This is a genomic window from Bacillus sp. FSL R12-0074 (assembly GCF_038005725.1).
Taxonomy (GTDB): Bacteria; Bacillota; Bacilli; order Bacillales; family Bacillaceae_G; genus Bacillus_A; species Bacillus_A mycoides.
In genome coordinates, this window is sequence record NZ_JBBOTR010000001.1 from 983514 (window position 1) to 1098856 (window position 115343).

The following is a 115343-nucleotide window of genomic DNA, read 5'->3' on the forward strand; positions in this document are numbered from 1 at the left end:
ATGAAGAGCTTGGAACTATCAGTATGGTAGTAAACAGTAGTAATCAGGTGTTAGAATTGATAATTACTCAAAATACGGCATCTGAACTTTTTATAACGAATTGTTATAAAAGAAAAAATTGAAAATTTTAGGGGTCTAGAATACGTGCTTTCGTATTCTAATCCCTAAAAGTAATTACCCTTATATGAACGAAAATGATACAGACAAGGCTATAAGAGATTGAATAAAAAGGAGGTACTATTGAAGAGAGGTAAGCTTAACTATTCGTTTAAATGGATTGAGATAGTGGAAATAAGTATAAAAAGATATTTAATATTGAGTTTGACTAAATAAAAGATAATTTAAGTTTAGATAAGTGTATATTATTGTAGGGAAATAAATAGTTATGTTTTACTAATACTTCTATAGTCTCAGGAAATCCAATCTCTTAGAAAGAGCCTCTAATATTATTTAGAGGCTCTTTTATTTTGTGAAATTATAATTTATATGTGATAGATAGCCCCTCCCATACCCCTACAAAGCCCCTACCAAGTAATAAATCACTAAGAAAAAACACAACAAAACAAAAACACCAACAAACACCGTAGTAGTAGTCAAAAAAAATTTGAAATAACACGCCAAAAACCCACTCCTCCTTCCTATATATAGTACAAAGAAGAATTTTTCATTTTTGAATGAGAATGGGAGGAATTGGGATGGCGGTGTATCGTAATGTGCAGGTGAATTTTTGGCAGGATGATTTTGTTTTGGATTTGACGCCGGAAGAGCGGTATTTTTATGTTTATTTGTTAACTTGTTCGAAGACGACGCAGTGCGGGATTTTTCCGTTTCCGAAGCGGTTAGCTGAGATGGAGACTGGTTATAACAGGGAGACTGTAGATAAGCTTGTACAGCGCTTCATCGATTATGGAAAGATTCTGTATGATGCGGAGACGAGGGAGTTATTTATTTTAAATTGGCTTCGTTATAATCCTGTGACGAATACGAATGTGGAGAAGTGTGTGCTTCGTGAGCTGAAGGGTGTGAAAAATAAGGAGTTTGTACATATGTTTCTTCAGAAGTGCGTAGAGGAGGAGCTGAATGTTCCGATGCTTTTAGCACATTTCGGTATGCCGAGTGATTTGGCTGTTGATGTGGATGTGGATCCAGATCCGGTTTGTGAAGAGGCGGAAGAAGAGGTTATAGAGGAAGAGACGGGAAGTCGCGTGTTTTCTTTTTATGAACAAAATTTCGGTAGTTTGTCTCCGTTTACGGTAGAGGAACTGAGTGCGTGGATGGTTGATTTATCAGAGGAGCTTGTGCTGAAGGCTCTTCAAATTGCGTGTGAGAATAATAAGCGGACGGTTGCTTATGTGAAGGGGATTTTGAGGGGATGGCACGGGAAAGGATTTACGAAAGTGTCTGAGGTTGAGGCAGATACGGCTCAGTTTAGGAAGAAAGAGTCGTCTGTTAGTAGCGGGGAGACGGAGGAGTTTTTGACGAGGTGCGAGGAGTGGGAGAAGAATGCGCTGTCAGAGGAAGAGTTGCAGCGATTCTTAACTGAACGTGGGTGGCGTCCATGAGTATTCAAAATGTGGAGGCAGAAAAGACGGTGTTAGGTTCTCTTTTAATTGATGGAGAGCTTATTAAGGAGTGCCGTTTGACGGAGCATTATTTTTCTATGCCGGTGCATAAGTCTATATTTCGGTTAATGCGAAAAATTGAAGATGAAGGGCAACCAATTGATCTTGTGACGCTCGTTTCTCGGATGAATCCGAATTTTTTGGAGAATATCGGGGGAATGGAGTATTTTATAGCATTAATAGAGGGTGTGCCTACAACTGCCAACTTCTCCTATTATGAGGGGCTTGTTCGAGGTGCATGGAAAATGTATCAGGCTGGCGTTCTCGGGCGCAAGATGGGAGAGCGTCTTATTGCGGAGAAGAATGAGAAAATTATTGGTGAGACGATTACGGAGCTTTGTGAGTTAGAGGAAAAGGACTGTGTATGTGAGTTTGATTTGAAGGATGCGTTAGTTGGTTTGTATGAGGAGCTTCATCAAGATACGAAAGAGAATACTGGTATTGAGACTGGTTATACATCGTTAAATAAGATGACGTGCGGATTGCAGGAAGGTGATTTTGTCGTTCTTGGAGCGCGTCCTTCTATGGGGAAAACGGCGTTTGCGTTAAATATTGCACTGCATGCGGCGAAGTCTGGAGCGGCAGTTGGATTGTTTTCGTTAGAGATGAGTAGTAAGCAACTGTTAAAAAGGATGGCGTCTTGCGCGGGCGAAGTGTCAGGAGGTAGGCTGAAAAATCCGAAGCATCGTTTTACGATAGAGGACTGGGAAAAGGTGAGTAAGGCGTTCGCGGAGATTGGTGAGTTGCCTCTTGAGATTTATGATAAAGCCGGTGTTACGATGCAGGATATTTGGATGCAGACTCGTAAGTTAAAGAGGAAGCACGGGGATAAAAAGCTGTTAGTTATTGTAGATTATTTGCAGCTTATTACGGGCGATCCGAAGCATAAGGGTAATCGATTTCAAGAGATTAGTGAAATTTCACGTAAGCTTAAGTTATTAGCGCGTGATTTAAATGTTTGTATAGTAGCATTGTCGCAATTGTCTCGTTCCGTAGAGTCACGGCAAGATAAGCGTCCGCTTTTATCTGATTTAAGAGAGACGGGACAAATTGAGCAAGATGCGGATGTCATTATGCTTATATATCGTGAAGATTATTATGATAAGGAAACGATGCAGAAAGAGATGACGGAGATCCATGTGGCGAAGCATCGGAATGGGCCTGTGGGTAGTTTTAAGCTGAGATTTTTGAAGGAGTTTGGGCGGTTTGTGGAGATTGGATGATAAAATAGAAGAAGGCATATAAAAAGGTAAAGGAGTGGTTACGGTTGACAAAAGTAGGTCGTTTATATGAGCAAGAGAAGCAAGAAGAAATAGATAAAGCACTTTCGGCAGCTGGAATGCTCTTTAAGGGAATGAGTATAGAGGAAGTGGCTAAGAAATTAGATGTAACAATTGAGAAGGTGAAAGAGTGGGAGAAGCGTTTATCTCATTAATCGCTGGGTTAATGGCAGCGTCTGTATAAATTTATATAAAAATAGCCGACTATTTACTATATAATAGTCGGCTATTTTTGTACGGAGAAGTTGTTAGGTTTAATACGGAAATTTTTTGATTTTATCTTGAATATATTTCTTATTTTTCCATAAAGAAGGATTTTCTCTCTGTAGTAATCCATTGCTCCAAATCATCTTGGCTACGTTGTACAAGTCGATTCACTAAAACATCATGCCATACATAATCCTCTAATAGGTATATATGAACAGGATCATCTGTATAAAAAGCAATATTACGCTCCTCAAGTGATGGTCCATAAATCATCTCTTTAGAATCTATCGATAAAATAAACCAATGTTCTGTAGACAGGGTTTCTGTATAAGGTGTTATACGATGGGCTTCTAGATTTTTAATGGGATTTTCAACATGCAGGGTAATACCTTGTACTGTAACTTTATCAGCTACCTCAGATAGTTCCTCTTTTAACGCTTCATACATCTCATCCCACATTGAAATGACAATACGTTTTTGGGCTTTTTTTATTAATGCCTGACAGTAGCTAAGTATTGTTTTATTGTCTTTTAAAGTAATCACTCGATTATCCGTTTTTTCCTCGGAAGTTTCTAGTTTTTTTAATGAATCACTGATTACTTCATAAGTAGACTGCCATTCTGATTGCGCCTTTTGTAAAAAGATTTCAACAGGTAGAGGTGAATAGCGAGTGGTGTCATTTATTTCTTCCTTCATGACAATTCCTTTTTCTACAAGGTTACCCAAAATCTCATAAATTCGCGCTCTTGGGATACCCGAATCCTTACTCACTTGGTAGGCTGTGACAGGCCCCTGTTTAACAAGAGATACATAAGATTTAGCTTCATATTCATTAAAACCAATTTTTTTAAGCTGTTGCACTATGTAGTCCACTTTTTTCGTCCTCCGATGTTTGCTTTTATATTTCAACGTTACAATAACTGTTTACATTTAGCAAATTATTAGTTACTATTCGGATAGTGACTAAAGGGGAGGTTAATAGTATGGATTTTTATTTAGACCCATCAGTATTAATTATTTTGATTGCTTTTGGATTTTTAGCTGCATTTATTGATTCAGTTGTAGGTGGTGGAGGACTCATTGCCTTACCCGCTTTATTATTTACAGGACTGAATCCAGCAAGTGCAGTAGCTACGAATAAACTAGCGTCGACAATGGGGTGTGCAACTAGTAATATTGTGTTTTATCGTTCTGGTAATCTTGATTTGAAATCGGCGTTTAAATTATTTCCACTCACTTTCATAGGTTCCATAATAGGGGCATGGACCGTTCATTTAATGAACCCAGAAGTACTGAAGCCATTGATGCTGATCATGCTTGGTGCGGTTGCTATTTATACGATATTCAAAAAGGATTGGGGGAGTATTTCCACTCATAAAAAATTGTCCGGTCGACACTTCATTATTTTTACTTTTTTTATTTTTATTATTGGTTTTTATGATGGGTTTTTAGGCCCTGGTACAGGTTCATTTTTAATGTTTTCTCTTTTATTTATTGGGTATGATTTTTTAAAAGCAGCAGGTAATGCGAAGCTTCTTAATTTAGGAAGTAATGTTGGTGCATTGTTGATGTTTATGTATGTAGGACAAGTAAACTATGCGTATGGTTTCATAATGGGAATTGCTCAAATTGCTGGAGGGATTGTTGGCTCCAAATTTGCTATAAAAAAAGGAAGCGGGTATGTTCGTGCTCTTTTCATTACAGTAACTTGTTTATTGTTAGCGAAAAATCTGTATGACTATATTCAGTAAGTAATTTTGAACATCTTCACTTCAAAGAACGTAGAAAAGGTCAAATATGAAGGCTACATAAAATATAAGAAGATACTAGGGGCAAATTTCTTTTAACATTTTTTAGATGCTACCTTATTCGAAGATAGCATCTAAAAAAGTCTCATTTAAAAGAAAATCTAAGTGAAGAGAATGATATAAACTCATATTTTTCTGGGGTATGTTTATTGATCATAGTGAAATGTTTACTCTATATTCTTCTTATAATTAGGCCTCAACAAACTCTTAAAATCCACCTCAGCAATCAACACACTTACTAATATAAGCGTCGCCCCTAAATACCCTTTTCCTGTGAGCGTTTCACCTGTGAAAACAAAAGCAAAGCCTGCCGAAAAGACAGGTTCTAATGAAAAGATAAGTCCTGTATGTGTAGGCGTCGTGTATTGCTGGGCGATAACTTGCACGATGAAAGCGACTGCGGTGCAAAATATGCTTAAGGCTAATATGATTAGCCATGAGTTGATCGTGCTAGGCAATTTTGGGGTTTCCATCACTAATGAAAAAATAAGACTAAATAGGCCGACGAAACCGAGTTGTATGACCCCGAGCGCAATCGAGTTCACATGTTTTGTTACGTTTCCAGTAATGATGACGTGAATGGCATAAAATAAAGCAGACAGTATGCAAAATATATCGCCGTTACCGATTTTGAATTCACTAGTTAATGTTAATAAGACAATTCCTATTATCGTTAACAAAATTCCTAATATAACTTTCTTTTCAGGAATGTGTTTTAAAAATATAGCTGATAATATCGGAATGAAAATGACTGTGAGACATAGTAAGAAACCAGCATTAGACACACTTGTATACTTTGTACCGAATGTCGCGAAAATGTAAACGATAAATAAAACGGAAGCTAGTATAAAAGCATATTTTACAGTTTTAAAATCGACTTTGAATAAGTGTTTGTAAAATATTAAACCTGATAAAAGAAAGGCAATAATAAATCGTAATGCGATTAAATTATATTCTTCTATGCCATCAAGTCCAAGCTTTGTAAGTAGGATGGATGCACCCCAAAAAAATGTAACTAGTAGTAGCATTAAATCAGCTTTTAATTGTATTTTCATTTCTAGTCCCTCGTTATGTATAATTTATGATTCCATACCCCTATCCCCATTTTCCATTTTAATATTAATTCTGAATATTTGGAACGAAAATTTATCGACGCTTTTTTCTCTTCATAATAAAGAGGCTATTTTATAATCCGGTTCAATCGGTTTATCCCGCTATTTGCCGGCAGTAAGATCCCTACCTCAAAATTCAGCGAAAGCAAAGAAGTTAGGTGGGGGATCAACTGCCCGTAAAAGCCCGATTGGTTCAACTAATAATCAGTGGGGGAGGAACAAAACCTCCCACTGATTAAAGTTTCACTTTATAAAATAGCCTTTTTCCATTTAAAAATTTCGTTTCGTAAAGTACCTCTACCAACCTTGGAGCTAGTTCAAGATTGGATCTTATGACGTAAACTACTAATCTCTCAGAGAAGCTTGGCTAATAATTAGCATGAACTGAAAGGTTTAACGAGTCCACCAATCAATGGCACATTGGAATGGTAAAATCTAAAATGTGGCATCTTGATAGGGGAAAAGTATGCTCCATTACCAGCAAAAAAAACTTTGAATTGTACTACACCGATGATAAGGAATCAAAGGTTACGTTCTAAGTTTGTGGTTAGGATCTCCAAACCCTTTCTTGTTAGATTAATTCCTGCCCTACCTCTTTTTATTTGCAAATACCCTTTAATTTTCAGGAAGTTCAACCGGTGTCTAACCTGTGCCTCAGATAATTTCATTTCGACTTCTTGGCTCTTTTCAGAAATAATCCTTCTTCCGATTGCCCTTCCGTTTTCTTCATAATTCATGATGAGGTTAAGGATGAAAAGTGATTCTTTATCAAGAGCGGTTGAACTTGAATAAAAGGGTGGTATGTTCTTGACCGGGTCGCTATCTGTTTTTCTATGTGGAGGTTTTTGAAAATAATGTTGATTAGGCAAATCATTTTTTGTTATTTGGTTTCCGGTACGGACAGCAAGCATATAATCTATGGTATTTTTAAGTTCTCTTACATTTCCATACCATGGATATCCGTGAAGTTCTTCAATTAATTCTTGTTCAATTTTGACTTTAGGGTCCGATAGCGCAACAAAATGTTTAGCCAATAATTCAATGTCATTTCGACGAGCCCTTAATTCGGGAAGGTGTATAAAGAGTACCTTAAGCCTATGGTATAAGTCCTCTCTAAACACATTTTCTTGAATCATTTTCAGTAAATCCTTATTGGTTGCTGCAATAATCCGGACGTCTATCGGGATAATTTGGCTTCCGCCAACACGCATAATCTCTTTTTCCTGCAATACTCGAAGTAGTCGTGCTTGAAGTTTAAGGCTAATATCTCCAATCTCATCTAAAAAAATAGTGCCACCATTTGCTTGTTCAAATAATCCCATTTTCCCGCCCTTTTTTGCTCCTGTAAACGCTCCGTCTTCATAACCGAATAATTCACTCTCGACTAAATCATCCGATAAAGCACTGAAGTTAACGGCAAGAAAAGGGCCGCTATTTCGCTGGGAAGCATTATGAATAGCACTTGCAAACAACTCTTTTCCGGTACCACTTTCACCCTCAATTAATACAGTTAGATCAGTCTTAGCTAACCTTTTGGCAATTTGTTTCGTGTCTTGGATAGTAGAACTAATCCCAACGATATTATGAAAGTTGTATTTTGCTACATATCCTTTTTTGACAAATTCTTTTCTCAATTTACGTTCAAACCCGATGGTCTTAAGGGCATTTCTAAAAGTAACAATAATCGATTGATCATTTATATGGAGGCGTTCCACTATTACATCCAAGCCGTTTACAACAAATATACCGCTTTCTTGTTGCTTATTTGAAAGGATGAAGTTCACTAAATCAATATTATCAATAATGGCATCAATAGGATGACCAATAGCATTTTTGCTTTTTATTTTCAGCATGTTTTCCAAGAATTCATTAAAGACAACAATTCTTCCTGTATAATCGATAGCTAGTATTCCATCACCAACACCATCAATTACTTGATGAAGCTGTCGATGAGCTTTAGCTAGATTCTTTGTTAAATCTACTATTTTTCGATAGTATCTCTCAGAAACGTGGTTACCTGATTCCTCCATTAAATGAAATCGATCTAGAATGGACATGATTGTAGTAATATCTATTAACCTATGACCAATATTAATCACTTTTTCTACAAAGTTAGGGATAATTTCAAGTTCACCAGGTGTGATTGCAAGCTTGATCATTTGTATATTCGTTTTTCCAGGATAGTATGGGAAATATTCAATGTGGTTCAGCCCCAATTGACGCATAGTTTCAATTGATTCGTATACTGTTTCATGATTATCATTCACATATAGAGCTTGTGTTCCTTCTGGTAAAAATAAAAGCTGGTCCACGTTTTCATAATTTAATGTTCGTTTTGCTATTATTACTTCGCAGTTTTCCCCAATAAAGTCTTTAACCGTATCTATAGTAAATTTATTAGGTAACACAATTAATGTAGAATGAAATACTTTTGGAATAGTTTCTTCTACAGAAAAACTTTCGATATCTATGAGGTCACCTACCATCTCCGTTAGTTGTTGATGTAGGGCTTTTCGTGTTTCTTTTAAAACGGTGATCAATACAATGTGGTTGTTTTCAAATTTGTTCATAGAACACCTCTTTAGTTGAATGTAATTGGTCTAAAGTTGGTTATTAATTGGTTGTTATGTAACCAATTAATAACCAATTATAATACATTTCAACATAGCAAACACCGATAAAGTGACAAAATATTTAAAGATGTGTAAATAATTATTTTAATTTTAATGTTGGCACGATATTTGCTTATATCAATGGTGTGTAAAGAAATAATGAAATGAGTAGAGTAGTAATTTATATATTTAATTCTTTACCACTTGCTAGAAAAGGGAGGTTAAGAGTATACAATTTCAACAGAGAAAGACAACGAAACCATTTAAATTATGAGGTGAGAGAAAATGAAACCACTAATTGGTGTTACTGGGTATTATATTGATCATAGTGAAATAGGGAAGGAGGGCTTACGAGGGCTACCAGGTCAAGATATGGCTATCTTTTCTTATGACTACATCCGTTCACTTCAACGAGCAGGTGCAACGGTTGTTCTACTTCCAATTGAGGAAGCTGATCAAATTGAGTCCACACTTAATCAATTAGATGGGTTGTTATTGGCTGGTGGTGCGGACATCAATCCAATTTATTACGGTGATATTCCAAAATCGTATATAGGCACTGTAGAGGAAGAACGAGATAATTTTGAATTAAATCTGGCAAGACAGGCTTTAGAAAAAGATATTCCTATTCTAGGAATTTGCCGAGGATTACAGGTGTTAAATGTTGCAGCTGGTGGGTCTCTTTATCAAGACTTAGAGCACGAGATGGGGCCAGAATATTTCCATGTTCGGGAACAGTTTCGTAAATGGCAAGGCTCTCATTCCGTAGATCTTCTTGAAGAGGGAAAAATTTATGAGGCTATTGGCCAAAAATCCTTAATGGTTAATTCTTTTCATCATCAAGCAGTGAAAACGCTGGGGAAAGATTTTGAGGCGATCGCATGGTCCTTTGATGGTGTGATAGAGGCCATTGAATCCAAAGCTCATCGTTATGTAGCAGCGGTCCAATGGCATCCAGAAATGATGTCGGAAAGGGATGCTCTACAGCAGCTTTTATTTAACCAATTTGTAAATGAAATTAGTAAAAAGGTGGTTAAATCCTAGAGTGTTATAAGTAAAAGAATTGATGGATAGCTTGGTACGCCATGGTAGTGGGGCAACCAGACTGCCGGCTGCCCGTAAACGCCTGATTGGTGTGGGCTAATAATCAGTAGGGGATGAACAAAACCCCTACTGATTAAAGTTTTACTTTATTGAAAAGGGGATTGGTATATGAATCAAGTGTCAGAAAAAGCAGTTTCATTCGAGCCAGAAGAAAAAAAGGAAAAAAAAGAATGGAAAATAAACGTATTTGCAATGTTACTTGTCTTGTTAGTTATTGCAGCTGTTATTACACATATATTGCCAGCTGGAGAATATGCACATATTGAAAAAAATGGGTATACAACAGTAGATCCAAATTCATTCAAATGGATTGCATCAGCGCCACTTGGATTCTTTGATACGGTAAAATCTATTCCTACAGGGATGGTAGAAGCTGCTAATATTATCTTTTTTATTCTTATTATCGGAGGTTTTTTTGGTGTATTAAAGGCATCAGGTACGGTTGAGGCTCTTGTTTCAACGATGGCAAAAAAACTTGCTAACCGTGAAAAGTTAATGGTCCCTATTATAATGCTGTTCTTTGCACTTGGCGGGTCATTAATGGGGATGGCTGAGGAAGCTTTAGTGTATGTACCTCTATTTATTCCGCTAGCTCTTGCGGTTGGATTTGATACGATAACAGGAACCGCGATGGTACTAGTGGGAGCGTCCGTCGGATTTACAACTGCAATTATGAATCCGTTTACAGTCGGGCTTGCGCAAGGGATAGCGGGTCTTCCTATGTATTCGGGGATGGGGTTCCGCCTAGTTTTATTCGTAGTCATATATGTAATTGCTGTTACATTCGTCTATCGTCATGCTATGAAAGTAAAGAGGGATCCTTCAAGTGGAATTTACGGAAAATTCGATACAAATAAGCCGGATAGTGTCTTAACAGCGAAAGTAGAGTTAACGAAAAGGCATAAATGGATATTAACGGCCTTTTTAATCAATTATATTATTCTTGTATTCGGTGTTATTAAGTACGAGTGGTATATAACAGAAATTGCAGCCTTATTTATTATTTTAACTATAATAATTGCAATCCTTGGCAAGATATCTCTTGATGATACTGTAGAATCTTTTACACAAGGATCGGCATCTTTAATCGGTGGAGCTTTAATCATTGGTGTATCACGCGCCATTTTGGTTGTATTGAATCAAGGGCATATTATAGACCCACTACTTTATCAAGTATCGGAAGAAATGAAACATGTGTCTCCTTTTTTAAGTGTTGTTGGAATGTACAACTTCCAAGTAGCTATTCATTTTATTTTAGCATCAGGTAGTGGTCATGCGATGTTGACAATGCCTATCATGGCGCCACTTGCAGATTTATTGGACATTACACGCCAAACAGCAGTATTATCCTTTTCATTCGCCGATGGTATTGGAAATATTATTTTTCCGACAGGTGGTACGCTAATGGCTGGGTTGGCAATTGCAGGAATTTCATGGACAAAGTGGGCAAGGTGGATTCTCCCTTTGATTCTAATTGAATACTCAATCGGTTTAATAGCGGTTATAATTGCTCATCTTATCGGTTATGGTCCATCCTAATAAAGACTATACATAAATATAAAATTGAAGAGACTCGGAAGCATAATTACTTCAGAACAGTTGGGAAGAGCTATGGTGCGAGTTGGGAAAGATGGATATTCTCGTTCAATTATAGAAAGCTCGGATTTGAAGAAGATTGGGAAGTAATAGTATGTAAAAAACGCCTATTTCATATAGGCGTTTTTTTGATGGTGAAGTTATTCCTTTTCAAACTGAAAAATATCCCGGTTAATAAGTTGGTGAAGATATTGGTCCATTTCAGCAGCAGAAACGCTTCTTTCATTTTTAAACCACCACGCACTTAATGAGGTGATTGCCCCTGAATAAAATTCAATGGTTAAATCATTTGGCATCGTATGATTTTTACACAGTTGATTTAACGCTTCTATTTCTTGTTTTCTTGTTTCGTGACTTAAATACTGTGTCCGGCTAATAAATTGTTCATCAGACATTTGTGTCTCTAATATTTTACCGATTTCTTCATGGTGTAGAAATTGTTCCATCACTTGAAATGGTTTACTTAATCGATCTGAAACCGGTATTTCAGCAATCATCTTGCTGTAGCGTTTAAATCCAAATGCTAATAAAGCATCTTTATCTTCAAAGTGTTTATAAAAAGTTGTTCGGTGTACCATTGCACGATCACAAATTTGGTTAATCGTGATGGTACTATATTTCTGTTTTGATTGCGTCATTAATTCAAATAAGGAATCCCATAGTAATTTATGTGTACGTCTAATACGTAAATCAAGTTGTTTTTCATTATCATTCATCTACAATTCTCCTTTTTTGTAGATTAAATATACAATGGCTGAAAATTGATTCTCCCTTTTTAATCTACATATGTATATTATATTACATGTGTTCCGTTGTATTTAAAGCTTTTTAAGTAAGAAACAGGAGGAGAATTTGCAAATGAATATAACAACTAAGAGCCCTGCAAGTGGCAAAGTTGATACTTCTAATATGAAACATACCCCGATTTTAATTGCATTACTTTTAGGGGCAATGGTTGCATTATTAAACGAAACATTACTTGGTAATGCGTTAACTGTATTAATGAAAGAATTCGACGTAACAGCTTCAACGATTCAATGGCTTTCTACAGCATACATGTTAGTGGTTGGTGTTTTAGTCCCGATTACAGCGTTACTTCAGCAATGGCTCACAACGAGACAAATGTTTTTGATCGCTATGGTAACGTTTTTAGTCGGTACATTAATTGCGGGATTTGCACCGACATTTTCTATTTTATTAGTTGGCCGTATCGTCCAAGCTGTAGCGACGGGGTTAATTTCACCGTTATTAATGAATACGATTTTACTTATTTGTCCGCCAGAAAAACGTGGTGCCACAATGGGATTAATCGCACTTGTGATGATGTCCGCTCCAGCAATTGGCCCTACATTATCTGGAGTAATTGTGGATTCATTAAATTGGCGATGGTTATTCTATATTGTTATTCCTATCGTGATCATTTCCATTATGATTGGGATGAAGTACATTCAAAATGTTTCAGAGTTAACAAGGCCAAAAGTAGATTATCCATCTATCCTTTTATCGACATTAGGATTTGGCGGGTTTGTGTATAGCTTTAGTGCATCAGGTGATTTAGGATGGTCCGATGCGAAAGTGTATGGCACTTTAATTGTTGGGCTTATCTCATTATGTATTTTTGTCGTGCGACAATTAAAAATTGAGAATCCAATTTTAGAATTAAGAGCATTTAAAGTTCCGATGTTTACAATATCAGTTGGATTGATCGTCATTGTGATGATGTCGTTATTTTCAACGATGACTTTATTACCGATGTTCCTGCAAACAGTTTTAATCGTTACAGCTTTTAAATCAGGAATTATCATGCTTCCGGGAAGTATTATTAGCGCCATAATGGGACCAATCGCAGGTAAACTATTTGATAAATTTAGTCCGAAAGTTATTATCGTTCCCGGTATTGTGTTAGTAGGTATTGCAATGTTCTTATTTAAAGGCATTACTCCTGATACATCAATGGTACAAATTATTGTCATGCATAGCGTATTAATGGTCGGGCTCATGTTTGTAATGACAGCACAAACATATGGATTAAATCAATTAACACCAGATTTATATCCGCACGGAACAGCACTGTTTAATACGTTACAGCAAGTAGCTGGCGCAATTGGTACAGCTATCTTTATTTCGAAAATGTCTTCAGGAACAACTAAGTATATGGAAAGCTCAGCAAATCCAATGGATCCAGTAGAGAAGTTAAACGGTTTAACATCGGGATTCCAGGGTGCATTTACACTAGGTTTAATCTTTATCGTTATTGCTTTTATCGTATCGTTGTTCTTAAAAGAAGAGAAAAAGGAAGTAAAGGCAGCGAGGGTTTTACAGAACGAAAATTAAGGTTCATATTAAAAAGACATCTTTACAAGATAAAGATGTCTTTTTACATTTCTTTCGTAATATCATACTGCAACAATTGCCGTTGATTATAAAACTTCTCAAAAACGATGCCCATTACGTAGAAGAACAACAGACCGAAGCAAATGTGAATGAGCGTAAAGGTAGCTCCGAATGAAGAAAATTCATACACCATAATTGGTAATTTCGCAGTTGTCCAAACACCTAAGAAAAATACGATGTACCTAATGCTGGCACCTTTTTTTAATAGTAGTGCTGCAATCGGAAAGGCAACATAGAGGGGACCAGCTGCAATTCCGCCTAATAATAGAGAGAATAATATTCCATATATGCCGGACTTTTCTCCCATGTATTTCATTAGTGTTTCTTTCTTCACCCACTGATCAAGTAACCCTACAAATATTAGGACAGGGGGGAGTAGAAACAACATATCTAAAATGCTATTCCCCGTTAATTGTAATGCGCTCCATCCTAAAGATTGGTTTATAAAAGTTAGAATGATAAGTCCAATCAGCAAAATGAAAAAGAAGCGATATCTTTTTAGTTCCTTCATACCATCACCACCCAAATGATATATGAGAATAGGAGTGACATGAGTAATGCAGATGCATTACGAGCGTAAGCAAAGCTTCGTCCGAATATCTTTTGTTCCATCGGCAAGGTTGTAATTCCTACTGACATTAGTGTAGACATGAGTGCCGCAACTTGAGGAAGACCTGCGCCGTGCTGTACTAACGTATTACCAAGAGGAAACACGACAAAGCTTGGAATGAGTGCAACGGAGCCGAGTATTGCTGAATAAATAATACCTAACAATCCAGACCGTTCTCCAATGATGGAAGAGATGAAGGACGGCGTTAAGATAGAAAGTGATAGTCCGACGAAAAGCATAATGGAGAGCATGGCAGGGAGGAGGTTTCGAAATATTTTCCATGATTTTAATAGGGCAAATTTCGTTTTATTCCGATCCTTCATAAAAGAAATCCCCGTAAGAATAATGGCTAAAGTGTAAAGGATAGCACCATTAATCATGATTAGATTCCTGTAAGTCTTTATATTTGTTTAAGAAAAAGGTTAAGTTTTTCATTTTTTCCTCAATATCTATTTGAAAATCTGCTAATTGTTCTTTTCCGGCTGTAGTAATTTTGTACATCTTTCTCGGCTTATCTGGAACGGATGTACTTACATAAGATTCAATAGCACCTTCGTTTTCTAATTTCTTCAGCGTGCGGTAAAGGATGGCACTATCGATTGGATTGACCGGAAGTTCTTCTTCACATTTCTGAAGTAGTTGCCCGCCATAGTTATCACCTTCTGCTAAAAATAACAAAAGAAATGCACCTGTATGTCTTCCTGTATGCTTCATGAATATACCTCCTAGAATGAATTGGAATATATACTGTTAATGACAGTATACTGTTGTTAACAGTATATGGTGCATGAAGTGCTATGTCAATTTAAAAATGTTACTGAGGGGAAATGGCAATTCATGTTTTAATCTTGTTAAATAACAAAATAAAAGCCTACTGTTTTCTTGTGACAGTGGCTTTCATAGTTGGTAAACTACTATATTACGCTTAGGGAATCTCGCCTTTTGATAGTAACACATATATGTTAGTTGCATATTGAGAAATAAAAAAAAGACACTCTCAAGAGTGCCTCTTATTAGCAGCCGAATCCGCCGCCCCAACAGCTAGCTCCAACGATGATTAATAAGATAAAGAGCACAACAAGTAAGGCGAATCCACCGCCAAAACCACAGCCTCCACCACAACTACCACCATAGCCTCCACAACTACCACCATAGCCCATATTAACTCCTCCTTCCATAAAGTCCATATATTAATGGATTTATATCACTTTATGTTTTTACGGATAAACTTGAGCAGGTCCTTTTGAAAAAATAAAAGTACTCGGTATTTTAAAAGAGTTGACGAACTTATTTTTGTCACGAGTATTCCGCTTATTACATATGGTATTTTATTCTGTGCATTGGGGGAAAGGAGATCGTTATGGCTAATTCTGAGATGATATTACGTTTACTTACGGATTTAAAGATTGAGCAGCAAGCTTTAAAAGAACAGCTGGAGAAAATGCAAACAGCTTTGAGTATTCTTGAAGAAAAACCAACTATTTTTGAAGAGAAATCAACTACTCTTCAAGAGAAACCAGTTGTTACAAAGCAACGTGGACATTCTGGGTTTCCAACATCTTTTCGTGATTGGAGAGCATCTTCTCAAAAGAACTAAGGAAGCCTGTTATAGTGAGTTATACAAAATCACAAATGAAAAAGTACAGTCTACTGTAGTTAATACAGAGGCTGTACTTTTTGTTATGTTAGTATAAGTTGTGATAGGTGGTTTATCTATTTTGTAGAAAAGCCACTTTTACATTTTCTTTTGACTATTCCACTTTTAACTCGATCCCTTTATCCAACATATCTCCATTAATTTTTAACGTTAATCCTTGCGTATTTTTCGGAACATCGAATACAATGTTCCCTTCCGAATTTTCATTAGGATTAAGAACACCAAATTTAAATGTAGCAGTATTTGCAGCTTTAAGTACTAATTGAGATTCATTAGAAATGTGATATTCTCTTCCGGTTCCGTCAATTAATTTAAAATTATTGCTATTTAGTGTAATGGGTTCCTCTTGACGATTATAAACTGCGACGTCTAATACTTTAAATACACCTTGTGCTTTAACTTCTCCATTACCTATAACATCTAATGAATCGGCAGAGCGTATTGATATGTATACATCAGAAGAATCTCCATGGGTGGGAAGTTCTTTTTGAGGATCCTTGTTGCTAAGTTCATCATTTTTTGTTTCTTTAGAAGTCTCCTGTTCGTTTTTCGTGTTACTGCTAGATGTATCATGTGAACTGCAAGCTGATAATCCAAATAAGAATGTGCTACATAATAATGATGTTAATAACTTTTTGTTCATAGTTTGTTCCTCCAAAATAGAAGTACCTTCATGGGTGCCATAATGATTTAATAAATCTGTATTTTTCTTTATATGTATTAAATGTTGCATTTTATTATATTGGTTTTGGGATAAAAAGGAAACTTGATGCGAATAAACAAGACACTTTGCAGTGTCTTGTTTATTTAAGTTATGCGCATTACTTAATAAGACGCTAGTTTCTCATCCTGAACATGAGTAACTATGTAGGGTGGTTTAATTATAACATTTTAACCAGTAATGGGTCTATATGGAATTTTTAATATTTGTTTTTAATTATTCAGAATGATACATGTGGTGAAAGATATATATTATCTATAATAATTGTAAAATATAATTGTGTATATAACTAGCCTTGTAATGAGTTTCTACTATATTTAAAATTGAAATATAAATGAAAAGAAAAGCACAAAGAAGGGGCTGTGGAATATGGGCGCTTGGGGAACTGGATTATTTGATGATGATACAACTTGTGATGTGAAGGATCAGTTTATTGAGTATTTAGATGAAGGAAACAGTGCAGAAGAAGCAACTAAGCTCGTTTTAGAAGAGTATTTAGATGAGTTCGATATTGATGAAGATTTAGAGGAGATGTCTTTAGTGTTCATCGGTCTGGCGGCAATACAACTGGAGAAAGGTTGTATTCAAGAGGAGGTTCGCAGCAATGCGATTACATTAATCGAACGCGGAGCTGATCTTGAACTTTGGGAAGAAGCCGGTGAGGAAGATTATGAAGAGAGAAAGAAAGTTTTAAATACATTAAAGCAGCAGTTGATAAACTGTTAGTATTTTGAAACAGTAGAAGTAGATAGTATCGGATATATACGTTGATAAGGACAATGAAGGAATAGGCTCGTTAAAAAGATCGAAGAAGAATAGTTTCAATTGGTATAAAGAAGTAGTTGAAAAGAATGGTGAGAGCCTGAAATATTAAGTATAAAAAAAGACATCAATTAAGATGCCTTTTTTTGTACAATTGTAAGTCAAGGATGGAGCGAGACTTCCCTTTACACGAACATAAAGGTATAATATAGTTTAGTTAAGTTAACTAAACTATATTACGAAACGAAATAACAGCATGACTGGAGGAAGATTACTATGACTAGATCGTATAAAGAAGTAATTAATGAAATGAATCGAGCCTACAATGACTTCTACATTTTACTATTTCAGGAGTTAAAGGATGAGTTCGGTCTTACAGGGCAGCAAGAGAGCATGCTATTTTATATCAATTTAAATGAAAACACGACAGCAAATAACATTGCGAGTACTTTTAATATATCGAAAAGTGCTGTGAGCCAAGTTTTATCGAAATTGGAAAAACAGAAGATGATTTCGAAACAAATAAACCCTAATAATAAACGGGAGTATTTCCTTACACTTGGTCCAAATGGTAGTAAGTATATAGATCGGTTATCTGAATTAGATGATGTACTAATTGAGAAATATTTTTCTAAAATTGATATCGAAGCCTTAGAGCAAATGACTGAGACGTTAACGAAAATAAATAAAGTTATATTGGAAGAAAAACAGAAGGACATTAATCCGAATGAGTAAGAAAATCTATATGAAGTGGATGGGTGAGAGGAGGAGAAGCGTGTTATGAGTTACATACCAAATATGATTACGATAGCAAATTTTGTATGTGGGCTTTTGGCCATTTTCGCTATCCTCGTTCACGATATGTATTTGGGAGCAGTTTTTATTATTACAGGAATGCTATTTGATTTTTTTGATGGCATGGTCGCTCGGAAACTTGATTCTGTTTCGGAAATAGGTGGAGAGTTAGACTCATTTGCGGATTTAGTTACCTTTGGTGTGGCACCGTCTATTCTTGCATATAGTGTCTCTTTAAAAGATTTACAGTTTATCGGGATGTTATGTGCGCTTGCTTACAGTATTTGCGGAATGCTGCGGCTTGCTAGATTTAACACACAACAAAGCAAACTCCCAACGTTTATCGGAATGCCCATTCCATTTGCGGCAATGTGTCTCCTTATTTTATGCTTTTTGAATAATCCAGTTTCTGTGGCGTTTAGCACATGTATACTCGCTTATTTAATGGTGAGTAAAATGAAATTTCCTCATTTTAAAAAAGATATATCGGAAAGCTTGAAGTCTGAAAGATGGAATTGATGATACGTAAGTACAATGAGAAAGATAAAGGGGTACAGCATGATTCGTATGGCACTAAGATCATTTAACATACAAATGTATTGTTTACTAGGTGTGATGTTATTGGGATGGTATATAACACCTTTCTCAACCCATTTTGTAGGGATAAGCATTGGCCTTTTGGTGAGCATGTACTGTACTTGGATTTTAGGAAGGCGTATTGAAAAGTTCGGAGATAGCATTGTAAAAAAAGAAAAAGCACCGATGCTTGGAATGATGAATCGATTTGCAGCCGCGATACTAGGTGCGATTATTATGTATGAAATTGAACACCATGATTTCATGTGGACATTTGCTGCTGGAATTATGGGTGGGTATTTCTTGATTATTATCAATTTAGGATATTACAGCATGAGAGATGCGAAGAAATAAAGTGAAACTTTAATCAACACACACTAATCGGCCTTTTAAAAATATGGTTACCTATGGAATGATACTAATCTGTTTAAAGAAGATTTGCCGGATGTATCACCTGCTGAAAATAATGAGAAGGAAAGGGTATTAGAAAATAATGAGTGAAATTAAGGGATTGTTTCAAAAGATGCTTGACGAGTATTATTTTAAAGAAGAAGGCGATTTTTATGTCGTTGATACTTTTCCAGCGGTAGTAAAGAGTGAGAAGTATTTTGATTTCGAAGATAATGTATTGATACCCAATAAATATAATATTTTGAACAAAAGTGTGTTAGCTTTAAGCAAGTTATATTTATATGATGAGAATATATATGTTTTAGATGATGTAGAATCTTTAACATATAGCAAGTACACCAAAAACATAATTGAATTTAATGATGATGTGTTAAAGTTTTTACCAAGTAGAGAAGTTGATAAACTTATATTAATATTTTCTGATTTAAGAATAGGTGTATTAATTGGTGATGGGTGTTTTAATTATATAAGTTTTGAATCTAAGGAATTAAAGTTAGTTGAGCAACTTTGTGTAGCGGAAGGCTTATTTGTATTTCACACTAAAGACCGAAAGTGATGAAGTGTTGCGTAAATAACTAATTTGGATGACTTGAATGTATAAACCTAAAAACTTTCCTTTATGAAGAGCTTTTTATTACAAAGAAAAGACACCCATATAAGAGTGTCTTTTCCGATAGTTTTTTAGCAGAAGCAAGAAGCTCCAACAATGATCAATAAAATAAACAATACAACTAGTAAAGCAAAGCCGCCGCCACAACTACTACAACTACCACCAAATCCCATAATAGTTCCTCCTTTAATAAGAGGGGAAAACAAGGGGTCACTCATGTATTTTAACGGATTCAATTTACTTTATGTTTTTTACGCAATAATTGAGCAGGTCCTTTTGAAAATAAAGAAAAGACACCCTAAGGTGCCTTTCTCCGACTTGAACCATCTTAATTTTAATAATATTGGTCATTGAGAAAAAAGAAAAAGCCCTATATAGGGGTATCACCACATCACCATCAAGCTAAGATTATATAAGTTTAATTTCACGTGAAGTTTTTTCTTTTTTCTATAGATCCAGTGTAAGTTCTTTAAAGATTTGCATACCAAATAAACCCTATCGGGTTTCAATTTTTTAGATTATGCTACATGATTGTGAGACATAGTAAAGTCGTATACGATGCCTAAGATATCAAAGACTGTTTTCTTCTTGTACCGGTGAGATTTTCTCCCGTTTTTCTCTAAAAGATAAAACAAACGCAGTAAAACTTTTAATAATTCATGGATGCCCTTCTGTAAACCTTCATAAAACAATAGATAATAATTCTTTATCATATAGATGGACTTGTATTCACTAAGCTCTTTCTTTTTCTTATCTAAGAGTAACTCAAGATTTTGGTTCGTTGGTATGAAGGCGATTTCTCTCAATCGGTTGAGGAGCATAATTTATTATGGGAATGGGACAATAACAGCACTGGTAAAGCATACGAATTAGCGACACCGGAACAAGAAGAAGCATACATTTTAGAACAAGCGAAGTCTGAAAAACAATAAAGGGGTATCGTCACCTCGGTATCAAACTAATAAAAAGAAATGCCCCCTAAAATGAAAAAATACGCTATTCTTTCTGTAGAATCATAGGAAAGGATGGCGTTTTTTTATGTCTGTTTCTGTCGCGATTTCTGATAACTTACATGTAGAGGTATCACTCAATATAACAAAAATGTAATGTTAATGAAATGTAATTCCATCGATACTATAAATGAAATTATATAAAATGAATTACATAAATGAATGGGAGTTAAAGAATTTTTATAATGAAAAAGGAGAAGTATTAATGCGAAATATATTAAGTGTAGAAAAAATTGAAAAATATTATGGTAATAAAGATAATGTAACAAAGGCTATAGATAATATTAGTTTTAAGGTAGATGAGGGAGAATTTGTTGGGATAATGGGGCCTTCAGGAAGTGGCAAAACTACATTACTTAACTGTATATCAACTATTGATAATGTTACTACGGGAAAAATAATAATAAATAATAGTGACATTACTCGGTTAAAATCAAAGTCATTAGATAAGTTTAGACAAAATGAATTAGGGTTTATATTTCAGGACTTTAATTTATTAGATACCCTTACTGCTTATGAAAATATTGCCCTAGCGTTAACAATAAAAGGTGAGAAAAGTTCAAAAATTGATGGAAAAATACAAGCAGTTGCAAAATATTTAGACATTGAACAAGTATTAAGCAAATACCCTTATCAAATGTCAGGCGGACAAAAACAAAGGGTTGCTTCGGCAAGAGCTATCGTAACAGATCCATCTTTAGTACTTGCAGATGAACCAACAGGATCGTTAGATTCTAAATCAGCTAGATTATTACTCGAAAGATTTGAAAGTCTAAATAAGGATTTAAAAGCTACAATACTTATGGTTACTCATGATGCATTTACAGCAAGCTATGCTCGTAGAATTCTTTTTATTAAAGATGGAAAAATATTTATTGAGTTGGTAAGAGGGAATGATTCCAGAAAAGAATTCTTTATTAAAATTATCGAAGTTATAACCATTCTTGGAGGTGACGATAATAGTGTATTCTAAGATTGCTATTGGGAATGTAAAGAAAAGTCTTAAAGATTATGCAATATATTTCTTAACACTAACACTGGCTGTTTGTATATTTTATAGCTTTAACTCAATAGAATCACAAAAGGCACTTATGGAAATTAACGCTTCAGATAGAAAGTATGTGCCTACAATAATGAACGTTATCTCAAATGTGTCAGTATTTGTATCCGTAATATTAGGTGGTTTAATATTGTATGCAAATAATTTCTTAATCAAAAAACGTAAAAAAGAATTAGGAATATACATGACTTTAGGTATGGGAAGAAGAAACATATCCAGAATATTAGTAACAGAGACATTTCTAGTTGGTGTTATATCTTTAGTGAGTGGGCTTATAATAGGTATTGGAGTATCACAGGGATTATCTACATTTGCATTAAAGTTATTTGACTTGCCCATCAATAAATATAAATTTGCAATTTCAACAGGTGCTATAGGTAAAAGCGTATTATACTTTGGAATCATGTTTTTGCTTGTTATGTTATTTAATGTATATGTTGTTTCTAAATACAAAATAATTGATTTGTTAACAGCAGGTAGAAAAAACGAAGATGTAAAATTTAGAAATCCTCTTATCTATGTAATCACATTTATTATGTGTGTAGCATCACTTGGATATGCATATGTGACTGTACTAAAAATCGGATTGAATTTTAAAAATCCTATGCTCATGGTATCAATCATTCTTGGCATATTAGGTACATTTCTGTTTTTCTTTAGTTTATCTGGATTTATATTATATGTTGTAAAGAAGAATAAAAAAGTCTATTTTAAAGGGTTAAATATATTTATCATCAAACAAATAAATAGTAAGGTTAATACAAATTTTATATCCATGTCTTTAATCTGTTTAATGTTATGCCTTACAATGGTGGCTTTATCTACAGGAATCAGCTTTAACAGAATGATGGACGCAACAATGAAAGAAGTAACACCATTTGATGCCAGTATTAAGTTGGAGAATAAGGATGAAAGTTACACTATAGAAGACGTATTAAATAAATTTCATTTTAAAATAAATAATAACGAAAAATATGTATCTTATAATGTATATCGAACAGGGATGAAAGTGGTGGACTTTGTACCAGAACGTAAAGATTATAAGAATAGCGGTATGGATTTCATTAAAGTATCTGATTATAATAAAATTTTAAATCTTAAAGGTGAAAAGGAAATCACTTTAAATAACAATGAGGTTTTACTTTTATCAAATGAAAGCCGGTTGGTTAATTCGATAAATGAAAGATTAAAAAATAGCAATAAGGTGAATATTAAAGAAAAAGAATATCTGGTAAAAAACGCTAAAGTTATACAAGAGAATCTTTACACTGCTGATGTGCGAACTAATTACTTCACAATCGTTATAAATGATGAGTTTTTATCAGGCTACAAAATTATTGCATCCATACTTAATGTAAATTATTTAGATGGAAATAGAGAAGAATATAATAAAAAATATGATAACGTTGCACGGGGCTTTAATGACGAAAATGGCCCGAAATTAAATATTAATCGTATATCAGGCAAATCAAAGGATGAAGTTTGTGCAGAAAGTAAGGGATTGAAAACTATCGTACTGTTTATTGGGATATATATAGGTATTGTATTTTTAATAACGAGTATGGCTATATTAGCTCTTCAACAATTATCAGAAGCCAGTGATAGCATAGATCGATATAAATCTTTGAAGAGAATTGGTTCAAACGGAACAATGATCGACAAAACGATTTTTATTCAAACTTTCGTATACTTTAGTCTTCCAGTTATTCTTGCTCTAATCCATTCTGTAGTTGGAATTTATGTAGTCAATAATTTTATTAACGCATTTCAACAAATAGACATTACTTTACCAGCATTGATGACTGGCTTAGTATTTCTTGTAGTTTATGTAGGATATTTCTACACGACATATGTTGGGTATAAAAATATTGTAAAAAGTAATACTTGATTTTATAATGCTCATTAAGGCTATTACACCTTGTTTCTCAAGATGTAATAGCCTTATATTCTATATAGGAAGGGAAAAGTCATGAAAAAAATCATTCTTATTGAAGATGATGAAATCATCAGAGAAGAATTACAAAATTTTTTTATAAAGTATGGATATGAAGTAAAGGCTCCCACAGATTTTAATCATATTATCGAATATATAGAAAGTGAGAATGCAGACCTTATATTACTAGACATAAATCTTCCTGTGTTCGATGGCTATTATATATGCAGAGAAATACGTAAAACTTCAGATGTTCCAATCATCATGGTTACAAGCAGAGATAGTGATGTAGATGAACTAATAAGTATGAATTTAGGAGCAGATGATTTTATAACAAAGCCTTATAATACAGAAATACTATTAGCAAGAGTAACAAACATTTTAAGAAGAACATCTGGAGATTTAAAGACGAATAATATCTTAATTTATAGAGATTTTAATTTAAATCTTTCAAATGCAACAGTTACTTATCAAGACAAGTCTGTAGAGTTAACTAAAAATGAAGTTAAGATACTCTCATGCTTAATAAATAATCGCGGTAATATTGTAAAAAGAGATTCACTCATGGAAACCTTATGGAAATCTGATTATTTTGTGGATGATAGCACTTTAACTGTTAATATAAATAGATTAAGAAAAAAGCTTGAAGAGATAGGTATAGAAAATCCAATTGCAACAAGAAGAAGGTTAGGGTATATAATGCCATGAATATAGGTGAATTTTTTAAAGATAAAATGGTAGTAATACTATCTAATGTACTGGTATTTATTATACTAGCAGGTATATTGCTGACTGCGAATGTTCAGTTCATTATAATATTCTTTGTCTTTTGTATTTGGTTTTTTCCATTGATTTCATATATGGCTATAGAATTTATAAAATGTAAAAATTATTATAATGAGATTAATGGTATATTAGAAAACTTGGAGAAAAAATACCTACTTCCAGAGGTAGTAAAGGAAGCAAACTTTATACATGGGGAAAAGCTTAACGCTATACTGAAAGAAATAAGTAGAGATATGCATGAAAATGTAAAATATTATAGAGATATGCAAATAGATTACAGAGAATATATAGAGACATGGGTGCATGAAATTAAGACACCGATAGCTTCTACAAAGCTAATAATTGAAAATAATCAAAATGAAGTAACTAATAAAATTGACTCTCAAATGGATCGAATCGAGGGATTTGTAGAACAGGTTCTGTATTATTCTCGAAGCAATAACGTTAATAAAGACTATATTATAAAGCCAATCAACCTTGATAATGTAGTAAGGAATGTAATTAAAAGAAACTATAGGGATTTTATTCATAAGAGAATAAAATTAGACATACAAGATATTGATGAAATCGTATATAGTGATGGAAAATGGGTTGAATTTATTATTAATCAAATAATAGGAAATTCTATAAAGTACTCAAATAACAAAGAACAAATGATACGTATATACTCAATTAAGAAAGCTAACTCAGTAATACTAACTATAGAGGATAATGGAGTAGGGATAATAACTAAAGATATAAATAGAGTTTTTGAAAAAGGATTTACTGGAGAGAATGGAAGGAGATTTAGCAAAAGTACAGGAATGGGTTTGTATCTATGCGAAAAACTGTGCTCCAAATTAGGAATGAAAATTGGCATTGAATCTGAAGTGAATAAAGGAACTAGAGTTACATTAATATTTCCTTTATCAGGTATGGTAACTTTTGAGCCTTGTTTATAAAAGAGATGCTGCCACCTTTCCACGAATTTCGTATGAAACTTATAAACAAATTTAAAACGGTATGAAAAGAGTAGAAATTCTCTTCATACCGTTTGTATTATTTAGCCATTTTACATATTGGTATATTTAATTGTGAATCGGATGGATGTTAATCTGGATTAGTCATTACTATTTTTGATGTCCACTAATACTTAACGTACAATAAACCCAAGTTTTTCAACTTAGAAAATCCTTAGCGTACAAAATTCGCGTTTTGTTGGCGGGATCCCATCGCCATCAAGCTAATAGTTGGGGCACACAGAGAGCCGTAAGTGCGATCATGTTGTTTACCTGGACCAGTATGAATATGTAGGAACTGTCCACTTAACAAATCATACTCAAGTTGAATTTTTATCCCAGCTGTATGGCTGCATCCTCCTGCACCTGGATAAACCGATGAAAATACATCCGGGAGTTGAAATGCAGTTGAATCTAAAATACGAATACGCTTGAAAACAGAAGTGTATGGAGAAGAAATCGGCATAGATGCGGCCAATTTTTTGCTTAGTAGTTCGGCTAGTAGGTGTTGTAAAAGTTGGACGGCCGCCTTATTAAACCGTTGATTCAGTCCCTCAGGACTGATGAGTACTTCTGTTGATGCTTCTAAACAGCTAGATAACTGAGTTAAAGAAGTCATAGCTACATTTTGGCTCAACCATACACATAAAGCTACTAAATCTTTTGCTTGGTACTTACTGGTTCGTTGTACAAAGCCAACATCTCTAGCAAGATCCCGTAAGGTATTTGGAGATAAAAAACTTTGAATCTCTTGAGCAAATAGTTGTAATTCGTCATACACAGAAACAGACATAAAAAACGCCATCCTTTCCTATGATTCTACAGAAAGAATAGCGTATTTTTTCATTCTAGGGGGCATTTCTTTTTATTATTTTGATAGCGATGTGGTGGTACCCCATTTATTATTTCCAAATCCATTTAGAATGTTCAATAAATGGGGGCAGATTATGTTGATATTCCGTATAAATAATATCATTACATTAATTTTCTTTCGGAAGTACAATTCCTTTGTACAATTGAACTGTAATCAAATAGTAAATCGAGTAAATCACTACGAAAATAATAATTGGTAGCCAAATACGAAAGTACGGATCAGCCAAAAGAACGCTGAACATGTTCATACCAACTAATACGTGAACAATACCCACAATTGCTGGGACTAAAAATATAAAGAATAACTCCTTATAAATCGATTTTATTAATAACTCCCGGCGAACACCGATTTTACGAAGCATTTGATAACGTGTACTATCTTTGGATGCACCGGATAGAATTTTAAACATTAAGCAGCTTGCCATCATTGCTAAAAATGCAACTCCAACGAAAAAACCCATAAACATTAGTCCGCTGGCAAAATCATGACTCACAATATACGCTTGATACTTACTATCCAATTCTTCCGCCTTCACATTTTTATATTTTGATATCTGTAATTCATCAAGTTTTTTCCATTCTTTTATGTATGATCCAAAATCATCTGTTTTCCCCATAAACACAGTACTTTCTTTACCCTTCAACCCATCGTATATGTTTTGATCTACAATTTTCATTTCATAATCAGGATATAAATAATTTGGCTGGATCGTTCTGAAAGCCTGGATCCATTGTTTTGTGTCGGTCTCTCCTTTAACCCATTTTATTGAAAATGCACCAATGGGTAATCCCTCTGAAACTTTTTCTATTTTCATACCTTGCAAGAAAGGGCGATTTTTTTCTAAATCTTCTTTAAGATAATAAACATACCTATCATCAACTTTGTAATGATATTCAAGTTTTTCTTGAAATAAGATACCACCCAAAATTTTCTTTTCTTCCGCTGTTGGATTATGAATGACTGAATCGTAAATTCGCATTTGATCTGTCATTTTTAGGATGTTGTTTTTAAATGCCATACCACAAGCAATTCCACCAGCACCAAGAGCCACTAAGATTGCTACTGTTGCAAGCACATTTGTTAGACCATTAATGCGGAAATTTAATTGTGCAAAAGTAAAAGCATTGAGGCCTTTTTCACTACGTTTTTTATTACTCTTTAACTTGTTTATCATAACTGGGAGAAGTGATCCAAATATAAGGTAAGTACCAACGGTTGCTGTGATTAATCCAAGGGCCATTAATCCCAAAACAATTAGCGAATTTGCATGAGAAATATAAATCAGTGATGCATAACCAATACCCAATAAAATAATACCAAGGAATGCAACTACAACTGTCATTTTTCCTTTTACGGCGACACGTTCTGTTTGTGCATCTGCATGTACAAGTTGTAATACAGAAATACGCGATAATTTAATACTATTCATAATTGCTGATAATACAAATAGTGCAAAGAAGAAGGCACAAGTAATAGTCATAGATGGCAGATAAAATGCTTTATAACCTTCACCAGCAAACTCGAGTTGTTTCATTAATAACTGACCGATACCTTCTGCAAGTCCTACACCAATTGTAATTCCAATCAAAAGAGATGTGGCACCTAATATGATTGTTTCGATAAACATAAGTAAGGTAACTTTATGCTTTTTTGCTCCTAACATCATATACATACCAAATTCTTTTTGACGAAGAGCTGATAAGAAAGAGTTTGCATATAGAATATAGAAAAATGTGATAACCGCTAACAAAAAGGAACCAATTTTAAATACAGACACAATATCCCTAATAGAAGAGTTAGATTCAAGGAACGTTTTATTGGATGCTAGCGTTTGAAACATATAAAAAGTTGAAATAGAGACAATAAGGCCAACAAGTAAGACAATGTAATCTTGGAACTTACTTTTTAGGCCTGACATGGAAAGCTTAAATAGCATGATTGAACTTCCTTCCTTACGCTTTTTGTGTGCCAATGTTTGCAAGCACGTCTAAAATTTCTTTATAGAACTCTTCACGTGTACCACCGCGATAAATTTCTTTATATAGCTCACCATCTTGAATGAATAAAATACGCTGACAGTAACTTGCACTGTACGGATCATGCGTAACCATCATGATAGATACACCTTGTTCTTTATTTAAGTTTGTCATCGCATCCAGTAAACTTGTTGCATTTTTAGAATCAAGCGCTCCTGTTGGCTCATCCCCTAAAATAATTGCTGGCTCATGCACTAACGCACGAGCTGCTGCTGAACGCTGCTTTTGTCCACCAGATACTTCAGATGGATACTTTTGAAGGATTGCTGAGATCCCTAACATATCAGCTACCTTTTCTACTTTCTGTCCAATATTTCGTGATGGGACACCTTGAAGTGAAAGTGGAAGTGCAATATTTTCGTAAATAGATAAATTCTCTAATAAGTTAAAGTCTTGGAAAATGAATCCTAATTTTTGCGAACGGAAATCAGAAAGCTCACCTTGCTTCATTTTCGTAATATCCGTTCCTGCAATTTCAACAACGCCGCCTGTCGCTTTATCTAACGTTGAAATTACATTTAATAATGTTGTTTTACCAGAACCAGATGGCCCCATAATACCGACAAACTCCCCCTCTTGAATTGAGAATGATACACCTTTTAACGCATGCGATTGATTCTCACCTTTTTTACCGTACAATTTTTGAATGTTTTTTACATCTACAACTGGTTTTATCATATATATCCTCCTATGTTTGTTTTTTCATTTCTTTAAAATAAGCTGCTATTCATATTTGCTACTAACAAAATAGTCATGTTGCATCTACCTTTTCCATAAGGCTGTCACGATGTATCCAATTGAAAGCTGTAAAGAAAATTTTATTTTAATTTCTCCACTCACCTCATCGCTTTGAATACATACATGATAAACTATAAAAATTAGGAAACACCCTTAAGAATCCTTAAGAATTCTTAAGTTTTATAAAAAAAAGCTTATGGAACCTGTAATTCCATAAGCCAATCTATTTGATTGGATGTTCAACAATAAAGGATATCCAACCTTCTTTATATTCTGCATATATATTACCTTGATGAAGTTCAACAATTCTTTTTGAGATAGCAAGTCCCAGTCCATTTCCTTGATCACCTTTTCTTGCCTTATCACCCCTGAAAAATCTTTCAAACAATTTATTTGGTTCGCTAACAGGCGGCTTCTCGACTTTATTTGATACTTTCAAAATTGCTTTGTTACCTATTAGTTCAAGACATACGGATAATTCGGATGGTTTCATGCTGTACTTTATCGCATTCATAAACAGATTTTCATATACACGTACCATTTTTTCTACATCCATGAAAATAGGTATTGTTTCTTCCGTTATTGATTTTTGAACGATTAAACTTTCCTTTTCAAATATGGGAATGTATTCTCCAACTATTTGCTCCAACAAACCTGATAAATCAACTTCATTAAAGTTTAACTTAGCATCTATGCCTGATAAACGAGTATATTCAAACAGCTCATCAATTAAATATTTCAGTCTCTGTGACTTTGAATAAGTGGTTTCAAGGTATTCCTGTAATTGTGTTTTACTGTTGTATTGCCCTCTTTTTAATAAATCTATATAGCCAATAATAGATGTTAACGGTGTGCGTAAGTCATGAGATACATTGGTTATAAGTTCATTTTTTGTACGTTCTAATCGTCTTTCTTGTTCAAATGTATTTTCCAATTCCTTGGACATATAGTTGATATTTTGAGCAAGTTGGGTCAATTCGTCCTTCCCCTTAATCCCAATTGTCAAACCTAGTTTTCCATTTGCAATATCATTTACATTATCCGAAATGAGCTTCAAATATACTATTTTCTTTCGAACCAATATCAAAAAAATTATTATAAAGTTAAAGATTGCGAACGCGAATAAGAACAACAATGCCAAATTGAATTCAAACATACCAAATTCTTCGTATTTTACAAAAAATGGATCTATGACGTATACCAAAATGAGGATTGTTAAACCAAATGAAATAAAAAAACTAACTGCAACAGCACCAAGAAGTTTTATAATGATCTTATTTCTAAAACTAACATTCTTCATATTTTATATCCAATTCCCCAAACAGTTTTAATATAAATAGGATGTTTAGAATCCTCTTCAATTTTGTCTCTTATTTTTGTAATATGCACCATGACGGTATTATCCGATTTATAAAAAGCATCTTTCCAAACTGCTTCATATATTTTTGCTACACTCAGGACAATCCCTTTGTTACGGGCAAGTAGTTCGAGTATATCAAACTCTTTTGGAGTTAGCCTTGTTTCCTTTCCCCTTACCCATACTTGACGTGTATCTGTATTCACGGCTAAATCACCAATTTCTAGGATACTTTTATTATGATCTATTGACGTATTGTATTTTTTAAACCTTCTTAATTGGGATTTTACCCTAGCGATTAATTCCAATGGGTTAAACGGTTTTGATAAATAATCGTCGGCACCAGAGGCTAGACCCTGAATTTTGTCTATATCCTCTGATTTTGCAGATAGCATAATGATAGGCATATTGCGGTCTTCTCTAATCTTCATGCAAGCTTCAATACCATCCATATCTGGCATCATAATATCTAAAATAATAAGATCAAACTCCTTTTCTTCTAACAGTTGTAAAGCTTCCATAGCATCTTCTGTCTTTTGAGTTTTCAGTCCTTCATTTTCCAAGTAAACAGAGATAAGATTTCTAATCTCTTTATCATCATCAACAATAAGAATTCTTGAATCCATATTATTCCTCCATATTTTTTCTCGTATTGAACAACTAAAGACATAAGCAGGGGAGACATTTCTATCTTACTTTCTTCAAATTAATTCCTTCAATTATTTCGTCTCCAATAAACCTTGAATTTGAAAGGGCTGCAACAAATGATTTCTAGTTCATTATATACATGAAATAAGAAAGTTAACTATTTTCATACTTAACTCCTCACAGGTTTGAATTCATAATCATACACTAGCATCCAAATCTTAAGAAAAAGGGGAAAAAGTTCTTAAGAATTCTTAAGCTTTCTATAGCATTTTGTCATAAGAATATATGGTGAAAGGGAAATTAAGTTGTCTTAGTTTAAAAAAGGCAGAAAGGATAATGAATTGAATGGATAAATGGGAATGTTTAAAGCAACAAATAAAAGAAAAGTATAAAAAGCATTATGTAGATAGGTCCTTTGTTCTTGCGATAGATGGTTTAAGTGGTGCTAGGAAAACGACACTAGTACATCAACTAAAAAATATCTTAGATAATATAGTAATTATCCATATAGATGATCCTATTGTTGAGAAAGCTAAGAGGTATAATACAGGGCACGATGAATGGTTTGAATATTATCAGTTACAATGGGATACTAATTATCTAAAAGAACACTTATACGACAAATTGTATCAAAATGAAAAGTATCTATCTTTGCCATTTTACAACAAGGAAAAAGATACATTTACACAGAGAACGATAAAGATAACACCTAAAAGTATTGTAATCATTGAAGGCATTTTTCTTTTGAGGGAAGAATGGAAAACATTTTATGATTACGTAGTATTCTTAGATTGTCCTAGGGATATAAGATACGAGCGTGTACTTCATCGTGATACATACATAGGGGATTTGGAAGAGCGATTAAAGAAATACCAAAATAGATATTGAGTAGCAGAAGATTATTATTTAAAAAAGCAACAGCCTTTAGAATTTGCTCATTACGTTCAACAACTAGAGGGGGCTAATTAATAATTATTCGCTATTCTAAAGAATAAGCGTATTCAAATTTCATTATTTAATGCTTACAAAAAGAGCACTAAAAATCAGTGCTCTTTTTTATATTTAATTGGGGGTCTTATCGCATGTCTATCAAGCTAAGATTTTAAAGTACCCCCATAACGAAATTTTTCTCTCTCTACAGTTATTTATGTGAATTCAGCTCGTTTTTTGCGTTTTGGGGGGTGACCTATTTTTTTAGCTTGATAGCGATGGGGTATCACCACACGACTAGCCAGCACTCACACCCAAAAACAGGATGGAATGATAAAATGCAAGTTTAAGGAGGGGGAAGAATGAAAAATGTACATAGATGGTTAAATTATTTTGGTTTTATATGTGTGTGCATGTCTAGCTTCGGTTTTGTTTCTCGTTGGATTTTTCGTGATGTGATTGCACTCGATCAATTACTTGTTTTGAGTATATTTAATAACAGTATTTTTTGTAAAACGTTGTAGTAAAGAGTTACGAGGTGATAAAGGTTAATCGCCCTAAATGTAGTTTTAGAATTTCGCAATCGGAGTATATTGTTGAAAAAGGCTTATTGAATAATGACAGTTTATTTTAAGAAAGTAAATCGATAATATAGTAAATAATACTTTCCTTGACCCTGTACTATGGCACAGGGTTTATACTTTATATGAGGTGAGACAGATGCAATATCTTATTATCGAAACTTTAATAGATTCAGAAAAGAAAGTAGAAGAATATTTATAAAAATAATAAATTGTAAAGGTGGGAGAATAATGGAAGATTGTTGTAGTAACCTTAAAGGAATAAAAATTGAAAATAATGGTCATTGTCCATCATGTAAAAATAAAGCTAAGAATGTAAATTTGATTACACTAAAATCATTGCTTAAACCATCGGCATTAGAAACATTAAATGCTAAAGAAAATCACTATTTTTGTTCAAACGAAGATTGTGATGTAGTCTATTTTGATACGAATAATAAAAAATACTTTGTATCTGACATAAAGGTAGCTGTAAATCAAAAAGATGACTCAGCAACTACACCAATTTGCTATTGTTTTGATTGGACAAAAGAAAAAATCAAACAATATGTGAAAAATGGACTTACTCCTAATCCAGTAGAGCATATTCGCGAAAACATAAGAGAAAATCGATGTGGTTGTGAAGTAAACAATCCACAAGGTAGTTGTTGTTTAGGCAATGTTACAACTTATATTAGAAAAATGTCATAAGGAACTTAAATGTTGCTTTTTTTCCCAAAAATACTTTGGGGTATTTCAAAATCTCAAGTCGATGGGCATGTGGCGTTGCCTCATGCTCACCAAGCTAGTTAGGGTATGTTAAGTAAACCTTATGGATTTGTATATCTCATCCATCCACTTTCAGATTGTTTCGCTTTATACTTCCCATAAGACAGAAGCTTCATTGCCGAGCGATTGGCCGCATGAAAAACCAAGTTCAGCTTCCATTCTTCCTCCATTTCACTGGGATAGGTGGTAGATTCATAAACATAATAACCCGCCATGATACAGGGGATTACTTGCTCCGGTTCAAATCCATAAGCAGTTGCATCATCCACAACTAAATCAATGATGCATCGGTTTCCATCTTTAACTTTTTTCTGGAGTAATTTTTTTACCGATCCTGGTACTAATTCTAATATTTTATCCTTCATGTCAGTCACCTCATCTTTTATCATGTCCAGATAGCCTGGGGATATGTGTCAAACAGGATGAAGTTCCAACCGTAATTACACTGGTTTAACAAGATCTTAAGGACTATATCACCCTAAAAGAGAAAATGGCTTTAAATAAAAGAAATCCCGATTGTCTGCGGGGCTCCTAAGGGTAATCGTCAAGTAATGACGTACTCGACTAATTAACGATATCATGAATTTTTTGGTGAAAATAATGGTAAATGTGTCCAAATGAATAAGGGCATTATTTGGAACAAAAACGCTATTTTAATTTCAAACAAAAGAACAGTCAGCAAAAGCTAACTGCTCGGTTCTCCAAGGGGGAACAAGGAGAAAGTAACTTAATCGGTTGTCTACAGTATTGACGGAATATTGAATTTTATTCAGGGGACTATGTTATATGATTGATAAAAAATCCCTTTATTAGCAGTAAAACTCCGAGGAGAGACAAGACTTCAATTGAGAACCAAAACATGCTTTTTTGAGGTTTTTTAAACTCCATTATTATGGAAGAAAATAAAAAGGTTGCAATCATCATGATAATTAAGAGACGGATTATATCAGACATTAATAGCACTCCTAATATTTAATCAGTTTCATTATATAGTTATTTCCAATGAGATGGAATTTAAGAATTGTTTTATTGAAATTCGAACAAAAAAGGTCCTGTTGTCTCCAACAGAACCTTTTCTAAAATGGCAAAGAGTAACTCTTACCTTACTCTTCTGCTATATAATACACAAAACACGTATAGATGTGTAGAACAAGAAATTCCAATATAATTATTTGAATAAAGTGTTTAAAAGTATCTTGTCGGGGTTTAATATAAGGAGTTAAATTACAAACGTTGATTTATCAATGGATATTAATGATGAACTAGAAAATGATAGTTAATAAAGGAATATCACAATAATGAAATATGAAATATTGCATATTCAATTGAAATAGAAATTTACAAGTAGAAAGCGAGGAATAACAATGGGGCTAGGAAACCATAGAACAGAAAATAGTTTGAGTGTAAATGACAGGTGTTCCGGGTTCTACTATTTATGCGAAGAATGTCATTGGGAATTCCATAGACACTTCGAAACAGTTAAATCACACGAGTATGTTACGGAGACACCTAAATATACAGAATTGATAGGATTATGGGAAGTATTGAATGATCCATTATCTATGAAAGAGTTCAAGGAACTTGTTTATAAAGGATTGTATTTAAAAAGAAATGTACAAAAATCATTTAATGAAGAAGAAATAGAAGCAAACAACAAACAATTAAAGTAGCGAATTCGATGCTTTTTTATTTTACATAGAAAAAAGGAAACCGCAAAGGATCCTTTTTATATTAAGCTGCTTTATAATTTTTATTTTTAATCCTATTTCTAGTATCCATAAATGCGGCGAATGTCGCTATAGCACCACCTAAATCATAAACTTGGAATTTGTGGACAAAAGCAAGTCCTACAATGAAATTGTAGCTGTATATAAAGCATGTAATACCGAACAGCCATAACATGAACTTTAAATCTTTTAAGCTCAATCTATAATTCTTAATTTTTTTCCACATATGTATCAACTCCTATTGTTCTGAGGTTCTATAGTTTTTCTTGCAGATCTCTCGCATGTTTACGATAAAGAATAGAAAGAAGATAACAGCTGCGATGCCATTAACCCAGTAATACGTATGTCCCATCGTGAATCCATCATAGAAGGAATAGGCATTCCAAATTATAAGGATTATTGAGCAGATAGTAGAGATCATTAATGAGCCAAAACTTCTCATGCTTTTCACCTCGATTCAAAGTTTTAGAACTTTTCATACAATTATACATTTAAATAAAAAGATTTACAAAAGGAATTACCATAAGGAGGGGGGGATGACTATACGCTCTAACGGGACAAACTGTTGGGAATTGTGAAGGAAACGGCGGTTCTAATGTGGATATCAATATGTTAAGTCAGGTGGATTCGATACTAACTCCTTAGATGAAGCTATTCAAGCTATGGCAGAACGAGGAATAAAAGGTAGCGTTAATGTTGATTCACTTTCTGGACTGTGTTATATCCAAACCGATGTCCTACCTAATACAGAGTTAGATAAGATTACTTGGTGGGTGGATACTTGATCAGGTGGTAAATGGTGGTATGAATATATCAAAGTTAGATAATAGTTGAAGCCGTCCTTAATCGGGCGTTTTCAACTATTATCTAAATGCTTCTTTAGTTTTCTCTATTGTGTTCTGTTCCTCTTTTGTATTTGTAAATTCGATAACGATAACAGACAGTCCAAAACCTAAACAAACAGCCTTTATCTTGCTAATTCTCACAAGAACTTACACTTTTTCTCTATCTGTATTTAACCTAGAATACAAGATTCTTTCATTTTTATTCCTGGATATATTTGAAAAACTGTATGTTTTTTATCTCAAATCAATTACATCTATAAATTTAAGGAAAACTCTGTTATAAGATGCATCAGTGCAAGTTATTAAATTCTTTATCGGATTTATGTCAGTTACAGTCACATATCTAGTAAGTAAATGACCATCTCTATAATAAGTAATCAATACCTTCTCTTCAGAAAGAAATGAACATAGTAACTTGTTTTCAATAATTTCTTGTTTGTCTTGAGTTAATGTAGGGCGCTCCACTTTTGTTTGTTTTTTAACAATCTTACCAATACCGATGAATTTCTTCGGTATTGAAGCGAATGGAGTCCGCTTAATCATTCCTATTTCTTTTGGCATATGTGTATAGTTCATGCTGTATATCTCCCTGATTGCTATTAATAACTGTATCATTATATCAATTTTTGGAGATGTTAGGATTATTTATATAATTATAAAATAAACATTTAGAGGTTTTTGACTCCTTATAAAATCAACCCAATTTAACTAAGCATGATTTATATATATATAATTGAGTAATGCACATGAATCAATTATTACCATAGATGTAAGCAATATTTATAATGCAAAAGAATTGCATTTACTTCTTAAAGAGAAGCTTGAGTTTCCTAATTTGTACGGGGAAAACTGGGATGCTTTTTGGGATTGTATTACAGGATTTGTGTGTCCTTTGCCAAACAAAATGATCTTCGACGGATGGTCAAAGTTTGAAAAAAGGTTACCGAGAGATACGAAAATAATGAAAGAGTGTCTTCTTGATTATAATGAAGAGGATAGAAAGGATCCTGCATGAGCGTCTTTTTTATTAAAATTTATATTTTAAAGAGTTACCTAGAAGAGAACAAGCTATTAATTAACAAAAAAGAAAAGACACCCTAAGGTGCCTTTCTCCGACTTGAACCATCTTAATTTTAATAATATTGGACTCCCGTCCAAATATTATTTTACCATGTTAAGTTGTTTTTGGAAATATTTCATATCGATAATTACAATACACGTTTTAGTTTTTAAATTATTCATCTTTCTAAAGGTTGAAATTAATAAGAACCCCATAAATGATAAACCATTCCACTAACAAAAAACACTAATCCTAAAAACAAAACAATTAAAGCAAGTACTCCATTTTGATTATGTTCCATAAAATTAGCTCCTTTTAGATTTATTTTTATCCCGCTATTTGTGGGCAGTAAAACTCCCACCTCAAAATTCAGCTGGAGCAAAGAAGTTAGGTGGGAGCCCTGCTGCCCGTAAACGCCCGATTGGTGAAGGCTACTACTCAGTGGGGGATGAACAAAACCCCCCACTGAGTAAAGTTTCACTTTATATACAAAAAAGCCTTTAGTCGTAATTATGGCTAAAGGCTTTGATCATTATACTTTTTAGTTTATAAAATTTGAAACTGAAAATGTACTAGCTTGATAATGAAGCTTGGCTATTAGAATTGAAAAATTTTAGTTTTATTATAATTAACAGAAATGAGAGTAGTGTGAAAATGAATCCGCTCCAAATAAGCTGGTGAATACCTAAGTTTGAAATGAACCAGCCTCCAATAGTTGTTCCTAAAGTAATTCCGAGATTTGAGAATGAAACGAATAGGCTATTACCGAATTCAGGTGCTTCTTTTGCTTCGCTTATTAACCATGCTTGACCAACAATTAATCCACCAGCATGTACGATTCCCCAAATGAATACGATAAAAATCATTGGAACAAGGTAGGAACCTAAATAATAAACCAATATGTAAACAATAGAATATAGGATAGGGAATAATATTACTGTATTTACTATACTTTTTTGCAGGAGACTACCAAATAAATGATTGCCTAAAATCATAACGATACCAAATATGAACAGCATGATACTGATGAGAGATCCATTCATGGAAGTTACTTTGGCAAGGTACTCAGCGAAGTAGCTGTATACGGAAAACATGGCTGCAAAAAGGAATGTGACGGTTAAAATATTCAACCATAATCCTGGTTTGCCGAGTATACGAATTTGTTTGCCGAAAGACATTTTTTCTTTAACAGGCATAGAAGGAAGTAGGATTAGTATTCCAATGAATGCAAGAGTGTTAACAAGCGCTCCGAATAAGAAAGCAATTTCGAGTGAAAATTGGTCTGCAAGGTAAGAGGTTAGTGGTACACCTAAAGCAAAACCAACAGTAATTCCCATGAAAACTTTTGTAACCGCCTGACCGCTCTTTTCTGGAGGGACAAGTTTAGCAGCTGTTACAAGAGCGATTGAAAAGAAGAGTGGGTGAAGTGCTGCCGGTAAAATACGAAAAATAAGCATGATTTCAAATTGTGTTGTATAAGCGTAGATTATATTTGAAATAACAAATGCAAAAATTGCTGTTAATAAAATTATTTTGCGATTAATACTAGAGACGAGCAGAATTAAAAACGGACCAGAAATAGCAACAACTAGTGCAAATATACTTACTAAAAATCCAGCTTGTGTAGTTGAAATTCCGAATTTTTGAGTGATTTGTGGTAATACGCCGACAATACCCATCTCGGTAGTAATAATTCCGAACACACCTATTGCGAGTGTCAGAATAAGTAAAGGATTTACTTTTTTCATTTATAAAACTCTCCATTCGTATCAGTATTTTGAAAGTAAATTCATTAACAAAGAAGCATTATTACAAGTATGATTGGATGCCAATATTATCTGGACTATGTAATTTTAAATACAATAACAGATATCTAAATAACTAGATATGATATATTAAAAAATTTTCTCCTTTCTATGTTTCTTGCTTTTATAGGTAGTGCAATCTTATAAAAAAGTAATTGGATACCTGTAAAAAAGCAGAATGTGTGAAAGCTAATAATCAATTGATATGTAGATTGATTATTAGCTTTCATTTTATAATTCGTTTTGAACGTATTCAGAAAACTCTCGTATTGTTTTTTCATTTCGGCGATAGTAGGTCCATTTTCCAATTCGGTCAGAGTCTAGTAATCCTGCCTTTTTCATAGTTAATAAATAACTAGAAATCACCGATTGGGCTAAGCCAGTTTTAAGCTGGATATCTCCTACGCACACTCCAACTTGAAAGCTAAGGCCTTGCTCTAGATAAGGTTTTTCATCGAAATGGTTTTCTGGATTTTTCAACCATGATAAAATTTGACATCTTGTTTCATTTGACAATGCTTTATAAATTAATAAAGGTTCCATAAGGATATTATATCTACTTTTATAGATTTGTAAATGGGTTTTGGTGATTTTAAGGGGAGAAGGTATACGTGAGCCCCTTAAATAGGAATGAGGTGCTCTTGATCTGTACCTTTTGTAAAGGACATTCTAAAAAAAGTTAGGCAACCTAAAAAAGATGATTTCGGTATGCAAACAGGAGTCATCTTCTTTAAATTCTATTGATAGCAAGAGTGATTATAGTACGTCATATATTTCTTAATTTCATGTGTTAACTGAACAAACGATTCACATGATTTTATATATGCTTCATCGGTTAAAGTACTACGAGGATTACGTGTGCAAATGATAATATTGTTAGGTTTAAGCATGTTGTTGCCTAGCTATCAATGGCGGATTCCTAAGAAGAGTAATAATAAAACCCAACTGAAGATTTAAGAAAAATTTTATGTTTACCCCATTTTTTATTTTAAAAGTTTTTCCTATCCTATAAATGAGTTACATCAAGAAGGATACTAAAAACGATAAAGTCATAGATGAAAATGTAAAGTTAGGGGATTCTGCATGGATACAGAAGTTTTGATGAGTTATTTGTATACTTATTTCTTTACTATTATTTTTTGTATTGTGTTTCAAATTGGGTTTTATTTTAAAGCGAAAAGAAATATATCTATTGGGCATTTTCTATGGGTATATGTTTTTCTATTCTACCTTTCGCTAGTATATGGGGTGACGCAAATCGCAACTGTATGGGATATAAGTAGATATGAAACGTGGATTCGTGTCAGTCAAATTAACTTGACTCTATTTGATACGGCAGGTAGTACGACGTATCTTTTGAATATTGTACTGTTTATGCCGTTAGGTTTTTTATTACCGACTATTTGGCCACAGTTTAGAAAAATGAAAAACACAGTATGTGCAGGATTCTTTTTTTCATTGGCAATTGAGTTAAATCAATTATTAAATAATAGAATTACAGATATTGATGATCTATTTACGAATACCCTCGGGGCAATTGTTGGGTATGTAATATATAGAGTTTTATTTGAAATGTTTAAAATGATATGTAAAAGAGAGGGGAAAAAGCTTGATACGAACTCTTCTTTAGTCATAAAATACGAAGCTATTTTTTGTTTAGTTTGTTCATTTGTAGGTGCGATGTTAATTTATTATCCTGGAGACCTGTAAGCTTCCAATGAGATACGATCTCGTTTATAAAATGAGTCTAGTATTTCTTCCAATCAGCACAAGATTCTCTCTATACGTTATTAAGTTATTCAGCGGACTGTAAGATTATCAGCAATAATACTGGTGAGATTGGATTAAAGGCTGACAGTTTCTATCCAAGCTTTTCATTTATGTATGATGCGCAAGAATTATTTATTATTGGTGGAGAAGAGAAATGGTCACATATCCATTATATAAAAAGATTTTTTCATCTTGAGCAGATTACAGATGAGCTAACTATTGATGTAAGAAAATGAATTTAATGATGATGTGTGTGTTAATTATATAAGTTTTGGATCTAAGGAATTAAAGTTAGTTGAGCAACTTTGTGTAGGGGAAGGATTATTTGTATGTCACACTAAAGACCGAAAGTGATAAGGTGCTGTATAAATAACTAATTTGGATGACTTGAATGTATAAACTTAAAAACTTTCCTTTATGGAGAGTTTTTTATTACAAAGAAAAGACACCCATATAAGAGTGTCTTTTCCGATAGTTTGTTTAGCAGAAGCAAGAAGCTCCAACTATGATTAATAAAATAAACAATACTACTAATAAAGCAAAGCCGCCAGAAAATCCACAGCCGCCACAACTACCACCAAATCCCATAATAGTTCCTCCTTTAATAAGAGGGGAAAACAAGGGGTCACTCATGTATTTTAACGGATTCAATTTACTTTATGTTTTTTACGCAATAATTGAGCAGGTCCTTTTGAAAATAAAAAAAAGACACATTAAGGTGCCTTTCTCCGACTGGATAACCGCATTTCGAAACTGGTGGATAACTTGCAAATAGTATGTATGCTTCGATTTATTTACAGATACCTAAGATTTATACATTCTTCCATATAAGTCAGTACTTTTGATTACTAAACGTTCAATCATCATAAGGTTTAGTTTATTGTTACCAACCACTCGCTCCAACATCCGTCTTCAACCACTTCACCCAATCCAAATCCTCTACCTTAAGTAAACTCAGCGAAACACCTTTCATATCTAAAGAAGTGAGAAGGGTACCAACCTTTACGAACTTCACATGTAAGCCTTCCAGCTCACATAAACGGCGAATATCGTTTGCGAAAATGTATTGTTCCATTAATGGTGTCGCACCTAGTCCGTTAATGAGGATGGCAAAGTTGTCGCTTTTTCTCCAGCGATAAATGCTTTTTAATTTGTTCATTAGTTCAATCGCTAATATTTCAGAAGAGGATAGTGCTTCTTTACGGTATCCTTTTTCGCCGTGGATACCGACTCCATAAAATACTTCATCATAGTTTAATGTGAATGAAGCTTTTCCTTTTACTGGATCGTTTGCAGGTGAAAGGGCGACTCCTAATGTGTGTAAGTTTTCGGTGATAGAACGGCCGAGTGCTGTTAGTTCGTCTAAAGAGTGATCTTCAAGAGCGGCCGCACCAAGTATTTTTTGAATGAAAACAGTACCAGTGACGCCGCGTCTTCTTTTATTAAACGAAGCATCATCTTCAATTGAAACGTCGTCATTTACGATGATGTGGTCAATTTGTCTTCCTTCTTCTTTTGCGATTTGTTCTGCCGCTAAAAAGTTTTCAACGTCATCTTTAAAGTTTTTGATGATGAATAAAATACTTTTATCTTTTGGCATGAGGCGAGTTGCCATTGTAATTTGTTCCACTGTAGGCGGAGTGAAAATATTGCCGTTTACGGCCGCTGTAAGCATTCCGTTTCCTACATAGCCAATATCAGCTGGTTCGTGTCCGCTACCACCGCCGCTTATAATGACAACGTTTTGCTTCAGTTTTTCGATATCTTTTACATAAATGATGTTATTTGTTTCATCGTAATTCACTTTGTCGTTATGTTCAAAATAAAAGCCATGCAGCATATCTTGAACAATATTTTCTACATCATTCATAATCTTTTTCATTGCTTTTGCCACCCTTTAATTACTTTGCTGATTGCTCCAGTAATAGTAGTAATTGATTGTTTATCATATTTTTCATGAGAGAAGACATAATGGAAGGATCTACTTCGCACTTGCTTTCAATCCAATCTTTTATCGTTCCAACGAAGCCGTGACTATAAAAGGAGGCAATCGTATTTTTTGTCTCATCAGAAAGGCTGAATCCACAGCTCATCGATAGTTCATCAATAATCTTCATATATAAGTTTTTCGTATGCTCAAATAAATAGTGATTAAACGAGTTTTGCTCAATGACTTTAAATGCATTTCGGTAAAATTTTTGATTTTCGTAAAAGTAATCAAATAATAAATCGAAAATGTTTTCCCATGTTTCATAATCAAGAAAGTCTATAATATTTTCTTTCGTTTCTTCTTTATAAATCCAGCTTAATAGTTCGAATTTATCTTTAAAATGATAATAAAAAGTTTGCCTACGCATTTGACAGTGTAACATAATATCGCTCACTGATATTTTATGAAACGACTCTGTTTCCATTAAATACTTCAATGAATTCGCGATTATCTTTTTAGAAATTATAGAAGAAGTCATCTGAATCATCCCTAGAATGTAGTAATATGAAAATCTTATCTATACAGTGAAACTTTAATCAGTGGGGAGGTTCATCCCCCACTGATTATTAGTTGAACCAATCGGGCATTTACGGGCAGTTGATCTCCCACCTAACTTCTTTGCTTTCATTGCATTTTGAGGTGGGGGTCTTACTGCCCGTTAATGCGGGATAAATGAGAGCGGTGTCTTTAGACAGATTGTCCATTTTGTCCGTTTACTATAAAACGCTTTCATTTTAACATGAGTAGTAAGAAGAAGATTTCAAATATATCACAATATATTAAAGGAATTGAGGGAGAAGCACAATGAAAAAAATTATAAACAAACCAGAAACATTAGTAATGGAAATGTGCAACGGAATGGTTATGGCTCATCCAGAGCTGGAGCTTTTGAAAAAATATAAAGTCATTAAGAAGAAAGAAATGAATGAAAATAAAGTAACGTTAATTAGCGGCGGCGGTAGTGGTCACGAGCCAGCACATGCAGGTCTAGTCGGAAAAGGAATGTTAGATGCAGCAGTGTGCGGAGATGTGTTTGCTTCGCCTTCACAAATTCAGGTATACCAAGCAATTAAAGAGACAGCTAGTAAAAAAGGTACGTTATTAATTATTAAAAATTATAGCGGCGATATTATGAATTTCAAAAACGGTGCGCATTTAGCGACGGAAGATGGAATTGAAGTTGACTATGTAAAAGTGGACGATGATATTGCGGTAGAAGATAGTCTGTATACAGTAGGACGCCGCGGTGTTGCGGGAGTTATTTTAGTGCATAAAATTGCCGGCGCAGCAGCGGAAGCAGGAATGGATTTAGGAGCGGTGAAAGCTGTAGCGGAAAAAGCAGCGGCTAACGTGCGTACAATCGGTTTAGCATTAACTTCTTGTACAGTTCCAGCGAGCGGATCACCTACTTTTACACTTGCGGAAGATGAAATGGAATACGGCGTAGGTATTCACGGTGAACCAGGTATTAAACGTGAAAAAACGATGTCAGCAGATGAATTAGCTAACCGTATGACAAATGATTTAATAAAAGATTTAGGAGTAAAAGATGGCGAGGAAATTGCGCTTCTTGTAAATGGTTTTGGCGGCACACCACTGCAAGAACTATATCTATTTAATAATGCAGTTACGAGAGAATTAGCTGATAGAAACATTAAAATTAATAGAGTATTCGTCGGTAACTATATGACGAGTATTGATATGGCAGGTATGTCTTTAACAGTAATGAAGTTAGATGACGAGTTAAAAACGTTGTTATCGAAAGAGTGTAATACACCAGCGTTTAAAGTAGATGGACCAGTTGAAAGTGTAGAGTACGTGAATGTGCTTGAAGATGTAGAAGAGAAGGAAGTTTCCTTCGAAATAGAAACAGCGGAAGAGCACGCTGTTATTAAAGATAATGTCATTACATTAAATAACATGATTTATCTCGTTGATAAAATGAGTGACATTATTATTAAAAATGAAGTACCGTTCTGTGAGTTAGATACACATGCAGGTGACGGAGACTTCGGAATGAGTGTTGCAAAAGGATTTAAGCAATTAAAGCGTGAGTGGCATTCTATTTTAGGACAAGAGAATGTAACGATCGGATCATTCCTTGACGGTTGTTCAATGATTATTATGGAACATTGCGGCGGCGCTTCTGGTCCAATTTGGGGCGGAGCATTCCGCGCAGCTAGTAAAGCAGCAGGCGAAAAACGTGAGCTAACAGTGAAAGAATTCGCTGAAACGTTGCAAGCAGCTCTTCAAGGCATACAATCTATCGGTGAAAGATCATTCGGTAGAGGAGCAGTAGTTGGTGACAAAACACTTGTTGACGCACTTGCTCCATGTGTAGACTCTTGGTTAAATAGCGCTTCAAACGAATCAGACATGAAAACTGCCTTTGAAAAAGGAGCAGAAGCAGCGGTTAAAGGTGCAGAGTATACGAAAGAAATCGTAGCTCGTATGGGTCGCGCTGGTACAGTTGGTGAAAGAAGCTTAGGCTATCCAGATGCAGGTGCGCATGCGCTTGGGGTTATCTTTACGGAGATTGCGGGTAGTTTGAAATAGGAATTAGAAAGTCCCTCTGCCTTAAGGCGGAGGGACTTTTATATATTCTTCATTTGTATCTATATCAAATTTTTCATTGCTTTTTGCTTATTTGAGACTTAGTTTTTTTGTGATTGCAGCTTATCGATTTTCCAGTTTGTTTCTAGAGGGTCTAAAGAGCTTTCAATATAGAACATATATTCATCTGTGGTACCTGGTACTTCAAAAGCTATTTTCAATTCTACTGTTTCATTTGGTTTAACTTGTATATCAGAAAGGTTTTGGTCAAGCACCTTGCCTTCATAGGCCTTTCCGTCTTTTTCATCTTTTAGGTTATATTTTAATTCTGATAGTCCAATCGTTTGACCTCGTACATTTTTTACAGAGACATTAACAACGACGGAATCGTTGTTAGCATTTAAATATGCGCTTTGAACGGTGGCCAAGTAATAGCCTCCTTTAACACTCTCACCAACTAATAAAATACCTTGTTCCAAGCGGCTCATATCTTCTTTTTCTTCAAAATTTATTAATTCTTCATTTTCATTTTTTGCGGTTGGTTCTTCTATTGGACCATTTTCAACGGCACTATCTTTTTTATCTTGTGTACAAGCAGCCGTAACACTGACTAATACTAGAATTAAAGTAAGTAATATGAATGATTTTCTCATAAAATTGATCTGTCTCCTTAAGTTTCTCAATTTTGTGCAACTATACATATAAGATTAACATAATGTCTCATTATTGGCTCAAAATAGGGAATCTTTTAGACACCTTATTCTTTTTCCTTTTAATATATATTCGATTGGTTCTCACGATATTTTTTAATCTTTTAAATCATTAGCTTAGTAATACCAAGGGTTATTATAGATATATTAATCATATAATTTGTCCATATCAAAATGAACGTTTCTTGCATCTAATATATTGTAAATATATTTTATTTTGAAAGGATGTGATTATATGGCCCATAAATCTACTGGAGTGTTTCGAGTTCCAGTTTCTGAAAATGGGATTATTCCAACTGCTCTCAACATTATGTTAAACAATGATTCACGCTGCCATACTAGTAATGTAACGGTAACTGTTAAGAGAAGTCGAAACACTTTTTTCCCAACTCAAAATGAATTAGTTGAAATCTCTCGTACTTTTGTTTCTTTAGAACCAAACAGAACAACTAAGATTGTGTTGTTTACGCCAGAATTCGAAATAGAAGATTTTCTTGATGTCATCGTTAGTGGAAATAAAGATGATGTTAAGGAGGTTCTTGTATATTCTTTCTTAGCAGATTCAGCAGGTCACAATCTGCCATCTACTGTTTTCAGAAATGCAGAATACACTTTTGCTTGCTGACACCGTGATGATGTATTCTTTACTGTCATATATCTGAAGGGAAATGTTAAATAGGAGTCGATTTAACTTTTATTTGGGTTCTCCAAAGAAGTCAGCTTTAGCTAAATAAACAAGGAACCAACTAATAGGTTCCTTGTTTATTTGTATTTAACATGAAATTTAGTGTCTATTATTCCGAAAACAACTTTACAGAGGAACGGATTTTTCCTAGTGAAGCAGCACCTATAGATGAAAGTACCCAATATTCCAATTCTAAAGGTAGGCAAAATGCTTGAATGCTACCATCATTGTTTTTTTATTAATATGATTGGTGTATTTACTCTAGTTGTAGCGAAATCGTCCGTTGTTATCATTCCTACTGTATCATTAATAAACATCTGCATAATATGTAATTAGTATTATTTTATTCTTTAAATAGTTCCGGCTTCTCCACTCTAAATGATTGCACCTCACCGCACTCTAAACAAAATGTGGTTAATAGTTTGGAACGCTTCCCTCCTGAAAAGAATCTACTAGATTCATCCTCACAAACATATGCATGATAAGCAGATCCAACCCTTCCTTCTTTAAATGTAGTAGAACCACAATTCTCGCATCGTTTATTTTTCATGTTACTAACACCTCATTTGATTGATATTTATTTTTCTGTGTTTTTAAGATAGAAGTAAAGCAACTTGGTTATAAATGATGTTTTCGACATGATACAACATACCCCTTTATATATCCGCAAGTAAAACAACACCCTATAAATCTCTATAACAATATGATGTTTCATATATCATTTAATGTTTATCGGAAAAATAAGTATTAAAGTATTGAGTTTTATTATTCTGATGATTATAATAAATAAAAAACAAACAATTCTTATGTTGAGAAGTGGAGGGACGGGCCCTATGAAACTTCGGCAACCTCGTTTTAGACGAAAGGTGCCAAATCCTGCAGGTGAAAAACACCTGAAAGATAAGAGCGGTTCATTTAGTCAAGAAGGCTAATCTTATTTCGTTAAGAGTAGCTTTTTTTATGGCTAAAAGTTAAAGGGGGAATATGTAGTGGAGTATGGTTTTTGGTTACCGATTTTTGGGGGATGGCTTCGAAATGTAGATGATGAATCTATGCCACCTACGTTTGAGTATGCAAAACAAACAGCGCAAGCGGCAGAACAATTAGGTTTTTCAACAACACTTATTGCGGAATTAAACTTAAATGATATAAAAGGTGTTTCAGCACCAAGTTTAGAAGCGTGGACAACTGCGGCAGCACTTGCTGCGGTAACAGATCGATTAGAGATTATGACAGCTGTAAGACCTGGTTTTCACAATCCAGCAGTTACAGCGAAAATGGCAGCGAATATTGATCAATTAAGTAATGGCCGTTTTACATTGAATGTAGTTTCAGCATGGTGGGAAGAAGAAGCGAGACAGTACGGCGGCGTATTTACCGCACATGATGAACGATATGATCGCACAGAGGAATTTGTAACAGTTTTGAAAGAGCTTTGGAAAGAAGAAGAGTTTTCTTATAAAGGGAACTTTTATGAGCTTCATCATACACATTTAAGTCCAAAACCTGTGCAGAAACAAGGCATTAAGATCTATGCAGGTGGTGAGAGTGAGCGAGGAAAAGAAGTAATTGTAAATCACGCGGATGCATATGTAATGCATGGCGGAACAGTGGAAGAAGTATTTGTGAAAATAGAAGATATGAAGAATCGTAGAAAGAAAGTCACAGAGGAGCCATTGCAGTCATTCGGGCTTGCGGCTTACGTCATTTGTCGTGATACAGAAGAAGAGGCATTAGAGGAATGGAGACGCATAACGGATGTGAAAGACGATGCTTTAGGTTACGCAGGTTATCAAGATTTTATTAGTAAATCGCATTTGGAACAGCAAGTGAAGTTCAATGATTATTCTGTATCTAATCGCGGGTTACGTCCTAATTTAATCGGAACACCAGAACAAATTGCAGAAAGGATACTTGCTTTTGAAAAAGTGGGTGTTACGTTATTACTTTTACAATTTTCTCCACAGCTTGAAGAGATGAAACGATTTTCTGAAAAAGTGATGCCATTAGTTGAAGCAAAAAGAAAGGAATTGATTACAAATGAGTAAAATTTACATATTACATGAGAATAAGGAATGGACGGATCATTTAGTGAAAAGGTTGGAAGAACTGGGGTTACCTTATGAGGAATGGTCTTTGGATGAAGGAACTGTTTCGTTAGAACAAGAACCTCCCCAAGGTGTTTTTTATAGCCGCATGAGTGCCTCTTCACATACGAGAGGGCATCGATATGCACCTGAATTGACTGAAGGGGTTCTTGCTTGGCTAGAGGGATACGGACGAACAGTATTTAATGGGTCTCGTGCATTACGCCTTGAAGTAAGTAAATTGAATCAATACGCAGCATTAAGAAATTTTGGGATACAAGTGCCGAAAACAATTGGTGCTGTTGGCCGTGATAATATAGTAAAAGCAGCAAGGGAGTTAGGGGAAGTACCGTTCATTACAAAGCATAACCGTGCAGGTAAAGGCCTTGGTGTTCAACTTTTTCATTCTATTGATGCTTTAGAACAATATTTGGATGGTCCGACGTTTGAAGAGCCTATTGATGGAATTACTTTAATCCAGCAGTATATTGAAGCGCCAGAACTATATATTACACGTTGTGAGTTTGTAGGCGGTCAGTTTGTATATGCAGTTAAAGTAGATACATCAGAAGGATTTGAGCTTTGTCCGGCAGATGCGTGCTCTATTCACGATGCTTTTTGCCCAGTAGGAGAAGAGAGTAAGAAAGAGTCGTCAACAAAATTTGAAATTATATCGGACTTCCAAGAGCCAATTATTGAACAGTACAAAGAGTTTTTGAAAGAAAATAAAATTACCGTTGCTGGTATTGAATTTATTCGTAGTGCGGATGGAACAATTTATACGTATGATATTAATACAAATACAAACTATAATTCTGACGCAGAGTCTGTAGCTAATCAATTTGGTATGCTTGAGCTTGCTAAATTCCTTGGAATAGAATTAGAAAAACAAGTAGAGTCAGTTAAATAATGTTGATTAAAAAATAAGGTTCTGGTGCAAATATAAGAAAAAAGAAGAGATAGCACATTTTATCGGTGAAAGATCGTTCGGTAGAGGAGCTGTAGTTGGTGGGAAAAGTTTAGGATACCCTGATGCAGGTTGGGGTTATCTTTACGGAGATTTCGGGTAGTTTGAGATAAGAGTTATGTTAGTTTGATAGAATCACCTTCATAGTGAGTTGTTTACTGTGGAGGGGATTTTTCTATATAGTTAATGGATATTTATTTAAGGGTTTCAACAGAAACTAAAGCAACGTGAGTTCCTAATAAATATGGAATTCAGGTTGTTTAATTGTGTTTATTACATCCCTTTTTAGTACTAAATTTAAACAAAAAGAAACAGACTAATTAGTCTGTTTCTAACAATCATAGATTTATATTTTCGAACGTGTTGCGCAAATGATTACCCCTATAAAACAACTTAAACTTATAATTAAAGCTACTATAGATCCGTAATTTAAATTAAGTACATATGTGCTTAAAGGAGATATAAGATAAATCATATAAAAAATAACAATAGCTTGATATGCCAGTTTATATTTATTTTTAAACATAATATCACCTCGCATTAAACTGTAGGACGTTTGTTTACCACATTTCCAAATTTAGAATATACTAATCGTCCACCTGCATCCCATACAGTCCATAAACTAACCCATTGGTTTTTAGAAGGGTGTTTGTATATAGCGATTGTTCCATAAAATCGTTTGTGACCAGCTAAAACATTAATTAATCTTGTTGCTAAATCATACCCAAAGCCAAAATAACTTACGGGTGTATATTTGAAACTAGCTGCTCATATGCCAATTGCAGGAGTAAGTCAAGCCGCTCTATATCATAGGGTAAAAGAACATGAATAAAGTTCTTTTTTAATTTGTAATTAAATCCCAGAACGGCCCTTATACGTTAAGGAACCGATTATTTTTTATTGTTGTGTAATAAGAAGGAAAAACACTCTAATCAATTTGTAATTTAAATCCTTGAAAACATGTTCGCACCAGTCAATGTTAAATGTAAGAGGAACTGAAAGTGCAACTATTATTAGTAAAACTAAAAATTTTAGTGAAAACGAAAATCTAAAACAAATTAATTCTAGACATCCTTTTTAAGATAGTGTAATATGAAGTCTACTTCATGTGAAGCAAACTTCATATACAGTTGTGTTAGGAGGGGTTTATTTGAAAAATAAATTTAAAGAGCTTTATTTATGTTCGTTTGCAATTATTGCAATGGGTTTTTTTGAAATATTTTTTAATCATACTAAAGCGGATTTCAGTGAGGGATTTTATTTAGGGAATTTAAAGATTCTTACAGGAATAATCTTTTTAATTTTTACTTTAGTTTCTCAAACTAAATATAAGGCTAATCATAAACAGTTAGAAAGAGAGCAATCAATGGAATATGATGAGAGGGATGATCTGATAGAAGGAAAAGCTTCACAATTTACCATAAGTATTCTAATGGTTATGATTCTTCTCATGATGTTTCTATCGAAATGGATTATAATCTCAATAAATACAGGGTTATTTATTATTATAATAGGTTGTTTAATTACTAAAATGTTGGCCAAAAAATATTATAACTATACTCTTTAATTAGGAGATTGTTATGAAAAATAAAATAAAAGAATTGCGTTCAATATATGGAATAACACAACAAGAATTAGCTGATAAAGTATTTGTATCTTCAAGAACGATTATTTCATTAGAAAAACAAAAATATAATCCATCTGTTTTACTGGCATATAAAATATCTGTGGTTTTTAACCGATCAATTGAAGAAGTTTTTATATTTGAAGAAGATGATTAATTTTAATATTTAAATGTAAAATTTTAAAAAGAAACAATACAGCGAAATACAAATAATGAATAGAGGTAAATATATTATGATGTTAAAGTTATTTTTAATACTTTTTGGGATAGTGTTAGTATTATGGGGAATATATAGAATGAAAACGGATGCTGCATTTGTAGGGAAAAACCAAACAAGAAAAAATCTTTTCAATTTATTGATTTTTGGACAGGCTTCTGGAATAGGGCAATTGTTAAGCGGAATTTTGTGTATAATTTTAGGGATTGTAGCTTTTATAATTAAATAATTTATAAGTAAAAGGAGCTAAGATAAATAATTTAGCTCCTTTTGTTGGTATAAAGCTTTTGGCAAGACGGCTAATTTATTTTAGAAATATACATAACATATAATAAGTATAAACGACACCCATTGTTACTCGTTCTTTTCATAACCATTTCGTTTTAATGTGCGATAGATCGTCGTCCTGTCCTCTTGTTTCCGAGTATCAAGTATCAATGTTGTCATTAATAGCAATGACGCTGATAAGCTTTTCATGAGTACCGATCATATCAGGGGTACGCCACATGCCCATCAAGTTAATATTTTGAAGTATTCCAAAACGAAGATTTTACCTCTTTATAGTTGTCCGTGGGAATTTAGTCCGTTTTTTCATTTTGGGGGACAATGCATGTCTTAAGTTGATGGCAATGGTCGATCAGGACTCCTTTTTTAGTTACAAGTAATGTAGAATTATACATGTGTATATTTCGTTATTATAATCTTAATATTCTTTAATTATGATTAATGATGGATTGTAGGGGGGAGAACCTTACAGTCCATTTTTTATGGTTTCCTACAAGCTTCCTTATATAGTCAGATGCAATTTGCATTAAGTATATTGTTAAATCTTGATTCAAATAATTATAAAGTCCCAACAGTCTTCTTTTTTGCTATCCTACGTATCCCACCCTGCACAAAAAAATATTTCTCAACATTTAATTGTTGAAAAACATTGAATATTCTCTATAAAGAGAATATTATGTTGCTATCGGCAAAAAAAACGATAATTCGCAGACACTGGGGAGGAAATGCATTGAAAAAGAATAAGAAGTTAAAACCATTATCAGTTTTAGCAACAGCGGCAGTACTAAGTAGTAGTTTTGCTTTTGGAAGTCATGCGGCGTATGCTGATTCGCCATCATCTCTACCAATAGATGAGCATTTAATACCGGAGGAGCGTTTGGCAGAAGCGCTAAAACAACGGGGCGTAATTGATCAATCTGCATCACAAGCTGAGACGTCAAAGGCTGTCGAGAAATATGTTGAGAAAAAGAAAGGGGAAAACCCTGGTAAAGAAATCTTGACAGGAGATAGTCTTACGCAAGAAGCTTCTGATTTTATGAAAAAAGTAAAAGATGCAAAAATGAAGGAAAATGAACAGGCGCAGCAGCCAACAGTAGGGCCAGTAGCTGGACAAGGTGCAGGATTGAATTCTAGTAAATTAAATGGAAAAGTACCTACTGCACCAGCGAAGCAAGAAGAGTACAACGGTGCTGTTCGAAAAGATAAAGTACTTGTTTTACTTGTAGAATTTAGCGATTTTAAGCATAACAATATTGATCAAGAGCCAGGATACATGTATTCTAAGGACTTCAATCGTGAACATTATCAAAAAATGTTATTTGGTAATGAACCATTTACGTTATTTGATGGATCGAAGATTAATACATTTAAACAATATTATGAAGAACAATCTGGCGGCAGCTACACAGTTGATGGAACTGTAACGGAATGGCTTACTGTTCCAGGGAAAGCTTCGGATTATGGTGCGGATGCGGGTACTGGCCATGATAACAAAGGTCCTTTAGGGCCGCGTGATCTTGTGAAAGAAGCATTAAAAGCAGCGGTAGCAAAAGGAATTAACTTAGCTGATTATGACCAATTTGATCAATACGATCAAAATGGTGATGGAAATAAAAACGAGCCAGATGGCATTATTGATCATTTAATGGTTGTACATGCTGGCGTTGGTCAAGAAGCTGGCGGCGGTAAATTGAAAGATGATGCGATTTGGTCTCATCGTTCAAAACTTGGATCAAAACCATATGCGATTGATGGCACAAAATCTTCTGTTTCGAATTGGGGCGGAAAGATGGCTGCATACGATTATACAATCGAGCCTGAAGATGGAGCAGTTGGTGTGTTTGCGCATGAGTATGGTCATGATTTAGGCTTACCAGATGAATACGATACGAAGTACTCAGGACAAGGTGAACCTGTTGAGTCATGGTCTATTATGAGTGGCGGCAGCTGGGCTGGAAAAATTGCAGGAACAGAGCCAACAAGTTTCTCACCACAAAATAAAGAGTTTTTCCAAAAGAATATGAATGGCAACTGGGCGAATATCGTTGAGGTAGATTATGATAAACTTCGCACGGGAGTCGGTGTTGCAACATATTTAGATCAAAGTGTTACAAAATCAAAACGACCAGGAATCGTTCGTGTTAACTTGCCAGACAAAGATATTAAAAATATCGAGTCAGCATTTGGTAAGAAGTTTTATTACAGCACAAAAGGAAATGATATTCATACAACACTTGAGACACCAGTATTTGACTTAACAAATGCCAAGGATGCTAAGTTCGATTATAAGGCATTCTACGAACTTGAAGCGAAGTATGATTTCCTTGACGTATATGCGATTGCAGAAGATGGAACGAAGACACGTATTGATAGAATGGGCGAAAAAGATGTAAAAGGCGGCGTGGATACAACTGATGGTAAGTGGGTTGATAAATCATACGATTTAAGCCAATTTAAAGGGAAAAAAGTAAAACTGCAATTTGAGTATTTAACAGATATTGCAGTAGCTTATAAAGGATTTGCGTTAGATAATGCTGCATTAACTGTAGATGGAAAAGTTGTTTTCTCAGATGATGCAGAAGGCGGGCCAGCAATGACGTTAAAAGGATTTACTGTATCTAACGGATTGGAACAGAAAAAAAATAACTACTATGTAGAGTGGAGAAATTACGCTGGTTCTGACACGGCGTTACAACATGCGCGTGGTCCAGTCTTTAATACAGGAATGGTTGTATGGTATGCGGATCAAAGCTTTACAGATAACTGGGTAGGTGTTCATCCAGGTGAAGGATTCTTAGGAGTAGTAGATTCTCATCCAGAGGCAATCGTAGGTACATTAAACGGACAACCGACTGTGAAGAGCAGTACGCGTTATCAAATTGCCGATGCGGCATTCTCATTTGATCAAACGCCAGCATGGAGAGTAGATTCGCCAACTCGTGGTATCTTTGACTATAAAGGATTACCAGGCGTTGCAAAATTTGATGACTCTAAGCAGTACATCAACAGCGCGATTCCAGATGCAGGACGTAAGTTGCCGAAATTAGGATTAAAGTTTGAAGTAGTAGGTCAAGCTGAAGACAAGTCTGCAGGTGCAGTTTGGATTCATCGATAGAATAAGGTGAAACTAAGAGGGAGTTGCCTCATAAGTCGGTGAAACTGACCTATGGGCAGCTCTCTTCTTATTGTAGAAATAGGCAGTCTAGGAACCAGTTCATTGGAAAGCAATTCTTTGAAAGCGCAAGAGACTATCGTAAAAAATATATAGACTATCAAATATGGAAATGGAATTAAAACTCTATACTTTCGGAATTTTTTACGCAGGCAAACCATTGACCGATTATCTCGTTATGATGCTTAATAATTTGAGACGCCGATAATATTGTAGAATTATATGTACTATGCCCATTCTTTACAAGAGTAACGTCATACCCTAAGCTGTATGCACGCCGGCATGTTGCATCTATACAAATTTCAGATTGGATTCCTGCTATAACAACTCGTTTTATATTTCTCATTTCCAGCTCTTGTTGAAGACTCGTTTTATGAAAAGAATCCGGATGATTCTTTTCAAGAACGACATCTCCTGTTGCTGGAGCAATTGATTTATGAATTTCCCATCCAGGTGTCCCTTGGCTAAGCAAGGAACCGGACTTCCCGTTAAACTTCATATAAAAAATAGGAGCTGAGGCAGAACGGGCTTTAGAAATCAATAATTGAATAACTTTTAATAATTCCGTTCTATTATATAGGACTTTTTTCTCTTCAAATGAACCTATCTGTACATCAATAATAAGGAATGCTGTACAGCTTTTCATCATAAATACCCTCCTAATACTTGGTCAAAAAATACAAAAGTGAAATATATGTAAACTACAATGCTATGCATATTTAATGTATCCAAAAGTTCCAAAGAATATTGCATGGAGGTATGAAGTGGATGCAAATAATTACAATTAGTAAAAACTGTTTTAAATAAAGGACATGAAATTTGCAATCATATAATGAATCATGTTAAAAGGTATGTTCTCAGGATTCTATTGCGATTTTAATGGGGATAGTATTGTACATTTTAGCGAAATAAAAGCTCAAAAAGAGATATGTATATTAACAATGTTACATTAGTGTTTTTCTTTTTATTTATCCCGCTATTTGTGGGCAGTAAAACTCCCACCTCAAAATTCAGGTGGAGCAAAGAAGTTAGGTGGGAGTCGTGCTGCCTGTAACCCCCTACTGATTAAAGTTTCACTTTATATATTCGCAACATAATATTAGTACGAATTACTATAGTAATATGAGTTTTTGCATATTTTTAAATTTAATATATCCTCCGAAAAGTTTTAATTGTATAATGTGTTTTGGCATATTCTTTTAGATTTTTCGACAAAAAATAACACAAATAGAGAACGTATTGGGAGAATGCATTATGTACACAAAACTATTAAAATCAATTACATCATTATCACTTATAGGTGGTGCTTTATTATATACAAATGGCAGTGATATGAAAGCTGCTGAAGCGGGCGTTTTTTCTGATGTACCAACATCGCACTGGTCCTATCCTGCGATTAAAGACTTAGCGAGCAAAAATATTATTTCAGGTTATGGAAATGGGATGTTTGGTTTTGGTGATGTTGCGACGAGGGAGCAAGTTGCAGCATTAATTTATCGTGTGTTAGTACCGAATAAGCAAGGCGGTACGTTTAGTAATGATGGTGCTCGTTATGTATTACAAGATGGGTCTACTTTAAATAATCCGTATGGAGATATTCGCTCAGGTTCTACAATGTTTCCGGAAGAGGTTTTAACGTTAACGAAATTGGGGATTTTTAAAGGTGATGGAAATGGCGGTTTTAGACCGAAAGATTCTGTTAGCCGCGCAGAAATGGCGCAAATTATTAAAAATGCATTCCAAGTTTCAGCTAAACAAAAACATACATTTAATGATGTTCCAAATGGATTTTGGGCAGAAAATGCGATTAGTGCGGTGCAGTCAAACGGGATTGCATCTGGTACAGGAGACGGGAAATTTGAACCAGCTAAAACGGTAACGCGTGAACAGTATGCACAGTTTTTATATAATGCATTGAAATATAAAAAGCCTGAGGTTGCGGTGCAAGATACAGGAGATGCGGCATTATTAGCAGCATTCAAAAATGAAGTGCAAACACGTATTAATACGTACGAAACGAACATTACACTTCCATATAAAACGAAAAACAGTAATACAAAAGAAGTGATGAATACACTTTTCACCGCATATAAAGAAGTCGCAAGTAAAAATGAGTATACAAATTATAATAGATCGAATGTTTCATACTCACTATCTGGATCGCCAGGGAATTATACGTTTACGCTAAATATTACGTATCGTGAAACGAAAGAACAAACAGAATATGTGATGAAACAAGCGAAAGCGATCGTTCCTTCTATTATTCAAGTCGGGATGGATGATCATGAAAAAGTGAAGGCGATTCATGATTATGTTGTAAAACATGTTTCTTACGATACGTCTTATAAAGCGTATACAGCATATGAGGCACTCGCGAATCGTTCTGCCGTTTGCCAAGGTTACACACTATTAACCTATCAATTATTAAAAGAAGCTGGAATTGAGAATCATTTTGTAGTAGGAACTGGAGACGGTCAGCCTCATGCTTGGAACTTGGTGAAAATCGAAAACAAATGGTATCACCTTGATACAACATTCGATGATCCAGTGCCAGATGAACAAGGCCGCGTAACGTATTCTTATTTCAACTTATCTGACGAGCAAATTGCAAGAAATCATGAGTGGAACCGCGGGGACTATCCGCAGGCTACAACAAATTATTATAGTACATTAACAAATAAAATTGCGACAGGTGGTACGAAAACACCTGCATATCAGCAAATATTGAAAGATACAAAGTTAAATTATTTAGGAAATGAATATATCGCAAATAACTATAATGAATTCAAAAATAAAATGCAGCAACGTTATAGCACAAAGTCAGCAAAGATTGAAATTCTTTATAAACAATCAATGGATGGCGCATTGCAAGATGTGAAAAAAGTAATTGGAGACATCGGTTATCCGCAAGGAGCGAACCGTGTTTCTTATAAAGCGGAGCCGTATAATGCGAAAGAAGGATATTCTTTAGTGACGATTACGTTTATGTATTAAAAATAATCTAGATCCATTTAAGGGATCTAGGTTATTTTTTTATACCTTAATTTGACATATACAGTCTAACTGTATAAAATCAAACTATACAGTTAAACTATATAGTTTGGCTATATATTTATCGTTACACTGGAGGTCTTTATGAATAGAGATAAAAATTTACCATTAACGGAAACAACGTATTACGTTCTTTTAGCTTTATTAGAGCCAGCACACGGATATTTAATTATGCAAAAGGTGGAGGAACTTAGTAATCATCAAGTGAAAATTGCGGCGGGTACATTATATGGTGCGGTTGAAAATTTATTAAAGCAACAATTAATAGAATCGGTAAAAAGTGAAGATAAACGAAGAAAAGTGTATGTCATTACTGAACGCGGGAAAGAAGTATTACATTTAGACTTTATGAGAATGCAGCACATTATTGGGGTTACAAAAAGCTTATTAAATGTATAGTTAGGGGGAAGCGAAGATGTGGAGATTGAAATTCTTTTTAGACTTTGAGAAAGAGGAAAAATGGTTAGAAGAGATGGCTTGGAAAGGCTATCAACTAAAAAGTAATACATTCGGTTATAAATTTAAAATCGCAGAACCAGAGAATGCGACAATTAAAATAGATTATAGAATATTTTATAGACGAAGTGATTTTATTAATTATTGTACGTTATTTGAAGATAGCGGCTGGAAGCATATAGCCGGTAAATGGTGGGCAGGCACGCAATATTTTAAAAAGATAGATGAGGAAAGTGAAGATGACATTTTTTCAGATCAAATGTCACGAGCAGGGAAGTATAAACGTTTATCTAAGACATTTTTAGAATTAGCAATATGTTATTTTCCTCTATTAATGCTATTTATGTTTAATAATACAATTGATTTAGGAGTGATGTTAAATCCGAAAGGCCTATATTATACACCAGGATTATGGGATATGCACGGCGCAGCATTTTTAGGATCATTTTTATTTGAAACACCATTTGCATTAATGAGAGGTATTTTATGGTTATTTATCCCAGTTGCGGTGGGTATGTTTTTATTTTTTTCGTATAAAGCAAATCGATTGTATGAAGAGAGAAAATACTAGGAGGACCCCCTTAAAGCTGATGCTTTGAGGGGGATTCTTTTGAATTTGTAAATGGTGTACTTGGTTAGCTTGATGGGCATGGGGTAGAGTCAGGAAAATGTGGATTTACAACACTAAGAAAGTTTCAATGGTCTTAGAGAATTTAATGAGACCACTTTTTCTGAATTAAAATGGTATTCTCCTAGTAAATTGATATGTTCCCAACCTAAAGATGACATATGATGCAATAAGTTCTCATTAAAACTACCTATCCGTTTTTGATATTTAACTGCTTTTGTTAGATGTAAAGTATTCCAGATACTGATGGCATTGATAATTATGTTTAAGGCACTGACCCTTTGCAATTGATGCTGTATGGTTTGTTCCCTAAGCTCACCTTGTTTTCTGAAGAAAATAGCTCTTGCAAGTCCATTCATGGCTTCTCCTTTAATTCGAATGGTGGCAGCACCTTTTATTAGAATTGTCCCCTTGGTGTAACAAATGCTTTTTTGTAAATAATATGTTTGTTAAACAATTAATTAAGGGGGACTTGTATGCCACAAGATCGAAAAGCAGAAGTTCAAAACGATGCATACGAAGGAAAAGAGATCTTGCCAGATAATCCACAATATCTACCGCGTCACGTGCAAATGGAGCTGCCTCACGAGTTTTCTGTAAATCCTCTGTTTGCCCGCGAAGGAGAATCAGTCGTTCCGCGCTTTCAGATGCCTGATGAAGGTATGTTACCAGAAACAGCGTATCAAATCGTCCATGATGAAATTGCTCTTGATGGCAATGCCCGCTTGAATCTTGCAACATTCGTTAGCACATGGATGGAGCCTGCCGCAGAGCACTTATATGCCAAATCATTCGACAAGAACATGATTGACAAGGATGAATATCCACAGACAGCCGAAATTGAGGAGCGGTGTGTCCGTATTTTAGCAAACCTCTGGCATTCGCCCACTCCCCTTACGACTATGGGCGTTTCAACAACTGGATCGTCGGAAGCATGTATGCTCGGGGGGCTTGCGTTAAAGAGACGCTGGCAAAATGCACGCAAAAGCGAAGGGAAGCCGGTGGATCGGCCCAATATTGTGTTTAGTTCTGCTGTTCAAGTCGTGTGGGAAAAATTCGCGAACTATTGGGAGGTTGAACCACGCTATGTGAAGGTTAGCCCAGAGCATCCCCGATTGGATCCTCAGGGGGTCCTCGCTGCCGTGGATGAAAATACGATTGGTGTGGTACCGATTCTCGGTGAGACTTATACCGGGATTTACGAACCGGTTGCCGCCATTGCGAAAGCGTTGGACGATTTGCAGGAGAGGACGGGCCTCGACATTCCTATGCATGTGGATGCGGCTTCGGGGGGATTTATAGCACCGTTTCTTCAACCGGATTTAGTCTGGGACTTTCAATTACCGAGGGTGAAGTCCATCAATGTATCCGGACATAAATATGGATTAGTCTACCCTGGGTTGGGTTGGATAATTTGGCGGGAAGCTGAAGATCTCCCTGAGGATCTAATCTTCCGCGTCTCCTATTTGGGCGGGAACATGCCGACTTTTGCCCTGAATTTCTCTCGTCCTGGCGCACAAGTGCTCCTGCAATATTACAATTACCTGCGTTTGGGGAAAAGTGGGTACTATGATGTCCAAAGAGCTTCTCAGAAAGTCGCTCTTTTTCTTAGCAAGGCGATTCAGAATATGGAACCGTTCGAACTTTTGTCCGATGGTTCGGATATTCCGGTTTTCGCTTGGCGACTGAAAGATGGTTACACATTAAACTGGAATCTTTATGATTTATCTCGACAATTGCGTGTGTTTGGCTGGCAAGTACCCGCCTATCCATTGCCTCCAGATATGGAAGCGGTGACGATTATGCGCGTTGTGGTTCGAAATGGATTTTCCATGGATCTCGCGCATTTATTTTTGAGGAACCTCAAACAGACCGTTGCCTTTCTGGATTCCCTGGACGGGCCGATGCCACATGATACGAAATGTGATAATGGGTTTCATCACTAAATGAAAAAAGCCTAATTTCTTCATATTTAATTGAGAAATTAGGCTTTTTAATATTGAAATTTCCTTAACGTTGTAAATCGGCATTTTTCTCACGCTATCCCATAAAGAAAAGACACCCATATATGAGTGTCTTTTCTAATAGTTTGTTTAGCAGAAGCAGCTAGCTCCAACTATGATTAATAAAATAAATAATACAACTAATAAAGCAAAGCCACCGCCACAACTACTACAACTACCACCAAAGCCCATAATAGTTCTTCCTCCTTTAGATAAGAGGAGAAAACAAGGTGTCACTCATGTATTTTAACGGATTCAATTTACTTTATGTTTTTACGCATGAATTGAGCAGGTCCTTTTGAAAATAAAAAAAAGACACCCTAAGGTGATCTTCTTATGTAGGGCGGGAAGACATCGGCCTTCCTTTCGGGTTGCCATCAAGGGATTCAGCCGAGTTACGTATAAATTGCATCAAAAATGTAAATCAGCATTTTTCTGTTGTTGTCCTTTATTAAGGCTTTGTCTTATAAATAATTCTGCAATGATTAAATTTGGCACCCACGCTAACCAAGCAATAACAGCATAACTAAGTTCGAAATGCTTCAGTCCAAATAGCAATACAAATAAAGGTAGCCAAATTCTTAATGTAACTGCCGCAAAGGTTAAGGAATAATTTCTGATCATCCAATTCCGATGGTCTTGAATTTTTTTATTCTTAACTCTGTTTAATGCTTGATATGCCGATGTGGTACTACCCCATGGCTATCAACCTAAAATTTTATAGTACCCCCAAAACGAGAAAATTGGCATCTCCAGGTGAAAATATACATTTTTTGTTTTGGGGCAACTAGTTTCATTAGCTTGATGGGCATATTGGTGGAACCCCGAAATGGACATTTGAATAGATAATGCCTTCCTTAAAATAACCTTAATTAAAACATAGTTTTGATAATATATGGAAAATAAATGGTGCAATTTTCTGGTATAACCTAAATAAAATTTATTTTAGAAAAGGGGTAGAAGGGAAATGTTCCAGAAGTTCAAGTTTTATTTAATGAGCATTTTAATTAGTTCAATGTTAGGCGGAATTATTATAGGTGCTAATTTCTTGGTCCATAACATATATAATTTAGTTGCAGGTAAAGAATATCATTTTAATATGTGGTCTTCTATTATTATATTTAGTGTTGTATTTATTTCGGGTTTCTCGTACGCGTTGAAGAAGGGGCCAGATATATTTGTTAATGATTAAACCAATAGCAATTATTGTAGGCGCTGCCGTGATCTGGGTGGCGTCTTGTTTGTTGTTAAGAAAAGATAACAAAACTAAATTTCCTTAAAATGAAAAAAACGCTATTCTTTCTGTAGAATCATAGGAAAGGATGGCGTTTTTTTATGTCTGTTTCTGTGTCTGACGAATTACAACTATTTGCTCAAGAGATTCAAAGTTTTTTATCTCCAAATGCCTTACGGGATCTTGCTAGAGATGTTGGTTTTGTACAACGAACCAGTAAGTACCAAGCAAAAGATTTAGTAGCTTTATGTGTATGGGTGAGCCAAAATGTAGCTATGACTTCTTTAACTCAGTTATCTAGCTGTTTAGAAGCATCAACAGAAGTACTCATCAGTCCTGAGGGACTGAATCAACGGTTTAATAAGTCGGCCGTCCTACTCTTACAACAGCTACTAGCCGAACTACTAAGCAAAAAATTGGCCGCATCTATGCCGATTTCTTCTCCATACACTTCTGTTTTCAAGCGTATTCGTATTTTAGATTCAACTGCATTTCAACTCCCGGATGTATTTTCATCGGTTTATCCAGGTGCAGGAGGATGTAGCCATACTGCTCGGATAAAAATTCAACTTGAGTATGATTTGTTAAGCGGACAGTTCCTACATATTCATACAGGTCCAGGTAAACAACATGATCGTACTTACGGTTCTCTGTGTGCCCCAACTGTGACGGCAAATGATTTATGTATCCGAGATTTAGGTTATTTTCATTTAAAAGACCTTCAATATATACAAGATAAAGAGGCCTACTATATCTCTCGTATCAAGTCGAATACACGTATGTATCAAAAAAATCCTAACCCTGATTATTTTCAAGATGGAAGAATTAAGAAAGGTACAGAGTATATACAGTTAGATATGGAGATGTTACTGAACTCTCTTCAACCAGGACAAACATGTGAAATAGCTGATGCTTATGTAGGAATGATTGATAAAGTGCCAGCTCGTGTAATTGTTCATCGATTAACAAAATAACAGCAACAAAAACGATTACAAGATCAAGCTGTAAGAGAAAAAAAGAAAGGAATGAAGTATTCTTCTCGTAGTAAACGACTCAGTGGTATCAATGTATATATGACAAACACCCCCTACAGATATTGTCCCGATGGGACAGGTACATGACTGGTATTCTTTGCGTTGGCAAATCGGCGTGTCCAGATAAGGACACATTATCTAGTTGGTGAAAGTCCAATCGGGAGAATAGACTCCACTCCCGTAGCCTGAGAGGCGCCATGAAGTGAAAGCGACACGGCGAAGCCCTCTGACATCACATGCAAAAGGCATGTGGGCAAATCTCCAGGTTGTAACGTACAGTGAACGTAGACGTAGCCTCGTTACACGCAATTCCGGTGGCTGAGACGGTCGATAACGTGCGAAAGCAGCAAGAACTGACCGAAACGAGTCTGGAACGGCAGTTCTCACCGGCGGGGTATCAGCGGCGACATGGAGAGAAAGATAATGTGGAAACTGGAGAAGCCCTCGACACCCGATGAAGAAACCTCATCGAGGAGACCGTCTCTATAACCGCGATCGGGAAGTGAGAACGGTAGGTGTCAGGGTGGCGGAACGGATCGTAGTACCAGAGATCTGCGTGCAGCAAAACGCGCGGGGAGGGAAGGGTCCGAACCTGTAAATATTTCGTACGACCAAAGGAGGCAAGGGTGCCATGATAAAAACACCTATTACTTTGCAGGAACTAAGGCGACGAATCTATCAAAAGGCGAAGTCTGAACCTACGCATCGGTTTTGGGGAATATTTTCCCACATTACCAAAATAACAACCCTTCATGAAGCATATCAGCAAGCGAGGAAAAACAACGGTGCCCCAGGCATCGACGGGAAAAGTTTCGCTGATATAGAGCTAGAGGGAGTTATGCCGTTTTTAAAGAATATCCAAGCAGAACTACAGGCTGGAACATATCAACCACAAGCTAATCGTAAAGTAGAAATCCCAAAAGAAAACGGAAAAATGCGGACACTACAAATCCCGTGTATACGGGACCGCGTGGTCCAAGGAGCGCTAAAACTCATATTGGAAGCCATCTTTGAAGCTGATTTCTGTTCAAATTCCTACGGATTCCGACCAAAACGCTCTCCACATCAAGCACTGGCAGAAGTGCGACGTAGCATATTGCGCCGGATGACTGTAGTAATCGATGTTGACCTGTCACGCTACTTTGATACAATTCGACACCACATACTTTTGGAGAAAATTGCAAAGCGTGTCCAAGATTCGCAAGTTATGCACCTTGTAAAACAGGTAATCAAGGTGACAGGAAAGATTGGTGTCCCGCAAGGGGGACCATTTTCTCCCCTAGCCGCAAACATCTACCTCAATGAAGTAGATTGGACATTTGATGCCATTCGACGTAAGACAACAGAAAACCATTACGAGGCTGTAAACTATCACCGTTTTGCTGATGATATAGTTATCACTGTAAGCGGACACTCTAGTAAACGTGGATGGGCTGAATTGGCATTGCGACGACTGTGGGAACAATTAAAGCCTTTGGGAGTTGAACTGAATCTGGAGAAGACCCGAGTGGTTAATGTTTTAAAAGGAGAATCCTTCGGATTCCTAGGATTTGATTTGAGGCGAGTACTTAATCGAAATAAGAGTAGATACTTTGTTCTTATTACCCCGAAGAAGAAAGCCTGTACGAAAGTGAAAGCAAAAATCCGAGAATTAATCAGAAACGCAGGCGCCAAGCCTGCACAAGATTTAGTAAAACAAATCAATACTGTACTGATTGGATGGGTGAATTACTTCCGGGTTGGGAATTCTAGTCGAGCTTTTAGTAAAGTACGAGACTATACAGAGATGAAAGTCCGTACGTTATTGACGAGAAGGAAACGGCGACAAAAGCGTAGCATTGGATGGCAGAGATGGAGTAATGAATATCTCTATGGTGTACTAGGACTCTACTGGAACTGGAAAGTTCGTCCTCTCGAAAGCTCGGGAAGATATTGATAAAAGTGTCTGCCATCTGATAGGTCTCATAACCCTTTTGATGAAGTTTATGGGGTGAGCTGCTTGAGGGAAAACTTCACGAGCAGTTCTTATGGGGAGGGGCTGGAGACGGGTCATAACTGATACCGCGCCAGTTCTTTACCCGACAAATTTTATTTAAAACGTGGAAGTCATTATTTCAAATTCATCATTGTAAAAAGATAAAACCAGAACGATTGGAGTGCCATTTATATGGTCAGTTGATTGCCATTCTACTCTGTTCTTCTATCATGTTTCAAATGCGCCAATTGCTCCTCATGAAGAAAAAACGAGAGCTTAGTGAGTATAAAGCCATATATATGATTAAAGACTATTTTCTTCTTCTATTCCAAACTATACAAAAAAACACCCAAGAGCTATCAAAGGTGTTACTTCGTCTGTTCAATCTCCTACAGCAAAACGGGCGGAAATCTCATCGATATGAGAAAAAAACGGTCTTTGATATATTAGGTGTCGTTTACAATTCCATGTCTGATAATCAAGCCGCTTAATTCAAAAAAGTGAAACCCATTAGGGTTTATTTCGTATGCAAATCTTTCAATCACCTACACTTGCCCCTTAGAAAAAAGAAACAATCTCGCCTAAAATTGACTTTGCATAAGCTTAGCTTGATAGCGATGTGGTACTACCCAAAATAACAATAAAATCCTTTGAAAATTAATATAGTTTTTTAAAAATAGAGATGATATGATGGATAATCATACCATTTTTTAGCTTCATGTATGATTTTACAGTAGGATACCTCTATATTAAGATGATATAAATAAGGGGATATATTAGTAACAGGGGGAGAATAATGAAAAAGTTATTACAAGAAATTATAAATTGGATCAGTATGACCGATGAACAGATTGTTATTGGCATTTCAGGACACGGTGCTGCGGGAAAAACAACGTTCGCCAATAAGCTCATAAACCAATTAAATCAAAATAAAGTGAGTTATATTAATACAGATCCATACATTGTTAGTTCAAATGTACGACAGTATACAAATATCCACTATACATATCAGAATGAAAATCATTACGATAAAATGACAGCTTGTCATCCATCAGCCCATCATTTGTCTGCGTTAGAAAGAGATGTTCAAATGGTAAGAGCTGGTTTAGATTTTTATACAATGGATACACATTATATAAAAAGTGAGTTAATTTCTTCGAAAAATAAGGTGACGATTGTAGAAGGAATGAGTGTCGCATTTATTAATCCAAATTTATTTGATTTGAAAATTTACTTCTATACAGATGGAGAAACAGAATTAATGAGAAGGTCTAGCCGTGATATTATTGAAAGAGGAGCCGATATTAATTACTTAAGGAAGTCTCATGAAGAACGTCGGATTCAGTATGAAGTGTTTATGCATCAGTATAGTCAACGTTTTGATATTATTATCAAAAATTCCAATGAAACAATATGTTTAGAAAAAAATACATTTGAGTTTTATAAAGTTTAAATACAAATACTTTATTTACTAAAATAGCAAGTTAGTGAATAAATTTTTCATATTTTTTCGGAAGGATGTTAAGCAATGAGAGCACCGTATCAAGTATTGATATTTCCTTATATAAAAACTGACGATTCCATTCAATATGCCATTTTTAATCGAAGTGATTATGGTTATTGGCAAGGAATAGCTGGTGGTGGAGAAGATGGTGAGACTCCTATTGAATCAGCAAAACGAGAAGCGTTTGAAGAGGCTGGTATTACAAGAGAAAGTCCATATATAAAACTAGATTCTGTGTCTTCACTACCAGTAGAGGATGTAGTTGGTGAATTTCTTTGGGGCGAAGATGTTTATGTAATAAAAGAATTTTCTTTTGGAGTTAAAGTTCCTACAAAAAATATTAAATTATCTAAAGAACACTTCAATTATAAATGGCTGTGCTTTGAGGAAGCCGTAACGCTTTTAAAATGGGATAGTAACAAAACGGCTTTGTGGGAATTAAACAAAAGGCTGTTAAAATAATTAAAGTGTTAGTTAACAAAGCCGATAGTGGAGTGAGAATTAAACAACTTAAAAAGCCTTGCTACATTACCTATGTAGCAAGGTTTTTTTCTTAGCGTACGAAATCGCGTTTTGTTGGCGGCACCCCGCTAAGAGCATGCAAGATTTTATACAGTTTTTCTGCTAATCCAATAACAAACGAGAACCCTAAAACCGCGCCAGGATAGGAATGTATAAAAAAATGCATAGATCCATAGAACAAAAAAGGAGATTTACTTGTGAGATTAGGGTTCCTCCTTATTATTGCTACTGATAATGAGACGTTATGTCAACCTCACATGTATAGAGTATACAGTCAAAAAGGTACAATACATCGCTTCTTCTAAATGGTACAATTAGGAAAAGGGGGGAAGAATATGTACGATTACAAATTCGTGAAAGTCGAAATTGTTGGATGGACAGGGCAACCTAAAGAAGATTATAAACGTATTATTACCGAACATGCTGAAGATGGTTGGGAATTTGTTCAAGTCCTTACTCTAACAATGGCAGGATACACGAGTTCTTTGGAGATTATCTTCAAACGAACCAAATAACTCCTTTCAAAAACAAGAGAGGTTTGCTTTAAATAACATACAAAAAGAACTGGAATATTTGGGGATCTAATTGTTCTCAATTTAACTTATAAGACAAATAAGCTAATATTAATCAACTTCTAATAACAAAAATTATGTGAACACTAAAGTCCTCCAGTTAAACAATCTGGAGGACTTTTAATAGTCTTCTAAATACATTGAATCCCGATAATGAGACGTTATGTTAACCTCATATGTATAGAATATACAATTAACTAAAAATGTAAATTATTTAAATTCTTGTCTATATAATTTAAACGAATAAATAGCTCCAACGAAGAATACAAAGGCTTCAAATAATATAAAGATTTGACGGAAATTCTCGATATCTTTACCAACTAAAGAAATAAATATGCAATTCATTAGAATTTGAGTAGTAAACATACAAGAAATAATTTTAAAATAAATAGGATTTGTTCTTTCATCTGGTTTACCAATTTTTTTGTAAATAATAATAAGTGCAATTACTGAACCCAAAAATAGAAGTGCTGTAAGTCCTACAACGATATTGAAATTGCCTGTACTTTCTAACATCCATTTATTTAATAGATCAATCATCATTATCTTCCTTTCCTACATAAGAGAATATTTCGTTCTTCTTTTTCACTATAATAAAAAATGAAAAAGGAAAACATCGAACTTTCTTACAAACATTCGTGCATTCTTACAGTTTTGTCACTTTGTAAATGTATTCATCGTCTTGCCTTTCGCTATTTTCTTTGAAAAACATAGTGAATTACGAGAAAGAGTGCTACAAGATCAACTTCAAAGAAGTAGTGCACTAAACCTCTTAATTAATGCAATTAGTATGTGGAATATTATTTATTTAAGTGAAGTAATAAAAGCTTTGAAGAAAAAAGAACAATTTGATGAAGAATTATTAAAACATAGTTCTCCAGTAAGGTGGAAACACATTAACTTTCTAGGAGAATACCGATTTAGCAAAAGAGAAAGTGCACCAGTAGACTCTCTACAACCACTAGAAACAACTAAACAGTAAGAAACCGATGATCTCTTAGCGTACGAAATTCGCGTTTTGTTGGTGCTCCCCCATCGCTATCAAGCTAAGGTTAGATTGGGAAGAGAAAGAGAGCTATTATGAATGATTCTCTTTCAAAATCAAATAAATTTATTATTCCTGAAATATTGTACGATGAAAGCAGAAAAAAGATTTTTAAATAACTTTAATAACCACCTATCCAGTAAATTTGATAGGTGGTTATTGTATTTCTGTGGCTTTAAAATAAAGTTTGATAATTTATAAAAAGTCTGAATATTTAAAATAAAGATTGATAATATGCAAAAAAACACGGCTCTCTTTTTTTTATTTTCATTCGACAAAATATGACAATAATATGATTGATTGTTTGATACGATAAGTTCGGAAATCTTACATTTTACATAACTGGAGGAAACATAATGTATAAAAAAATGGGTACAATTGCATTAGCTGGAGCACTTACTTTTAGTTTAGCTGCTTGTGGTGAAACAGAAGTAAAGGAAGTAAGTAAAACTGATGCCCCTAAACAAGAGGAAAAAAAGGACAAAAAAGCATCTACTGAAAACAAAGTTTATAAAATCGGGGATACGGTAGAAGTTAATGGTCTACAACTAACTTTCAGTTCAGCTAAATTCGTTGAACCTAACGAATACATCAAGCCTGAAAAAGGAAAAGTTCTAGAAATCGCGTTCAATGCTAAAAATAATGGAAAGAAAGATATATTTTTCGGAACTTCTGAATTAAAAATCGCTGATGCAGAGGGTAACCAATTCAAAGAGTACTTTGGCGGAGAAAACACTTTTGTGACTGAAAATATTGCACCAGGTAATCAAATCACAAACAAAATGTTGTACGATGTACCAGAAGGCGATAAATTCACAGGTACATTCAAACCTACATTTACATTTGATGAAAAATCTGTGAAATTCGAATTCGAAGTAGCTAAATAAGGAGAAATTAAAATGAAAAGAACAACTGAATTTGTATTAGGACTTATTGGTGGTATTTTTGGTATTATTTGTGCGTTTATCGCTTTAATGATCGGTGGTATGGGAGCTGCGTTTGAAGCTGAAGGTGCAGACAGCATCATTGGTTTAGGATGGGGAGCTGTTGCTCTATCTATCTTAGGAATCGTTGGCTGCGTAGTAGTTAAGAAGAACGCTAAAATTGGCGGTATCATGATGACAGTTGCTGCTATTGGCGGATTTATCTGTATCTCTATCGTTTACTTATTACCAGGAGTATTATTATTAATTGGCGGGTTAATGGGTATCTTCCGTAAAGATAAAGCTGCTGTATCTGCTTAAAATAGGCACTCGAAAGAGTGCTTTTTTTATTTCTCAATAATCGAAATTACTTAACGTGGTAAAATAATATTTGGATTGGCATCCAATACCATATTACTATATGATGGTTCAAGTCGCAGGAAGGCACCTTAGGGTGTCTTTTCTTTATTTCTTAAAGGACCTTCTCATTCATCATTAAAAAGCATAAGGTTATGTAAACTTCATTTTTATTTTTAAAACAAATTGGTTAATTGATTTAGATCATTTTAATAAAGTATTGCATACTATGAAACTATAATCTATAGGTTATTAATCCTTTAATTTAGTGGGAGGTGAATTTAATATGCCTTTCTCTACTGGTCCAATTGAAAACGTAGGAAATCAACCTACTAATGCAACTAGAGCTAGGGTTAAAATTCTCAATCGTACTGCAGGTCCACTTACTGGGGTAGTTAGATCTTTTAGACTTGACGGTACAAGAACATTAATCGAACAGATAAACTTTAATGTGGCTGCTAATGCTTCTGAATTTATAAATCTAAGTTTAGTTCACTCTACTTTGGGACAAGCACTTCAATATGAAGTTGAAATTGTTCCTAATCAAAACGGTGGTTTATACAGTGTCTACGGAATAGCACCTGGTAATGTTATTATTACTGCACAACGAGTTTTGAATTCAGAACTAACGCAGATTCTTTAGTTTTAAAAGTAAAGTGGTTCAAGTCGGAGGAAGACACCTTAGGGTGTCTTTTCTTTATGCCAAAAAATGTCATATTTAACTTATGGAAAGGGGAGAAAATAATGTTAAACGAATTAATAGCAATGGATAAGGATTTAAAAGATTTTCTTTGCAAACAAATATTCGAAAATCGTAATGCTGTAGAAATGAACTTAATTTTTGAAGGTGAAGATTATGGACATAGTGAACAAGCTATAACAAATGCGTTATACATCTTTAAGAATACGGGATTAATAAATCAACCTCCAATGGGAGTATTAGGAACAGTTCCTGGAAACTATGATTTTCTAATTGACGATCCAAGGTTCAACGAATTAAAGGGACAAGGATATCTATAAGGGGTACCTCCACATGCCCATCAAGTTAATATTTTGAGTACCCCCAAAACAAAAATTTTATCTCTCCACAGTTAGTTGTCTATGAGAATTCAGTTCATTTTTTTTTGGGGATAGTTGCTTTTCTTAGCTTGATGGGTGTGTGGTGCTCCCCCTGTTAGTAGTAATTTTAATATCACTATGGATAAATTACTTTTAAAACTTTACTTCCGAGAACGATAATTATGTAAATAAGCTGTCCATATGGGCAGCTTATTTTATTTTTTATTTAGCACGGGGATCTTTTCCGATAGTTTTTTAGCAGAAGCAAGCAGCTCCAACGATGATTAATAAAATAAACAATACAACTAATAAAGCAAATCCTCCAGCGAAGCGACAGCCGCCACAACTACCACCAAAGCCCATAACAGTTCCTCCTTTAGATAGGAGGGGGAAGACAAAGGTTCACTCATGTGTTTTAACGGATTCAATTTACTTTATGCATTTATGAATGGAGCAGGTCCTTTTGAAAATAAAGAAAAGACACCTTATAAGGTGTCTTTCTTCGATTTGAAACATTTTAAGTTTAATAATATACGGTCTCGCCACTGACCTATTAGGCTGGAATTTTATAGTGTTTCTGAACAAAATTTTGTGCTAATTTTGAATTCTTAAGTTGATGGGGATCCTTTTACGTTTTATCATTTTTAAAAAAATCCTTCATTATCTTAGCGCCTTTAATATTCACCGTCACAGCTTCTACTTTATCTTTCTTCTCATCTTTAGCAATCGTAATTTGTTCCTTATTATCAACCCACACAAGAAACTCTTCTTTTGAGTCATTTTTATATGTAACGGTTATAGTAGAATGCGCAGATTGTTTCTTTTTTTGATCTAGTGTGATTGTTTTTGGTGTTCCGTTTTGGACTGCTGAAGCGATTGATTGTATCATTTCCTCGTTATCTGTTTGAGATTTGGAACTAGTATTACTTGTTGTTCTAAGCATCTCAATGTTGGTAATGTCTGCAGAGTTTAATTGAATGGTATTTTTCGTATTTTCTTGCTTAGTTGTTGGAGTATTGTTTGTAGTAGAAGTGCTTGTACAACCTATTAAAGTGAAAGATAGAACACTTAGAGCGCATATAGATATGATTTTTTTCATAGTATCCCTCCTTATGTTTAATTATAACAATTTTCTGTTATTTTAGGTGGTTATTATAAGGAGATCATTTTGTAAGTCGTAGGGAGACATGTTTACTAGTTTTAATGATGTTCGTATGAATAATATGAAGCGTATATATGAAAAATATGCGGTTCATTCTCTATCAAAATCAAAATTCACATAATTTTTTTCATATTTTATGTTTAACATTTCGAAAATGAGTGTATTACATATAATATAACAAATAATTCATTTTAGAGGAGGAAGTTAAAGATGGAAACGAAGTATAGTAAACCTTTTGTATATGAATTTATTACGGAGAAAGAGGTCATGAATGCGGCGAATGATCTAGTGAAGAAAGGAATCGACCAAAAAGATATTTACGTATTAACACATGAGAAAGAAAGGACAGATAGAATCGCAGACAATGCAGACGTGAATACAATTGGAATAAAAGAAGAGGGACTTGGGACAAGTATTATTAATGTTTTTCAAAAAACAGGAGATCAGTTAAGAAATAAGATGCAAGAATTAGGACTTAATGAGGAAGAAGCTAACTTTTATGAAGAAAAACTGGATGAAGGGAAAATCTTGTTATTCGTTAAGGATTTAGAAAGAGTCGGTGAATGGTTACAAGAAAGAAGATGCACGTATTCTATTTAAATTCATACTCTTTAAATCTACAAATCTATTACGAAAAGGAGATTGGAAATATGAGTGAGAGCGGGCTAAAAGAACAAATTACTGGTAAAGTTGAAAAGAAAAAGGGGCAAGTAAAAGAAGGAATTGGTGAAGTTACAGAAGATAGAGAGTTGAAAAATGAAGGGAAGTGGGAGAAGACGAAGGGAACTGTAAAAGAAAAAGTCGGAAAAGTGAAACAAAAGATAAGTGATGGATTGGATAACAAAGAATAATACATGTTTATCAAGCTTTGGTTAAACGCCAAAGCTTGATAAATCCATTATAAAAATATATAGGGGGTCTAATTGTGGGACTTATTATTACGTGTATTGTAGGTGGACTTATTGGTGCGTTAGCTGGAATGATTACGGGAAAAGACTTTCCTTTAGGTATAGTTGGTAATGTGATTGCCGGATTAATCGGATCTTGGGTAGGTAGTGCGTTATTTGGTCATTGGGGTCCTGAATGGGGAGGCATCTTTATTCTTCCAGCTTTATTAGGTGCAATCGTCTTTATTTTAATCGTTACATTCTTTTCTAGAATGCTACGGAAAGCGTAAGTATGATAATGAATAGTAATCTTAAGTTTATTATATGTAGCTATAAAGTTAATAAACTGATAAAAATACATAAAAAAGCATCCAATTAAAATAATTTGGATGCTTTTTTAATGTATTTTACATAGGAATCAGTGAGGATGTCCCCACTGATTGAGAGTACATATTAAGCTATCGTTACTTTTTTACAATTATTTATTCTTACGACCTGCCTCGGTTCTATATGAGATAAGTCCTCGCTATTACCTATATCAACTACAATTGTATTCGTTAGTATGTTAATAATGGAACCAATTAATTTTGTAGCATGATCGTGTCGATAAGAAAATTGAACAAAATCTCCCTTTTTAAAGTTGTGCTCTTCCATAGATAGATCCCCCTAAAAATAATGTTTATACATTATACATACACAAATTTATAAAGTTTAAACATTTGGTAGTATTTTTTTTAGTGTTAAGCTGAGAAAGGTGTAGAAAATTTATTTATAATTAAAATGAAAAAATATGTTTAAAACTAATTTTTATGGGTAATTAAATAGTAGTAGTTTGAGATAAGGGGGCGGAAATGATGAATTTGGCAATAAATATTTTGCAAAATGATTTAGGTTATACAGTACAACTTAATGGTGAGATTGATGCGTATACGGCATCAGATTTGAAAAATAAGATCATGCCTATTGCAAGTGAGAAAGAGGTTTATATAGTAGTAGATTTTAATAAGGTAGATTATATGGATAGTACAGGTTTAGGCGTGTTTATAGCTCTATTAAAAGCAATTAAGAAAAATGATGGAAAGCTAGAGTTTATTGGTGTATCTAAAAGACTAAAAAGATTATTCGATATTACAGGATTAACGGAAATATTGAATTTGAATTCCGATTTTGAAAAAGTAGAAAGAAGGTGACTAGGGATGATGGAGAAATTTGAAAAGATAGAAATGAAAATTCCTGCAAAAGCAGAATATGTGGCTATTATTCGTTTAACAATGGCTGGTGTTGCGAATCGATTGGGCTTTGCTTATGACGATATAGAAGATATGAAAATTGCTATTAGTGAAGCATGTACAAATATTGTACAACATGCATATAAAGAAGACGTTGGAGAAATTACAATTGTCTTTGGTCTATATGAAGATCGATTAGAAATTATGGTTGCGGATAATGGGGTTAGCTTTAATTTTAGTACCTTAAAAAGTAAAGTTGGTCCGTATGATATTAATAAACCAGTAGAACATTTGCCGGAAAATGGTTTAGGTTTATATTTAATAAATACGTTAATGGATGATATACAAATTATGCATGATGAGGGCATGACAGTTTTAATGACAAAATATATACAAAGAGAGCAGGTGGAGAATGATGGAAATCCAATCTCAACCTACAAATCTTACTAAAGAAGATGTTATTAAACTAATTGCAGAATTCCAACAAAACCAATGTGATGAAGCACAGGAAAGGTTGGTTAATCACTATAAAAATCTCGTATATTCCATTGCATACCGCTATTCAAAAGGTGGGCCGATGCATGAGGATATTATACAAGTAGGGATGTTAGGGCTCTTAGGCGCAATAAGAAGGTATGATTATTCGATAGGGAATGCTTTTGAACCGTTTGCAATACCTACGATAGTAGGGGAAATAAAGAAGTATTTACGTGATAAAACTTGGGGCGTTCATGTTCCAAGGCGAATTAAAGATTTAGGCGGGAAAATTAAACTTGCGATAGAGGAGCTAACAGATCACCTACAACGTTCACCGAAGATTATAGAGATTGCGAATCATTTAGGACTATCCGAAGAGGAAGTTCTAGAAATTATGGATGCTAAAAATAATTATCAAGTATCTTCCTTAGATGATGTAGTTGAAAATTCATCTGATGGAAGTTCGGTAGCGAGAATTGAATCTGTAGGTGAAGTAGAACAAGGGTATGAACAGACAGAAAGACGTCTCGTTTTAGATGATATTTTTAACGTATTAAATGATACGGAAAAGAGTGTTATTCATTATATATTTGGAGAAAATTTAAATCAAAAGGATACAGGGGAACGGTTAGGTATTTCACAAATGCACGTTTCTCGTATTAAAAGACAAGCGATAAGTAAATTGAAGCAAGCGGCGTTTTTAGATACATAAAAATTTTAAATAATTATGTTTAAAACATGAGAAAAGGGGTAGTTATTAAGTATAGGAGGAGATATTAAAATGTCACACGATGTGAAAGAACTAATCGAAGGATTGAATGAAGATTTAGCAGGAGAATACTCGGCAATTATAATGTATAACCATAATGCAGCTACAGTTTCTGGTATATATAGACAAGTGTTAAAACCTTTCTTTGAATCTGAAATTAGTGATGAACAAGGACATGCCCTATATTTAGCGGAGAAAATTAAGACGCTAGGTGGTACACCTACTACAATCCCTTTACCAGTGAAACAAGTAGAAGATGTTAGAGAAATGTTAGAAGAAGCTAGACAATCAGAATATGCAACAATTAAGCGTTATGAAACGAGAAAAGAACAGGCAGCGAAATTAAATATGACAGAGCTAGTTGTAAAGTTAGAAGATATGATTGCAGATGAAACAAATCATATGGAAGAATTAGATCGCCTTTTAAATGACAAAGCAATGGTGTTAAATTAAAAGTGGAAATTTATAGAGTGAAAGAACAAACTCTCATTTCTAGGGGGTTTGTTCTTTTGCTGTGTAAATATGTTTGAGTAGGAAATTTTCATTTTATAACTGAGTATGCAATACTAGAAAAATAGAAAATGATAATAGATTTACATTTTAAATAAGAAAAGGGGAAATAACTTGTGTCCATTTTAATTGTCGATGATAATCCGGTTAACATCTTTGTAATTGAAAAAATTTTAAAACAAGCCGGATATCAGGATCTTGTATCGCTTAATTCTGCACAAGAGCTTTTCGAATACATCCATTTTGGAAAAGATTCTTCCAGGCATAATGAAATTGATTTAATACTATTAGATATTATGATGCCTGAGATTGATGGACTTGAAGTTTGTAGGCGATTACAAAACGAGGAGAAGTTTAAAGATATTCCTATTATTTTTGTAACAGCTTTAGAAGATGCGAATAAATTAGCTGAAGCGCTTGATATAGGCGCAATGGATTATATTACGAAACCTATAAATAAAGTTGAATTGTTAGCTCGTATGCGTGTGGCATTACGCTTGAAATCGGAATTGAATTGGCATAAAGAACAAGAGGAAAATCTTCGTAATGAATTAGATTTAGCTACACAAGTACAAAGAAACTTATTAAGTAGCCCATTAAGAGAAGATCATATAAAAATTGAAGCAAGTTACTTACCTTCATTCAAACTAGCTGGAGATATGTATTATTGGTATAAAATCGATGAAAACCGCTACGGTATTATATTATTAGATGTGATGGGACATGGTGTATCTGCTTCATTAGTTTGTATGTTTATTTCGTCTGTATTACGTGAAACGATTAAATGTTTAATTGATCCAGAACTTGTCATTAAAGACTTAAATAAATATATGACTCTTTTACATAATGAGAATGACAATATTCCATATTATTTTACAGCAATATACTTAGTAGTGAATACAGAAAATAGAACAATTGAATATGTAAATGCAGGACATCCTTCTGGATACGTTTTAGTTGATGAAGAGAATGTAGTGGAACTAAATCGCGGGAGTTGTGCGGTAGGATTTTTTGATGAAATAAAAGTTGAAAAGACAGTTATACCTTTTGAGAAGAACACTCAAATTGTATTATTTACAGATGGTGTTCTTGAAGCAATTGCAAATGATGAATTTGAGTCTGAAGAGAAATTACGTGCTTTTACAGAAAGAAAATGGGGAGATTTAGAAGAAGAGATAGAAGGGTTTTATAAGGAAGAACAGAAGAAAACACAATCAGATGATATGTGCTTAATTATGATACAAACGAATGCGAAATAAAAAGCGTATGAAATCCAAACAGAGGATTTCATACGCTTTTTATTGTATTTTTTGATAGATTTGTTCGTTAGGGTTAAATTGGATATAATGCGGCATTATACCTGAAAAACGAAGAGTTTCTTTATTTCCTAAACATAGGAATCCATTGTGACCTAAGCTTTCATAAAATAGTTGCTGTACTTGGTTTTGAAGTTTACTCGTAAAGTAAATTAAAACGTTACGGCAAAGTATAATATGAAATTCGTTAAAAGACTGATCAGTTACTAAATTATGTTGCGCAAAAATAATGTTTTGTAACAGGGATGGATTAAAATAAGCAAAACGACTATCTGTTGAATAATAGTTAGAAAATGCTTGTGTACCGCCAGCTTGTAAATAGTTTTTCGTATAAGTTTGCATTTTATTTAACGGAAGGATGCCTTGTTTTGCTTTTTCTAACACATTTGTATTCATATCTGTTGCGTAAATAACAGCTTTTTCACTTAATCCTTCTTCGTGAAGTAAGATGGACATTGATAACACTTCTTCACCAGTTGCGCATCCAGCATGCCAAATTCTAATTTCAGGATACTTTTTTAATTCAGGAATAACATGCTCTCTTAACGCTTTAAAAAAAGTAGGGTTACGAAACATTTCAGTTACATTAATGGAGAAATCATTTAATAACTGTTCTAAAAACCCTTCCTCATGAATTACTTTTTCAATTAATTTTGAAATGGTAGGGATATTAGAGAGCTGCATTCTATTACAAATTCTTCTATAAATAGATGTGCGAGCATATTGGCGAAAATCAAATCCTGACAGTTTAAATACCGCTTCCAATAGTAATTCAATTTCTAAGTTCGTACGCTTATCCATATCTACGGATGGATCAAAATTATAATACTTATTTTCCACTTAAACTAAACCTCACTTATTTTATTAACCATACACTCATTACCGAATAGAGTTGATGTAAATTTAATGGTTTACTTATATAATCTGAAGCGCCAGCAGATAAACATTTTTCTTTATCATTTGGCATTGCTTTAGCAGTTAATGCGATAATAGGTATTTCATGTAACCCTAAATTCATTCGGATATGTTCCATCGTGTCATAACCGTCCATATTCGGCATCATAATATCCATTAAGATAAGGTCAATATTTTTATTGCTTTTTAGTATTTCTAAACACTCTATACCATTTTGTGCAGTAATAATGTTGGCATGTTGTTTTTCTAATGCATTTTGTAATGCAAATATATTTCGATGATCATCATCGACAATTAAAATAGTTTTCTCTTGGAAGACGTTATTTGTTTCTGGAGTAACTATAGTTTCCTCAACAACTTCAACAGGAATAATGTCATCTATCGTTGCTGCGACTTCTAAATTGGATAACTGTATATCATTTAACCCATTTGGAAGGTTAGGAATATATACTGTGAAAGTACTGCCTTCTCCTAAATTACTCTCTAACGTAATCCAACCGCCTAATAATCTAGCAAACTCTTTACAAATAGATAATCCTAAGCCTGTACCACCATATTTCCGAATCGTTGCTCCATCTGCCTGTTGAAAAGCTTCGAAAATAAGTTGATGCTGTTCTGTAGCGATACCAATACCAGTATCTTTTACTGAAATTGTAATCCAATCATTACTTATAGACTGCATTTCATTACTCAAATTGGTTGTTTCTATCGGATCGAAATGTAAAGAGACGGATCCTTTTTCCGTGAATTTAAATGCATTGGATAATAAGTTTTTAATAATTTGCTCAATCCGCTTTGCATCTGTATAAAATAAATCAGGAATAATATCACTGTCTTCAATAGTAAATTCGACATTTTTTTGTGCAGCTATATGTAAAAAGTTTTGATGCATATTTGCTGCCATGTCACTTATGTTCGTTGCTTCAAAAATAACATCTAGTTTCCCAGCTTCTACTTTAGATAAATCTAGTATGTCATTAATTAAAGTAAGTAAATCTTTCCCTGATGAATGAATGACGGTTGCTAATTCAATTTCATCATCGGATAAATGATTATCATGATTTTCTCTTAACATTTCAGATAATAGTAAAATACTATTTAACGGTGTGCGTAATTCATGTGACATATTTGCTAGGAATTCTGATTTGTATTTTGAGCTACGTAATATTTCACTTGCTTTTTCTTCTAATTCTGATTTAGTAATTTGTAAGTCAGCTGTCTTTTGCTCGGCCTCTTCAGTTCTAGACTCTAGTTGTTCATTAGTTGTTCTTAATTCTTCGGCTTGCATTTGTAGTTCTTCAGCTTGCGTTTGTAATTCTTCTGATTGAACTTGCAACTCTTCTGTCATTGCTTGTGATTCATGTAAAAGAGTTTGAATTCGCATACGTCCCATAATACTATGGATGGTTAGACCTAGGTTATCAACGGTTTGTTGAATTAAATCTTGATGTAAGTCTGAAATCTCAGTTACACTTACTAACTCCATTACTGCGATCACTTCATCTTCAAATAAGATAGGGACGACTAGTAGGTTTTGAGGGCGTATTTCTAATAAGCCGCTAGTGACATAACGAAATTCTTCTGGTATTTCTCGAAGAATAAAGCTTTGTTTTTCTAAAGCACATTGCCCAATTAAACCTTCACCCATTTTAATGGATTGTTTTCCAATATCAGCACCTTGATCAGCGAAAGAAGCTTTCTTTACATAGTAGACAGTTTCTTCAATTTCTTCACGTACATAGAATGCACCGCAAGAGGTTTGCGTTTTTTGTATAACTCCACTAAGAATTTTTTTACCTAACATCTCAATAGAAGGTATACCTTGATACATTAAAATTAATTCTGCAAGCTCGGTTTGTAACCACTCTCTTTTAGATATTTCGTCTAGTAGGTGGTTCGTTGTATGAGCAAGCTCTTTTATTTCATCCCGCGTGTTTACATGAATTCTTTCAGTAATTTTTTCTTTAGAAGAAATGGATTTAATAGCTTGAATTACGTTTTTAATCGTTTTTGTAATGGAATTCGAAATATAGAGTGAAATGATAATAGAAATACAAGAAAGTAAGAACAATAAACTGTATAACCAAATCTCTAATTTATTATTTTCAGTATCTAATTGTGCAGCTCTTTTTTTCGTTAGTTGCTCCTCTACACCACGGAAGTTAGTTAGCTGCGATTGTAATGACTGAATTTGAGTCGTGTCAATTGCTTGTATGTTATTACTATTGTGATTTGTAATTAATGGGTGAATCTCTTTATTAATCCAACTATTGATGTTTTCATTAATCTGTTTTAATTTTTCTTGCTGAGAGGGGTTATCCTCTAATAGAGCCAAAAGATCTTGATAATGTTTTTCGTAATCCTTTTCCGCAGTGTTAAGGGATTGCACGTAATTTGCATCATTAGAAGTAATAAATCCTTTCGCTTTATTTTCAATTGTTAGCAATTCTTTCTCCACTTGATTCGTTAAATTAAGAACTTTAAAATCGTGATCAATAATAAAATTACGAGATTTTTGTAAATTGGAAATCTCATTGTTTAACATAATGAAAGAAATAAGTAAGAACAAAATCATAACTAAATAACCAGCCATAATTTTGTAGCGAATACTAAATTTTGCTTTCGATTTCATTAAAAATTCCTACCTTCAAGGTTATTCAAAGTTTTCTATTGTAAAGAATGAAAAACGTAATATATATTATATCAGTTTTCATAAGGCCAAACTAGAAATCCCCCTATTGTATAAGGGGGTCTCGTTTTGAATAGAGGAAATCATTTTGAAATATAAACATATATGAAAAGTAACGATCGAGGGAATAGGGGGATAATAAAACTTTTAAGAAGGAAAGAGTGTGCTTAAAGCTTTTTTTGCATCTATTCCTTCAAAGATAAATAATACAAGCTCTCTCTTTTTTACAGTAAGGAAAAAGGATATTAATGTGCTTAAGCTTTTAATAGAAGTAAGTGTTCCATGTTTACTTATAAATAAATTAGTTTGAAATGTTGTCATTAAAGCATAAAAATGATGAATCTGCTTTATTGTAGGTGTTTCATTATAAAGAATAGTAGTAGATTGGATTGCATTCATCGAAATATTCCTTTCTGTATAGTAAGCATAACAATATAAACATACCCGTTTTAAAAAATGTTAAACATATAAATAAGAAAAAATATAATTATAGTTTTTTACGTTTAGAAAGGGTTACAAAGGGTATACATATACTACAAAGAGATTGACTGAAGATGAATTGTAAGATTTCTAGTCTATAAAAATATACTTTTACTTTAAATAAAAAGGAGTCTGGTATACATGAATGAAATGATGATTGATATTACATTTGATTTAATTTACTTGTTAAGTAGTTCGCTTGTAATGCTGTTACTATTCGCTTTTTTCGTAAATGGTTATGTTAATAAGAAGGTTAGTGTATACAGAAATGAAGAAAGATAAAGATACATTATATAAAACTTTAGGAGGTTAATAGTTATGGATGTAGATAGAAAAATAGTAGGTATTTTTAGAACAATTGATGATGCGGCATTCGTTATTAATGAATTAAAAGATAAAGGATACTCGGCGGGTAACATTTCAGCTATTGCGAAGGATCAAAAGGAAATTGAACATCTGGAAGAAAAATCGGGTGAAAAAGTGAATAGTGAAACGGCACATAAAGCGGATATCTTTTCAGCGACAGGGCTTGTGGCAGGAGGAGTAGCAGGCGGACTCGGTGGTTTATTAACAGGTCTTGGTATACTTGCCGTTTCTGGAATGGGTCCAATCGTAGCAGCGGGACCTATCGCAGCAGCTATTGGAGGAGCCGGTATTGGCGGAGGAGCTGGAAGTTTAATAGGAGCATTTATCGGATTAGGAATTCCTGAAGAACATGCTAAGAAATATGAAGAATACATTTACGATGGAAATATATTAATTTTAGTAGATGCAAAATTAGATGATAAGTTAGAAATCTATAAAATATTTGATAAGCATAATGCCTATAACTCTGATTTCTTTAAATAATATTTACTTCACATATCAATTATGCAAAATGTAAACATAGTGAATATCGTTTTTTGATCTTACAACTTTGGCGCGGCCGAGGAGTCGTATGACTATAAGAGAGGAAGGGCTTATAGTAAAAGATCAAGTTCTATTCTGTTATCCCGCTATTTGTGGGCAGTAAGATCCCCACCTCAAAATTCAGCGAAAGCAAAGAAGTTAGGTGGGGGTCGGGCTGCCCGTAAAAGCCCGATTGGTGAGGGCTGATAATCAGTGGGGGATGAACAAAACCCCCACTGATTAAAGTTTCACTTTATTGAAAAGGAAAGAGGTGTCTTTTCGTGATTGTAAAAATATTAAAGGATAGTAGTAATAGTTTCCTTTGTATGGTTCAAAATAAAAATGGAGAGAAGTATGTGAAGAAATGGTTTAGTAAACATGAAAACAATGAAGAATTAGGGCGACCAACCTTTAAAGAAGTAGAAAAGGACTGGAAAGAAAATAGAGAATCATTTGTGTATCCCGAGATTAAAGCGCTTCATTCTTACAAAACTGTCACATTCATGTAAGGTAATTGAATAGATTCGTTACTTTTTTCATGTCATAATAAAGACATAAGAAAGTTAATCAAAAAACTATAAGTTATTAGGAGAGTGTCAGTCATGATTGTAACAACAACGTCTGGAATCCAAGGTAAAGAGATTATTGAGTATATTGATATTGTAAATGGTGAAGCTATTATGGGTGCAAATATTGTTCGTGATTTATTTGCTTCAGTTCGTGATGTTGTCGGTGGCCGTGCTGGTTCTTATGAAAGCAAGCTAAAAGAAGCTCGTGATATCGCAATGGATGAAATGAAAGAACTTGCAAAACAAAAAGGTGCGAACGCTATCGTTGGTATTGACGTAGATTACGAGGTTGTTCGTGATGGAATGTTAATGGTTGCTGTAAGTGGTACAGCTGTACGTATATAAGTAAGTAAAAATACAGGCTCACCCCTTGAAGCTTATGCTTTGAGGGGATTTTTTTGTTTCGTGATTAAAGTTAAAATGAAGAAGAGTGGACGGATTTTTATAAGTGGAAAAAATAAGATGAGGGCGGATGTACTAAAAAATGCTAGGATTGCTCCTAGCATTTCGTGAGGGGGTATTGCACGGGAATTTAGATAATAAGCAGACGTACCCGCTTATTTCAAATGTAGTATATATTGTTTTCAAGGAGAAAAGTAAGAAATACAACAATCTTTATATATGTTTAACGAGAGTGTTAACTTTATGATAAATAATAAAATTGTTATTTGAGATAAGGAGAGGGAAATCAATACAAAAGGTGTATAGGATATGAAAGGGAAGGTGATAGTGTTGATGCAAAAATAAAGGACAGTACATATTGTATATGGCTACTATGTACTGTCCTCACTTATTTCTTTTGGATTATGAAAACTCATTACCTGTCTTGCTATAAATTTCATAGGCGAAATAACCAAATAAATAGCCTATTCCAGATCCTAAACTAATGGAAAGTAGTGAGGAATCCGGAAAAAACATACCGAAAATCAAACCAATCATACAGCCAACAAGCATTCCCATAGGTATGAAACTATCTAATAACAGTTGAGCTTTTTGAGATTTTTTCTTACCTAATTTTCCGTTCTTATATTTATGTTCCAATCTTTTAATTACAAATACTACAATTCCACCAACTATTACAACAGGCGCGATTGCCGAAATGAACCACATGTTAGAAGCTCCTTTCGTTTTTAATTAAATTACACCATATATTAACATTTTAAATTTAAGCGGAGACAAGATCTTCTGCATTTCTTTTCCTTTTATTCATGACTAAAGTTAATAGGAATAAAATGAAGCTTAAAAGTGCCATTATAATAAAAACTTGCGTATAACCATCAAAATAGTCACGAGCGATTCCTGCTAGGACAGGAATGAATCCGCCCATAATGTATCCTCCGGACTGCATCATAGCAGTCCATGCACTCGCATCTTCTGAAGTTTTTGTTTCATATAGCGGTAGCATGAGAGCGAGTGGAAATACGCCGCCGAGCCCGATACCTAGCAAAATAGAAGGGATCCATGGTGTAGTTAGTGGGTAAATCATAAGCGATAAACCTACGAGTACGAAGCATATACTCCCTAATAACCAAAGTGCGCGGTTTTTATAAATATCTGCTAATGTTGGAATTAAAAAGCTACATATCATTTGAATCACTGTAAAAACAGTTATAAGAGTACCCGCGTGTTCGCTACTCACACCCATACTTTGATTTGCCGGCGCAAGCCAAGTCGTAATGGAATAAAAGATTCCTGATTGTAGTCCGAAAAAGATTGTGAACAACCATGCTTTTTTATTTCTTAAAGGTAAACTATTATTCTTTTTATCTTGTGTACTCGTATTCTTTTTTCGTTTCATAACCGGATACCAAAATATAATAGCGATAATAGTAAGTACACCCCAAAAAGCGAGTGCCATATTCCAATCGTCTTTTAATACATGTTGTAAAGGAATCGTTAACCCTGCACTTAAAGAAGCGCCAGTCCCCATACCTACTGAATATATTCCAATCATTAAGCCGATTTTCGTAGGGAATTTTTCTTTAATAAAACCTGATAGTAACGGACCTGCAAGTGCAATTCCAATGCCGATAAATAAAGAGCTCGCGAATAATGTGGAAATGGAAGAGGTAAAAGCCCTCATACATGTAGCAAAGCCAATTAAAATAAGACAAGCCATAATTGCTTTTTCTGCCCCATATTTTTTAATTACCTTCCCAGTCAGTAAGGCGAATGTCCCCATACAAAAAACAGGAATAGCTGTTAAAAAACTAACGGAAAAATTGCTTATATTTAAGTCTTGTCGGATGGTTTCTAATAAAGGTGAAATAGATGTAATTCCGATACGTAAATTAATGGAAACAAAAAATAGTGCTAGTATATACAAATAAGTTCGTCCTTGATGTTTCAATTTGATTTTCTCCTCTCATAAACATCAGATGTTATTGAGTATATCATCTGATGTTTAAGTGTAATATATAAGGAGCTTATTTCAGCTCCAAATTTTGAACGGCGTATGTTCGTGCCTCTTCGGCATTTTGTTTTAAAATAGCTTGGAATAATTTTTCATGAATTTCAGAGTTATCTTCATAGTTCACTGTATTTAATATTAATTGGCTTAAAATGTGGCGAAGGGCAGGTACGAAAGATTGATACAAATCAAGTAGAACTTCGTTTTTGCTCGCCTTTGCAATTGCTAGATGAAACTGAATGTCTGCATCTATGTATGCTACATAATTTCCTTCTTGAAGGGCATGTTTTCTTTTATTCAAATGTCCTTTTAAGTATAAAAGATCTTCTTCACTTCGGCGCTGTGCCGCTAACATCGCTACTTCTTTATCTAACATATTTCTTGCTTCATACACATGATTAATATTAGCTGCTTGCAGTCGTTTTTCAAATGAATCTTGCGTTGTATTGAGTGAGACAATACGAGTACCTTGTCCTTGTCGAACCTCTAATATGCCAGCATGTACTAATATCTTTATGCTTTCTCGCAGCGTTGAACGTCCTACTCCTAACTCTTCCATTAATTGCGGCTCTGTAGGGAGGCGATCGCCAACTTCATACTCGCCAGAAAAGATTTTCTCTTGTAGACGTTCCAACACTTCATCGACTAATTTCCGCCGAGAAACTTTTGAAAAAGATTTCTTTTCGTTTATATTCATCTGCTCATCTCCTGTTATATTCGCTTTTATGATAACCAATTTAAGTTCTGTTGACAATGTTATTTTTTAGGTAGTGGAAGCCGGGATACTAAAATAGGGTTTATAAGACATAAAAAAATCTATTTTGAAAAAATCAATCAAAATAGATCTTTCAATAGCATTTACTAACTCGTCAAAAACACTTTCCCCTTCGTTTTCTCAGCAGACTGCACGACATCAACCGCTGTTTTCACATCCGCTAAGTCATATGTAGAATGTACCGTCATAAAACGTAATTGCTTATTTTCCACTAGGCGAATTAAGTGACGAAACGTTTCTTGCCATTTATATGGTGATACTTCTTTATTCCAATGTCGTAAATGAAATATATTCGCGTGCACCTTTGCTTTCGTGACAATCTCTGACCAGTTTACTTGTATACCTGATAGAAGGCCGATAGTTAAAAAGCGCCCATTTGGACGTAAGGAGAAAGCTAATTCATTTCCATCCGGTCCCCCGATAGAATCAATCGCTGCATCTGCACCAAGCCCGTTTGTTAATTCCATAACGGTTTCATAAAGCGGGGCAGTGGAAGTATCAATTACATATTCGGCACCGAGGCGCAGTAATTCTTCTGTATGCTTATTATTTCTCGTAACAGCAATTAATCGGAAGTTTAAAATTTGTGATAACTGAGCAAAAAGATGCCCAATAGCGGATCCACAAGCATTCACTAATAAAACATCATTTTGTTTTAAGTTTAGCGTTTCTGTGCATGTGACCCACGCCGTAAGGGGATTAATATACATTTGTGCCGCTGTGAAATCATCGATGGAATCAGGAATAGGAACTACAAAATCAGCTGATGTTGTAACGAACTCTTGCCAAGTACCTTCTCCGCGTAAAGGTAAAACACGTTTACCGATAAGATCTCTAGTAACGCCCGCGCCTACATCTTCTACAATACCAACACCTTCATAACCAGGGATGTTAGGTAAAGGGATTCTATGTGCATACGCTCCGGTTACGGGAATTAAGTCAGATGGATTAATCGGTCTAACTAACATACGAACTAAAACTTCATTATCTTTTAATGGTTCTATATTTTTATATTCAACTTGTAATACATCTTTTGGGTGACCAAACTCATGAAATTGAATGTATTTTCCGTGCAAGATAAACGTTCCCCCTTAGTTTGATTGGGTTAATTATAGCATTTTTGGTTTAAATGATTATTTCATTAGCACTAAATAAAAGGGAACAGAAAGTCGTCGTTTATACTTTGAGGAGATTTTGATTGTGCAAACTTTTAAAATATACATTAATTATGTAGCATTGTATGGATTGCTGAATAATAATCTTACATAAACATCAATGCATTTCGATATACAATATTTCATATTTGTATTTGGTAATGAGGATGAAGAGGAATCAGTGACTTATCCCGCTATTTGTGGGAGTCGGGCTGTATGTAAAAGCCTTCACTTTATCAAAATGTAAGTTGCATCTTGTATAATGTAATAGTGGAGGTCAGATATGAAAAAAATAAGTTTAAATATAGATTTGGATACAAATGTATTGGAAGTGGTATTTATTCCAAGAAGGTTTATTATTTTATGGGTTACACTCGTATATATAGCTTCAATGCTTTTAGAATTTCGTAATAATATTTTCTCTATGGATAGTTTTTTCTTTACAATAGTCATTGTTATTCATACTATTTTTCATTGGTATGCGAGTTCATTAAAAAATAGGCAATTGTTGTACTTCTTTTTTGTACAACTTTTCATTGTGTTTTTGGCTGCATTTATTGCAACAAATGCTTCGATAGCGATTTTTGTTGGATTAACTCCTATTTTAATCGCCCAAAGTTTATATGTTTATAACAATATATTTAAAGTAATGGCATTTTTTACTCTTATGTATGCAATATTTTGTGCTGCAATTAGTATCAATTATGGTGTGAATAAATTAGCTATTCTTATCTCTATGTTTCTTTTAGTGTTAGCAATTATTATTCCTTTTTCTTATATTAATAAGCAGCAATTTGATGCACGTAATCGTATACAAAGCTATATTCAAGAGTTAGAGTCTGCATATATGAGAGTGGAAGAATTGACATTAGCTAATGAAAGGCAGCGTATGGCAAGGGATTTACATGATACGTTAGCGCAAGGTTTAGCAAGCTTAATTATGCAATTGGAAGCGATAGATGCCCATATGCAAAAAGGGAATACAGGACGATCTCAAGAGATTATGAAACAAACTATGATAAGAGCGAGACAAACTTTACATGATGCAAGGTTGGTTATTGATGATTTGCGTCATACTACTAATTCATTTAATGGAGCAGTAAAAGAAGAGATTCAACGTTTTTCTGAAGCTACGTCTATACATGTGAGATTTACTATCCAAAGTCCACCGTATATTTCAAGCGTAGTAAAAGAGCACTGCTTATATGTAATTAGTGAATGTTTAACGAATATCGCAAAACATTCACAGGCAGCAGATGTAAATTTAAATGTTGAATATATCGATAACATTGAAAAACTTACTATAGAAGTTGAAGATAATGGAATTGGGTTTGACACTGGATATATCGGTAAGAATCCTGGACATTATGGTTTAATTGGTCTAAATGAGCGTGTTCGATTGATTAAGGGAGAAATACATATATTGAGTGAAAAGATGAAAGGTACGAAAGTGTATATTCAAGTGCCTATAAATAAAGAAGGAGATAGCCATGAAACATAACGTATTAATTGTAGATGATCATTTCGTTGTAAGAGAAGGTCTGAAATTAATAATAGAAACGAGTGATTCATTTCAAATTATAGGTGAGGCTGCAAACGGAGAAGAAGCCCTTTCTTTCATAGAAAAGAAGAAACCTGATGTCATTTTAATGGATTTGAATATGCCTAAAATGAGTGGTTTAGAAACAATTGAGGCTTTGAATGAAAAACAAAACCATACGCCGATTATTATATTAACTACTTATAACGAAGATGAATTAATGTTAAAGGGAATTGAGTTAGGGGCAAAAGGATATTTGCTAAAAGATACGGATCGTGAGAATTTGTTTCGAACATTGGAAGCGGCTATTCGAGGTGAGATTTTACTACAACCAAATATTATGGAAAAGATAGTGAAGTATAAAAGGAAAGAAGTACATGCTGATAAGGTTGCAGAAAATAACTTAACGGTTAAAGAATTGTTTGTGCTGAAAGCTATTGCGCGCGGATATAAGAATAAAGAAATTGCATTTGATATGGGAATAGCTGAGCGAACGGTAAAAGCATATTTAACAAATATATACAATAAATTAGGTGTTAATTCACGGTCAGAAGCAGTAGCTGTATCTATTGAAAGGAAGTTAATTCATTTTTAAAACATTATATATGCCCAATCGTACATTATAGGCTTGCCCTTTTGTACGATTTTTTTATTTCTTTCTCATGTTATGCTTCAGAAAGTATGAGAGATTTAAGAACAATCTAATTGCATTACAATTATAGACGTTTCTAATGTAGGAAAGGAAGAAGAATAATTAAATGGAAACTTTGCTTTTAATTCCTGTATTAATTTTCTTTATTTGGCTGCAAAGCAAACAAAGAAAAATAAACTGGATAGATATTATAACTTTTCTCATGATGATAGGGATTATTACTTATACGGCGCCGCAACCAATAACTAAGGATTTACAAGCAGAGCTACTGGCAGTTACGCTTTTTTCTTTTGCTATTGGTGTTTGGCAAGGTGGGGGAATTACAGTCTGTTATGAGGATGAAATTTTATATATTACAAATGGAAAACAGTATTCCATTTCATGGATTCTCTTAATAATTGGCAACATAATTATTATTAATATATTTGAAGGTGGATTTACATTTAATGGATCGTGGTTTCTTTTGTGTGGTGTTGTCATTACATCTGGGGTGAAAAACAGTATTCTATGTGTTCTGTACAAATTAACAGTGCGAAATTGAATGGAAAACCAAAGCTGTTTTCTTTTACCCCAACATAAAACGTATTGCTGTAAGTTCATTAAAAGACCGTAGTTGATAAAAAATGAGATGGAAGTATTGGAAGAATGGGGGAGTTAACGTAGATGTTTCTACCTATTACTACATTTGATAGGTTTAGTTGGCTGGGGAATGTTGCTTTCTCTTCAGAAAAGACTAGTAGGAATCGAGCGCTATCGAGGGCTGAAGAAAGAGATGTTAATTTGTGTAATAAGAACTGTATAGGTTCAGTTAATAATATGCATCAAAAAATAACGATAGATTCTGTGGAATATGGTGATAATTGTGTATTGGGCCGTGCAGAACCTCATTCAACAATTGTCATAACGAGTGGCGATATGTATGTTGGAAGCGGACCGGTTAATAAGTATGGAGAATTTAAAATATATACAAATGATTATCTGGAAGAGTATTCGGTAATAGAGATTCAGTTGATAATGGGCGGTTTCTATCAAGGAAGTATAACGGTAAAGTTAAGGTATGATGATTTCCTTTTTATTTAGTAAATAAAAAGGAAGCAACCGTAGTCGCTTCCTACATCTATTAAGCCGAAGCTTTCTTCATTCTCTCAAGTAAACTAGATAAAATATGTGTACGATAAGATTCTAGTTTTTTACCTTCGTAAGTACGAATCCCTAATTTTTTAAGTTCTTTTACATACCAACCTTTGCTTCCGAAATACATGTGATCGCTCCCCTTCAACTTTGTTTATTTGTCCTGATTGTACTTGGAGGTACGGGTAATATAATGAAGGAAATGAATTTCGCGCGAAAATGGTTAACTTTGTTGCAAAAGACATATATACTAAGGATAGTATACAACGAGGTGGGCAAGACGTGATTATAGAGAAGCACGAAATTCAAATTGACCAAATTACGAGCGGTAAAGTGAATATCTTTACTTTCTATAGAAATAGAAAGCAAGTTGATGATCATTTTTTACGATTACAAGAACCATCGCTTACAGCAAACTACTTCTTCCATTTTCATTTTGATGCAGAGAGCTTGCATCTTCTGCAGGAAGAGTTTCCAGGCGTATATCCGTACGACCGTAGTGACACGATTCACGACTGGACGGAAAAGATGAAAGCGGAATTGCAACATCAGATCCAAACAGGTAAATGGAATAAACGCGTACGTATCGGTAATCGCATTCTAGATGTGGTGTTTACGTGGTGTGACGAAGATATAGTAGAGTGAAAAAGAAGCGGATGACGCTTCTTTTTTTAGCGCTGGAATAAAACGAGCTTACCTGCAGAAGATGTGCAGCGATGTGTTTTTTCGTACAATCCTTTTTCTTGTAAAATAGATTCACCTTTTGCTTTCGCTTCTTTTTCAGTTGCTGCCTCGAATGATTCGTCTAATGCTTTAGAACCATCTTTTTCAAAGACTGTTAGAACGTATACTCCCATGAAAATTCCCTCCAATAATTAAAATCAGAATCTTATAACTATTTTGGCATAAATCAATAGAATATGCAAAGAAATATATGACATTGCGTGGTAAAATAAAAGGAAAGTTTTATGAGCACTAGATTTACTATTCGTAGTAAAGTACGGAAAAAGAAAGGATCGTTATTTGTGAAACAAGTGAAGTTTATACATGCGGCTGATTTGCATTTGGATAGTCCGTTTAAAGGGATGGAAATGAATGTATCACAGTCTGTTTGGGAGAGAATGAAGCAGAGTACGTTTGAGTCGTTCGAGCGTATTGTTGATAAAGCGATTCAAGAGCGCGTTGATTTCGTATTACTAGCTGGGGATTTGTATGATGCGGAGACGAGAAGTTTGAGAGCGCAAGTGTTTGTGCGTGAGCAAATGAAGAGACTTTCGCAGTACGATATTTCCGTTTTTATTATTCACGGTAACCACGATCATTTAGGAGGAAGCTGGGCAGCAATTGAGTTTCCGGAAAATGTTCATGTGTTTACAGAGCCTTATGTAGAAGCGAAATCATTTTATAAAAATGGTGAGCTTGTAGCTTCTATTTACGGGTTTAGTTATTTGCAGCAAGCGGTAACGGATAATATGACAGTGCAGTATACGAAAATGAGTGATGCGCCTTTTCATATTGGAATGCTTCACGGAAGTGTGGAAGGGGATGCAGAGCATAATCGCTATGCACCGTTTCAAATTCGTGAGCTGAAGGAAAAGCAGTTTGATTATTGGGCTCTTGGTCATATACATAAACGTGAAATTTTATCAGAAGAGCCGTACATTATTTATCCAGGTAATATACAAGGGCGTCATCGTAAGGAAACAGGGGAAAAGGGTGCGTACCTTATTGAACTCACGAAACAAGGATCGCATTGTTCATTTTTCCATACGGCGGATGTAGTGTGGGATGAGATTGAAGTTAGTATCGATGGACTTGAAACTGTTGATGATCTTATGACGAGCGCGTCAACTGCGATGAATGAATGCAGAAGAGAAGAGGAAGGCACACTTTTAACTGTCGTATTTACAGGACAGGGGCCACTTTCTCCTTATTTGCGTGAAGACAAGCGCGTGGAAGAGATTTTTCATATTTTAGCAGCTGGCGAAGAGCGAAAAGACTTTGTGTATGCGATGAAGTGGAAAAATGAGACGGTTTCTTTTGCGGAAATTGAACGTTTGAAAGAAGAAAATCATTTCGTCGGTAGTGTGCTGAAAGAGTTAGAAGCTTTCACAAATATGGACGGAGTATTGCGCACCATTTGGACATCTCCTGTAGCACGTAATAGCATTGAAGCTTTTACGGAAGAAGAGAAGAAAGAGATTCAAAAGGAAGCGGAAAATATTATTTTAGAGCAATTATTCCAGCAAGAGAGGGATAAAAAATGAGAATTGAAAAACTCCATATTTATGGCTATGGAAAACTAGAAAATGTGGAAATGGATCTTTCATTGCTGACGGTGTTGTACGGTGAAAATGAAGCGGGTAAATCGACAATTCGCTCGTTTATGAAAAGTATTTTATTCGGTTTTCCGACGAGAGGACAGCGCCGTTATGAGCCGAAAGAAGGCGGGAAGTACGGCGGAGCGGTCACTGTACAAACAGAGAAGTACGGTCGTTTGAAAATTGAACGATTGCCAAAGACGGCAGTTGGTGAGGTGACCTTTTATTTTGAAGACGGGAAAACTGGCGGCGAAGATATTTTAAACGATATATTAAGCGGTGTGAATGAAAGCTTATTTGATTCTGTTTTTTCATTTGATATGCATGGTTTGCAAAATATTCATCAGCTCGGCGAAGCGGATATCGGTAATTATTTATTTTCGGCAAGTGCAGTCGGAAGCGATGCGTTATTGCAGTTAGATAAAAAATTAGAAAAAGAAATGAATCAGCGCTTTAAGCCGAGTGGTCGTAATCCTGAAATTAACGTGTCACTGCAAGAGATGAAGAAAATTGAGGAAAAGATGAAAGAGTGGCAAGGGAAGATTGGCACGTATGAAAAACAGGTCGAGCAGTTAAAAGAAAGTGAAGAGAAACTTGCTTCTGTTCGTGCGGAGAAAGAGTCAGCCGAAAAACGAAAGCAAGACTATGAAATATTAGCGGCGCTTGAGCCTCTCGTTATTGAAAAGAGTGCGCACGAAAAAGTGTTAGAAAACGAGAACGGGCAGTTTCCTGTAAATGGGATGGCGCGCTATGAGGCGGTAAAGGCAAAGATAGAACCGCTGCAAGTACAAGTAGATTCGCTTCAAAAAAAGATAGAAACAGTGCAATCAGAAATTGATTCCACAGAAATAGATGAAGTATTTTTACAAAAAGAAAGTTACGTAGAAGAACTTCGTATGCAGCATATGTCTTATGAAAATGCACGCCAAGAAATGCGTGATATGACGGGAAGTATTGCGAATATAAAAGAAGAAATCGCAGAACTACAGCAACAAATTGGCGCTACTTTTGAACAAGAGACTGTTCTGTCATTTGATATAAGTTTAGCGACGAAAGAATTAATTACACAAACGGTGCAAAAAGCGAGAGAGTTAGAAACGCAAAAAACGCAGCTTGATGAACGTTTCAAAACGGCTCAGGAGCAATTAGAAGAGCAAGAAGAAAATACAAGACAAATAAGTCAGCAAATGTTAGCTGATGAAGAACGAAATACGTTAGTTGAGAGAGAAAAATCATTTCAAGATGCGGCGTTTATCGGTATGGGCGCAGAGAGAATGAAGCGCAAGTATGAGGAAAAAGCAGGAGCGGCTATGCAAAAGAAAAAACAGTGGCAGAGAGTTTGTCTGCTGTTACTTCTTATTAACACGCTTGTTTTATTCACGAGTCTATTTATAGATAACCGCGCGCTATTATTTATTAGTGTCATTGTTTTTGTAGGGATTGTTTTAGCACTCGTTTTATATAAAGATCCTTCGGGTGGATTACAAGAAGAGCTCCTTACTCTTCAGCAAAGTGCTGGCGGGCGTCAAAGTGAAGAGGCGATGTCTGTGCGTTATCAGCTAGAAAAAGATGAAGAGATTCGTAAGCTATTTGAGCGTGAGTCATATAAGTTACAGCAAATGGAACGAGCTTATGATAAAGTCGTTTCATCGTATGAAGAATGGGAGAGAGAAACTTTCCAAATAGGAGAACAAGTAGATGCGTATAAAACGCGCTATATGTTCCCAGAATTTTATACGTATGCGCACATATTGCCGGCGTTTGAGCGTATTGAAAAAATGCAGCAATTATATCGTGATTTAGAGAAGCAAAGTAAGCGGAAATCTTCATTATATGAAATGATTTCGCACTTTGAGCATAAACTAGAAACTGTTATCGGTAGCACGGAGTATAGCAATTTGCATGAGGCGCAAAGTCGTATGCAAAACGAGAAAGAGAAGCGCCAAACTTGTAAGCAGCTGAAAGAGAAGCTGGCGGAATGGCAAGAAGAATATGAGTTCATGCAAGAGCAATTAAAACAACTACTAGTAGAGCGAGATGGGTTATGGCATATCGCAGAATCTACAGATGAAGAGATGTTTTTAGAAGCAGGAAAATTGGCAGAGAAACGTGAAGACGCGGATAAGCAAGTGGGGCGTTTATTACCTCAAATTGATTTGTTAGAACAGCGCTTAACGAGTTTGTCATTAGCTGAGCATTATGAGGCTGACGGTTATGATGAAAAATTAAAGCAAGAAATTACAGCCGCGCAAAGCTGTCTGGCGCAAGAGAAAGAACTGACAGAGCGTATTGCGAAGCATCGAATAGAAATTGCGAATTTAGAAGAAGGCAGTACGTATGGTGATTTACTACATGAGTGGGAAATGAAAAAAGCGCAAGTGCGCGAACAAGTGAAGAAGTGGGCTGCATATGCGGCCGCAAAGACAGTGCTAACGAAAACGAAGCAGTATTATCATGAAGTGCATCTTCCTCGTATTTTACAAAAATCTGAAGAGTATTTCGTATATTTAACGGGCGGGAGATATAGTAAAATATTCTCACCGTCAGAAGCGGAACCTTTCATTGTCGAGCGTAATGATGGTATGCGTTTTTACAGTCATGAACTGAGCCAAGCGACAGCGGAGCAGTTATATTTATCGTTACGATTTGCATTAGCAAAAACGTTTGAGCATGATTATCCATTTATTATTGATGATAGTTTCGTGCATTTTGATGCGGTAAGGACGAATCGAACGATTGAACTTATAAAGGAAATTGCGAAAGATAGACAAGTAATCTTCTTTACGTGCCATGCACATCTACTCACGTATTTTACAGAAAATGAGATTATAAAATTAACACGTAAGCGTAAAGAAAACGAGTTGTAGTGTGCTATACTAATAATAATTGATTTGGTGGAGGAATTCGAATGAAAAAGAAAATTGCAGAATATGAAGTTGGTGAACAAGTCGATGTTTTCTTGTTAATTAAAACAGCGACAAAAGGTCTTGCAAGCAATGGCAAGCCATTTTTAACAGTAATCTTACAAGATCCAAGTGGAGATATTGAAGCGAAGTTATGGGATGTATCACCAGAAGTTGAGAAACAATATGTAGCGGAAACAATCGTTAAAGTAGCTGGAGATATTCTAAACTATAAAGGACGTATTCAATTACGTGTAAAACAAATTCGTGTTGCGAATGAGAATGAAGTAACGGACATCTCGGACTTTGTAGAAAAAGCTCCAATAAAAAAAGAAGATATGGTTGAGAAAATTACGCAATACATATTTGAAATGAGAAACCCGAACATACAGCGTCTAACAAGACATTTGTTAAATAAGCATCAAAACGAATTTTTAGAATATCCAGCAGCGACGAAAAATCATCACGAGTTCGTATCTGGACTAGCTTACCATGTTGTATCAATGTTAGATTTAGCGAAAGCTATCTCGGCTCTGTACCCATCGTTAGATAAAGACTTACTATATGCGGGCGTTATTTTACACGACCTTGGTAAAGTATTTGAGCTATCTGGCCCAATTTCTACAACGTATACGTTAGAAGGAAATTTACTAGGCCATATTTCTATCATGGTGAACGAAATTGGTAAAGCAGCAGACGAACTACAAATCGATGCAGAGGAAGTATTAATCCTTCAGCACATCGTCCTTTCCCATCACGGAAAAGCAGAATGGGGTAGTCCAAAACCACCATTAGTAAAAGAAGCAGAAATTCTGCACTACATCGATAACTTAGATGCAAAAATGAACATGATGGACCGCGCATTAGGACGCACAAAACCAGGTGAATACACAGAGCGCGTATTTGCTCTTGATAACCGTTCGTTCTATAAGCCGACGTTCCATAATTAAAATGATAAATAAAATGGCCTCATTAAGTGTTAATAAGCTTAATGAGGCTGTTTTTATAGGAAGTAAATAATACGATACAAAAAAATATCTCGAATTCAAGATAATTTACTTGCTTTTTAATCACTTGAGTTGTAAAGTGATAGTAACGAAAGTGATTGAGTCATATGAAAAACATACACTCAGTTGCTTTCGGTATACAAAATAAAGTAATTTATAAATGGATTCAGTGCAGCTTATTCAATAAAAAAATACGACTAAGCTATAAAAACATAATGAGCATAAATTGAAAAGTTAATAACCATATTATTTGTTGGAAATATTATTTTTTAGGCATCACTTGACTAGTAAAATGAAGCGGAGGAATTATCAATGTATGAAATTAAAGGGCATCATCACATTTCAATGGTTACAAAAAACGGAAGTGAGAATAACCATTTTTATAAAAACGTGCTAGGTTTACGTCGTGTGAAAATGACGGTAAACCAAGATGATCCGTCCATGTATCACTTATTTTACGGAGATAAAACAGGAAGTCCAGGTACAGAATTATCATTTTTTGAAATGCCTTTAGTAGGAAAAACGTACCGTGGTACAAATGCAATTACTCGAATTGGATTACTCGTTCCGTCAGACGAAAGCTTATATTACTGGAAAGAACGATTTGAAAAATTTGATGTAAAACATAGTGAAATGACAACATATGCAAATCGTTCTGCTTTGCAATTTGAGGATGCTGAAGGTCTTCGCCTCGTGCTACTCGTTTCAAACGGAGAAAAAGTAGAGCACTGGGAAACGTGGGAGAAATCAGAAGTTCCTGCTGAACATCAAATTCAAGGAATGGGTTCTGTGGAAATGACAGTGCGTAGACTTGATAAACTGGCGAGTACACTTACAGACATATTTGGTTATACAGAGATTAGCCGAAGCGATGAAGAAGCGATTTTCCAGTCTATAAAAGGAGAAGCTTTTGGAGAAATCGTTGTGAAATATTTAGATGGTCCTACTGAAAAGCCAGGCCGCGGTAGCATTCACCATTTAGCGATTCGCGTGAAAAACAGTGAAGAGCTTGCTTATTGGGAAGAACAGGTGATGCAAAAAGGTTTTCATTCTTCAGGCATTATCGATCGTTTCTACTTTAAAAGCTTATACTTCCGTGAATCAAACGGAATTTTATTTGAAATTGCGACAGATGGACCAGGATTTACAGTTGATGGAGATGTAGAGCATTTAGGAGAAAAACTTGATTTACCGCCGTTCTTAGAAGATCAGCGAGCAGAAATTGAAGCGAATTTAGCTCCAATTGAAGAGAAGTAATCAAAGAAAAAATAAATTTAGCATATAAATGAAAACTATTGGAGGAATATAAAATGAACCAATTAAAAGGAATTCACCACGTTACAGCAATTACAAGTAGTGCAGAAAAGAACTATGAATTTTTCACTTATATGTTAGGAATGCGTTTAGTTAAAAAAACAGTAAACCAAGATGATATTCAAACGTATCATTTATTCTTTGCAGATGATAAAGGTAGTGCAGGAACAGATATGACATTCTTTGACTTCCCAGGTGTTCCAAAAGGAGTACACGGTACAAATGAAATTTCAAAAACTTCATTCCGCGTTCCAACTGACGCAGCACTAGAGTATTGGGTGAAACGTTTTGACCGTCTTGAAGTAGAACATACAGGAATTAAAGAGCAATTTGGTAAGAAAACTCTTTCTTTCGTTGATTTTGATGATCAACACTATCAATTAATCTCTGATGAATTGGATAAAGGGATAGAATCAGGTACACCTTGGCAAGACGGGCCAGTCCCATTAGAATACGCAATTACTGGCTTAGGACCTGTATTTATTCGTATCGCGAACTTTAGTTATTTCAAAGAGGTGCTAGAAAAAGTTCTATTATTTAAAGAGATTGCTCAAGAAGGCGAATTCTACTTATTTGAAGTAGGTGAAGGTGGAAACGGTGCATCTGTCATTGTAGAACATAATACGGTTCTTCCTGAAGCACAACAAGGTTTTGGTACAGTGCATCATGCTGCATTCCGCGTAGAGGATCGCGCTGTATTAGAAGAGTGGATTGAGCGACTAAGTCGAGTTGGACTCCCTTCATCTGGTTATGTAAATCGTCACTTCTTTGAGTCATTATACGCAAGAGTTGCGCCACAAATTTTATTTGAATTTGCAACAGACGGCCCAGGGTTTATGGGAGATGAGCCATACGAAACACTTGGCGAAAAATTATCTTTACCTCCATTCCTAGAGCCAAAACGTGAAGAAATCGAAAAATTAGTTCGTCCGATTGATACAGTGAGAAGTACGAAGGAATTTATTAAAGAGTAAAAATAGAAATAATAAGTAGAAGAGCAAGTAGTTTTAGCGAATCGCTGGAATTGCTTGCTTTTTTATTTGGTCTATAAAATTTTCTGAAAAATGTTTCTCAAGTTTTTAAAATAGAAATATTTGGTATAATTCATTTGAATTATAAATTTTCTGACAATTATTTTTCAATACATAGAAAAGGGGTGATAATATACAATTTGAATAATTGTATAAATATCCTAATTTTGTAATTTTGGAGAAAAGGGGATGCGAAGGTATGGGAACAGATGTAGTAACGAAGGAGCAAATGAAACATTCTTTAGATAATTGGTATCGTGTAATGTTGCAGCAAAACATAGAGAAAGCTACGGAGATGAAAGAAGAGATTGGTAGTAAGATTAGTGGTTTGGAAGTGGATTCGGATGTATTGCTTTATCATGCGTTATTGAACTTCAGATATCAAGTTTTGAGTGATTGGGTTTCCATTAAAGAAGGTAGTTTTAATCAAGTGGAATCTTTTGAAGCTCCGCAAGAAGGTATGCTAGCGTATTGTTATCATTTGTTTAAAGCGCTTTATTTTAGAATGATTGAAAATTATGAGGAAGCTAGTAAAGAATTTGAACATGCAGAAACATTATTAAAATATATTCAAAATCCTTGCGAAAAAGCAGAATTTAATTATCGTTTAGGCGAATTTTACTATCATACGTATCAGGAAGTAAAAGCTATTCACCATATTCAAAAAGCAAAAGCAGAATTTTTAAATCATCCTGGGTATCAAATTAATGTTGCATTATGTGAAAATATATATGGTTTATGTTGCGTGGAATTAAAGCAATTTGAATTAGCAGAAGAAAGTTTTAATATTGCTTTAGATGTGTTCCAAAGAGTAAATCATAGAAAGTACGTTCTGATGATTAGAAACAATTTAGGTTGGTTATATGGTACTCAAAATCTATCTGATTTAGCAATTCGTCATGCCTCTGAAGTTGCTGAGAAATTACCTAAACATTATAAAGCGATTTTTACAGTGGCTGAAGAGTATTGTAAATTGGGTAAAACTGAGTTAGCAGAAAGATACATTGCATTGGGAATTGAAATATGTAATGAATTAAAAAATAGAGAATTTCAATATCGCTTTATGATATTGGAAAAATTAAATAAAGGCTCTAATGCGAATGAAATGGAGAAAATTATATTAGAAGGCATTGCGTACTTTGAAAGTAAAAATCTCTTAGAATGCGTAAAAGAATACAGTGAAAAATTAGCAATGCAATTTTATGAAGAAGATAATCATATCAAAGCAAGTAAATATTTTTATATAAATAATAAGGCGAATAAAAAATATTTAGAAAAGGGAGCTTTGAAATAATGAAAAAACTTAGTGGAGTAATAACTGGACTAGCACTTTTGGGGACTTTAGCGATAGGTTTAAACAGTTCTGCTGAATCAAATCAATACGCTTCTCGAGGAGACACAGGCGGAGCACCAGCAAGACCAGACTACGTTAATATTGATGACGGAGGAGCACCAGCAGATAATAGAGGCGATGGAGGAGCACCAGCTAACTTCAATAAAGGAGACGGCGGCGGTATTAGCAAGCAAGATTCACACGCTGATCATTTTTAAACTAAATAATAAAGTGAAGGGACCTCACAACGAGGTCCCTTTTCTTTTTACGGTTAAAAAGAATTGACTTACTTTAAATGTGTAACTATAATAGTTACAAAATAACCATTTGTAATAGAAATGAGTTATATTTTTTTGATATAATTGTAACTAAAGTGATTACAATTAAAAAAGAACATAAAACAACCAAAAAATGTAAAACCTTTAAATAGCAACATGAGAAAGGAGACGGGGATTTTGAAACGGTTTAAGTTTTATATGATTAGCGGTATTGTTCTTGTTTTATTAATAGTATGTAACTTCGTTGATAAGCCGATTGCGAAGGTTGAAGAAGTGAAAGATACTGTGATGATGAGGCTGAATACGAAAGAGAGTATGGCGCAGATTGATGGGCAGACGATTTATTTTAAGCAAATTGGTGAGGGGAAACCGCCTTTACTTATGCTTCACGGGTTCGGTGGTTCTTCAGATGGGTTTAATGATATTTATCCGGAACTTGTAAAGGACCATACGATTATTGCGGTTGATATTTTAGGGTTTGGGCGTTCTTCTAAACCAATTGATTTTCAGTATTCGTTTCCCACGCAAGTGAATTTATATTATAAGTTAATGAAGAAACTCGGATACGATCAATTCGCAGTACTTGGTCATTCGATGGGCGGAGAGATGTCTCTAAATTTAGCGTATTTATATCCGGATGCAGTAACGCATCTCGTTTTAGCGGATTCTACAGGAATAGAGTCTTTCCAGCAAAAAGAAAGTTATGAAGTGCCGCCAATATCGACAGACTTACAAACTGTAACAGAGATTACGGATTATAATAAAAATGAAGTGAAAAATAGTCGCGATGATAAAGAGCATTATGATCAGCTTACGAAAATGAGAGAGCGCCGCATTGCGATGGAAGCCGATAAAATTAAGGTACCGACTTTAATTATATGGGGACGACACGACAAGAGTGTTTCTTGGAAAAATGGTGAACTGTATCACGAGCTATTTGCAAATAGTACGTTCCATATCATTGAAAAAGGATACCACGCACCGTTTCGCCAGGAACCAATAGAGTTTATGGAATATGTACAAGCGTTCTTCGCGAAGAATCCACAATAAAATTTTAAGCATAAATCCACTTCTTTCCTCATAAAGTGAAACTAATAAGGCTTGTCTAAGGAAAGGGATGAACGAAAGTGGAAACTTTACCATGGTGGATTTATCTTGTAATCATTGGGATCGTATTGAGTGGCTACATGGTTTTATATACTTCGAAAAAAGAGCAAGAGATGGATAATGATTTTATCGAAAAAGAAGGCGAAGTATATATGAAGCGTCTAGAAGAAGAGCGAGAGAAACGGAATCAGGATAGTGATAAAGATTCGGTATTGCTTTAATAGAAATTTTGACAGGCTACCAACTAGTAGAACTTTACATCTAGCTGGTAGCCTTTTTTGCTGGAGGAGCAGTATATGTTCATCAAGCTAAGCTTATACAAGTTGAATTTTACATGTATACAATATTCATCATGAACTTTTATTGATGGTATTTATATATTTTTTTACTCATAAGAATGGAACTAGCGCAGTATTTACTGGGGGGGATTAACAATGCATAGGGATGAAACATCATTACATCCTGATACAGGTGTTACATCTGTAATGTTTGTTGAGCGTTCATTAAATGAAATTCGTTTTTGGTCTAGAATCATGAAGGAGCATTCTTTTTTTCTTCGCTTAGGGTTTAGATGTGAGGATACTCAACTAATTGAAGAGGCTAATCAATTTTATCGATTGTTTGAACATATCGAACAAATAGCGCATTCCTATACAAATGAAACAGATCCTGAGCAAATAAAAAGATTTAATTCAGAAGTACAACAAGCCGCAACTAATATTTGGGGATTTAAACGAAAAATTTTAGGATTAATTCTCACATGTAAATTGCCAGGACAAAATAACTTTCCATTGTTAGTTGACCATACGAGTAGGGAAGCTGATTATTTTAGAAAACGTTTAATACAATTAAACGAAGGTAAATTAGATGCTCTTCCTGATGCTATTATTAAAGAAAATGTTTTCTTTTTAAGGATTATGGCAGACCATGCTAAATTTATTGGTCATCTTCTTGATCCATCGGAAAGAAAGCTTGTAGACACAGCGCGGAATTTTAGCAATGATTTTGATGAATTGATGTATCAAGCAATTGACTTAGAATCTATGAAACCACAATCTCAAACAGTCCCACTTTTAGATCAATTTTTAGATCAAAATCGTGTGTCGGTTGCATCTCTTCGGGATTTTAAGAAAACAGCACGTGATTTAATTGAGCAATGTAAAATAAAGAGTATCATTCATCCATTATTAGCAGACCATGTTTTCCGTGAAGCTGATAGATTTCTTGAAATAATTGATATGTTTGATGTTCATCTTACAAATATTCAATCCCAACCTAGATATTAGAAGATAAGGAAAGATAATATTTTACTTTCAGCTGAGAAGTTAACAATTTATTGTTAGCTTCTTTTCTTTGTGAATAAAATTTCTTTTCATTTAGTAAATTTCCCTTCAAAGACTACATAAATCCCTTTGACCAAATATGTAATTCTCTGTAAAATGATATATATGGAAAGATTATGAATATACAGGAAATCTATGGATAGTAGATTCTAATAAATTATTCGGGGGGATTTATTAGTTAAGTATATTAACTTGTTTGCACTGAATTTTACACATAAAGGGGTATTAGTAATCATGAAAGCAAAGAAATTAGTAAGTTTAGCGTTACCAGTTATGTTATTGAGTGGTTGTATTACAATTGAAACTGATGGTAAGAAAGCTGAACCAAAGAAAGAAGAAACGCAAAAGGTAGAGAAAGAGAGTAAGGCTGCTGAAAAAGAGAGTAAGTCAACGGATAGCAAGAAAGAGGATAGCTTATCTGTAGCGAAAGGTGAAGATACAAACAGTAGTTCATCAAGTAGTCAACAAAGTTCTTCTTCAAATAATTCTACTTCTTCTAATTCTTCAACTGGTAAGGTAACTGGTTCAGATGTTGAAAGGTACAAGGCAGATATTATAAACAGTGCCACTCAAATTGAAGATACAATGAAATTAATTGAAGGAATAGCAGATTCAGACGTAAAATCATACAAACAAAAGAAAAGTGAAGTACAACTGAGTTTAGGTGGAGCAAAGGCAACCGCAACGAAATTGAAGAATCTACAAGCACCTCCTGAGTTACAAGGAGAACAGGCGAAGATAAAGCAGTCGATGGAACTGTATGCGGATTGTTTTCAACTTCTCTTTGATGCATTAGACCAAGAAGACGAGAGTAAAATGCATCAATCATTAAGTAAAGCACAAGAAGGCTCAAAACTGTTTGAAGAAGCAGCGAAGAGTATCGGTAGCAAAACTAACTAAGAATAAATTACTTAAAGGGGTATGAGGTATGAAAGTGAAAAAACTAATAGCTGCTGCAGTTCCAGTTGCCATATTATTAAGTGGTTGTGTTACAGTACAAGATTCGGCAAGTAAAGAAGAAAAGACAGAAGAAACAAGTAAATCTAAGGCTGCTGAAACGAAAGAAAAATCAACTAATTCGAAAGAAGAAAGTAAAGATGTTCAAAAGGTTCGAGTTTTAGATGAAGATTATGCACAATATTTATTAGACATTGAACAGGATATGTTAAGACGATTTGATTACTATGATGCTTCTGTAAGAGATTTGAGAAATGGAAGTAAATCAAAAGCTGAGGTATTAGATAGTATTAAAGACATCTATAAAGTATTTGATAAGATAGAGAAGATTTACGCACCGCAAAAACATAAAGAAGAACAAAAAGAGATTGAAAAAGCGACAGGTAAACTAAGAGAAACATTCGGTGAAATAGAGAAGTTATTCAACGATAAAGGCTTCAGCTTAGAGACCGATAAGGAAATCTTAAATAAAGCAAATGCAAAACTAGAGGAAGCAAAACGCATTTGGAAACCTACATTCGATAAGTTAAGATCCGAAATAAAAGGTGATACAGCCACAGAAAAATCTACTAGTACAACAAGTAGTTCTATATCGACAAACCCAACTACTGATAGTCAGGCTCAAACAGATAAAAGCCAAGCTAAAACGGGGGTATTTGTAGGTACAGTTGGTACAAGTGAAGAGTTAGGAATTAGTTATGGAAACATGGAGAAGAACATCAAAGATGGGACTGAGATTATTGGTAACTGGGGTATTGATTACGGTAGTGGCATAAAAACTACGTTAGTACTAAAAGGTGATAAAACATTTGAGTCCTATGCGAACGGTTCTTATCCGAATAAAGATAACTACTTAACAGGAACATATGCGGTAGATGTTCCATCATTCCAGTTATCTTTAAAAGTAACAAAAGCAGTTAAAGACGGTCAAGAAGTAAAGCTAACAAATGATAGTATGATGTATAAATTACAAAACTATGATGGAAACACATTACAAATTTATCATATGGACGATAACGTTCGTATTCGTTATGCAAAACAATAAATAGTTGGCAAAAAACTCTGTAATAAATTTTACAGGGTTTTTTGTTAGTTCTAATTGTATTTCTTCATTAATTTCCCTGGCGCTATCCATATTAGTATAAGTTGAGAAATCAACAAAACGATTTTCTTTTTGGAGAATGATAAGGATTCGGTTTTATTATAATTAGGGGAGAGTGGATAACGTATTGTTATCCACTTTTTTTATTTCCTAAAATATATCAACGATTTTTTCAATATATCGACTTACTGACACAAAGCGACAATGTTAAGAAGCACGATTATTGTTCGGGAAATTATTATAGAAGAAAAATATATGAAATCCACATGATACATAGCGTGCATTACGCTGTAACGCACAAGTTGCACAACCTATGCAACGATAACTAGCTTTACTCTTCATCATTTATTTGACCATACTAGACATAGAGAGGTGATAAACACAGTATGATTTTTAGTGAACGTTTAAAAGAAGAAAGGGAAAAAAGAAATTGGTCGCAAAATGATTTGGCTGAAAAAATTCATGTAAGTAGGCAGTCTGTTTCGAAATGGGAGACGGGAAAGAACTATCCGAGCATTGAAATTATTATTCATTTAAGTGATCTGTTCGGTATTACAATTGATGAGTTATTGAGGAGTGATGAAGAGTTGACGCAGAAAGTAATTGAAGATAGTAAACAATTAGCGCATCCAAAATGGAAGGTGTTCTTTGATGGTCTATTCATGCTGGGGGTATTTTTGTTTATTACAAAAATCGTTGTATGGGCGTTAAATAAGTTTGCAGGAGCAAGCATTACAATTGTTGCAGAAGCACCGTATGTAATGAATTTTTTACCGCTCCTATTAATGATTATAGGTGGTACGGTTTCTGATAAGTTGAAGAAAATATATAGATAAGAGAAAGATTTGTAAGAAATCCCCTACACTAGCTGTTCTTTTCACCCAAATTGTGTACTATAAAGGATAGGATGATATAAAGAAGGGGACGTTTAGAATGGAATTTCATGAGCAAAAGATTTTGCCGGCAGTGAGGCAAATTAAAGATTTGGAAAAGCTATTACATAGTTCGTATGAGTATATTGTTATTTTAGATATTCATGTCGGTCAATTGAAGAGTGTTGTGTCGCTCGCGAAGCAGCATAATAAAAAAGTATTTTTACATGTGGATTTGATCCATGGATTACAAAGTGATGGGCATGCGACGGAGTTTTTATGCCAAGAATATAAACCGTACGGGTTATTATCGACAAAGGCGAGCGTAATTATGAAGGCGAAGCAAAAAGGTGTCGTCTCCATTCAACGTATCTTTTTAATTGATTCTAGCGCAATGGAAAAGAGCTGTAATTTGCTAGAAAAGACGAAGCCGGATTATATAGAGGTGCTTCCTGGTGCGTTAACGGGTGTCATTGCTGAGGTGAAAGAGCGTACAGGTGTACCAATTTTAGCAGGTGGTTTTATTCGAACGGTAGAAGACGTTGAAAGAGCGTTAAATGCTGGTGCGACAGCAATTACGACATCGAAAAAAGAATTATGGAAACATTACCAAAAAAAGTGACGAAAATGTGAAAAAATTCTGTTGACACCGCTTTCATTAAGGGTTAACATTATAGACAAGTTAATAAACGTGACGGAGAAAAGAAGAGATCCACATTTTATTGTTTCTATATATATTATATAGAAGCATGTAAGCTGTGGATCTTTTTCTTTTGAAAAAAAACGAATGGCCATTCATTTTACCTCTATCACTTTTCGAAAGCATTTAAATTGATTGTGGAGGGATTTTATGTCAGCATTTTTAGGGGAATTAATAGGGACTGCATTGTTAATCTTACTTGGTGGCGGCGTTTGCGCTGGTGTAAGTTTAAAGAAATCGTTTGCGAAAGATTCTGGTTGGATTGTAATTACAATGGGTTGGGGTCTAGCGGTTGCTATGGCAGCGTATGCAGTTGGATCAATTAGTGGGGCACATTTGAATCCGGCTTTAACGATAGGACTTGCTTTTAAGGGAGCGTTCCCATGGAGTGATGTACCTATGTATATCGCAGCACAAATGATTGGGGCAATTATCGGGGCAGTTCTTGTATATTTACATTACTTACCACACTGGAAAGAAACAGAAGATCCAGGAACAAAGTTAGGTGTATTTGCAACAGGTCCGGCAATTCCGAACACATTTACAAACCTTTTAAGTGAAATGATTGGAACATTCGTTTTAGTATTTGGTATATTAGCAATTGGAGCAAATAAATTTGCAGACGGTTTAAATCCATTTATCGTAGGTTTCTTAATTGTAAGTATTGGTTTATCATTAGGTGGAACAACAGGATACGCAATCAACCCGGCTCGTGATTTAGGTCCGCGTATTGCACACTTCTTCCTTCCGATTGCAGGAAAGGGCGGTTCAAACTGGAAGTATGCATGGATCCCGGTAGTTGGTCCAATTCTAGGTGGATCACTTGCAGGATTATTCCATCAAGTTGTATTTGAAGGAAAACAAAATTCAGCACTTATTTATGTGATTATTACAACTGTGATTGTACTAACAATCTCTTATATGACAAGTAAAAAAAGTGAAGCTACTACAAATAGTAGAAAAGTAGCATAGGGGGAAACTGATATGAAAAAATATATTCTTTCATTAGACCAAGGAACAACAAGCTCACGCGCAATTCTTTTCAATAAAGAAGGAAAAATCGTTCATTCAGCTCAAAAAGAGTTTACACAACATTTTCCAAAGCCAGGCTGGGTTGAGCATAATGCACAAGAAATTTGGGGATCTATTTTAGCAGTTATCGCAACTTGCTTAAGTGAAGCAGATGTGAAGCCAGAACAAATCGCTGGTATCGGTATTACGAACCAACGTGAAACAGCGGTTGTATGGGATAAAACGACTGGAAAACCAATTTATAACGCAATCGTATGGCAATCTCGTCAAACAGTTGAAATTTGTGATGAGTTAAAAGAAAAAGGTTATAGCGAGATGGTTCGAGAAAAAACAGGTCTTTTAATTGATGCATACTTCTCTGGTACGAAAGTAAAATGGATTTTAGATAACGTTGAAGGTGCAAGAGAAAAAGCAGAAAACGGCGAGTTATTATTCGGAACAATTGATACATGGCTTGTATGGAAATTGTCTGGCGGTAAAGCGCACATAACAGACTACTCAAATGCATCACGCACATTAATGTTTAACATTCACGACTTACAGTGGGATGATGAGCTTCTAGACATGTTAACAGTACCAAAGAGCATGCTTCCAGAAGTACGTCAATCATCTGAAATATATGGAGAAACAATTGATTATCACTTCTTCGGTCAAAATGTACCGATCGCAGGTGTAGCTGGTGACCAGCAAGCAGCATTATTTGGACAAGCTTGTTTCGGTGAAGGTATGGCGAAGAACACTTACGGAACTGGTTGTTTCATGTTAATGAACACAGGCGAAAAAGCAGTAGCTTCTGAGCATGGCCTATTAACAACAATTGCATGGGGTTTAGATGGTAAAGTGAATTACGCATTAGAAGGAAGTATTTTCGTAGCTGGTTCTGCAATTCAGTGGTTACGTGACGGACTGCGTATGTTTAAAGATGCGAGCGAGAGCGAAGTGTACGCTAACCGTGTTGAATCAACTGAAGGTGTATACATAGTACCGGCATTCGTAGGACTAGGTACACCGTATTGGGATAGTGAAGTACGCGGCGCTATGTTTGGTGTAACACGCGGTACGACGAAAGAGCATTTCATTCGTGCAACGCTAGAATCTTTAGCATACCAAACGAAAGATGTACTATGCGCAATGGAAGCAGATTCAGGTATTGAACTGAACACATTACGCGTTGATGGCGGAGCAGTTAAAAATAACTTCTTAATGAAGTTCCAAAGTGATATTTTAGACGTTCCTGTAGAGCGTCCAGTGATCAATGAAACGACAGCTTTAGGTGCAGCATACTTAGCTGGTCTTGCGGTTGGATACTGGAAAAACCAAGATGAAATTAAAGCACAGTGGCATATGGACAAACGCTTTGAACCAACGATGGAAGCGGAAACAAGCGAAGAGCTATATGCTGGATGGAAAAAAGCAATTGAAGCAACTAAAGCTTTCAAATAATCATAAACAGTGTTATAATGATGACAAGTTAATAATTCGGTAGGAGATTTGGAGAGACCACAACACGCTATAGAGGCGAAATCTATAGCGGAGCTTGTGGTCTCTTTTTTCGTTATCAAAGGGAGGAATTACCATGAAATTTTCAAGTAAACAACGTAAAGACGTATTAAATGGAGTAAATAAACAAGAGTTAGATGTGATCGTAATTGGTGGAGGTATTACTGGTTCTGGTATTGCATTAGATGGGGCAACACGCGGTTTATCAACGATTGTGTTTGAAATGCAGGACTTTGCAGCAGGTACATCAAGTCGTTCAACGAAACTTGTACACGGCGGTTTACGTTATTTAAAACAACTTGAAGTGAAAATGGTAGCAGAGGTGGGGAAAGAGCGTGCGATCGTATATGAGAACGGTCCCCATGTAACAACACCGGAGTGGATGTTACTTCCGTTCCATACAGGCGGCACGTTCGGGTCATTCAGTACATCAATTGGTCTTCGTGTATACGACTTCTTAGCAGGTGTAAAACGAAGCGAGCGCAGAAAGATGTTTAACCGTGAAGAAACGCTAAATAAAGAGCCTCTTGTAAAACAAGAAGGATTAAAAGGCGGCGGTTACTACGTAGAATATCGTACAGACGATGCGCGTCTTACAATTGAAGTAATGAAAGAAGCGATTGAACATGGTGCGAAAGCTGTTAACTACGCAAAAGTAGACAGTTTCTTATATAAAGATGGAAAAGTATGCGGTGTACGTGTAATCGATTTACTAGATGGAGAAGTGTATGAAGTTTACGGTAAGAAAATTGTAAACGCAGCTGGTCCTTGGGTAGATACACTTCGTGAAAAAGATAACTCTAAAAAAGGGAAAGTACTTCAGTTATCAAAAGGTGTGCATTTAGTAATTGACCAAAAACGTTTCCCATTAGGGCAAGCAATTTACTTTGATACACCAGATAAACGTATGGTGTTCGCGATTCCTCGCGAAGGAAAAACGTACGTAGGTACAACAGATACGTTCTATGATAAAGACGCAGCTGTACCACACATGACAACAGAAGATCGCACATATATTATTAATGCGATTAATTACATGTTCCCAAGCGTGAAAATTACAGAAAAAGATGTGGAATCAAGCTGGGCTGGTGTACGTCCGCTAATTTATGAAGAAGGTAAGAATGCATCTGAAATTTCTCGTAAAGATGAAATTTGGACTTCTGAATCTGGTTTAATTACAATCGCGGGCGGTAAATTAACAGGATACCGCAAAATGGCTGAAATGGTAGTAGACTACGTAACGAATCTATTACAAAAAGAAGGCCATAGCGCATATAAGAAGAGCGATACGAAACATATGCCAATCTCTGGTGGTCATGTAAGTGGTTCACACGGATTCCCGGCATTTGTTGCGAAAAAAGCAGGCGAAGGTACGAAATATGGTTTAACGACAGCACAAGCGGAAAAATTCGCGAAATTCTACGGCTCTAACGTTGACGTACTGTTTGACTTAGCGAAAAAACATAAAGACGAAGCGAAAGAATACAACATGCCGCTAGACGTTCTAATCCCGCTTGTATACGCAATGGATTACGAAATGACAGCGAAACCAGTTGACTTCTTCGTACGCCGCAGAGGCGCTGTATTCTTCAACATCCACTGGGTATACGAGTGGAAAGAAGCAGTAATCAACTACATGGCTGCGAAACTAGGCTGGAGCAAAGAAGAGCAAATGAAATACACAGCTGAATTAGAAAAAGCGTTAAGAGATGCTGTAATTCCTGTAGATCAACAAGAGCAAGCAGCAGCGTTAGCATAAAAATAAACCGCGTGAGGGAGAGCCCTCGTGCGGTTTTTTGTTTTATTATATTTGTATAGAGTGTACTGAAGTTAACTGAGTGTAGATTTTTGTTGCTTAACAGGATATGGATACGAAAGGTATAATAAGTATTATTATACCGTTTGAATAACTTAACAATTGTAGTAGTGTATTGGAGTTGAAATGAATCAATTTATTAATTTGCTTCTACAATATCCTTATTTTGAAAAACTTAATAAAACAGACGTATCGCAAGCTATAAAAAGTGCGGGGAATATTAAAAGTTTTGTTTTAGAAAAAATTAAATAGTAGAGGATGAACAAAACGGTATGGACATTTCCAACCGTTTTTTTATGAATTTATAAAACTTTTCCATACAGTGCGTCGTCTAATATATGGGAAGGAGGAAATGATGTGGGTGAATTAACGGTAGAAGCGTTTGAAATAGAAGATAAGGAACTCCTTATCGATGAAATAATGAACAAGTATGGGCAGGAGATCTTACAACTTGTTTATTCATATGTGAATAATAAAGAGGTCGCTGAGGATTTAACGCAAGATATATTTGTGAAATGTTATAAATCTCTTCATACATACAACGGGAAGTCGAATGTGAAAACGTGGTTGTGGAGAATTGCGATTAATCAATGTAAGGACTACATAAAAAGTTGGTATAACAAAAAGGTGATCGTGACAGAGGATGAAGCTGCTTATATTGGGGTTCAAAATGATAGTGTCGAACAAACTGTTATTCAAAATGCGAAGGACCGTGAACTGGCTTCTGCAGTAATGAATTTACCGATAAAATATCGAGAAGTCATTTATCTATTTTATTATGAAGAACTATCAATTAAAGAGATTGCTATCGTAATAGAAGTGAAAGAAAACACGATAAAAACGAGACTGAAAAAAGCGAAGGAGCTTTTGAAGAAAGGATTGGAGGAATAATCAAATGGAAGATCGATTAAAAGGCCTGCGAAAATCAATGGAGAATACAACGTTTAAACATTTGAGTTTTTCTGATCAACACCGAAAGCGGGTGCGCGAAAAAATCAATGCATCACACGAAAAGGAAGAAGACATCTCGTTAGCGATTTTACAACTCCTCAGTAATGAAAAAACAGGATACGAATTGTCACAGCTACTACGAGGGAGAGGGATTCGAAAATTCGAAGGGAATGAAGGGTTCTTATATACCGTATTACATCGTCTAGAACAGAATCGTTTTATCCAATCAAGTTGGGATCATTCAGGAGCTAAATATTATCAATTAAATGATAAAGGAAACAAGATGCTGCGAAAGGCAGAAAAAGATTCTACGAAGGCACGGTTTATATTAAAAGGATTAGTACAGGAGTGAGATAAAATTGAACAAAAAAGGGGAGCGTTTTGTAAGCGAAGTTACGAATCATATTAAATCAAAAGAAGCAAAGAGCTTTGTAGCAACTGAACTAGATTTTCACTTAAAACAGGCGAAGAACACGTGGATAGAAAAAGGATTAAGTGAGGAAATTGCTGAAAATAAAGCTGTTGAACAAATGGGAAGTCCGATCAAGCTTGGCAGGGAACTTAACAAACTTCATAAGCCAAAGGTTGATTGGTTCTTACTTATTTTATTAGTGGCTGCTATGGGGTTAGGGTTTTTGCCAATAATAGCTCTTGGGCATACGAATGATTTATTAATGAACAAAGTAATTTTTGTTATTCTCGGCATTGCAGCAGCTGTTGGGATAATGCTACTTGATTATCGAAAGTTAGAGAGGTTTGGATGGCTGTTTTATACAATCGGAGTACTTATTCTGTTAACGTTAAAATGTTTTCCAAGTGGTTACGTGAATGGGGAAGCGCTCATAAAAATTGGTCCCATCAAAATTGACTGTTTAATGACGATACCATTCTTTTTTCTAGCCTGGGCTTCATTTTTTAATAACAGTAGATTAAAATTTATACATCTTTTCATGCTGTACGTATTTTCTTTATATCTATTTTTAACGACATCAATTCTTTTACCAATTTTCATTTATATTACGATGGTATTTGTTATGCTTTGGTGGAGTAAGTTAGGAAAGAAAACGGCATGGCTCATTACAATGTTACCAATTTGTTTCTTTATTATTAGGGATTTACTTTCCTGGTCTGCCGTAAAAGAATACCGGATAGCTAGAATTTTAGGATTTTTAAACCCGGAGCATGATCTATGGGATTTACGTTTAAAAGAGGTAATGTCGTCGGCAGGTTGGTTTGGTACATATGGAAATATAAAGTCTATCCCTGCTGCTCATACTGATTTTGTATTCGCAAGTTTGACTTACTATTATGGATATGTGCTTGCGCTAGTTCTTGTCTTGATTCTTTCTCTTTTTGCAGTGAGAATAATGACCATATCGTATAAAACAAATGATGGTTATGGTAAATTGCTACTCGTTGGTGGAGTAACTCTTTTTGTAGTCCATTTCATTTGTAACGTTGGAATGATCCTCGGGATATTACCACGTGTTTCTATATCATTACCTTTTATTAGTTATGGATTAGTACCAACTCTGTTTCATGCATTTATAATGGGGATCGTGCTGAGTGTATATCGGCGTAAAGATATTTCGTTTAGGATGAGAAAAACACCTTGATAAAAATCAAGGTGTTTTCGTTATACATTCAAAACTCTCCGAAGCAGCCCCCGTTACAAAAGGACTAACCTCACCAACGCTATAAAGCTGCAATTCATGCATTGCGCGCGTACAAGCAGTGTAGAACAATCTACGTAGGCTCTCATCGCTGTACACATCTTTAGAAGCATCGTAAATAATAACAGCATCAAATTCGATACCCTTCGCTAAATAAGCAGGGATAACGACGATGCCTTGCTCGTACTCGGCTGAGTTACTTTTCACAAGTTTAATATTCTCGATATGACTAAGTGCTTCGTAGGCAGCGGCGCTTTCAGCTGCGGATTTACATATAATTGCGATCGTATTGTGCTGTTGTTTTTGTAGTTCAGCAACTTTGGCAGTAATATGTTCGTGCAGTTCGCTGTCATTCGATACTTTCGTCACTGTAGGTTTCTCACCGTCACGTTCAAAGGCGTGAATGTTCTCTCCTTCTGGTACGAGAGCACGTGTAAATTCAATAATCGGTTTTGTTGAGCGATAGCTACGAGTTAAGTTGATGCCGTTCGTTTCATCTGGTCCGTATAAGCTAGTAAGCGTATTGAAGTTCACTGCTTCACTCGCATGGGCAAATATCGCTTGGTTAAAGTCTCCGAGTACAGTCATTTTTGCGGCAGGGAAGAGACGTTTTAAAAACTCGAACTGAAACGGAGAATAATCTTGTGCTTCGTCTACAAGTACGTGTTTAATTGATCTGTTCGTTTGGAAGCCTTCAATTAATTCTTTTAAAAGTAAAAATGGAGTCGCATCCTCGTAATGTAGCTTTCCTTCATCAAGCATGTTCAAAGTTAGTGAACAAATGTCATCCCATTCTTTAGGCTTTTCTCCAGTAACCCATGATTCATCTGTGAAGAGTTGTTTATATATGCCTGTAAAATTGATAAAACGTAGTGTTTGAACGCCTTTACGTAACGGTTTTAATTTTTTACGGACAATCATACGACCAAGTACTTTCGTTTCTTTTTCATAATCATTAAAGGAGTTGTCATCAAACTCGCCTTTTTTCTGTAAGTATTTATAAGCTTTTTGATATTCATCTTTACTAAGTAGTTCAATTTCTTCTTCTACCCAAGGCTTTTTCAGTTCTGTTTTTTCAATTGTGTCTGTTTGTT

General features: G+C 34.9%; 124 protein-coding genes, 13 pseudogenes and 1 riboswitch (2 of these 138 cut by a window edge). Of the genes and pseudogenes, 89 read left to right on the forward strand and 48 right to left on the reverse strand.

Going from position 1 to position 115343, the window contains the following annotated elements; all coding sequences use genetic code 11:
- From NSS97_RS04965 to NSS97_RS04980, 4 genes are all read left to right on the forward strand, one after another.
- On the forward strand, positions 1-122 hold the end of the coding sequence (locus NSS97_RS04965) for a hypothetical protein (RefSeq protein ID WP_341111791.1). Its footprint begins 181 nt before the window's first position; only the last 122 of its 303 coding nucleotides appear in the window; the start codon falls outside the window, past its left edge; its stop codon occupies positions 120-122.
- Positions 123-695: 573 nt separating this feature from the next.
- Positions 696-1562, forward strand: coding sequence for a DnaD domain-containing protein (locus NSS97_RS04970; RefSeq protein ID WP_341111794.1), 867 nt, complete (start codon positions 696-698; stop codon positions 1560-1562).
- On the forward strand, positions 1559-2845 hold the full coding sequence (gene dnaB / locus NSS97_RS04975; RefSeq protein ID WP_341111795.1) for a replicative DNA helicase: 1287 nt from the start codon (positions 1559-1561) through the stop codon (positions 2843-2845). Before NSS97_RS04970 ends, dnaB begins: the two co-directional genes overlap by 4 nt.
- 44 nt (positions 2846-2889) lie before the next feature.
- A complete protein-coding gene (locus NSS97_RS04980) occupies positions 2890-3057 on the forward strand; it encodes a hypothetical protein (RefSeq protein ID WP_000169779.1) in 168 nt (55 codons plus the stop codon).
- 139 nt (positions 3058-3196) lie between these two features.
- Here NSS97_RS04980 and NSS97_RS04985 read toward each other — a convergent pair whose 3' ends face one another.
- Positions 3197-3982: a TrmB family transcriptional regulator gene (locus NSS97_RS04985; RefSeq protein ID WP_060750927.1), complete on the reverse strand. Its 786-nt coding sequence runs from the start codon at positions 3980-3982 to the stop codon at positions 3197-3199.
- A gap of 110 nt (positions 3983-4092) precedes the next feature.
- Here NSS97_RS04985 and NSS97_RS04990 point away from each other — a divergent pair, with 110 nt between their 5' ends.
- Positions 4093-4860, forward strand: coding sequence for a TSUP family transporter (locus NSS97_RS04990; protein WP_341111797.1), 768 nt, complete (start codon positions 4093-4095; stop codon positions 4858-4860).
- 224 nt (positions 4861-5084) lie between these two features.
- On the opposite strand, the gene NSS97_RS04995 is transcribed toward NSS97_RS04990, so the two are convergent.
- Complete coding sequence (locus NSS97_RS04995) at positions 5085-5972, reverse strand: DMT family transporter (protein WP_341111799.1); 888 nt, start codon at positions 5970-5972, stop codon at positions 5085-5087.
- A gap of 578 nt (positions 5973-6550) precedes the next feature.
- On the reverse strand, positions 6551-8599 hold the full coding sequence (locus NSS97_RS05000) for a sigma 54-interacting transcriptional regulator (protein WP_341111801.1): 2049 nt from the start codon (positions 8597-8599) through the stop codon (positions 6551-6553).
- A gap of 327 nt (positions 8600-8926) precedes the next feature.
- On the opposite strand from NSS97_RS05000, the gene NSS97_RS05005 reads away from it, so the two are divergent.
- On the forward strand, positions 8927-9685 hold the full coding sequence (locus NSS97_RS05005; protein ID WP_107888122.1) for a gamma-glutamyl-gamma-aminobutyrate hydrolase family protein: 759 nt from the start codon (positions 8927-8929) through the stop codon (positions 9683-9685).
- Between the two features lie 168 nt (positions 9686-9853).
- The gene (locus tag NSS97_RS05010; protein WP_341111804.1) at positions 9854-11284 is read left to right on the forward strand and encodes a YfcC family protein; all 1431 of its coding nucleotides are present in this window, start codon (positions 9854-9856) and stop codon (positions 11282-11284) included.
- Positions 11285-11481: 197 nt separating this feature from the next.
- Here NSS97_RS05010 and NSS97_RS05015 read toward each other — a convergent pair whose 3' ends face one another.
- Positions 11482-12057, reverse strand: coding sequence for a TetR/AcrR family transcriptional regulator (locus NSS97_RS05015; protein ID WP_341111806.1), 576 nt, complete (start codon positions 12055-12057; stop codon positions 11482-11484).
- Between the two features lie 142 nt (positions 12058-12199).
- Between NSS97_RS05015 and NSS97_RS05020 the strand changes: the two genes are divergently transcribed.
- Positions 12200-13675 carry an MDR family MFS transporter gene (locus NSS97_RS05020; RefSeq protein WP_341111808.1) on the forward strand — a complete coding sequence of 492 codons (1476 nt, stop codon included), beginning with the start codon at positions 12200-12202 and terminating at the stop codon, positions 13673-13675.
- Between the two features lie 43 nt (positions 13676-13718).
- Here the strand turns inward: NSS97_RS05020 and NSS97_RS05025 are convergent, their stop codons facing one another.
- From NSS97_RS05025 to NSS97_RS05040, 4 genes are all read right to left on the reverse strand, one after another.
- Positions 13719-14246: a permease gene (locus NSS97_RS05025; protein WP_044440288.1), complete on the reverse strand. Its 528-nt coding sequence runs from the start codon at positions 14244-14246 to the stop codon at positions 13719-13721.
- The gene (locus NSS97_RS05030; protein WP_107888117.1) at positions 14243-14725 is read right to left on the reverse strand and encodes a hypothetical protein; all 483 of its coding nucleotides are present in this window, start codon (positions 14723-14725) and stop codon (positions 14243-14245) included. The genes NSS97_RS05025 and NSS97_RS05030 overlap by 4 nt, the downstream gene beginning before the upstream one ends.
- The gene (locus tag NSS97_RS05035) at positions 14718-15059 is read right to left on the reverse strand and encodes a helix-turn-helix transcriptional regulator (RefSeq protein ID WP_107888116.1); all 342 of its coding nucleotides are present in this window, start codon (positions 15057-15059) and stop codon (positions 14718-14720) included. The genes NSS97_RS05030 and NSS97_RS05035 overlap by 8 nt, the downstream gene beginning before the upstream one ends.
- 299 nt (positions 15060-15358) lie before the next feature.
- A complete protein-coding gene (locus NSS97_RS05040) occupies positions 15359-15505 on the reverse strand; it encodes a YjcZ family sporulation protein (RefSeq protein WP_000540380.1) in 147 nt (48 codons plus the stop codon).
- Positions 15506-15705: 200 nt separating this feature from the next.
- On the opposite strand from NSS97_RS05040, the gene NSS97_RS05045 reads away from it, so the two are divergent.
- Positions 15706-15942, forward strand: coding sequence for a hypothetical protein (locus tag NSS97_RS05045; protein WP_044440284.1), 237 nt, complete (start codon positions 15706-15708; stop codon positions 15940-15942).
- 154 nt (positions 15943-16096) lie between these two features.
- Here the strand turns inward: NSS97_RS05045 and NSS97_RS05050 are convergent, their stop codons facing one another.
- Positions 16097-16645 carry a DUF4352 domain-containing protein gene (locus tag NSS97_RS05050; protein WP_341111812.1) on the reverse strand — a complete coding sequence of 183 codons (549 nt, stop codon included), beginning with the start codon at positions 16643-16645 and terminating at the stop codon, positions 16097-16099.
- Positions 16646-17092: 447 nt separating this feature from the next.
- Here NSS97_RS05050 and NSS97_RS05055 point away from each other — a divergent pair, with 447 nt between their 5' ends.
- The 6 genes and pseudogenes from NSS97_RS05055 to NSS97_RS05075 all read left to right on the forward strand — a co-directional run bounded on the left by NSS97_RS05055 (position 17093) and on the right by NSS97_RS05075 (position 19823).
- Positions 17093-17449, forward strand: a complete 357-nt coding sequence (locus NSS97_RS05055; RefSeq protein WP_107888115.1) for a DUF4259 domain-containing protein — start codon at positions 17093-17095, stop codon at positions 17447-17449.
- Between the two features lie 34 nt (positions 17450-17483).
- Positions 17484-17597, forward strand: a pseudogene (locus NSS97_RS30440) (hypothetical protein); the annotation flags it as partial.
- Positions 17598-17761: 164 nt separating this feature from the next.
- On the forward strand, positions 17762-18220 hold the full coding sequence (locus tag NSS97_RS05060) for a MarR family transcriptional regulator (protein ID WP_107888114.1): 459 nt from the start codon (positions 17762-17764) through the stop codon (positions 18218-18220).
- 45 nt (positions 18221-18265) lie between these two features.
- Positions 18266-18799 carry a CDP-diacylglycerol--serine O-phosphatidyltransferase gene (gene pssA, locus NSS97_RS05065; RefSeq protein WP_341111817.1) on the forward strand — a complete coding sequence of 178 codons (534 nt, stop codon included), beginning with the start codon at positions 18266-18268 and terminating at the stop codon, positions 18797-18799.
- A 39-nt stretch (positions 18800-18838) separates the two neighbouring features.
- Positions 18839-19210: an ATP synthase subunit I gene (locus tag NSS97_RS05070; protein WP_012260455.1), complete on the forward strand. Its 372-nt coding sequence runs from the start codon at positions 18839-18841 to the stop codon at positions 19208-19210.
- A 139-nt stretch (positions 19211-19349) separates the two neighbouring features.
- Positions 19350-19823, forward strand: a complete 474-nt coding sequence (locus tag NSS97_RS05075) for a hypothetical protein (RefSeq protein WP_012260456.1) — start codon at positions 19350-19352, stop codon at positions 19821-19823.
- Positions 19824-19948: 125 nt separating this feature from the next.
- On the opposite strand, the gene NSS97_RS05080 is transcribed toward NSS97_RS05075, so the two are convergent.
- Together NSS97_RS05080 and NSS97_RS05085 are read right to left on the reverse strand one after the other, a co-directional pair.
- Entirely contained in the window at positions 19949-20050 is a 102-nt protein-coding gene (locus NSS97_RS05080) for a YjcZ family sporulation protein (protein WP_000505688.1), read from the reverse strand.
- Positions 20051-20395: 345 nt separating this feature from the next.
- A pseudogene (locus NSS97_RS05085) lies at positions 20396-20653 on the reverse strand (IS4 family transposase); the annotation flags it as partial.
- On the opposite strand from NSS97_RS05085, the gene NSS97_RS05090 reads away from it, so the two are divergent.
- The 5 genes from NSS97_RS05090 to NSS97_RS05110 all read left to right on the forward strand — a co-directional run bounded on the left by NSS97_RS05090 (position 20651) and on the right by NSS97_RS05110 (position 25607).
- Complete coding sequence (locus NSS97_RS05090) at positions 20651-20809, forward strand: DUF6241 domain-containing protein (RefSeq protein WP_001982172.1); 159 nt, start codon at positions 20651-20653, stop codon at positions 20807-20809. The pseudogene NSS97_RS05085 and the gene NSS97_RS05090 overlap by 3 nt on opposite strands.
- Positions 20810-21092: 283 nt before the next feature.
- The gene (locus NSS97_RS05095; protein ID WP_341111819.1) at positions 21093-21860 is read left to right on the forward strand and encodes an ABC transporter ATP-binding protein; all 768 of its coding nucleotides are present in this window, start codon (positions 21093-21095) and stop codon (positions 21858-21860) included.
- Positions 21850-23835 (forward strand): FtsX-like permease family protein, encoded by a 1986-nt coding sequence (locus NSS97_RS05100; protein WP_107888113.1) that lies wholly within the window; start codon positions 21850-21852, stop codon positions 23833-23835. The genes NSS97_RS05095 and NSS97_RS05100 overlap by 11 nt, the downstream gene beginning before the upstream one ends.
- A gap of 81 nt (positions 23836-23916) precedes the next feature.
- Positions 23917-24588 (forward strand): response regulator transcription factor, encoded by a 672-nt coding sequence (locus tag NSS97_RS05105; RefSeq protein WP_097810615.1) that lies wholly within the window; start codon positions 23917-23919, stop codon positions 24586-24588.
- On the forward strand, positions 24585-25607 hold the full coding sequence (locus NSS97_RS05110; RefSeq protein WP_107888112.1) for an ATP-binding protein: 1023 nt from the start codon (positions 24585-24587) through the stop codon (positions 25605-25607). Before NSS97_RS05105 ends, NSS97_RS05110 begins: the two co-directional genes overlap by 4 nt.
- A gap of 280 nt (positions 25608-25887) precedes the next feature.
- On the opposite strand, the pseudogene NSS97_RS05115 reads toward NSS97_RS05110, so the two are convergent.
- The 5 genes and pseudogenes from NSS97_RS05115 to NSS97_RS05135 form a co-directional block, all read right to left on the reverse strand.
- Positions 25888-26457 (reverse strand): annotated as a pseudogene (locus tag NSS97_RS05115) (IS4 family transposase); the annotation flags it as partial.
- A gap of 187 nt (positions 26458-26644) precedes the next feature.
- A complete protein-coding gene (locus tag NSS97_RS05120) occupies positions 26645-28474 on the reverse strand; it encodes an FtsX-like permease family protein (RefSeq protein ID WP_097890027.1) in 1830 nt (609 codons plus the stop codon).
- A gap of 16 nt (positions 28475-28490) precedes the next feature.
- Positions 28491-29252: an ABC transporter ATP-binding protein gene (locus NSS97_RS05125; protein ID WP_097890028.1), complete on the reverse strand. Its 762-nt coding sequence runs from the start codon at positions 29250-29252 to the stop codon at positions 28491-28493.
- A gap of 283 nt (positions 29253-29535) precedes the next feature.
- Positions 29536-30612 (reverse strand): HAMP domain-containing sensor histidine kinase, encoded by a 1077-nt coding sequence (locus tag NSS97_RS05130; RefSeq protein WP_341111826.1) that lies wholly within the window; start codon positions 30610-30612, stop codon positions 29536-29538.
- A complete protein-coding gene (locus NSS97_RS05135) occupies positions 30609-31295 on the reverse strand; it encodes a response regulator transcription factor (RefSeq protein ID WP_215590848.1) in 687 nt (228 codons plus the stop codon). The genes NSS97_RS05130 and NSS97_RS05135 overlap by 4 nt, the downstream gene beginning before the upstream one ends.
- Positions 31296-31662: 367 nt before the next feature.
- Between NSS97_RS05135 and NSS97_RS05140 the strand changes: the two genes are divergently transcribed.
- From NSS97_RS05140 to NSS97_RS05150, 3 genes and pseudogenes are all read left to right on the forward strand, one after another.
- Positions 31663-32205 carry a uridine kinase gene (locus tag NSS97_RS05140; RefSeq protein ID WP_341111828.1) on the forward strand — a complete coding sequence of 181 codons (543 nt, stop codon included), beginning with the start codon at positions 31663-31665 and terminating at the stop codon, positions 32203-32205.
- A gap of 404 nt (positions 32206-32609) precedes the next feature.
- Positions 32610-32799: pseudogene (locus tag NSS97_RS05145) on the forward strand (hypothetical protein).
- A 260-nt stretch (positions 32800-33059) separates the two neighbouring features.
- Positions 33060-33518 (forward strand): putative iron-sulfur cluster-binding metallochaperone, encoded by a 459-nt coding sequence (locus tag NSS97_RS05150; protein WP_149190200.1) that lies wholly within the window; start codon positions 33060-33062, stop codon positions 33516-33518.
- Between the two features lie 119 nt (positions 33519-33637).
- On the opposite strand, the gene NSS97_RS05155 is transcribed toward NSS97_RS05150, so the two are convergent.
- Entirely contained in the window at positions 33638-33961 is a 324-nt protein-coding gene (locus tag NSS97_RS05155; protein WP_002110670.1) for a hypothetical protein, read from the reverse strand.
- A 999-nt stretch (positions 33962-34960) separates the two neighbouring features.
- On the opposite strand from NSS97_RS05155, the gene NSS97_RS05160 reads away from it, so the two are divergent.
- Positions 34961-35266: a hypothetical protein gene (locus tag NSS97_RS05160; RefSeq protein ID WP_012260458.1), complete on the forward strand. Its 306-nt coding sequence runs from the start codon at positions 34961-34963 to the stop codon at positions 35264-35266.
- 61 nt (positions 35267-35327) lie between these two features.
- Here the strand turns inward: NSS97_RS05160 and NSS97_RS05165 are convergent, their stop codons facing one another.
- Both NSS97_RS05165 and NSS97_RS05170 read right to left on the reverse strand, forming a co-directional pair.
- Complete coding sequence (locus NSS97_RS05165; protein ID WP_002125677.1) at positions 35328-35549, reverse strand: hypothetical protein; 222 nt, start codon at positions 35547-35549, stop codon at positions 35328-35330.
- A gap of 12 nt (positions 35550-35561) precedes the next feature.
- On the reverse strand, positions 35562-35765 hold the full coding sequence (locus NSS97_RS05170) for a hypothetical protein (protein ID WP_078176431.1): 204 nt from the start codon (positions 35763-35765) through the stop codon (positions 35562-35564).
- 98 nt (positions 35766-35863) lie between these two features.
- Here NSS97_RS05170 and NSS97_RS05175 point away from each other — a divergent pair.
- A pseudogene (locus NSS97_RS05175) lies at positions 35864-36108 on the forward strand (N-acetylmuramoyl-L-alanine amidase C-terminal domain-containing protein); the annotation flags it as partial.
- A 78-nt stretch (positions 36109-36186) separates the two neighbouring features.
- On the opposite strand, the gene NSS97_RS05180 reads toward NSS97_RS05175, so the two are convergent.
- Positions 36187-36309, reverse strand: coding sequence for a hypothetical protein (locus NSS97_RS05180; protein WP_341111830.1), 123 nt, complete (start codon positions 36307-36309; stop codon positions 36187-36189).
- 93 nt (positions 36310-36402) lie between these two features.
- On the reverse strand, positions 36403-36744 hold the full coding sequence (locus NSS97_RS05185; RefSeq protein WP_002035052.1) for a YolD-like family protein: 342 nt from the start codon (positions 36742-36744) through the stop codon (positions 36403-36405).
- Positions 36745-36901: 157 nt separating this feature from the next.
- On the opposite strand from NSS97_RS05185, the gene NSS97_RS05190 reads away from it, so the two are divergent.
- Positions 36902-37183 (forward strand): barstar family protein, encoded by a 282-nt coding sequence (locus NSS97_RS05190; protein WP_061690015.1) that lies wholly within the window; start codon positions 36902-36904, stop codon positions 37181-37183.
- Positions 37184-37800: 617 nt separating this feature from the next.
- On the opposite strand, the gene NSS97_RS05195 is transcribed toward NSS97_RS05190, so the two are convergent.
- The 3 genes and pseudogenes from NSS97_RS05195 to NSS97_RS05205 all read right to left on the reverse strand — a co-directional run.
- On the reverse strand, positions 37801-38976 hold the full coding sequence (locus NSS97_RS05195) for an MFS transporter (RefSeq protein ID WP_341111833.1): 1176 nt from the start codon (positions 38974-38976) through the stop codon (positions 37801-37803).
- A 288-nt stretch (positions 38977-39264) separates the two neighbouring features.
- Positions 39265-39576 carry an ArsR/SmtB family transcription factor gene (locus NSS97_RS05200; RefSeq protein WP_002087249.1) on the reverse strand — a complete coding sequence of 104 codons (312 nt, stop codon included), beginning with the start codon at positions 39574-39576 and terminating at the stop codon, positions 39265-39267.
- A 194-nt stretch (positions 39577-39770) separates the two neighbouring features.
- Positions 39771-39872, reverse strand: a pseudogene (locus NSS97_RS05205) (TetR family transcriptional regulator); the annotation flags it as partial.
- 244 nt (positions 39873-40116) lie between these two features.
- Between NSS97_RS05205 and NSS97_RS05210 the strand changes: the two are divergent.
- Together NSS97_RS05210 and NSS97_RS05215 are read left to right on the forward strand one after the other, a co-directional pair.
- On the forward strand, positions 40117-40743 hold the full coding sequence (locus NSS97_RS05210; protein ID WP_341111834.1) for a VanZ family protein: 627 nt from the start codon (positions 40117-40119) through the stop codon (positions 40741-40743).
- Positions 40744-40784: 41 nt separating this feature from the next.
- A pseudogene (locus NSS97_RS05215) lies at positions 40785-41039 on the forward strand (hypothetical protein); the annotation flags it as partial.
- Between the two features lie 244 nt (positions 41040-41283).
- Here NSS97_RS05215 and NSS97_RS05220 read toward each other — a convergent pair.
- The 3 genes from NSS97_RS05220 to dhaS form a co-directional block, all read right to left on the reverse strand.
- Positions 41284-41391, reverse strand: coding sequence for a YjcZ family sporulation protein (locus NSS97_RS05220; RefSeq protein ID WP_000505673.1), 108 nt, complete (start codon positions 41389-41391; stop codon positions 41284-41286).
- Between the two features lie 295 nt (positions 41392-41686).
- A complete protein-coding gene (gene dhaQ / locus NSS97_RS05225; RefSeq protein WP_341111836.1) occupies positions 41687-42685 on the reverse strand; it encodes a DhaKLM operon coactivator DhaQ in 999 nt (332 codons plus the stop codon).
- Between the two features lie 19 nt (positions 42686-42704).
- Complete coding sequence (gene dhaS / locus NSS97_RS05230; protein WP_002166228.1) at positions 42705-43271, reverse strand: dihydroxyacetone kinase transcriptional activator DhaS; 567 nt, start codon at positions 43269-43271, stop codon at positions 42705-42707.
- A gap of 326 nt (positions 43272-43597) precedes the next feature.
- On the opposite strand from dhaS, the gene dhaK reads away from it, so the two are divergent.
- Positions 43598-45349 carry a dihydroxyacetone kinase subunit DhaK gene (gene dhaK / locus NSS97_RS05235; protein ID WP_341111839.1) on the forward strand — a complete coding sequence of 584 codons (1752 nt, stop codon included), beginning with the start codon at positions 43598-43600 and terminating at the stop codon, positions 45347-45349.
- 98 nt (positions 45350-45447) lie between these two features.
- Here the strand turns inward: dhaK and NSS97_RS05240 are convergent, their stop codons facing one another.
- Positions 45448-45999, reverse strand: coding sequence for a DUF4352 domain-containing protein (locus NSS97_RS05240; RefSeq protein WP_107888138.1), 552 nt, complete (start codon positions 45997-45999; stop codon positions 45448-45450).
- 292 nt (positions 46000-46291) lie between these two features.
- Between NSS97_RS05240 and NSS97_RS05245 the strand changes: the two genes are divergently transcribed.
- Complete coding sequence (locus tag NSS97_RS05245; RefSeq protein WP_341111842.1) at positions 46292-46681, forward strand: hypothetical protein; 390 nt, start codon at positions 46292-46294, stop codon at positions 46679-46681.
- A 137-nt stretch (positions 46682-46818) separates the two neighbouring features.
- Here the strand turns inward: NSS97_RS05245 and NSS97_RS05250 are convergent.
- Positions 46819-47049: pseudogene (locus NSS97_RS05250) on the reverse strand (hypothetical protein); the annotation flags it as partial.
- Positions 47050-47084: 35 nt separating this feature from the next.
- Complete coding sequence (locus NSS97_RS05255; RefSeq protein WP_088031155.1) at positions 47085-47291, reverse strand: hypothetical protein; 207 nt, start codon at positions 47289-47291, stop codon at positions 47085-47087.
- 251 nt (positions 47292-47542) lie between these two features.
- A riboswitch (SAM riboswitch) is annotated at positions 47543-47648 on the forward strand.
- 82 nt (positions 47649-47730) lie between these two features.
- Between NSS97_RS05255 and NSS97_RS05260 the strand changes: the two genes are divergently transcribed.
- The 6 genes from NSS97_RS05260 (at position 47731) to NSS97_RS05285 (ending at position 55036) form a co-directional block, all read left to right on the forward strand.
- Positions 47731-48789, forward strand: a complete 1059-nt coding sequence (locus NSS97_RS05260) for an LLM class flavin-dependent oxidoreductase (protein ID WP_107888097.1) — start codon at positions 47731-47733, stop codon at positions 48787-48789.
- The gene (locus NSS97_RS05265; protein ID WP_341111845.1) at positions 48782-49738 is read left to right on the forward strand and encodes an ATP-grasp domain-containing protein; all 957 of its coding nucleotides are present in this window, start codon (positions 48782-48784) and stop codon (positions 49736-49738) included. Before NSS97_RS05260 ends, NSS97_RS05265 begins: the two co-directional genes overlap by 8 nt.
- Positions 49739-50945: 1207 nt before the next feature.
- Positions 50946-51362, forward strand: a complete 417-nt coding sequence (locus NSS97_RS05270; RefSeq protein ID WP_107888095.1) for a DUF2178 domain-containing protein — start codon at positions 50946-50948, stop codon at positions 51360-51362.
- 13 nt (positions 51363-51375) lie between these two features.
- Entirely contained in the window at positions 51376-51576 is a 201-nt protein-coding gene (locus NSS97_RS05275; RefSeq protein WP_107888094.1) for a helix-turn-helix domain-containing protein, read from the forward strand.
- 76 nt (positions 51577-51652) lie between these two features.
- Positions 51653-51865 carry a hypothetical protein gene (locus tag NSS97_RS05280; protein ID WP_107888093.1) on the forward strand — a complete coding sequence of 71 codons (213 nt, stop codon included), beginning with the start codon at positions 51653-51655 and terminating at the stop codon, positions 51863-51865.
- Positions 51866-52651: 786 nt separating this feature from the next.
- On the forward strand, positions 52652-55036 hold the full coding sequence (locus tag NSS97_RS05285) for an immune inhibitor A domain-containing protein (protein WP_016094632.1): 2385 nt from the start codon (positions 52652-52654) through the stop codon (positions 55034-55036).
- Positions 55037-55211: 175 nt separating this feature from the next.
- On the opposite strand, the gene NSS97_RS05290 is transcribed toward NSS97_RS05285, so the two are convergent.
- A complete protein-coding gene (locus tag NSS97_RS05290) occupies positions 55212-55742 on the reverse strand; it encodes a cysteine hydrolase family protein (protein ID WP_044440247.1) in 531 nt (176 codons plus the stop codon).
- A 605-nt stretch (positions 55743-56347) separates the two neighbouring features.
- On the opposite strand from NSS97_RS05290, the gene NSS97_RS05295 reads away from it, so the two are divergent.
- The 3 genes from NSS97_RS05295 to NSS97_RS05305 all read left to right on the forward strand — a co-directional run bounded on the left by NSS97_RS05295 (position 56348) and on the right by NSS97_RS05305 (position 59171).
- Positions 56348-58087: an S-layer homology domain-containing protein gene (locus NSS97_RS05295; protein WP_107888092.1), complete on the forward strand. Its 1740-nt coding sequence runs from the start codon at positions 56348-56350 to the stop codon at positions 58085-58087.
- 141 nt (positions 58088-58228) lie between these two features.
- Positions 58229-58543, forward strand: a complete 315-nt coding sequence (locus tag NSS97_RS05300; protein ID WP_001078071.1) for a PadR family transcriptional regulator — start codon at positions 58229-58231, stop codon at positions 58541-58543.
- 16 nt (positions 58544-58559) lie between these two features.
- Positions 58560-59171, forward strand: a complete 612-nt coding sequence (locus NSS97_RS05305; RefSeq protein ID WP_044440243.1) for a DUF2812 domain-containing protein — start codon at positions 58560-58562, stop codon at positions 59169-59171.
- Between the two features lie 113 nt (positions 59172-59284).
- Here the strand turns inward: NSS97_RS05305 and NSS97_RS05310 are convergent.
- Positions 59285-59599, reverse strand: a pseudogene (locus NSS97_RS05310) (Tn3 family transposase); the annotation flags it as partial.
- Between the two features lie 105 nt (positions 59600-59704).
- Between NSS97_RS05310 and NSS97_RS05315 the strand changes: the two are divergent.
- Positions 59705-61174 (forward strand): glutamate decarboxylase, encoded by a 1470-nt coding sequence (locus tag NSS97_RS05315; protein WP_044440239.1) that lies wholly within the window; start codon positions 59705-59707, stop codon positions 61172-61174.
- A gap of 147 nt (positions 61175-61321) precedes the next feature.
- Here the strand turns inward: NSS97_RS05315 and NSS97_RS05320 are convergent, their stop codons facing one another.
- On the reverse strand, positions 61322-61423 hold the full coding sequence (locus NSS97_RS05320; protein ID WP_000505688.1) for a YjcZ family sporulation protein: 102 nt from the start codon (positions 61421-61423) through the stop codon (positions 61322-61324).
- A gap of 219 nt (positions 61424-61642) precedes the next feature.
- Positions 61643-61918 (reverse strand): annotated as a pseudogene (locus NSS97_RS05325) (DUF2306 domain-containing protein); the annotation flags it as partial.
- A 280-nt stretch (positions 61919-62198) separates the two neighbouring features.
- Between NSS97_RS05325 and NSS97_RS05330 the strand changes: the two are divergent.
- The 7 genes and pseudogenes from NSS97_RS05330 to NSS97_RS05360 all read left to right on the forward strand — a co-directional run bounded on the left by NSS97_RS05330 (position 62199) and on the right by NSS97_RS05360 (position 68015).
- Positions 62199-62423 (forward strand): hypothetical protein, encoded by a 225-nt coding sequence (locus tag NSS97_RS05330; RefSeq protein ID WP_000486589.1) that lies wholly within the window; start codon positions 62199-62201, stop codon positions 62421-62423.
- A gap of 143 nt (positions 62424-62566) precedes the next feature.
- Positions 62567-63617: pseudogene (locus tag NSS97_RS05335) on the forward strand (IS4 family transposase); the annotation flags it as partial.
- A 513-nt stretch (positions 63618-64130) separates the two neighbouring features.
- Entirely contained in the window at positions 64131-65435 is a 1305-nt protein-coding gene (gene ltrA / locus NSS97_RS05340; RefSeq protein WP_061674703.1) for a group II intron reverse transcriptase/maturase, read from the forward strand.
- Positions 65436-65581: 146 nt separating this feature from the next.
- Positions 65582-65965: pseudogene (locus NSS97_RS05345) on the forward strand (IS4 family transposase); the annotation flags it as partial.
- Positions 65966-66270: 305 nt separating this feature from the next.
- A complete protein-coding gene (locus tag NSS97_RS05350; RefSeq protein ID WP_107888463.1) occupies positions 66271-66927 on the forward strand; it encodes a P-loop NTPase fold protein in 657 nt (218 codons plus the stop codon).
- A gap of 75 nt (positions 66928-67002) precedes the next feature.
- The gene (locus NSS97_RS05355) at positions 67003-67440 is read left to right on the forward strand and encodes an NUDIX hydrolase (protein WP_001202613.1); all 438 of its coding nucleotides are present in this window, start codon (positions 67003-67005) and stop codon (positions 67438-67440) included.
- 395 nt (positions 67441-67835) lie between these two features.
- The gene (locus NSS97_RS05360; RefSeq protein WP_107888462.1) at positions 67836-68015 is read left to right on the forward strand and encodes a DUF4177 domain-containing protein; all 180 of its coding nucleotides are present in this window, start codon (positions 67836-67838) and stop codon (positions 68013-68015) included.
- Between the two features lie 267 nt (positions 68016-68282).
- On the opposite strand, the gene NSS97_RS05365 is transcribed toward NSS97_RS05360, so the two are convergent.
- Positions 68283-68612, reverse strand: a complete 330-nt coding sequence (locus NSS97_RS05365) for a hypothetical protein (protein WP_000566283.1) — start codon at positions 68610-68612, stop codon at positions 68283-68285.
- Between the two features lie 151 nt (positions 68613-68763).
- On the opposite strand from NSS97_RS05365, the pseudogene NSS97_RS05370 reads away from it, so the two are divergent.
- The 5 genes and pseudogenes from NSS97_RS05370 to NSS97_RS05390 form a co-directional block, all read left to right on the forward strand.
- Positions 68764-69054, forward strand: a pseudogene (locus NSS97_RS05370) (Tn3 family transposase); the annotation flags it as partial.
- A gap of 419 nt (positions 69055-69473) precedes the next feature.
- Positions 69474-70004 (forward strand): DUF4352 domain-containing protein, encoded by a 531-nt coding sequence (locus NSS97_RS05375; RefSeq protein ID WP_107888461.1) that lies wholly within the window; start codon positions 69474-69476, stop codon positions 70002-70004.
- A gap of 12 nt (positions 70005-70016) precedes the next feature.
- Entirely contained in the window at positions 70017-70361 is a 345-nt protein-coding gene (locus tag NSS97_RS05380) for a DUF4064 domain-containing protein (RefSeq protein WP_107888460.1), read from the forward strand.
- A 322-nt stretch (positions 70362-70683) separates the two neighbouring features.
- Entirely contained in the window at positions 70684-71040 is a 357-nt protein-coding gene (locus tag NSS97_RS05385) for a hypothetical protein (protein WP_033728813.1), read from the forward strand.
- 56 nt (positions 71041-71096) lie between these two features.
- Positions 71097-71417 carry a hypothetical protein gene (locus NSS97_RS05390; protein ID WP_341111863.1) on the forward strand — a complete coding sequence of 107 codons (321 nt, stop codon included), beginning with the start codon at positions 71097-71099 and terminating at the stop codon, positions 71415-71417.
- 294 nt (positions 71418-71711) lie between these two features.
- Here NSS97_RS05390 and NSS97_RS05395 read toward each other — a convergent pair whose 3' ends face one another.
- Both NSS97_RS05395 and NSS97_RS05400 read right to left on the reverse strand, forming a co-directional pair.
- Positions 71712-71819: a YjcZ family sporulation protein gene (locus NSS97_RS05395; RefSeq protein WP_078178455.1), complete on the reverse strand. Its 108-nt coding sequence runs from the start codon at positions 71817-71819 to the stop codon at positions 71712-71714.
- Between the two features lie 265 nt (positions 71820-72084).
- The gene (locus NSS97_RS05400; RefSeq protein ID WP_107887137.1) at positions 72085-72555 is read right to left on the reverse strand and encodes a hypothetical protein; all 471 of its coding nucleotides are present in this window, start codon (positions 72553-72555) and stop codon (positions 72085-72087) included.
- Between the two features lie 273 nt (positions 72556-72828).
- Here NSS97_RS05400 and NSS97_RS05405 point away from each other — a divergent pair, with 273 nt between their 5' ends.
- From NSS97_RS05405 to NSS97_RS05415, 3 genes are all read left to right on the forward strand, one after another.
- Positions 72829-73218, forward strand: coding sequence for a general stress protein (locus tag NSS97_RS05405; RefSeq protein ID WP_000448809.1), 390 nt, complete (start codon positions 72829-72831; stop codon positions 73216-73218).
- Between the two features lie 50 nt (positions 73219-73268).
- Positions 73269-73469, forward strand: coding sequence for a CsbD family protein (locus NSS97_RS05410; protein WP_000004264.1), 201 nt, complete (start codon positions 73269-73271; stop codon positions 73467-73469).
- A gap of 74 nt (positions 73470-73543) precedes the next feature.
- Complete coding sequence (locus NSS97_RS05415) at positions 73544-73795, forward strand: GlsB/YeaQ/YmgE family stress response membrane protein (RefSeq protein WP_000522902.1); 252 nt, start codon at positions 73544-73546, stop codon at positions 73793-73795.
- Between the two features lie 163 nt (positions 73796-73958).
- Here the strand turns inward: NSS97_RS05415 and NSS97_RS05420 are convergent, their stop codons facing one another.
- Positions 73959-74159, reverse strand: coding sequence for a methyltransferase (locus tag NSS97_RS05420; protein ID WP_107887136.1), 201 nt, complete (start codon positions 74157-74159; stop codon positions 73959-73961).
- Between the two features lie 197 nt (positions 74160-74356).
- Here NSS97_RS05420 and rsbV point away from each other — a divergent pair, with 197 nt between their 5' ends.
- The 5 genes from rsbV to NSS97_RS05445 all read left to right on the forward strand — a co-directional run bounded on the left by rsbV (position 74357) and on the right by NSS97_RS05445 (position 77749).
- Positions 74357-74695 (forward strand): anti sigma b factor antagonist RsbV, encoded by a 339-nt coding sequence (rsbV, locus tag NSS97_RS05425; protein WP_044444094.1) that lies wholly within the window; start codon positions 74357-74359, stop codon positions 74693-74695.
- Positions 74696-74701: 6 nt separating this feature from the next.
- Entirely contained in the window at positions 74702-75184 is a 483-nt protein-coding gene (gene rsbW, locus NSS97_RS05430; protein WP_044444093.1) for an anti-sigma B factor RsbW, read from the forward strand.
- Positions 75147-75923, forward strand: a complete 777-nt coding sequence (gene sigB / locus NSS97_RS05435; protein WP_002188580.1) for an RNA polymerase sigma factor SigB — start codon at positions 75147-75149, stop codon at positions 75921-75923. The genes rsbW and sigB overlap by 38 nt, the downstream gene beginning before the upstream one ends.
- 69 nt (positions 75924-75992) lie before the next feature.
- Positions 75993-76433 carry a ferritin-like domain-containing protein gene (locus NSS97_RS05440; RefSeq protein WP_107887135.1) on the forward strand — a complete coding sequence of 147 codons (441 nt, stop codon included), beginning with the start codon at positions 75993-75995 and terminating at the stop codon, positions 76431-76433.
- A 173-nt stretch (positions 76434-76606) separates the two neighbouring features.
- Entirely contained in the window at positions 76607-77749 is a 1143-nt protein-coding gene (locus NSS97_RS05445; RefSeq protein WP_107887134.1) for a SpoIIE family protein phosphatase, read from the forward strand.
- 39 nt (positions 77750-77788) lie between these two features.
- Here the strand turns inward: NSS97_RS05445 and NSS97_RS05450 are convergent, their stop codons facing one another.
- The 3 genes from NSS97_RS05450 to NSS97_RS05460 all read right to left on the reverse strand — a co-directional run bounded on the left by NSS97_RS05450 (position 77789) and on the right by NSS97_RS05460 (position 81809).
- Positions 77789-78646, reverse strand: a complete 858-nt coding sequence (locus tag NSS97_RS05450; protein WP_088292362.1) for a CheR family methyltransferase — start codon at positions 78644-78646, stop codon at positions 77789-77791.
- 16 nt (positions 78647-78662) lie between these two features.
- The gene (locus NSS97_RS05455) at positions 78663-81353 is read right to left on the reverse strand and encodes a response regulator (protein WP_107887133.1); all 2691 of its coding nucleotides are present in this window, start codon (positions 81351-81353) and stop codon (positions 78663-78665) included.
- Positions 81354-81557: 204 nt separating this feature from the next.
- Complete coding sequence (locus NSS97_RS05460; protein ID WP_002140683.1) at positions 81558-81809, reverse strand: hypothetical protein; 252 nt, start codon at positions 81807-81809, stop codon at positions 81558-81560.
- Between the two features lie 222 nt (positions 81810-82031).
- Between NSS97_RS05460 and NSS97_RS05465 the strand changes: the two genes are divergently transcribed.
- The 4 genes from NSS97_RS05465 to NSS97_RS05480 all read left to right on the forward strand — a co-directional run bounded on the left by NSS97_RS05465 (position 82032) and on the right by NSS97_RS05480 (position 83692).
- Positions 82032-82172 (forward strand): hypothetical protein, encoded by a 141-nt coding sequence (locus tag NSS97_RS05465; RefSeq protein WP_002011076.1) that lies wholly within the window; start codon positions 82032-82034, stop codon positions 82170-82172.
- A gap of 36 nt (positions 82173-82208) precedes the next feature.
- The gene (locus NSS97_RS05470) at positions 82209-82739 is read left to right on the forward strand and encodes a general stress protein (protein ID WP_002011077.1); all 531 of its coding nucleotides are present in this window, start codon (positions 82209-82211) and stop codon (positions 82737-82739) included.
- A gap of 320 nt (positions 82740-83059) precedes the next feature.
- Positions 83060-83287 (forward strand): DUF4028 family protein, encoded by a 228-nt coding sequence (locus tag NSS97_RS05475; RefSeq protein WP_341111872.1) that lies wholly within the window; start codon positions 83060-83062, stop codon positions 83285-83287.
- Between the two features lie 93 nt (positions 83288-83380).
- The gene (locus NSS97_RS05480) at positions 83381-83692 is read left to right on the forward strand and encodes a YbjQ family protein (RefSeq protein WP_000637510.1); all 312 of its coding nucleotides are present in this window, start codon (positions 83381-83383) and stop codon (positions 83690-83692) included.
- A gap of 459 nt (positions 83693-84151) precedes the next feature.
- Here NSS97_RS05480 and NSS97_RS05485 read toward each other — a convergent pair whose 3' ends face one another.
- The 4 genes from NSS97_RS05485 to NSS97_RS05500 all read right to left on the reverse strand — a co-directional run bounded on the left by NSS97_RS05485 (position 84152) and on the right by NSS97_RS05500 (position 87608).
- Complete coding sequence (locus NSS97_RS05485; protein ID WP_002188590.1) at positions 84152-84457, reverse strand: hypothetical protein; 306 nt, start codon at positions 84455-84457, stop codon at positions 84152-84154.
- 55 nt (positions 84458-84512) lie between these two features.
- Complete coding sequence (locus tag NSS97_RS05490; protein ID WP_107887131.1) at positions 84513-85697, reverse strand: MFS transporter; 1185 nt, start codon at positions 85695-85697, stop codon at positions 84513-84515.
- Between the two features lie 76 nt (positions 85698-85773).
- Entirely contained in the window at positions 85774-86454 is a 681-nt protein-coding gene (locus tag NSS97_RS05495; RefSeq protein WP_016093163.1) for a FadR/GntR family transcriptional regulator, read from the reverse strand.
- 164 nt (positions 86455-86618) lie between these two features.
- The gene (locus NSS97_RS05500) at positions 86619-87608 is read right to left on the reverse strand and encodes a zinc-dependent alcohol dehydrogenase family protein (RefSeq protein WP_341111875.1); all 990 of its coding nucleotides are present in this window, start codon (positions 87606-87608) and stop codon (positions 86619-86621) included.
- Between the two features lie 361 nt (positions 87609-87969).
- Between NSS97_RS05500 and NSS97_RS05505 the strand changes: the two genes are divergently transcribed.
- From NSS97_RS05505 to NSS97_RS05520, 4 genes are all read left to right on the forward strand, one after another.
- The gene (locus NSS97_RS05505) at positions 87970-89187 is read left to right on the forward strand and encodes a histidine kinase (RefSeq protein WP_107887129.1); all 1218 of its coding nucleotides are present in this window, start codon (positions 87970-87972) and stop codon (positions 89185-89187) included.
- Positions 89177-89821 carry a response regulator gene (locus NSS97_RS05510; protein WP_002087211.1) on the forward strand — a complete coding sequence of 215 codons (645 nt, stop codon included), beginning with the start codon at positions 89177-89179 and terminating at the stop codon, positions 89819-89821. Before NSS97_RS05505 ends, NSS97_RS05510 begins: the two co-directional genes overlap by 11 nt.
- Before the next feature lie 163 nt (positions 89822-89984).
- On the forward strand, positions 89985-90419 hold the full coding sequence (locus NSS97_RS05515; protein ID WP_016101665.1) for a hypothetical protein: 435 nt from the start codon (positions 89985-89987) through the stop codon (positions 90417-90419).
- 122 nt (positions 90420-90541) lie between these two features.
- The gene (locus NSS97_RS05520) at positions 90542-90958 is read left to right on the forward strand and encodes a hypothetical protein (RefSeq protein ID WP_002140696.1); all 417 of its coding nucleotides are present in this window, start codon (positions 90542-90544) and stop codon (positions 90956-90958) included.
- Positions 90959-90998: 40 nt separating this feature from the next.
- Here NSS97_RS05520 and NSS97_RS05525 read toward each other — a convergent pair whose 3' ends face one another.
- The gene (locus NSS97_RS05525) at positions 90999-91139 is read right to left on the reverse strand and encodes a YflJ family protein (RefSeq protein ID WP_000273535.1); all 141 of its coding nucleotides are present in this window, start codon (positions 91137-91139) and stop codon (positions 90999-91001) included.
- Between the two features lie 152 nt (positions 91140-91291).
- Here NSS97_RS05525 and NSS97_RS05530 point away from each other — a divergent pair, with 152 nt between their 5' ends.
- Positions 91292-91654 (forward strand): hypothetical protein, encoded by a 363-nt coding sequence (locus tag NSS97_RS05530; protein WP_002064091.1) that lies wholly within the window; start codon positions 91292-91294, stop codon positions 91652-91654.
- A 26-nt stretch (positions 91655-91680) separates the two neighbouring features.
- Here NSS97_RS05530 and NSS97_RS05535 read toward each other — a convergent pair whose 3' ends face one another.
- Positions 91681-91866: a YhzD family protein gene (locus NSS97_RS05535; protein ID WP_000539551.1), complete on the reverse strand. Its 186-nt coding sequence runs from the start codon at positions 91864-91866 to the stop codon at positions 91681-91683.
- A 168-nt stretch (positions 91867-92034) separates the two neighbouring features.
- Between NSS97_RS05535 and NSS97_RS05540 the strand changes: the two genes are divergently transcribed.
- The 20 genes from NSS97_RS05540 to NSS97_RS05635 all read left to right on the forward strand — a co-directional run bounded on the left by NSS97_RS05540 (position 92035) and on the right by NSS97_RS05635 (position 114192).
- Complete coding sequence (locus NSS97_RS05540) at positions 92035-93276, forward strand: metallophosphoesterase family protein (RefSeq protein ID WP_044444096.1); 1242 nt, start codon at positions 92035-92037, stop codon at positions 93274-93276.
- The gene (locus NSS97_RS05545; RefSeq protein ID WP_341111878.1) at positions 93273-96197 is read left to right on the forward strand and encodes an ATP-binding protein; all 2925 of its coding nucleotides are present in this window, start codon (positions 93273-93275) and stop codon (positions 96195-96197) included. Before NSS97_RS05540 ends, NSS97_RS05545 begins: the two co-directional genes overlap by 4 nt.
- Positions 96198-96238: 41 nt before the next feature.
- Positions 96239-97183 carry a 3'-5' exoribonuclease YhaM gene (yhaM, locus tag NSS97_RS05550; RefSeq protein WP_002150118.1) on the forward strand — a complete coding sequence of 315 codons (945 nt, stop codon included), beginning with the start codon at positions 96239-96241 and terminating at the stop codon, positions 97181-97183.
- 369 nt (positions 97184-97552) lie between these two features.
- Positions 97553-98497 carry a VOC family protein gene (locus tag NSS97_RS05555; protein ID WP_107887073.1) on the forward strand — a complete coding sequence of 315 codons (945 nt, stop codon included), beginning with the start codon at positions 97553-97555 and terminating at the stop codon, positions 98495-98497.
- Positions 98498-98550: 53 nt separating this feature from the next.
- Entirely contained in the window at positions 98551-99528 is a 978-nt protein-coding gene (locus NSS97_RS05560) for a VOC family protein (protein ID WP_107887072.1), read from the forward strand.
- A gap of 256 nt (positions 99529-99784) precedes the next feature.
- Positions 99785-100879, forward strand: coding sequence for a response regulator aspartate phosphatase (locus NSS97_RS05565; protein WP_088038732.1), 1095 nt, complete (start codon positions 99785-99787; stop codon positions 100877-100879).
- On the forward strand, positions 100879-101136 hold the full coding sequence (locus NSS97_RS05570) for a Phr family secreted Rap phosphatase inhibitor (RefSeq protein ID WP_341111880.1): 258 nt from the start codon (positions 100879-100881) through the stop codon (positions 101134-101136). Before NSS97_RS05565 ends, NSS97_RS05570 begins: the two co-directional genes overlap by 1 nt.
- 237 nt (positions 101137-101373) lie before the next feature.
- Entirely contained in the window at positions 101374-102246 is an 873-nt protein-coding gene (locus tag NSS97_RS05575) for an alpha/beta fold hydrolase (RefSeq protein WP_131929239.1), read from the forward strand.
- Between the two features lie 77 nt (positions 102247-102323).
- Complete coding sequence (locus NSS97_RS05580; protein WP_002087191.1) at positions 102324-102524, forward strand: sporulation YhaL family protein; 201 nt, start codon at positions 102324-102326, stop codon at positions 102522-102524.
- A gap of 213 nt (positions 102525-102737) precedes the next feature.
- Positions 102738-103589: a DUF2935 domain-containing protein gene (locus NSS97_RS05585; protein WP_097993879.1), complete on the forward strand. Its 852-nt coding sequence runs from the start codon at positions 102738-102740 to the stop codon at positions 103587-103589.
- A 291-nt stretch (positions 103590-103880) separates the two neighbouring features.
- Complete coding sequence (locus tag NSS97_RS05590; protein WP_000644839.1) at positions 103881-104546, forward strand: DUF7018 domain-containing (lipo)protein; 666 nt, start codon at positions 103881-103883, stop codon at positions 104544-104546.
- Positions 104547-104574: 28 nt separating this feature from the next.
- On the forward strand, positions 104575-105648 hold the full coding sequence (locus NSS97_RS05595) for a DUF3994 domain-containing protein (protein WP_107887069.1): 1074 nt from the start codon (positions 104575-104577) through the stop codon (positions 105646-105648).
- A 443-nt stretch (positions 105649-106091) separates the two neighbouring features.
- Positions 106092-106541: a helix-turn-helix domain-containing protein gene (locus NSS97_RS05600; protein WP_107887068.1), complete on the forward strand. Its 450-nt coding sequence runs from the start codon at positions 106092-106094 to the stop codon at positions 106539-106541.
- A 97-nt stretch (positions 106542-106638) separates the two neighbouring features.
- On the forward strand, positions 106639-107199 hold the full coding sequence (glpP, locus tag NSS97_RS05605; RefSeq protein ID WP_000394293.1) for a glycerol uptake operon antiterminator GlpP: 561 nt from the start codon (positions 106639-106641) through the stop codon (positions 107197-107199).
- Positions 107200-107427: 228 nt separating this feature from the next.
- Positions 107428-108249: a glycerol uptake facilitator protein GlpF gene (glpF, locus tag NSS97_RS05610; protein WP_002188616.1), complete on the forward strand. Its 822-nt coding sequence runs from the start codon at positions 107428-107430 to the stop codon at positions 108247-108249.
- A gap of 12 nt (positions 108250-108261) precedes the next feature.
- Positions 108262-109752: a glycerol kinase GlpK gene (gene glpK, locus NSS97_RS05615; RefSeq protein WP_085309574.1), complete on the forward strand. Its 1491-nt coding sequence runs from the start codon at positions 108262-108264 to the stop codon at positions 109750-109752.
- 133 nt (positions 109753-109885) lie between these two features.
- The gene (gene glpD / locus NSS97_RS05620) at positions 109886-111568 is read left to right on the forward strand and encodes an aerobic glycerol-3-phosphate dehydrogenase (RefSeq protein WP_002030199.1); all 1683 of its coding nucleotides are present in this window, start codon (positions 109886-109888) and stop codon (positions 111566-111568) included.
- 414 nt (positions 111569-111982) lie between these two features.
- Positions 111983-112516, forward strand: a complete 534-nt coding sequence (locus NSS97_RS05625) for a sigma-70 family RNA polymerase sigma factor (RefSeq protein WP_044444070.1) — start codon at positions 111983-111985, stop codon at positions 112514-112516.
- A gap of 4 nt (positions 112517-112520) precedes the next feature.
- Positions 112521-112928: a PadR family transcriptional regulator gene (locus tag NSS97_RS05630; protein WP_002011111.1), complete on the forward strand. Its 408-nt coding sequence runs from the start codon at positions 112521-112523 to the stop codon at positions 112926-112928.
- Positions 112929-112935: 7 nt separating this feature from the next.
- Positions 112936-114192, forward strand: a complete 1257-nt coding sequence (locus NSS97_RS05635; protein WP_107887067.1) for an FtsW/RodA/SpoVE family cell cycle protein — start codon at positions 112936-112938, stop codon at positions 114190-114192.
- A gap of 6 nt (positions 114193-114198) precedes the next feature.
- Here the strand turns inward: NSS97_RS05635 and helD are convergent, their stop codons facing one another.
- A protein-coding gene (helD, locus tag NSS97_RS05640) for an RNA polymerase recycling motor HelD (protein ID WP_341111891.1) crosses the window boundary here: on the reverse strand, positions 114199-115343 show its 3' end. It continues 1192 nt past the right edge of the window; the window shows 1145 of its 2337 coding nt (coding positions 1193-2337); its start codon lies beyond the right edge, outside the window; it ends in the stop codon at positions 114199-114201.

Coding starts and splice junctions, on each gene's coding strand:
- NSS97_RS04970 (WP_341111794.1), top strand. CDS start 696: ATGGCGGTGTATCGTAATGTGCAGGTGAATTTTTGGCAGGATGATTTT.
- dnaB (WP_341111795.1), top strand. CDS start 1,559: ATGAGTATTCAAAATGTGGAGGCAGAAAAGACGGTGTTAGGTTCTCTT.
- NSS97_RS04990 (WP_341111797.1), top strand. CDS start 4,093: ATGGATTTTTATTTAGACCCATCAGTATTAATTATTTTGATTGCTTTT.
- NSS97_RS04995 (WP_341111799.1), bottom strand. CDS start 5,972: ATGAAAATACAATTAAAAGCTGATTTAATGCTACTACTAGTTACATTT.
- NSS97_RS05000 (WP_341111801.1), bottom strand. CDS start 8,599: ATGAACAAATTTGAAAACAACCACATTGTATTGATCACCGTTTTAAAA.
- NSS97_RS05005 (WP_107888122.1), top strand. CDS start 8,927: ATGAAACCACTAATTGGTGTTACTGGGTATTATATTGATCATAGTGAA.
- NSS97_RS05010 (WP_341111804.1), top strand. CDS start 9,854: ATGAATCAAGTGTCAGAAAAAGCAGTTTCATTCGAGCCAGAAGAAAAA.
- NSS97_RS05015 (WP_341111806.1), bottom strand. CDS start 12,057: ATGAATGATAATGAAAAACAACTTGATTTACGTATTAGACGTACACAT.
- NSS97_RS05020 (WP_341111808.1), top strand. CDS start 12,200: ATGAATATAACAACTAAGAGCCCTGCAAGTGGCAAAGTTGATACTTCT.
- NSS97_RS05025 (WP_044440288.1), bottom strand. CDS start 14,246: ATGAAGGAACTAAAAAGATATCGCTTCTTTTTCATTTTGCTGATTGGA.
- NSS97_RS05030 (WP_107888117.1), bottom strand. CDS start 14,725: ATGATTAATGGTGCTATCCTTTACACTTTAGCCATTATTCTTACGGGG.
- NSS97_RS05035 (WP_107888116.1), bottom strand. CDS start 15,059: ATGAAGCATACAGGAAGACATACAGGTGCATTTCTTTTGTTATTTTTA.
- NSS97_RS05040 (WP_000540380.1), bottom strand. CDS start 15,505: ATGGGCTATGGTGGTAGTTGTGGAGGCTATGGTGGTAGTTGTGGTGGA.
- NSS97_RS05045 (WP_044440284.1), top strand. CDS start 15,706: ATGGCTAATTCTGAGATGATATTACGTTTACTTACGGATTTAAAGATT.
- NSS97_RS05050 (WP_341111812.1), bottom strand. CDS start 16,645: ATGAACAAAAAGTTATTAACATCATTATTATGTAGCACATTCTTATTT.
- NSS97_RS05055 (WP_107888115.1), top strand. CDS start 17,093: ATGGGCGCTTGGGGAACTGGATTATTTGATGATGATACAACTTGTGAT.
- NSS97_RS05060 (WP_107888114.1), top strand. CDS start 17,762: ATGACTAGATCGTATAAAGAAGTAATTAATGAAATGAATCGAGCCTAC.
- pssA (WP_341111817.1), top strand. CDS start 18,266: ATGAGTTACATACCAAATATGATTACGATAGCAAATTTTGTATGTGGG.
- NSS97_RS05070 (WP_012260455.1), top strand. CDS start 18,839: ATGATTCGTATGGCACTAAGATCATTTAACATACAAATGTATTGTTTA.
- NSS97_RS05075 (WP_012260456.1), top strand. CDS start 19,350: ATGAGTGAAATTAAGGGATTGTTTCAAAAGATGCTTGACGAGTATTAT.
- NSS97_RS05080 (WP_000505688.1), bottom strand. CDS start 20,050: ATGGGATTTGGTGGTAGTTGTAGTAGTTGTGGCGGCGGCTTTGCTTTA.
- NSS97_RS05095 (WP_341111819.1), top strand. CDS start 21,093: ATGCGAAATATATTAAGTGTAGAAAAAATTGAAAAATATTATGGTAAT.
- NSS97_RS05105 (WP_097810615.1), top strand. CDS start 23,917: ATGAAAAAAATCATTCTTATTGAAGATGATGAAATCATCAGAGAAGAA.
- NSS97_RS05110 (WP_107888112.1), top strand. CDS start 24,585: ATGAATATAGGTGAATTTTTTAAAGATAAAATGGTAGTAATACTATCT.
- NSS97_RS05120 (WP_097890027.1), bottom strand. CDS start 28,474: ATGCTATTTAAGCTTTCCATGTCAGGCCTAAAAAGTAAGTTCCAAGAT.
- NSS97_RS05125 (WP_097890028.1), bottom strand. CDS start 29,252: ATGATAAAACCAGTTGTAGATGTAAAAAACATTCAAAAATTGTACGGT.
- NSS97_RS05130 (WP_341111826.1), bottom strand. CDS start 30,612: ATGAAGAATGTTAGTTTTAGAAATAAGATCATTATAAAACTTCTTGGT.
- NSS97_RS05135 (WP_215590848.1), bottom strand. CDS start 31,295: ATGGATTCAAGAATTCTTATTGTTGATGATGATAAAGAGATTAGAAAT.
- NSS97_RS05140 (WP_341111828.1), top strand. CDS start 31,663: ATGGATAAATGGGAATGTTTAAAGCAACAAATAAAAGAAAAGTATAAA.
- NSS97_RS05150 (WP_149190200.1), top strand. CDS start 33,060: ATGGAAGATTGTTGTAGTAACCTTAAAGGAATAAAAATTGAAAATAAT.
- NSS97_RS05155 (WP_002110670.1), bottom strand. CDS start 33,961: ATGAAGGATAAAATATTAGAATTAGTACCAGGATCGGTAAAAAAATTA.
- NSS97_RS05160 (WP_012260458.1), top strand. CDS start 34,961: ATGGGGCTAGGAAACCATAGAACAGAAAATAGTTTGAGTGTAAATGAC.
- NSS97_RS05165 (WP_002125677.1), bottom strand. CDS start 35,549: ATGTGGAAAAAAATTAAGAATTATAGATTGAGCTTAAAAGATTTAAAG.
- NSS97_RS05170 (WP_078176431.1), bottom strand. CDS start 35,765: ATGAGAAGTTTTGGCTCATTAATGATCTCTACTATCTGCTCAATAATC.
- NSS97_RS05185 (WP_002035052.1), bottom strand. CDS start 36,744: ATGAACTATACACATATGCCAAAAGAAATAGGAATGATTAAGCGGACT.
- NSS97_RS05195 (WP_341111833.1), bottom strand. CDS start 38,976: ATGAAAAAAGTAAATCCTTTACTTATTCTGACACTCGCAATAGGTGTG.
- NSS97_RS05200 (WP_002087249.1), bottom strand. CDS start 39,576: ATGGAACCTTTATTAATTTATAAAGCATTGTCAAATGAAACAAGATGT.
- NSS97_RS05210 (WP_341111834.1), top strand. CDS start 40,117: ATGGATACAGAAGTTTTGATGAGTTATTTGTATACTTATTTCTTTACT.
- NSS97_RS05220 (WP_000505673.1), bottom strand. CDS start 41,391: ATGGGATTTGGTGGTAGTTGTGGCGGCTGTGGATTTTCTGGCGGCTTT.
- dhaQ (WP_341111836.1), bottom strand. CDS start 42,685: ATGAAAAAGATTATGAATGATGTAGAAAATATTGTTCAAGATATGCTG.
- dhaS (WP_002166228.1), bottom strand. CDS start 43,271: ATGACTTCTTCTATAATTTCTAAAAAGATAATCGCGAATTCATTGAAG.
- dhaK (WP_341111839.1), top strand. CDS start 43,598: ATGAAAAAAATTATAAACAAACCAGAAACATTAGTAATGGAAATGTGC.
- NSS97_RS05240 (WP_107888138.1), bottom strand. CDS start 45,999: ATGAGAAAATCATTCATATTACTTACTTTAATTCTAGTATTAGTCAGT.
- NSS97_RS05245 (WP_341111842.1), top strand. CDS start 46,292: ATGGCCCATAAATCTACTGGAGTGTTTCGAGTTCCAGTTTCTGAAAAT.
- NSS97_RS05255 (WP_088031155.1), bottom strand. CDS start 47,291: ATGAAAAATAAACGATGCGAGAATTGTGGTTCTACTACATTTAAAGAA.
- NSS97_RS05265 (WP_341111845.1), top strand. CDS start 48,782: ATGAGTAAAATTTACATATTACATGAGAATAAGGAATGGACGGATCAT.
- NSS97_RS05275 (WP_107888094.1), top strand. CDS start 51,376: ATGAAAAATAAAATAAAAGAATTGCGTTCAATATATGGAATAACACAA.
- NSS97_RS05280 (WP_107888093.1), top strand. CDS start 51,653: ATGATGTTAAAGTTATTTTTAATACTTTTTGGGATAGTGTTAGTATTA.
- NSS97_RS05290 (WP_044440247.1), bottom strand. CDS start 55,742: ATGATGAAAAGCTGTACAGCATTCCTTATTATTGATGTACAGATAGGT.
- NSS97_RS05295 (WP_107888092.1), top strand. CDS start 56,348: ATGTACACAAAACTATTAAAATCAATTACATCATTATCACTTATAGGT.
- NSS97_RS05300 (WP_001078071.1), top strand. CDS start 58,229: ATGAATAGAGATAAAAATTTACCATTAACGGAAACAACGTATTACGTT.
- NSS97_RS05305 (WP_044440243.1), top strand. CDS start 58,560: ATGTGGAGATTGAAATTCTTTTTAGACTTTGAGAAAGAGGAAAAATGG.
- NSS97_RS05315 (WP_044440239.1), top strand. CDS start 59,705: ATGCCACAAGATCGAAAAGCAGAAGTTCAAAACGATGCATACGAAGGA.
- NSS97_RS05320 (WP_000505688.1), bottom strand. CDS start 61,423: ATGGGCTTTGGTGGTAGTTGTAGTAGTTGTGGCGGTGGCTTTGCTTTA.
- NSS97_RS05330 (WP_000486589.1), top strand. CDS start 62,199: ATGTTCCAGAAGTTCAAGTTTTATTTAATGAGCATTTTAATTAGTTCA.
- ltrA (WP_061674703.1), top strand. CDS start 64,131: ATGATAAAAACACCTATTACTTTGCAGGAACTAAGGCGACGAATCTAT.
- NSS97_RS05350 (WP_107888463.1), top strand. CDS start 66,271: ATGAAAAAGTTATTACAAGAAATTATAAATTGGATCAGTATGACCGAT.
- NSS97_RS05355 (WP_001202613.1), top strand. CDS start 67,003: ATGAGAGCACCGTATCAAGTATTGATATTTCCTTATATAAAAACTGAC.
- NSS97_RS05360 (WP_107888462.1), top strand. CDS start 67,836: ATGTACGATTACAAATTCGTGAAAGTCGAAATTGTTGGATGGACAGGG.
- NSS97_RS05365 (WP_000566283.1), bottom strand. CDS start 68,612: ATGATTGATCTATTAAATAAATGGATGTTAGAAAGTACAGGCAATTTC.
- NSS97_RS05375 (WP_107888461.1), top strand. CDS start 69,474: ATGTATAAAAAAATGGGTACAATTGCATTAGCTGGAGCACTTACTTTT.
- NSS97_RS05380 (WP_107888460.1), top strand. CDS start 70,017: ATGAAAAGAACAACTGAATTTGTATTAGGACTTATTGGTGGTATTTTT.
- NSS97_RS05385 (WP_033728813.1), top strand. CDS start 70,684: ATGCCTTTCTCTACTGGTCCAATTGAAAACGTAGGAAATCAACCTACT.
- NSS97_RS05390 (WP_341111863.1), top strand. CDS start 71,097: ATGCCAAAAAATGTCATATTTAACTTATGGAAAGGGGAGAAAATAATG.
- NSS97_RS05395 (WP_078178455.1), bottom strand. CDS start 71,819: ATGGGCTTTGGTGGTAGTTGTGGCGGCTGTCGCTTCGCTGGAGGATTT.
- NSS97_RS05400 (WP_107887137.1), bottom strand. CDS start 72,555: ATGAAAAAAATCATATCTATATGCGCTCTAAGTGTTCTATCTTTCACT.
- NSS97_RS05405 (WP_000448809.1), top strand. CDS start 72,829: ATGGAAACGAAGTATAGTAAACCTTTTGTATATGAATTTATTACGGAG.
- NSS97_RS05410 (WP_000004264.1), top strand. CDS start 73,269: ATGAGTGAGAGCGGGCTAAAAGAACAAATTACTGGTAAAGTTGAAAAG.
- NSS97_RS05420 (WP_107887136.1), bottom strand. CDS start 74,159: ATGGAAGAGCACAACTTTAAAAAGGGAGATTTTGTTCAATTTTCTTAT.
- rsbV (WP_044444094.1), top strand. CDS start 74,357: ATGATGAATTTGGCAATAAATATTTTGCAAAATGATTTAGGTTATACA.
- rsbW (WP_044444093.1), top strand. CDS start 74,702: ATGATGGAGAAATTTGAAAAGATAGAAATGAAAATTCCTGCAAAAGCA.
- sigB (WP_002188580.1), top strand. CDS start 75,147: ATGATGGAAATCCAATCTCAACCTACAAATCTTACTAAAGAAGATGTT.
- NSS97_RS05440 (WP_107887135.1), top strand. CDS start 75,993: ATGTCACACGATGTGAAAGAACTAATCGAAGGATTGAATGAAGATTTA.
- NSS97_RS05455 (WP_107887133.1), bottom strand. CDS start 81,353: ATGAAATCGAAAGCAAAATTTAGTATTCGCTACAAAATTATGGCTGGT.
- NSS97_RS05460 (WP_002140683.1), bottom strand. CDS start 81,809: ATGAATGCAATCCAATCTACTACTATTCTTTATAATGAAACACCTACA.
- NSS97_RS05465 (WP_002011076.1), top strand. CDS start 82,032: ATGAATGAAATGATGATTGATATTACATTTGATTTAATTTACTTGTTA.
- NSS97_RS05470 (WP_002011077.1), top strand. CDS start 82,209: ATGGATGTAGATAGAAAAATAGTAGGTATTTTTAGAACAATTGATGAT.
- NSS97_RS05480 (WP_000637510.1), top strand. CDS start 83,381: ATGATTGTAACAACAACGTCTGGAATCCAAGGTAAAGAGATTATTGAG.
- NSS97_RS05485 (WP_002188590.1), bottom strand. CDS start 84,457: ATGTGGTTCATTTCGGCAATCGCGCCTGTTGTAATAGTTGGTGGAATT.
- NSS97_RS05495 (WP_016093163.1), bottom strand. CDS start 86,454: ATGAATATAAACGAAAAGAAATCTTTTTCAAAAGTTTCTCGGCGGAAA.
- NSS97_RS05505 (WP_107887129.1), top strand. CDS start 87,970: ATGAAAAAAATAAGTTTAAATATAGATTTGGATACAAATGTATTGGAA.
- NSS97_RS05510 (WP_002087211.1), top strand. CDS start 89,177: ATGAAACATAACGTATTAATTGTAGATGATCATTTCGTTGTAAGAGAA.
- NSS97_RS05515 (WP_016101665.1), top strand. CDS start 89,985: ATGGAAACTTTGCTTTTAATTCCTGTATTAATTTTCTTTATTTGGCTG.
- NSS97_RS05520 (WP_002140696.1), top strand. CDS start 90,542: ATGTTTCTACCTATTACTACATTTGATAGGTTTAGTTGGCTGGGGAAT.
- NSS97_RS05525 (WP_000273535.1), bottom strand. CDS start 91,139: ATGTATTTCGGAAGCAAAGGTTGGTATGTAAAAGAACTTAAAAAATTA.
- NSS97_RS05535 (WP_000539551.1), bottom strand. CDS start 91,866: ATGGGAGTATACGTTCTAACAGTCTTTGAAAAAGATGGTTCTAAAGCA.
- NSS97_RS05545 (WP_341111878.1), top strand. CDS start 93,273: ATGAGAATTGAAAAACTCCATATTTATGGCTATGGAAAACTAGAAAAT.
- yhaM (WP_002150118.1), top strand. CDS start 96,239: ATGAAAAAGAAAATTGCAGAATATGAAGTTGGTGAACAAGTCGATGTT.
- NSS97_RS05555 (WP_107887073.1), top strand. CDS start 97,553: ATGTATGAAATTAAAGGGCATCATCACATTTCAATGGTTACAAAAAAC.
- NSS97_RS05560 (WP_107887072.1), top strand. CDS start 98,551: ATGAACCAATTAAAAGGAATTCACCACGTTACAGCAATTACAAGTAGT.
- NSS97_RS05565 (WP_088038732.1), top strand. CDS start 99,785: ATGGGAACAGATGTAGTAACGAAGGAGCAAATGAAACATTCTTTAGAT.
- NSS97_RS05570 (WP_341111880.1), top strand. CDS start 100,879: ATGAAAAAACTTAGTGGAGTAATAACTGGACTAGCACTTTTGGGGACT.
- NSS97_RS05585 (WP_097993879.1), top strand. CDS start 102,738: ATGCATAGGGATGAAACATCATTACATCCTGATACAGGTGTTACATCT.
- NSS97_RS05590 (WP_000644839.1), top strand. CDS start 103,881: ATGAAAGCAAAGAAATTAGTAAGTTTAGCGTTACCAGTTATGTTATTG.
- NSS97_RS05595 (WP_107887069.1), top strand. CDS start 104,575: ATGAAAGTGAAAAAACTAATAGCTGCTGCAGTTCCAGTTGCCATATTA.
- NSS97_RS05600 (WP_107887068.1), top strand. CDS start 106,092: ATGATTTTTAGTGAACGTTTAAAAGAAGAAAGGGAAAAAAGAAATTGG.
- glpP (WP_000394293.1), top strand. CDS start 106,639: ATGGAATTTCATGAGCAAAAGATTTTGCCGGCAGTGAGGCAAATTAAA.
- glpF (WP_002188616.1), top strand. CDS start 107,428: ATGTCAGCATTTTTAGGGGAATTAATAGGGACTGCATTGTTAATCTTA.
- glpK (WP_085309574.1), top strand. CDS start 108,262: ATGAAAAAATATATTCTTTCATTAGACCAAGGAACAACAAGCTCACGC.
- glpD (WP_002030199.1), top strand. CDS start 109,886: ATGAAATTTTCAAGTAAACAACGTAAAGACGTATTAAATGGAGTAAAT.
- NSS97_RS05630 (WP_002011111.1), top strand. CDS start 112,521: ATGGAAGATCGATTAAAAGGCCTGCGAAAATCAATGGAGAATACAACG.